Below are 115,343 nucleotides of genomic sequence, written 5' to 3'. Positions count from 1 at the left end.
ATCGCGTACTCGATGAGAATGGCCGTTCCGGTGGCGAATCCGCCCCACGGCCCGAGTGCGCGCCGCGCGAACGTGTAGCCGCCGCCCGCCGCGGGAAGTGCGGACGACATCTCCGCCATGCCCAGCACCATCGCCAGGTACATGCCGGCGATCAGGACCGCCGCGATGGCGAGGCCGCCGAAGCCGCCCTGCTCGAGCCCGAAGTTCCAGCCCGAGTAGTCACCCGACACCACGTAGCTCACGCCGAGACCGGCGAGCAGCACCCACCCCGCCGTGCCCGACCTCAACGTGCGTCTGGCCAGGTAGTCGTCGGTGGGCTGGGTGCCGGACTGTGGTTCCTTGACGGCCATGGTGAGCCTTTCTCGCGGGGGTGGTGGGACCGTAGGTGGGGTGTGTTGCGGGGGTGTTGCACCGTGTTTGCCGATTCGGTGCAGTAGTCCACCGTGGGGGTGGATTTCTGCACCGAGAACGGCGTGGGGCGGAACGGCTCGGACGGAAGCCGCGTCGATCCAGTCATGATCGAAAAGGTGCTCGCCCGGCAGGACGGCGTGATCACGACTGCACAGGCACGCGCTGCCGGACTGACGCACCGGGTGATCGAGAGGCGAGTGAACTCCGGAGCCTGGCGGCGTGTTGCCCGGGGGCTCTACGTCGCCGTGGACCGACCGTTCACCGATGAGGCCCGAGCGCGGTGCGCCGTGTGGTCCACCGGGGCCGGGGTGTTGAGCGGCGCCGGCGCCGCGTTCTGGCTGGGACTGACCACCTACCTAGTTCCCGTGATCGAGGTGACGGTGCCCCGCACGGCGTCGGGGCGCAGCGCGTCGGGGGTGCGCAGACGACGACGCACGCTGGACCCGGCCGACGTCGTCGAACTGCGAGGCGTTCGCGTGACACGACTGGAGCTGACGGTGCTCGAGGCGTCGACCGTTCTCGGCCAGCAACTCGTCGACCGCCAGTTGCAGCGCAACGCCACTCTCCCCGCCCTTCGACGGGCGCAGGACCGCAATGCTCGCCGCCACGGCCATCGAGTGGCCGAGCGGTATCTGCGCGCGGCGGAAGGCGGCGCCCGGTCGGAGGCCGAGCGGCTGGCGGTCCGCTTGCTCACGGCGGGAGGACTGACCGGGTGGGAGGTCAACCACCCGTTCGGCGGGTACGTCATCGACATCGCGTTCCCGGCGCAGCGCCTCGCGATCGAGATCGACGGGTGGGCGTTTCATTCGGACAGCACCGTCTTCCATCGGGATCGGCGGCGTCAGAACGTTCTCGTTCGACACTGGACGGTGCTGCGATACACCTGGCACGACCTGACCCATCGACCCGATGAGGTCGTCGAGGAGATCCGACGCTTCGTGACTCGGGTGCAGTAGTCCACCGTGGAGGTGGACTACTGCACCGAATCTCAACCCTGCAGCGTCATACCCGGCACCGGGCAGGCGTCGACGGCCTCGGCGACGACGACGGACTCGCTCGGCACTTCGGGCCGCTCGCCGTCCTCCCACTGCGCCCCGGTGAGCGGGGGCTGGGAGGCGAGCGTCGACAGCTCCTCCTCGGTGAAGGCCCGGCCACGACTGAGGAACCGGAGCCCCTCGGGCGTCTCGAGGGAGAACCCGCTCCCCCGACCGGGCACGACGTCGAGCACCATCTGCGTGTGCTTCCAGGCCTCGAACTGCGACCCGGAGATCCACACCGGCACGGCGTCGGCGTCGGCCGGCAGGTCGGCGGGCACGGTGTCGACGTCGGCACGCAGATCGAGCAGTCCGAGCAGCACGTCCCGATCGCCGACGATGAATTCGCCTGCGGGGTAACACATCGGGGACGAGCCGTCGCAGCAACCGCCGCTCTGATGCATCATCAGCGCGCCGTGGAGACCGCCGAGGCGACGGAGCAACTCCATCGCCCCGGCGGTGGCCTTCAAGCGGGGCAGCATCAGAAGAAGCCCTGGGCCTTCGGGGCGTAGCTCACCAGCAGGTTCTTGGTCTGCTGGTAGTGGTCGAGCATCATGCGGTGGTTCTCGCGGCCGATGCCGGACTGCTTGTAGCCGCCGAACGCCGCGTGCGCCGGGTACTGGTGGTAGGTGTTGGTCCAGACGCGGCCGGCCTGGATGTCGCGGCCCGCGCGGTAGGCGACGCTGCCGTCGCGGGACCAGACGCCGGCACCGAGGCCGTAGAGGGTGTCGTTGGCGATCTCGATGGCGTTGGCGTAGTCGGAGAACGACGTCACCGACACGACGGGTCCGAAGATCTCCTCCTGGAAGATGCGCATGTTGTTCTTGCCGGTGAAGATCGTCGGCTGCACGTAGTAGCCGCCGTTGAGGTCGCCGCCGAGCTCGGCCCGCTCACCGCCGGTGACGATCTGCGCGCCCTCGCCCTTGCCGATCTCGATGTAGGACAGGATCTTCTCGAGCTGGTCGTTGGACGCCTGCGCACCGATCATCGTCTCGGTGTCCAGCGGGTCGCCCTGACGGACGGCCTTGGTGCGGATCGCGGCGAGTGCGAGGAAGTCGTCGTAGATGTCCTGCTGGATGAGCGACCGCGACGGGCAGGTGCAGACCTCACCCTGGTTGAGGGCGAACATCGTGAAGCCCTCGAGGGCCTTGTCCTGGTAGTCGTCGTTCTGGCTGAGCACGTCGGAGAAGAAGATGTTGGGGCTCTTGCCGCCGAGCTCGAGCGTCACGGGAATCAGGTTCTGCGACGCGTACTGCATGATCAGGCGGCCCGTGGTGGTCTCGCCGGTGAACGCGATCTTCTTGATGCGGGGGCTCGAGGCGAGCGGCTTGCCGGCCTCGGTGCCGAACCCGTTGACGATGTTGACGACGCCGGGCGGCAGCAGGTCACCGATGATCGAGATCAGGTGCATGATCGACGCCGGGGTCTGCTCGGCGGGCTTGAGCACCACGGCGTTGCCGGCGGCGAGGGCGGGCGCGAGCTTCCACACGGCCATGAGAATCGGGAAGTTCCACGGGATGATCTGGCCGACGACGCCCAGCGGCTCGTGGAAGTGGTAGGCCACGGTCTCGCTGTCGATCTCCGACAGCGACCCCTCCTGCGCCCGGATGCACCCGGCGAAGTAGCGGAAGTGGTCGATGGCGAGCGGGATGTCGGCGTTGAGGGTCTCGCGGATCGGCTTGCCGTTGTCCCAGGACTCGGCGAGGGCGATCGACTCGAGGTTCTCCGCGATGCGGTCGGCGATCTTGTTGAGGATGACGGCGCGCTCGGCGGCGGAGGTCTTGCCCCAGGCGGGGGCGGCCTTGTGGGCGGCGTCGAGAGCGAGCTCGATGTCCTCGGAGGTCGAGCGGGCCACCTCGCAGAAGTTCTGGCCGGTGACCGGGGTGGGGTTCTCGAAGTACTGGCCCTTCACGGGAGCGACCCACTCGTTGCCGATCCAGTTGTCGTACCGGCTCTGGAAGGACATCGCGCTGTCGGGCGAACCCGGGCGGGTGTAGACGGTCATCGAAGAGCTCCTTCGTCGCTCGTGATCCGCCCCCGTGTTTGCCGGGGGCTGTGACCGGGAACACTACGAAGCCGACCGTTGCAACACCGTTGCGTGCCTCGAGCACGTGTCACCGCACGCCGTCAGCGCACGCCGCCATCACGCCGGGAAATGGCACCGCACGCGAAACGTGGCGCCGACGCGGCCCGCCGCGAACGTCCCGCCGACGGCCTCCACCCGCTCGCGCAGTCCGGCCAGACCGCGGCCGAGTCCGTCGCCGGCGGCCTGCCCGTCGACGCCGTCGTTGACGATCTCGAGCACCCCCTCGCGCAGCGTGAGTTCGCATTCCGTCGCGGCCGGAGCGTGCTTCAGCACGTTGGTCACCGCCTCGCGGATCACCCACGCGGCGGCCTGCGACGCCGCCGGGTCCAGGTCGGCTCCGCCGTCGCCGTCGGCCTCGGCGAACACGCCGGCCGTGCGGAGCAGGACGAGCGCGTCGGCGAGTTCGGTGTCGAATTCGATGTCGTGGTACCCGCGCACCAGTGCGCGCATGTCGGCGAGGGCGCGCTGCGCCGTCCGCTGCGCGTCGCGGACGTGTGCGTCCTTCGCGGCGGCGTCGTCTCGCACGGACAGGGCCAGCTCACAGGTCAGGGCGATGGACGACAACGAGCGGCCCATGACGTCGTGCAGGTCGCGGGAGAACCGGGACCGTTCCTGGTCGATGCTCATCCGGGCGATCTGTCGCCGGGCCGCGTCGAGTTCACGGACGTGGCGGAAGATCCACATGGCCAGGCGGACGTAGAGGAAGTTGGCCGCGCCCAGCACCAGGAAGATCCAGAGCGCCCCCGGCGTGCCGGTGATCGGGAGGCACGCGGGGACGAGAACGATCGTGGCCGCCGCACCCCACCGTGTCGACACCATGGACGCGGCGAAGGCGCCGCAGATCAACGGCAGGGTGCCGAGCCAGGCGAGCTGCGCGTAGGCCGCCTGGCCCACCACCGCGACGATCACCGCGCCCACGGCCACGACGCCGAGATACCAGGCCACCGCGCGTCGGAACGGTCGCGACTCTACGTGACCGGGCACGGCCGCCCGCGTGATCAGCCAGGTCAGACCGAGCAGGGCCGCGAGTACGACGCCACAGCAGAGCCAGACCGCGGGCCGATCGAGCCGCAGGGGGGTCCGCCACATCAGCGGGAGCACCGTTCCCCACGACATGACGTAGAGCGTCGCTGCGACGTAGAGGCTGCCGACGCGGGTGTAGTTCGTCACCGGTGGCCGCACCACCGGCTCGCGGGAGTCGGACGGGTGATTCGTCATACCGGAGTCCTGACCGGCCTCACTACCCGGCGGGGTCCGCTCCGAGCAGGGTCGAGAGGGACGGATCGACACCCTCCGAGAAGGGAAGGACGCGCACCATGTCGCATTTCACCGAGGACGTCATGAAGTTCGGACCCGCCCCGACGCTCGCCCGCGAAATCCCCGTGGCCGTCGCGAACCTGCTCGTCAGCGCGCTGGCGCTGGCGATCGTCTACGCCGCCGGCGGCGGCGCGGACACGATGTTCGTCGTGCTCGCCGTCGTCCTGGTGGCCTACGGCCTCGGCCGCCCGCTGTACGTCGCGCTGCGCGGCAATCGGCCGGCGCACGGCTGACGCGCCGGTCACACCCACCCCTTCTGCACGGCCATCCGAGCGGCCTCGTGCCGATTGCGTGCGCCGAGAGCGGACATCGCGGACGAGAGGTAGTTCCGGACGGTCCCCACCGCCAGATGGAGCTCCTCCGCGATGTCCGCGACCGGCGTGCCCGGAAGCACTAGACGCAGCACCTCGATCTCCCTCGCGCTCAACGGATTCTGCGGTGCGCTGAGGACGCTCGCCGCGAGCTGCGGGTCGACGTAGGACTGCCCGCGCGCAACCTTGCCGATGATGTCCGCCAGCTCGTCCACCGCGGTGGCCTTGGTGACGTAGCCGCTCGCGCCGGCGTTCATGGCGTCGCGCATCGTCGAGGGGGCCACGCTCGCGGTGAGGATCACGACCTTCACTCCCAGGGGTGCGAGGACCGCGCACGCCTCGATGCCGCTCATCACGGGCATGTCCGCGTCGAGCAGCGCGATGTCCGGCCGGTGGGCCTTGGCCAGAGCGACGGCCTCCGCTCCGTCGGCCGCTCCGCCGACGACGGACAGGCCCGGACGCAGGCCGATCAGTTCGACCAGTGCGGAGCGGATGGTCACCTCGTCGTCCGCCACCACGATGCGGACGTCCCCCACTCGGTCCCCTCCCGTCGCCACCCGCCCAGTATCGCCCGAGGACGACGGCACCCGGAGTCGGACCGGGGCACACATGACAAAGCTCATGCGAGACCGGCTGGAACGGCACTACTCGCCGTGACGGCGGTCGCCGAGTATCGAGCCATGACCGAGTCGACTCACCCCGAGAACGCGACCACGGCACCTCCCCCCGACGCCGTGGTCCACGCCGCCGGCCTCGACTTCCACTACGACGAGTACCACGCCGTGCGCGACGTGTCGTTGACCGTGCGCCGCGGCGAGATCTTCGCGCTGCTGGGCACCAACGGCGCGGGCAAGACGACGACGCTCGAGATCCTGCAGGGCTTCCGGGAGCGCTCCGGAGGCGACCTGACGGTATTCGGCGTCGACCCCTTCCGCGACCCCGCGGAGATCCGCGCCCGCACCGGCGTGGTGCTCCAGGAGGCGGGACACTTCGGCGAGATCAGCGTGCGCGCCGAGCTCACCATGTGGTCCCGACTGTCGAGCCGCACCGATTCCGTCGACCGCGTACTCGGCCTGGTCGACCTCACGCACCGCAGCGAGAACCGAGTGGACTCGCTCTCCGGCGGCGAGCGTCGACGGCTCGATCTGGCCATGGCCATCTGGGGCGCACCGGAACTCATCGTGCTCGACGAGCCGACCACCGGCCTCGACCCGGAATCCCGGCGCACGTTGTGGAGCCTCGTCCGCGACCTGCGCGACGCCGGCACCACCATCGTCCTCACGACGCACTACCTCGAGGAAGCCGAGGAGCTGGCCGACGTGGTGGCGATCATGCACCAGGGCGCGCTGGCCGTGCACGGCACGCTGGACGAGGTGCTCGCGACCCGTCCGTCGCGCATCCAGGTCGACGTCCGGCCCGTCGACGGCGAGCGCCTGATCGCCGCCGCCCCCGCCGGGGTCACCGCCGCGTGGAACGACGCGCGTCGGCCCGCCGACGCCGGTCTGCGTGCGCTGGAGGTGGTCTCGGACGATCAGCAGGCCGCATTGACGTGGCTGATCCGCACGGCCGACCACGAGCGCATGGTCCTCGGCCCCCTGCGGGCGAGCCCAGCGTCGCTCGACGAGGTCTTCCACCACGTCCGCAACTCGACCACCGACCCGGCAACCCCCGACCACAAGACGAGCGAGGTGTCCCGATGACCGCCACCGTCTCCACCCTCCCCACCACAGCGTCCTCGGGGCGCTCGCGTCGCCTGTCCGGCTGGACCCGCACGCGTCGGCAGATCGCGTTCGAGACGTCGATGGTCTTCCGGCAACGGAACACGCTGCCCGCGACGCTGCTCGCGCCGGTGTTCGTGCTCTTCTTCCCCATCGTGTCCCGGCCTGAGGACGCGACCGGATGGACCATGCTCATGGCGCCCATGACGGTGCTGGTGCTGGTGTTCTCGGTCTACATCAACGGCGCCACCATCGTCGCGGCCCGGCGAGAATCGCAGCTGTTCAAGCGGTTACGCACCTCGGAGCTCACTCCGACGCAGTTGATCGTCTCGATGATGGTGCCGCTGGTGCTGCTCGGACTGGTGCAGGTGGGCATCGTCGTCGCGGGAGTCGCCGTGCTCGGCGGCCCGTTGCCGGCCGATCCTGCTCTGGTCGCGGCGGCGGCCCTGGCGACGGCGCTGCTGTCGGTGACCGCCGGCGTCGCCGTCGGGTCGGTGTCCCCGAACAGCGAGCGCGTGCAGTACTCGGTGATGCCGCTGCTGCTGCTCGCGGCGATCGGGTCGAACCTCGTCGTCGCCCCGAACGTGGACCCGGGCCTGCGCAGCTACCTGCTCTTCGCGCCCTTCACCGGAGCGGTGGACCTGGTGGCTCGCGCCGGCGAATCCGTGCCGGTCCTCGCCGAGACCCCACTTCCCGTGCCGCCCATCGTGTTCGACCTCGGTATCACCGGTTTCTGGATCGTGGCGCTCGGTTTTCTCGCCTTCGTGACCTGGCGGTGGGAACCGCGCGGATGACACAGCGGTGGGAACCGCGCGGATGACACAGCGGTGGGAACCGCGCGGATGACACAGCGCTGGGAACCGCGGGGGTGACGGCTCAGACTCCGAGCAACCGCAAGCGCGCCTCGACCTGAGCGTGGAGCGCCGACGCCGGGTCGAGGGTGTGCAGGTACGCCTCCATCGCCCGGGCGTCGTCGCGTCCGTGCACGGAAGCCGTCCAGCGCGCGAGGAGCACCGGGTCTCCGCACCGCAGCAGCGCCGCCTGCATCCGCACCCGCAGCTCGTCGCGGATCTCCTCGATACCGGGGGCGTACGACGACGGGAGCACGGCACCGGTGTAGAGCCGCAGCGCGGTCTCGACGTCGCCGCGATCGAGGGCGGCGCGGACGTCCTCGACGTCGGAGGTCAGCGTCCCCACCAGTCGGTAGGGTCGCGAGGCGAGGCCGTCGGCCCCGAAAACCTTGCGCAGACGGGACATTTCGGCTCGGACGGTCACCGAGTCGAGATCGTTCTCGTCGAGCAGCACCGCAAGGTGGTCGGCGCCGAGGCCCTGCGGGTGGGTCTGCAGAAGCAACAGCATCTCGGCGTGGCGGCCGGACAGCGGGATCCGTTCCGCGCCGCGCACCAGGGTGGGGCGGGGCGTGCCGAGCACCTCGAGCCGCGGCCCGGCGGTGTCGAGGCGGGGTGTCTCGAGCAGACGCAGACGCAGTTCGGACTCGGCGGCGGCGACGGTGGCGCGCACCAACTGCAGTACCTCCGGCACCGCGACCCGCGGACCACCGGTGATGTCGATGGCGCCGAGGATGCGGCCGGTCAGCGGGTCGTGCACGGGGGCGGCGCTGCAACTCCAGTCCTGGACGGGCCGGGCGAAGTGTTCCGCCGCGAAGATCTGGACGCAGTGGTCGACGGCCAGGGCCGTGCCGGGGGCGTTGGTCCCCATCCGGCTCTCGCTCCAGTCGGTGCCCTCGGCGAAGTTCATCGCGTGGGCCCGGTCCTTGGCAACGGTGTCGCCCTCCACCCACAGCAGCCGGCCCGACGCGTCGGTGATGGCGACGAGTAGACCGGTGTCGGCCGCGTCCTCGACGAGTAGCTTGCGGACGACAGGACGGATGAGCGACATCGGATGCTCGGCGCGGTACCGCTCGAGCGACACGGCGTCCATGGCGTCGTCGGCGGCGCGATCCGGGTCGACGCCCATGGTGCGGCTGCGACGCCACGACTCCAGCACGACCGACCGCACCGAGCTCTCCGTCCCGGTAGGACGCTCGAGGAAGGTCTCGTGCGCGCGGGACACCGTCCGGGCCAGGGCGGTCGGGTCCTCGCCGGGGCGAACAGCGACCCACGGGTTGGTCACGTGCGCTCCTCTCCGGACCGGGATGTGTCCCCCCTACTGTAACTCAGCTCACAATGCCGATTCATCGCTCTCGTCGAACGGCAGCCGACCGGTCGGCCTCGGCGACCAGCATCTCCGTCGCCCGATGGGCGGCCATGATCACCGTGGCGTGAGGCCCGCGCGTCGGGACCGCAGGGAACATCGACGCGTCCACCACGGCCAGTCCCGACACCCCCAACACCCGGCAGGACGAGTCGACGACCGCCAACGGGTCGTCGTCCGCTCCCATCCGCGCACTGCCGACGGTGTGCAGTGCGGCCCCCGGAAGCAGTGAGTCGCCGGGGTCGGTGGTCACGTGGTCGACGACCTCGGCCATCTCCGGCCGACCGAGCAGATCGCGCGCCAGCGCCACCCCGTCGTGCAGTGCCCGTCGGTCGGCGTCGGCGACGGGATGCTCGACGCGCGGCGCGGAGAACGGGTCGGCGGACACCGGGACGACGGACCCGAGGGGTTCGGCGACCATCGCCGCCACTCCGATCACGGGATCGCCGGGCGGAACTCCCTCGATCAGTCGGTCGAACGACGTGGAATAGCACCGTAATTCGACCGGCCCCGCCTCCAGCACCACCTCCAGGGGGGTTCGCCAGGTCTCGGCGACCCGACGAGGGCGGTACGCTTCCGCCACCTCCGGTGGCCGATAGGCGACCGCCACCTCCGGTGGCCGATAGGCGACCGCCACCTCTGGGTGATCGCCGACGCCGGTTCCCACTCCGGGGCGGTCGAGAATGACGTCGATCCCAATGCGACGCAACGTCTCTCGCGGGCCGATGCCGGAGTGCATCAACAGGGCGGCGGTCCGCACCGTGCCGGCGGCGAGGATCACGCGGTCCGCGCCAACCGCGAACTCGCCGTGCGCATCCCGACCCGACACCCCGACGACGCGACCCGCGACCACGTCCACCCGCGCCACCAGCGCCTCGCCGCGCACCTCGACGAGACCGGCGACGGGCGCCAGGAACGCCTCCGCGGCGGACACCCGCCGACCACCGGCGACGTTCGACGGGACCGCGCCCACCCCGTCGCCGGCATCCGTCGCGTTCAGATCGTCGAGGTCCCGGTGACCGGCGGCCGTCGCGGCCCGACGGAACGCCTCCGCCACCGGGGCGACGACGGCACGCGAGACCGGCATCGGCCCGTCCGTTCCGTGCCCGGGGCGGTCGCCCAGGTCGAGGTCGGTCTCGATGCGGCGGAACCCCTCGGCGACGACGTCGGCCGACCACCGATCCTGCGGCCACCGCGCGAAGTCGGCGAGCGGGGCGCGAACGAAGTACGCGCCGTTCACCGCACCGGACCCGCCGAGCACCCGGCCGCGAGTCCCGACGACGTCGCGAACGCCGTCCACCCGCGTCGTGATCGGGTCGACGTATCGGGACGACGGCCCGATCGGAAGACGACGCGCGTCGGAGAGCATCGCGGTGGAACCGGGCCCCGCTTCGAGCAGCATCACCGACGCGCCGGCGCGGGCGAACCCCGCTGCGGCAACGCATCCCGCGCTTCCGCCGCCGACCACGACGACGTCCGGCACGCGAACTACCCGACGAGCTTGGGCATCAGGGGGCGGTGGTCTCGCTCGGTCACCGCGCCGAGCCAGAGTCCGGTGCCGTAGGCGACGTCGTCGAGACGCTTGTAGGTCACGTAGGACACCGGGCCCAGTCCCCCGGGCTCACGATGGGACGCCCAGTCGCGCAGACCCTCCGCGAGCGCGATCGCCACGGCGAGACGCCGGATGCGTCGGGAGAGAAGGATGGCGAGCAGGGTGATCGGCCAGTAGTGGCGCACCACCGCGGACGCCAGCTGCCAGGCGCCGCCGACGAATCCGCGCGCCGCGAAGACCGCGGCCAGGCGGGTGGGGTGATCGAGATCGGCGAACACCCGTCGCAGCCGACCGATGGTCACGGCCATGGTGATCACGGCGCCGAGCAGGCCGGTTCGGGTGCCCGTGGCCGTCAACAGCAATGCCGCGAGGGTGGGGACGGACATCACGACCGGGGGCACCTTGCCCTCGTGTCGAGCAGCCAGGGACACCGCACCCGTACCGTAGAAGAGCTTGCGCGCGAACCACTCTCGCAGTGTCACGCGGTGATCGTGGGCCACCCGCGCCACCGGCTCGTACCGCAACCGCCACCCCGCGTCCTGCAGGCGCCAGCACAGATCGACGTCTTCGGCGACGTGCATGTCGGGATCGAATCCGCCGCACTCGTGCACGGCCCGTCGGCGCACCACGACGGCGGCGCTCGGCACGTAGGACACGGGACCACCGGCACGAACCGGTCCCTCCCGCCGGCCGAGGTCGAGCGAGGACCGGGCATGCTCGTAGCGAGCGAGCGCGCTGCCCTCCGGTTCGAGCGCGACGATGCGCGGCGCCACCAGCCCCACCGACGGGTCGGAGAAATGGCTCAGCACCACCTCGAGCCACCCCTTCCGGGGCACCACGTCGGAGTCGAGGAACGCCACGAAATCGGTGCCGGCCGCGCCCAGTCCCGTGTTGCGGGCCGCGGCCGGGCCGCGGGCCGACTCGTGCCGCACCACGGTGACCGACGGTGCAGCCGGATCGTCGCCGAACCCGGCGGGCACCTCGATCGGCACCGAGGACCCGTCGTCGACCACGACGACGCGCAGTCCCCGCAGCGACTTCAGCAGCCGGTGGAGCCCGTCACGGTTGTCCTTGACCGGCACCACCACCGTGACGTCGGCGGCGGAGGGGACGGACATCGGGCGAGGATTGGCGACACCGGAGTCGAGGAGGCGACGGGCGACGACGGCGGAATCGGGATCGCTCACCCGCAGGAATCCGTCGCCGATCATCGCCGCGGCCTCGGGTGCCAAGGTCACCATGCGCGGCGGCGATCCGCCGATCAGAACGCGACCACCGGACAGCGAGCGCACCCTCGGGTCGATCCGGACGCCGAATCCGTCGGGTAGTCGACCGTCACGCATCGGGTCATCGTAAGCAACCGGATCGGGATTTGTCATAGCTCCCTCGACATCGGGAGCCGTGATCGGAATCAGCGCAGCACGGCGCGGTCGTCGGGTGTCCACCGATCGACGGACACTCGGAAGCGGTGCCGCAGATCGGTGAGAAGGCGCTCACCCTCCGCGGCGTTCGCGCCCGTCGGATCGCCCAGGACACCGGTGGGCGAGACACCCGCCACCCCCTCGACTCTCAAGCGGTCCATGAGGTTCGACACCGGATCCGTCACCCCCGCTTCGGCCGCGTCGACCCGGACCGACCGCGGATCGAGGTGCAGGAGCAGCGAGGTCTCGGTCCGGCCGGCGTGCGCGTCGGCGCCCGGGACCGCGCACGGAAACCACGCGGCGTCGCGCCCCTCGTGGCGCAGCAGTGTCACGGCGTCGCGCAGCGCGCTGCCGTTGCCGCCGTGGCCGTTCACGAACACCACCCGCTCGGCCCACCGGAACGCCGACCGTCCGTACTCGACCACGAGGGAGGTGAGCACGTCGAGTCCGATCGACACCGTGCCCCGAAACCCTTCGTGCTCTCCGCTGGCGCCGTAGGTGATCGCGGGGGCCACCAGACCGCCTCCCACCGTCTCCGTGACGGCCTCGGCGACCGCCGCCGCGATGCGGGTGTCGGTGTCGAGCGGCAGGTGCGGGCCGTGCTGTTCCACCGATCCGACGGGCACTGCGACGGTTCCGCCGGGCACGTCCGTCCAGACCCGCTCGCCGAGCGAGGTCACCGCCCGCCGTCCCCGAGCAGCGATCGCAGGAAGACGCCCTCGAGGGCTCCGATGTCCACGGTGTCCGTCCGCGGCGTCCGCTCGGCGTCGAGCGCCGTCACCTCCGTGTGCAGACGCTCCATGGTGACGTCCAGGCGGTACGCGGCGATCGCGGCATCGCGCAGCTCGGTCCGCAGCCGAGTCGGAACCTCGCCGTCGTACTTGTAGAAGATCTTGTGCTCCAGGCTGGCCCAGAAGTCCATCGCCATCGTGCGGATCTGCACCTCGACGGGGACCCGCTGCACACGATCGGACAGCGAGACCGGAATCTCCACCGTGAGGTGAAGACTGCGGTAGCCGTTGGGTTTCGGGTTCGCGATGTAGTCCTCGTAGTCGACCACCCGCACGTCGTCCCGCCCGACGAGCATGTCCTTCACGGTGTAGGTGTCGGCGACGAAGCTGCAGTTGATGCGCACGCCGGCGATGTCGAAGATGTTCTCGCGGACTCCGTCGAAGGTCAGCGGGACGTTCTTGCGCACGGCCTTCTGCACCAACGATTCCGGCGTCTTCAGCCGGGACGAGACGTGTTCGATGGGGTTGTAGCTGTGCAGGTGGGCGAACTCGTCGCGGAGGATGTTGATCTTGGTCAGCAACTCGTCGAGCCCGAAGCGGTACGACATCATGAACCGGGTGAAAGCGTCCCGGAGTTCGCGCGGGTCGGCGGGCAGGGGCGAGTCGAATCGCGGGTCCTCCTGCCCCTGCTCCGTCATGCCTGCGGCTCTGTCATGCCGGGCCGCTCCGCGTCCAGCGGCTTGCTCATCCGGACGGCCGTGACGTCGTAGCCCAGCGACTCGTACAGTCGCCGCGCCGCCGTGTTGAAGCCGAAGACGTTCAGGCCCAACGACGTTGCTCCGTGCTCGCGCACCAGGTCCTCGGCGAGCTCCATGGCACGTCGACCGAACCCGCGGCCGCGGTACTCCTCGGCGATCTCGACGTTCCACACCCACCACTCGTCGGTGCGTCCGATGCTCTGCGGCCCGACCCACAGCGACCCGACGACGGCCTCGTCCCACACGACGTCGCGCACCAGGTGGTCGGGGGCGGGTTCGCCGTGTGCGAACCACGCGGCATAGGTCTGCTCGGCCTCGTCCGTGGCGCGGTCCACCGGTTCGCCCGCTCTGATGCGGTCGGCGCGGTAGTCCGCCTTGCCCGCCTCGATCCAGGCAGGCAGGCGATCCGCGTCCATGGGGGCGAGGCGGACGACGGGCCCGGTGCGATCGGTCACCGGCCCATCGTCTCACCCCGCCCCGCTAAGGCATCGCGACGGCGGTCAGGGTTCGCGCCGGATCGACACCGAGGGTGCGCGTGAACCCGTCCGGGACGACGACGTCGGCCGGCGACAGATCGTGGACCGACGCCTTGCCGAGTCCGAGCAGGGTCGAGTCCATACCCATGCGCAGCACGTCGAGGACGTTCTCGACGCCGGCCTGCCCGCCCGCGGCGAGACCCCACAGGTAGGCGCGCCCGATCATCACCGCGCGCGCACCGAGCGCGACGGCCTTGACGACGTCGCTGCCTCGCCGGATCCCGCCGTCGAGCAGCACCTCGATCTCGTCGCCGACGGCGTCGGCGATCGCGGGCAGCATCCTGATCGCGGCCGGCGTGCCGTCGAGATTGTTGCCACCGTGGTTGGACACCGAGATCGCGGAGAACCCGGCATCGACGGCACGTTTCGCGTCGTCGACGCGGGAGATGCCCTTGAGCACGAACGGCCCGTCCCACTGACGTCGCAACCAGGCGATGTCCTCCCACGTCGGCGGCGGCGTCTGCTGCCACATACCGTAGGCGCCGAAGAACGTCGGCGTCTGCGGCGCACCCGGCGGAACGATGTTGGGCGTCGTCAGATCGGGGATGCGGCCGCTGCGTGCGAAATCGAGCAACCACGCCGGGCGACGCAAACCCTCGGGCGCGAACTTCACCATCGCGGCGAGGTTCATCCGCTCCGGAATCGCGGGGCTGCCCCAATCCCGACCGTAGGAGAAGGACCAGTCCAGCGTCAGGATCACCCCGACGGCGCCGGCGGCGCGGGCACGATCGAGGCGCGCGACCATGTCGGCGCGACTGCCCAACCAGTAGACCTGGAACAACGTCTGACCGTGGACGGCGGTGACGTCCTCGATCGGCTTCGAGGCGAACGACGACAGTCCCATGGGAACGCCGCGAGCCGCGGCGGCACGGGCGACGGCCACCTCGCCGTCCGGGTGCACCGCCTGCACCCCCGTCGGCGAGATGATCACCGGCATCGAGAGCTGTTGTCCCAGAACCGTGGTCGCGAGATCGCGGGTCGCGGCGTGGTCCGCGACGCGGGGGGCGAAGCCCAACTCGCCGAACGCGCTCTGGTTGTCGTCGTAGGACGTGCCACGTTCGGACCCGGCGATCAGCGCCGAGTAGACCGACGGGGGCAGCCGCTTCTTCGCCCGCCGCTGGGCCTCCGCCACGGTCTCCATCCACTCGGGCCGAGCCCAGGGAGATCGGATTCGCTTCATCGGGAACGCTCCTCTCGCGACAGCCCCGCGAGGGGGTTCTCGTCGCACAGTGTTGTCGGCGGCCGGCCTCCGGCCTTCCCGAGGGCGGGGGCGCCGTCCCGACGCGTCAACAGCGTCAGCGGGACGGAGGCTCGGGGGGTCGATCGCTTCCCGCTGCGGGAATGGTCGACGGACGACTTCGGTATCTCGCCGCGATCGGCGGCGAGCGCGGATTCGCCGTAGCCCTGCACGCATTCGGGATCCGGGCCGTCCAGCGGGAGCCCGGTGAAGAACTTCGCCGCCATGCACCCGCCGCGGCACGCGTCGAAGTGGGCGCAGGAGCTGCACGCGCCACCGGTCTGCGGGGATCGCAGGTCCCGGAACAGCGCCGAGTTCTGCCAGACGGCCTGGAAGCCGCCGAGGGTGTCGGTGGCGTCGCGCAGGACGTTGCCGGCGAGGAACTGCTCGTGGATGGCGAACGGGCAGGCGTAGACGTCGCCGATCGGGTCGATCAGGCACACCACTCTGCCTGCGCCGCACAGGTTCAGGCCCGGCAGGGCGCCGCCGAACGCGGACAGGTGGAAGAACGAGTCCCCGGTGAGCACGCCCTCCCCGTTGGCGACCAGCCAGTCGTAGAGTTCGCGTTGCTGCGCCGCGGTGGGATGCAGGTCGTCCCAGACGTCGGCGCCGCGGCCCGACGGGCGCAGGCGAGTGATCCGCAGGGTGGCGTCGTACGTGTCGGCGAGGGCCTTGAAGTCGTCGAGCTGGGCGACGTTGTGGCGGGTGACGACGACGGAGATCTTCGCGTCCCGGAAGCCCGCGTCCTTCAGATTGCGCAGTGCCCGGACCGCCATGTCGAACGAGCCCGGCCCGCGGACCGCGTCGTTGACCTCGGCGGTGGCGCCGTCGAGCGAGATCTGGACGTCGACGTAGTCGGACGCGGCAAGGCGCGCGGCGACGGTCTCGTCGATCCGCACGCCGTTGGTGGAGAACTTCACGCCCACCTGGTGGTCGGTGGCGTAGTCGACGAGTTCCCAGAAGTCGGAGCGGACGGTGGGTTCGCCGCCGCCGATGTTGACGTAGAAGACCTGCATGCGCTGCAACTCGTCGATGACGGCCTTGCACTGCTCCGTCGACAGTTCACGCGGATCGCGCCGGCCGGAGGACGACAGGCAGTGCACGCACGAGAGGTTGCAGGCGTAGGTCAGCTCCCACGTCAGGCAGATGGGGGCATCGAGTCCCAGTTCGAACCGGTCGATCAGTCGGCCCACGGGTTGCGGGGCTGTCGGGGCTGTCATGCGAGGTCCTCCTTGGGTGAGACCTGAAGCACCGAGTCCTGCTGCGCCGGAACGATCATCGACGACTCGGCGAGCGCGGTCAGAGCGTGTAGATACTGCGGAACGGCGTCGTCCGGCACCGCCGCCGCGGACAGTGCCGACCTCACATCGGGGTGCTCGGGCAGTGACCGCACGACCGCCAGCACGCCGCGGGTCTTGAGGAAGGACAGCCGCCGGGTGCCGAAGTGGTACAGCAGCGCCCCGAACGGCTCCGGGCGCACGGCCACCTGAGGGGCAAGTTGCCACCGACCTGTCAGCAGACTCCCTGCGGGGGCCGTCGGGGACGCTGCGGCGGTCATCAGTACACGCCGCACATGCCGTCGATGGACACGTCCTCGACCAGCGACTCCTGGACCAACGGACGGGCGGTGTCGTCCTCGGTGGTGGCGACGGTGTTCTTCTCGGTCATGGGACTTCCTCTCGGACGGACGGAGGGGACGGTCGAGTGCGTCCCGTGGTCGACGACGCTAGGCCCGTCGCGGCCCGCCTCGCGGCGGTCCGCGGTGAAGCGAACCCGGTGCGGCAGTGCAGAACCGCCCGATCGGGTAGGTGGCTCACCGGCGCACCCGAGGGTTCGCGCGCATCCGGCCCGGCCGGCCTCGTCAGCGACCTACGCTCGGCGCATGCCGACCCTCGCCCCGTTCGACTCCCTCGCCCCCGGCACGCCGGGAGTGTGGTCCCACGGCACGGTCACGGTGATGCGGGAGTCGGGGGTGCCTGGTGCGGTGTCGGTGACGGTACGACGGGTGGGTGGCCGGCTGGTGGTCACCCATACCTTGCCTGCCGACCGATTGCGTGAGTCGCTCGTGGCGGAGGTGACCGCGCGGGTCGCGGAGGTCGGCGCCGGGCAAGACGAGTTCGAGGCCGTCATGGTCGGCCTGGTGCGCTCGACCGTGGACGATCCGATCGACGCCTGGGCAACCTACTACCGACAGTCCCTGCGCGACCTCCTCGACGGGACGGCCGACTTCGCGCCCGTGCACGAGGTGGCCGAATCACTCGTCGAGGGAACGGTTCTGGACCTGGGGTCCTGCTTCGGCTTCTTTCCGCTGCGACTCGCCGCCCGCGGTGTCCCGGTGATCGCCACCGACCTCCACGCCGGCACGATGCGGCTGCTCGACGCGATGCGAGCACCCCTCGGCATCGACGTCGAGACGCTCGTCTGCGATGCAGCGGACGTCCCCGTGCCCGACGACGCCGTCGACACCGTGACCGCGCTGCACCTGCTCGAGCACGTCGACGCCGACCTCGGCGACCGCATCGTCGCCGAAGCGCTGCGCGTCGCCCGACGCCGCGTCGTGATCGCGGTGCCGTACGAGGACGAGGCACAGGCATGCCACGGTCACGTTCGAGTCTTCGACGCGGACGCCGTCACCGCGCTCGCCGCCCGCTCCGGACGGCCGTACGAGGTGTTCTCCCACCATGGCGGGTGGGCGGTACTGGACGCTGCGTCGCCTGGATGACCACGCGGCGCCACCCCGGTCAGTACGGGGGTGGTGCGTCGTCGGGTTCGGGTGGTCGGATCCCGTTCAGGTTGTTGCGGAGTCGGTTTCGGTTGCGTTCCTGTCGTCGTCGGGCGTGTTTCTGCTCGGTGCGTGGGGCGGGTCGGGTGGGTTCGGTGCCGTCCGGTGCCGGGGTGCGCGGTGTGGGTGACGTGATGCTGCCGGTGGCGGGTGGGTCGCCGAAGACGATCATGTCGAGGCCGGGGTGGGTGTCGAACCCGGTGTACGCCGGGCCGAGGACGGTGCGTCCTTCGGGGATGGTGACCGTGCGGATGATCCGGCCGGGGTGGTCGGGGTCGTCGTACTGGTCGTCGACGAAGTCACCGAACGTCTTCAGCAGGTGGTGGAACCGGCATTTCGCGCCGAGTCCGGTCGCGCTGGTGCGCCCACCCCGCTCGGGATGGGCGTGGTCGTATTCGGTGATGTGGTCGAGGTCGCCGTCCCAGGCGGGCTTGCTGCAGCCGGGCCAGGTGCAGTACCGGTCGCGGGCGCGGATGTAGGTGTCCAGTGCCGCGGACGGCCGGTAGGGGTCGGCCGGCTGGGTCGCCGGGAGTGGAGTGTCGGTGCCGTCGCCCAACGGGCGAACCAGGGTGTCGGGGTCGTGGGCGAGGTCGCGGACGTGGGCTCCGGAGATGATGCCGAGTCCGGCGACGTACCCGACGCCGTCGATCAGGTCGGGCTCGGGCTCCGCCGCAGCCTCGTCGACCGCAGCGTCCTCGTCGACCGCAGACTCGTCGGTTGCGACCGCTTCCGCAGCAACGTCCTGGGCCAAGACCGCCTCCGCCGCAACGGCATCGGCCGCAACGGTATAAGCCGTAGTCTCCTCGGCCACGACCTTTCCGATCGGAGTCTCCTCGGGCGCGACCTCATCGACGGCGACCCCGTCGGTGACGGCCCGGTCCGCAGCGGCGGAGTTCGCGGCCGCGGTGGTGGTCGCGGGGACGGGGCCGGTGAGGGTGGTGGTGTCGGTGACCACGTGGATCACGATCCGCGCCGCGGTCGCCGCCACCTCGTCCGCATCGACGACCTGGAAGGCGCACTCGGGGCGGGCGCAGTCGCACCCGAACGGGGCGTGCTTGACCAACGCGAACAACGCATCCGATGCCCGCGCACCCGTGCTGCGACTGTCGTGCTTGCACACCTGCGCGGCGAGTCGTTCGACGACGCGGGCGACGATGGCGGCGCGTTCGGCGGACATCGTCGCCCCCACGGTCGCCATGCCGTCGAGACCGACCTCGGTGAAGAAGCACCGCCCTTTCAGTGCTTCCTCGCGGCGTTCGCGGACGGCGTCGGGATCACGGCGGTAGACCATCTGGTCGCACAGGTCCCGCACCCGCGCTGTCGACCACGACCCCGGCTTCCGCAGTGCGGCGGCGATGTCGGCGTCCACCTGCTCCTGGTACGGGCGACCGTGAATGAGTTCGGTGCGCGAGACGATGGTGCGGATGAAAGTCGGGGAGACCACCCCGTCGCGCAGGCACTCGAACACCCGCGGGAGCCGGTCGCGGAGGGCGACGGCGTTGTCGAGGAGTCGTTCGGCGACGTACTGCGACACCGACAGGGCGGTGGCGATGCGGGCGGCGCACTGGGCGTACGCATCGACCGCCCGCTCGTCGCGGTCCTCCTCGGGCACGACGAGTTCGGTGTGCAGGGCGGCGGCGTGCTGGTAGCGGCGCCACTCGAGGTACCCCGCCCCCGCAGCGAGGTCGGCCAGGGCGTCGAGATGCCCACCCACGGGCAGGTCGAACGACGGAGGCAGGCCCAGCGCAATGTGATCGCGCTCGGGCCACGGCACACCGCCCACCTGCGCCGCGCTCACCGCGACGACCCCCCGATCGCTCATGTGTTCGATTATAGAGACCCCCACCGACATCCACCACGACAACGACCGGAAACCGGGACGGCTAGATCAAGCCGCCCTTCCCGGCGAGGTGCACGGCCTCCGCGCGCCGGGTCGCACCCAGCTTGCGCATGATGTTGCTGACGTGGAACTTCACGGTGGTGGCGGAGATGAACAGCTCCGACCCGATGGCGCTGTTGGACAGTCCGGTCGCCAGCAACCTCAACACCTCGAGTTCCCGCTCGGACAGCGAATCCTCGCGCACCCCCGTGCCGTTGAGCGATCGCACCACGGCCGAGGCGCTCCGCGCGTCGAACGCGGATTCGCCGCGCGCCACCGCGCGGATGGCCCGCACGAGCTCGGTGGTGTCGACGTCCTTGACCACGTATCCGCGCGCGCCGGCGTGCACGGCGTCGACCACCAGGCGTTCGTCCAGGAACGTCGTCAGCACCAGCAGGCCCATCGTCGGGTGGCGCGCCGACAGTGCGCGGCAGACGGCGAGACCCTCGTGGTCCGAGCCGGCGGACAGCTTGAGGTCGAGCAACGCCACCTCGGGCACCAACCGGTCCGCCAGGGCCAACGCCTCCCGAGCCGAGGCGGCCTCCCCGACGACCTGCAGGTCGGGTTCCCGCTCGAGCACCGACCGCAGGCCCTGCCGCAGAATGGCGTGGTCGTCGACCAGCATGATGCCCGTCATCGCCGTGCTCCCGTCATCGCTGTCCTCCCGTCGGGATGGTGGCGGCGACCTCGATACCGCCGAGCCGTGAGCGCCCGACGTCGAGGTGACCACCGAGTTCCCCTGCGCGCGTGGCCATGTTGACCAGTCCGCGGTGGGCGCCGCCGAAGTCGCCCGACTCGGCGAGACGCATGGCGGTGCGCACGGTGGCGGGGTCGCCGTCGCCGTCGTCGGACACGACGAGCGTCACCGTGCCACGCCGGTACCGCAGGTCCAGGGCGGCGTGCGACGCGTCGGAATGCACCGCCGCATTGAACAGGGCCTCGCCGGCGATCCGCAGGATCGCGTGCTCGACGTCGCCCGGCAGTTCCTCCGGTGTCCCGTCGATGTCGACGACGACCTGCAACTCGTCCGGCATGTGCACGACGCTGAGCTGATCGAGCATGTCGGGCAACGACGATCGCTCCGCGTCGCCGGCATGACCCAGCGAGTAGATGGCGGAGCGCAACTGCTCGACCGCACGGCGGGTCAGGTCCTTCGCCAGATCGAGCCGCTCGCGTCGTTCCGAATCGGGAATGTCGTTGCGACACACCTCGATCTGCATCCCTGCCGAGAGCACCGCCTGGGTCACGCTGTCGTGCAGCTCGCGCGCGATGCGATGCCGCTCCTCGTCGAGCACCTGATGCCGATGGGCCGCCCCGAGGCGACGCTGCGTGGCCTCGAGTTCGGCGTTGCGCACGGCGAGATCGGCCGCGGTCCGTCGCGCGTCCTGGAAGGTGGCCGAGTTCTGCAATGCCACTGCCGTTTGCGACGCCAGGATGCTGAGCACGGCGCCGTCGGTCGCGTCCAACGTGCGCCGCGGATCGGTCCACGCGGCGAGCGCACCGACGGCGCCGTCGACGGACTCGATCGGCACGAACGCGTAATGCGGTTCGATCACCTGCTCCGCGGCGAAGCGGGCGCTGCGGACGTCCTCGAGGCACGCAAGCACGTCGTCGGGCAACGGCGGGCCCTCCACCTCGCCCACCAGGAACGGGCTCGCGTCCGGTCCGAGGACCAGTCGACGAGGCCCGGTGCCCGGCAACGACGCGTCGGTCAGCGCGACCACCACCCAGCGAGCGTTCAGATGCGCCCGTGCTGCTTCGGCGACCGCGCAGATCAGCGTCTCCGGGCCCTCCACGGTGCGGGTCAGCGCACGGGAGACGAGATCGAGGGCGTGCACGACGCGTTCGAGCCGTTCCGCGGCGCCCCGATACTGCGGGTAGTACGTGCTTTTCGACGATCTGAGCCCGGTGAGCAGGGACAGATCGGTGACGGGCTCGGGACCGGTCACAGCGCCGCAGGCCTCACCGAACGCAGCGCCGGTCTCACAACGCCTGCCGGAACAACGCCGCGACGTCGGCGTGGGTGACCGGACGCGGATTGGTCGCCATGCACGCGTCCCGCAGCGCGAAGCCGGCGAGACGGTCGACGTCTTCCTCGCGGACGCCGATGGTTCCGAGCGACCGCGGCACACCGACCTGCCGGGCCAACGTCTCCACCCGATCGGCGACCGCCAGCGCCGCCTCGCGCGCACTCCCCCTCGCCTCGTCGAGACCGAGTTGCCGCGCCACCGGAACGTAGGGCGACCCGTCCGCGTCGGCGTTGAACCGGATCACGTGCGGCAACAGGATCCCGTTGATGACACCGTGCGGCAGGTCCAACAGACCGCCGACCTGGTGGGACATGGCATGAGCCGCACCGAGAATCGCGTTGGTGAAGGCCAATCCGCCCTCCAGGCTGGCCTGGGCCATGACGGTGCGCATGGGCAGCGAGGTGGGATCGTCGATGGTGCGCGCGAGCGTGCCGATCACCAACGTGACCGCCCGAAGAGCGTGGTCGTCGGTGAGAGGGTTGTGCGCCAATGAGACGAACGCTTCGATCCCGTGCGTGAGCGCGTCGAGACCGGTTGCAGCACTGAGCCATTCCGGCATCGTGGTGAGCAACCGCGGGTCGATCACCGTGATGTCGGGCACCAGCGAGCGACCGAGGATCGTGATCTTGGTGCCGCGGCCGGTGTCGGTGACGATGCAGAACTGGGAGACGTCCGCACCGGTTCCGGCGGTGGTGGGCACCATGACGAGCGGGGGAATGGGCGCGGCCACCCGGTCCACACCCTCGTAGTCGAGAATGCGCCCGTCGTTCGCCGCAAGGATCGCCACGCCCTTGGCCGCGTCCATCACGCTGCCGCCCCCGACCGCGACGAGGACGTCGCAGCCGCGGTCGCGGTAGACGTCGACGCCCGCCTCGATCTCGTGGTCCTTGGGATTCGGCGTCGGCTCGGACCACACGACGGGATCGAGCCCCGCCGACCGTAGATCCCGCGCGATCTCGTCCACCCATCCCGTCTCGACCAGCCCGGCGTCGGTGACCAGGAACGGCCGCCGGCCGCCCAGCCGCGCCACGGCGTGCGCGACCTCCCCCGTCGACCCGACTCCGAACACGATCTCCGGCGCGTGGAACTTGACCACCCGACCCGCGCCGTCGCCCGTCACGCGGGAGAGCGAGGTCGCCGGGGTCGGGCCGGTGGAGACGTCCGTCGTGCCGAGCATGTGATCCAGCTTACGTCCGGAGGGTCCGGTTTCCCCTGCCCGATCGGGCAGGTCGATCACCGCAGCGCGGATCCCAGATCGGCCGCCCGCTCCACCAACCGGCGGGCGTCGCAGGCCACCACCACACCGTCGCAGACCTGCGCGTACTCCTCCATCGAACACGTCGCCTGCGACCAGTACCGCTCGGCCTCCGGCGTGATCCACGCCAGCCGGTGCGTGCGCCGGGCGATGGTCTCGAGGTCGCGGACACCGGACGGCAGACCGTTGCACCGACCGTCCCCGACGATCACCACCGAGGTCCGGGACGTCACCGCGGACCCGTGGTGCGCGAGCACGTCGGCGAAGACGCGTCCGTAGTCGCTCGACGCCTCGAGGTCGAGTTCCGGCGCGGCGAGCACCGCGGCCAGGGCGTCGTCGCCGGTGCTGCTCGCGAGCACGTCGGTGACGTCGACGGGCCGATCGACGAAGGCGAGCACCGTGCACCGGGACACGCGGTGGCGCAGAGACTGCGCGAGGCGCAGCGCGAACGCCGTGATCGGCCGGACCGACAGCGACACGTCCGCCAGCACGAGCAGCCTGACCTGCTCCGGGACCGGGGTCCGCGAGATCAGACGGAACGGCACCCCGTCGGTCCGCATGCCCGCCCGCACCGTCCGCCGCAGTTCGAGTCGACCCGCGCCGTGCTCGCGGGGACGCGGCCGAGGCGCACCCCGCATGCGCCGCACCACCTCGCGAGACGCCGCGACGACGTCCGCCCGGTCGGTGGACGCCCCCGGCTCTCCTGCCGACGAGGGAGCGTCGACGTCCGGCTGAGCGACCGCGTCGACGAACGCCTCCACCGCCGCCGCCAGCCGATCGAGTTGCGCGCGCGTGAGTTCCTCGCCGAGTGCGGCGTCGCCGTACACCGTCGACGGGTCGTAGGCGTTCAGCCACCCCAGGATCCCCGCCGGGTCGTCCCACCGCAGCACGCCGTGCGCGACCACGGCGTCCGACGACGCGAGCTCACCGACGGTCGCGCTGTCGCCCCGATCGACCTCCACCGTGTACGTCACGCCCCGCCGGCCGGATTCGGCGTCGGTGTCCACGGAGACCTCGGAGTCGGCGCCCGTGAGCGACAGATCGTCGTCGTCCTTGTGCGGGTTGAATCCCTTCTCCTTCTCGGGGGTGTCGAAGAAGTCCCCGACGTCGGCGGCCCGCTCGTTGTAGTCGGCGTAGCGGCCGACGTCGGCGTGGTCCCCCGCCACCTCCAGCGACGTCGGCAACCCGTCCGCGGTGACCGCACCGGACGGCGGCCGGGCATCGGCGTCGACGAGCGTGACTGCTGGGGCGAACATCTCGTCGAAGGCTCGATCGAACGCCGCACGCTCGTGGGAGTACTTCGCGCACGTCGCCCGGAGGGCCCACCGGAGCGCGCCGAGATCACGCGCGCCGAGCAACCCCAGCACCCGCCGGACCTCGATCACCTCGGCCGGTGACGCCGCGACCCCGTGGCGCCGCAGCACCCGTCCGAAGCCGGCGGCGACCACGTCGAGCACGACGGCGGGCGCCGGGGCGGCGGAGTGGGTCACGACCGTCCGCCCCGTCCCCGGAACGCGGCCGTCGTCGAATTCGGCGGCGCACTCGCGATGCTCGGCACCACCGTCCGCTCCGGTGCCGGGGGCGCTGCGGGCGCAGTCGCTCGCGCCCGCACCAGCTCGGTGTCCGAGGCGTACTTCAGCAGGACCGAGTACAGGATCTCGCGGGTCGCCGCCGAGGCGGTGTCGCCGAGAAGCATCGCCGCGCGGGCCGCATCGATCACCTCGGACACCGAGGGCGCCTTCCGCAGCGGCAGATCACGCAGCGACCGCGCCAGATCCACCACGTCGGCGACGACGCCCTCCTCCACGTCGGGTGCGCGGGACGACACGATCTCGCGCTCGATCTCCGCCGTCGGGAAGTCGACGGTCAGATGCAGACACCGCCGCTTCAGAGCACCCGACAGTTCCCGAGTGTCGTTGGACGTCAACACGACCCACGGGGCCGTGCGCGCGGTGAAGGTGCCCACCTCCGGTACCGTCACCTGCTTCTCGGCCAACACCTCGAGCAGCAGCGCCTCCATCGACTCCTCGGTGCGGTCCACCTCGTCGACCAGCAGCACCACCGGGTCCTCGGACAGGATCGCGTCGAGCAGAGGTCGCGGGGCGAGGAACGCCTCCGAGTACAACCCGAAGTCCACGTTCGCCAGCATCGCCGACGCCGTGGCCAGGTCCGGCGCCGACGCGAGCTCGGCGCTCGTACGGTCCCGCAGCATCTGCACGTGCAGCAACTGCCGCGCGTAGTCCCACTCGTACAGCGCGCGGTTGTCGTCGAGGCCCTCGTAGCACTGCAACCGCACCAGTCGTCGTCCACCCGCCTCCGCGAGCGCCTTCGCCAGTTCCGTCTTGCCGACGCCGGCCGGACCCTCGAGCAGCAGCGGGCGGTCGAGCGCGATCGCGAGGCGCACCACCGTGGCGAGTTCGTCGCTCGCGACGTAGCCCGTCGTCGCCAGCGCCTCCCGCACGCCCGCCGTCGTCGTGAGATCCGCGCTCTCCCGCTGCCGCGCGAAGGATCCGACCGTCGTCATTTCGTGGCCTCCGATCAGCGCCCGTAGGCGGAGTTGATGGCGTGATCGACGACCGGGATCATCGAATCCACCGTCACCTCACGGGGATTGCCCGGGGTGCACCAGTCGTCCTGGATGTGCTCGGAGATCGCCAGCACCGTCTTCTCGTCCCCGGTGATCACCTCGCCCCGGCCGGTGTACTTGCCGGTGTTCATCCGGTTCTTGTCGTAGAGCCGGGTGGTGACCTGCGAGAAGTTGTCGGGGATGCCGACGTCCTGCGACAGCCGGATCGCCGCCTCCACGGCGGCGTCCGCCGCCTGCACCGTGGTCATGTTCCGCGTGTCGACGCCCATCGCGCCGGCCAGCTGGGCGTACCGCTCGTAGCGGGACGGCAGGTTGTACTCCCACACCCGCGGCAGGGCGATGGCGTTGTTGAGTCCGTGGTGGCTGTCGAAGAACGCACTGACAGCGTGCGAGATCGAGTGCACGATGCCGAGACCGCCGGAGTTGAAGGCCTGTCCGGCGATGTACTGCGCGTTCATCATTCCCTCGCGGGCCTTCAGATTGCGCGGCTCGTAGACGGCCTCACGGAGGTTCTTCGCCACCAGCTCCACCGAGTACAGCGCATTGCCCAGAGACGGCGCGAAGTCGAGACGCGAGACGAACGGCTCGCTGCCGTGGGCGAGAACGTCGAATCCGCAGTACGCCGTGAAGTGCTGGGGGCAGGTGTAGTACAGCAGCGGATCGTCGATCGCGACGGTGACGATCGACGCCTCGTCGAACGCCACCCACTTGTGCGGCTTGTCCATGTCGGAGGTGTCGGTGATGACGTAGGCCCACGACGTCTCGGAACCCGTTCCCGCCGTGGTGGACACGGCGATGTGGGGCGGGTTCTGCTTGTTGGTGGACTTGGCGAAGCCCTCGAACTCGTTGATGTTGCGACCGTCGTGAGCGATGACCACGCGGGCGCCCTTCGCGGCGTCGTGGCTCGAGCCGCCGCCGACGGAGATGATGCTGTCGCACTTCTCCTTCTGGTACAGCGCGGCGGCGTCCATGACGTTGTAGTCCTTGGGGTTCGACTCCACCTTGTCGAAGAGCACCACTTCGACACCCTGGTACTCGATCTTGCCGATGAGCTCCTCGATGATGCCGGACCCGCGGAGTCCGGTGGTCACCAGCAGGGCGCGCTTGAACCCCAGGTTCTTCGCCTCCACCCCGATGATGTCGTGGGCGCCCACACCCATCAGGGCGCGGGGGAACGGGTGGAACTCCTTGATGGGGAAGTCCCAGATCTGGTTCAACTCGATGGCCATCGGAGGTCTCCTCGGGGGTCGGCAGTCGGTGTGACTGCCATCACCCTGCGTGCTGCGCGAGACCGCGAGAAGCGTTACGCCGCAGAACCGTCCGGTGGCCGACCCGCTCCTGCCCGATCGGTCAGGCGGGCTGCCTGTCCGGACCGAGCGGGCGAACGTCCCGACCGGCCCGCCGGGCGGACACCCGCGTCGCCACCACCGATCCGAGAGCGCACGCGATGACGTACCCGCCGTACACCGTCGCGGTCACCGACAACCCGACCACCCCCACGACGAACCCTGCGATCACGGCCGGGAGGCCGAACGCGAGGTAGCTCAGCACGTACGTCGTCGAGAAGACGCCCGCGCGATCGTCGGGAGGCGCGATCGCGCCGATCACCCGCATCGCGCCGAGAAACGCGGCACCCCAGCCGAGTCCGGACACGGCGGTCCCGGCGAAGTAGACGGCCGCGGTCCCCGTGGCGAGGCCCGCCAGGTCGAGGCCGACCCCGACCACGAGCACGAGCGCGCCGACGGCCATCACCCGACGACCCCGCGCCGCGTCGGTCACCAGGCGCGACGCCACTGCGGCACCCGCTGCCCCGGCCGTGAACAGGGTGAAGATGTCGAGTCCCGCCGCGACGGCGCCGGTCAGCCCGAACTCCGACCGCATGATCGACGGCCCCAGGGAGAGATGGAATCCGCCGAGCGACCACGTGGCCACCAACGACGGCATGACCACCCAGAAGGCCGACCGGATGGACGCGGGCAACGACACCGTCGGGGTCAGACTCCGGCGGAGGTGTCGCCAGTCGGTGAAGCCCGCGGCGACGGCGGACTCGGGCACGGCGACCATCGCGCCTGCCAGTGCGAGCAGCGCCGCGATCAGCAGGACGTACACCGTCGTGGTCGGCCAGGGCGCGAACTGCACCAGCAGACCCGCCCCCATGCCGCCGCCGGCGAGTCCGATCGCGGGAGCCAGGCTGTTCACCAACGGACCGCTGCGTGGCGTCGGCGAGAGGTCGGTGATCGCCGCCGTCAACGCGCCGGTGGCAGCACCGGCCGCGACGCCCTGCAGGACCCGAGCCGCGATCAACCACCCCACCCCGTCGGCGACCGCGAACACGATCAGGGACACCACCAGCAGACCGATCGAGGCGAACACCACCGGCTTGCGCCCGATGTGGTCGGACAGCCCACCGACCACCAGCAGCGACACGAGCAGCGCCAGCGCGTACACGGCGAACACGACCGTCAGGACCGACGCGCCGAACCCCCACTCCTCCCGGTACAGCGGGTAGAGCGGCGACGGCGCACTGCTCGACGCCATGATGGTGAAGTACACGACGGCGACGATGCGAAAGGCCGCACCCCGCGACAGGCGGTCGGTCCGGGAGTCGGATTCGAGGGTCGTCACGTGCGGTGTCAGCGCCGGACGACTCGACATCATTCCCTGTCCGAAGGACATGTCCGATTCTCGGTTGGACCGGTCCGGGCGCGGGTAGGACGAACGATGCGTTCCGGACGATCCACCCGGAGTATCAGCGCAGGGCGGTCCGCTGCGCGCTGAGCGGGTCCGCTCCGGCGTCGGCGAGCACCCGGCCCGCCTCGAACGAGAGCGCCTGCGGCGGGAGAGAACCGGAGCGCCCGGAGAGGACGACGGACAGAGCACCGGCACCCGGCGGCACCCCCACGGCGTCGACCTGCCGGAGTGTCTGCGCCGCCACGGCATCGGCACTGTCGTACATGCGGACCGCGGGCGGCAGGGACGCCATGATCTCGTCGGCGACCAGGGGGTAGTGCGTACAACCCAGAACGATCGCCTCGGTGTGGGCGGGGGTGCGCTCTGCGGCCGACGCGATCGCGGCCGAGACGGCGTCGGTGTCACCGCGATCGATGGCGTCGGCGAGGCCGTGGCAGGCGACCGCCGTGACGTCGGCGTCCGCAGCGAACTGCTGGACCAGCGCGGCCTGGTACGACGACGCGGTGGTGGCGGCCGTGGCCCACACCGCGATGGTGCGACAATCCCGCGCGGCCGGCTTGATCGCGGGCACCGTGCCCACCACCGGCACCGACGGACCGAGGGCCGAGCGCGTCTCGGCGAGCGCGACGACACTGGCCGTGTTGCACGGCAGCACCACGACGGCGGCGCCCCCGTCCACGGCCCGCCGAGCGGTGTCGACGACGCGTCGGACGGTCCACTCCACGGGCTTCGGGCCCCACGGAGCGCCGTCGGGATCCAGGTGGAGCTGCAGGTCGAGATCGGGCCGCGCACGACGCAGCCGAGCGGCGGTCGGCAGGGAGCCGAGGCCGGAGTCGATCAGCGCGACGGTCACGGTGGGTCAGTCTACCGGCGCGCAGGTCGGCCGCCTCGCACCCCGACCAGCACCGGAAACGCCGAACGGCGCCCACCCCGAAGGGTGAGCGCCGCAGGCGAAGTGAGACGGGTGTCTTACTTGATGATCTTCGTGACGCGACCGGCGCCGACGGTACGACCACCCTCACGGATGGCGAACCGCAGGCCCTCGTCCATGGCGACCGGCTGGATCAGCACGACGGACATCTCGGTGTTGTCACCGGGCATGACCATCTCGGTGCCCTCGGGGAGGGTCACGACGCCCGTCACGTCCGTGGTACGGAAGTAGAACTGCGGGCGGTAGTTGTTGAAGAACGGGGTGTGGCGACCGCCCTCGTCCTTCGACAGGATGTACGCCTGGCCCTCGAACTCCGTGTGGGGAGTGGTGGTGCCGGGCTTGACGACGACCTGTCCACGCTCGACGTCCTCGCGCTTGATGCCGCGGACGAGGAGGCCGACGTTGTCGCCCGCCTGGCCCGAGTCGAGCAGCTTGCGGAACATCTCGATGCCGGTGACGGTGGTCTTCGTGGACTTCTCGCGGATGCCGACGATCTCGACGTCCTCGTTCACGTTGATCTGGCCACGCTCGACACGACCGGTGACGACGGTGCCGCGGCCGGTGATGGTGAAGACGTCCTCGACGGGCATGAGGAACGGCTTGTCGGTCTCGCGGACCGGGTCCGGGATGGAGTCGTCGACGGCCTGCATGAGCTCGGCGACCGACTCGGCCCACTTCTCGTCACCCTCGAGGGCCTTGAGAGCGGAGACCTTGACGACGGGGGCCTCCTCGTCGAACTCCTGCGCAGCGAGGAGCTCGCGGACCTCCATCTCGACGAGCTCGATGATCTCGTCGTCGTCCACCATGTCGGCCTTGTTCAGGGCGACGAGGATGTAGGGCACGCCGACCTGGCGGGCGAGCAGCACGTGCTCACGCGTCTGGGGCATCGGGCCGTCGGTGGCGGCCACGACCAGGATCGCACCGTCCATCTGAGCCGCGCCGGTGATCATGTTCTTGATGTAGTCGGCGTGACCCGGAGCATCGACGTGCGCGTAGTGGCGCTTCTCCGTCTGGTACTCGACGTGGGAGATGTTGATCGTGATACCACGAGCCTTCTCCTCGGGAGCCTTGTCGATCTGATCGAAGGCAAAGCTCTCGTTCAGGTCGGGGTACTTGTCGTGCAGAACCTTGGTGATCGCTGCGGTCAGCGTCGTCTTGCCGTGGTCAACGTGACCGATGGTCCCGATGTTGACGTGCGGCTTCGTCCGCTCGAACTTCGCCTTCGCCACTGTGTGTCCTCCTGGACTGTCGATGTCTGCGGTGTGCAGTCTTTTACGGTAGGTGGTGCCGGGACCGGCCGAGACGGCCGGTCCCTTCGGTCCTGCGTTCGGAGACTATTCTCCGGTGGCCTTCGCGATGATCTCCTTCGAGACGTTCGCCGGAACCTCTGCGTAGGAGTCGAAGACCATGGAGTAGTTCGCGCGGCCCTGGGTGCGGGACCGCAGGTCACCGATGTAACCGAACATCTCCGACAGCGGAACCAGCGCCTTGACGACACGGGCACCACTGCGTTCCTCCATGGCCTGGATCTGGCCACGGCGGGAGTTCACGTCGCCGATCACGTCGCCCATGTACTCCTCGGGCGTGGTGACCTCGACGGCCATCAGCGGCTCGAGGATGACGGGGCCGGCCTTGCGGGCGGCTTCCTTCAGGGCCTGCGAACCGGCGATCTTGAACGCCATCTCCGAGGAGTCGACGTCGTGGTAAGCGCCGTCGATGAGCGTCATCTTCAGGTTCACCAGCGGGTAGCCGGCGAGCACGCCGTACTGCATGGCGTCCTGCGCACCCGCGTCGACCGACGGGATGTACTCGCGCGGAACGCGGCCACCGGTGACCTTGTTCTCGAATTCGTACGTCGCACCGTCCTCGCCGACGAACGGCTCGAGACCGATGATGACCTTCGCGAACTGGCCGGAGCCACCCGTCTGCTTCTTGTGGGTGAACTCGTGCTTCTCGACGGTCTTGGTGATCGTCTCGCGGTAGGCCACCTGCGGCTTGCCGACGTTCGCCTCGACCTTGAACTCGCGACGCATGCGGTCGACGAGGATGTCGAGGTGGAGCTCGCCCATGCCGCCGATGACGGTCTGGCCGGTCTCCTCGTCCAGCTGCACCGAGAAGGTGGGATCCTCTTCGGCGAGCTTCTGGATCGCGGTGCCCAGCTTCTCCTGGTCGGACTTGGTCTTGGGCTCGATCGAGACCTGGATGACCGGGTCCGGGAAGGTCATCGACTCCAGGATGACCTGCTGCTGCGGATCGCAGAGCGTGTCACCGGTGGTGGTGTCCTTCAGGCCGATCACGGCGTAGATGTGGCCGGCGCTGGCCGTGGCGACCGGGTTCTCCTTGTTGGAGTGCATCTGGAACAGCTTGCCCAGACGCTCCTTCTTGCCCTTGGTCGAGTTGATGACCTGCGAGCCGGAGTCGACCTTGCCCGAGTACACGCGGACGTAGGTCAGCTTGCCGAAGAACGGGTGCGTCGCGATCTTGAACGCCAGCGCGGCGAACGGCTCGTCCGAGGACGGGCGACGCGTGAGGATCTCCTCCTCGTTGTTCGGGGCGTGACCCTGCACCGACTCCACGTCCAGCGGGGACGGCAGGTAGTCGATGACGGCGTCGAGCATGGGCTGGACGCCCTTGTTCTTGAACGCCGAGCCGCACAGGATCGGGTAGAGCTCCGAGTTCACGGTGAGCTTGCGGATGGCGCCCTTGATCTCCTCGATCGAGAGCTCCTCGCCACCGAAGAACTTCTCGAGCAGCGCCTCGTCCGACTCGGCGACGGTCTCGAGTAGCTCCTGGCGGTACTGCTCGGCCTTCTCCTGCAGGTCGGCCGGGATCTCGCGGACGTCGTACTTCTCGCCCAGCTTGGTCTCGCCGGACCAGACCTTCGCGTTCATCTCGACCAGGTCGACGATGCCCTCGAAGCCGTCCTCGGCACCGATGGGGAGCTGGATGACCAGCGGCTTGGCGCCGAGGCGATCCTTGATGGTCTGAACCGTGAAGTAGAAGTCGGCGCCGAGCTTGTCCATCTTGTTCACGAAGCAGATGCGCGGCACGTCGTACTTGTCGGCCTGACGCCACACCTGCTCGGACTGGGGCTCGACGCCCTCCTTGCCGTCGAACACGGCGACGGCACCGTCGAGGACACGGAGCGACCGCTCCACCTCGACCGTGAAGTCCACGTGTCCCGGGGTGTCGATGATGTTGATCTGGTTGTCGTTCCAGAAGCACGTCGTGGCAGCAGACGTGATGGTGATGCCACGTTCCTGTTCCTGCTCCATCCAGTCCATCGTGGCTGCGCCGTCGTGGACCTCACCGATCTTGTACGAGATACCGGTGTAGAAGAGGATGCGCTCGGTAGTGGTGGTCTTACCGGCATCGATGTGGGCCATGATGCCGATGTTGCGGACCTTGTTCAGGTCGGTCAGCACGTCCTGTGCCACGAATTCATCCCGCCTTGGTGTTGGAAGAGGTAGTTCTCGGTCGGATCAACGCCCGGGCGGCGCCGGATAGTTCCGGCGCCGCCGGGCGTTACGCGATCACCAGCGGTAGTGCGCGAACGCCTTGTTGGCTTCCGCCATCTTGTGCGTGTCCTCGCGGCGCTTCACCGCGGCACCGAGGCCGTTGCTGGCGTCGAGGAGCTCGTTGGCCAGACGCTCGACCATCGTCTTCTCACGACGAGCGCGTGAGAACGAGACGAGCCAGCGCAGTGCCAGCGTGGTGGAACGGCCGGGACGAACCTCGACCGGCACCTGGTAGGTGGCACCACCGACGCGACGGCTGCGGACCTCGAGGGCCGGCTTGACGTTGTCGAGAGCGCGCTTGAGCGTCACGACGGGATCGGTGCCCGTCTTCTCGCGTGCCTGCTCGAGAGCCTGGTACACGATGCGCTCGGCGGTCGACTTCTTGCCGTCGAGGAGGATCTTGTTGACGAGCTGCGTGACCAGCGGCGATCCGTAGACCGGATCGTTGATCAGCGGCCGCTTGGGTGCAGGTCCCTTGCGAGGCATGTCAGCTCTTCTCCTTCTTCGCGCCGTAGCGGCTGCGAGCCTGCTTGCGGTTCTTCACACCCTGGGTGTCGAGCGAGCCGCGGATGATCTTGTAGCGAACACCGGGGAGGTCCTTCACACGACCGCCGCGGACGAGCACCATCGAGTGCTCCTGCAGGTTGTGACCCTCACCGGGGATGTAGGCCGTGACCTCGACCGCGCTGGTCAAGCGCACGCGCGCGACCTTGCGGAGTGCGGAGTTCGGCTTCTTGGGCGTCGTGGTGTACACGCGGGTGCACACGCCGCGACGCTGCGGTCCGCCCTTGAGGGCGGCGGTCTTCAGTTTCGCGACCTTGTCGGTGCGACCCTTGCGGACCAGCTGGTTGATCGTTGGCATGAACCGGCTTTCTTCGTGTCGAGAATCAGGGATGGAAAGCAGTTGGGACAAGGAAGCGCTGCCCCTCACCCGGTACCGTTTCCGGCACTGCCACCGCGGGTCTTCTCACCCCGCGGTCGGGTGTGTCGCATACCCCCACACGGTAGCCATTGCGCTTGCTCGGCAAAGAACATGAGCACGGCTGTACCTCGTATAGGCACACAGACGGTCCGGACGCGCCGGACACAACCCACGACGATACCCGTCGGCGCGCCTGCGGGTCAAAACGCATCCCGATCGGGTACAGGGCGGGGTCGGTCGCAAGGGGGGTCGGTTGCAGGGAGGTCAAGCGCTCAGGTTGAGCGAGAGCTGCATCAGCCGCGTCGCCGCCTCGCACGGATCCGCCGGATTGCCCGGCCGGAACTGCACCCACCACCCGATCACCCCGGAGATCGGCGACGGCGCGCTCACCCCGCACGACGCCGGATCGTCGGGCTGCCGGATCTCGATGGCCCCGCGGGAGGACACCGTCACGTCCGTGACGGTCCACCCCATCCGTTCGTTCGCCTCCCGCTCGGCGGCGAGCGAGCCCGACTCGAACCAGTCGAACGTCACCTTGACCGCGCCGGCCGGCCCCGTGACGTCCCACCGACAGATCGCGCCGAGGAAGCCCTGATCGATGGCCGTGCCGCCGACCACGTCCGCGATCTGCTCCGGGGTGACGGTGTTGCACTCCTCGAGCAGCGACTGGAACTCCTGATCGCCGGTGGTCGCGCCCACCGGGACCGGTCGGCCCTCGATGGTGGAACTGCACCCGGTGAGGAGCAGCGCCCCGGCGGCGAGCGCGGCGAACGTCGCCCGCCGTGTCAACGTCGCCCGCCGTGTCACTGCGCGCGGGGTCACTACGCGCGGAGTCACTGCGCACGCTCCGCGACGGTCTCGAGCAGCTGGCGTCCCACCACGCACGGGTCGGCGGTGGGGGTGACGTCTGCGTAGGTGACCGACAGATGGACGAAGTCCGACCCGTACTGCAGCGCGCTCTCGCAGAGCACCGGCTGCCCGAGGGCGTCCTGGTAGAGGGCCTCGAAGCCGGACCGCCCCGCGATCTCCAGGTCCGCGGCCGGCCGGCCGATCAGTTCGGACCCCGCGCGCTCGCGGCCGATCGGACTGCCGCGGTACCAGGAGAAGCTGACCGACGGTCCCGTCGGACCGGAGACTTCCCACTCGCATCCGACCGAGTTGCGGGTGACCGTCGCGAAGGCGGGCACCGCGAACGCCTGCCGGACTTCGTCGTCGGTCAACTGTCCGCAGACCCCGAAGAAGGGCCCCGGCTGTGCGGCCGCGGTGGTCGTGGTCGGCCCGGCCGCGGTGTCGGACGTGCCGCCGCACGCCGTCAACGCCGCCGCCGCTGCCAGGCCTGCAGCCCACCGCCCCGGTCTCATGCCCGGCACCCTACAAGGAACGGCCGACCCGCTCGCCCCGTCACGTCGCGCCCGTCAGGACGCGGCCGTCGGCAGCGGCAGGGACGCGTCCAGCACCGCCGCCCAGGCCTTGACGATCTCGCCGCGCCGTCGGGAATCGTCGCTGAGCACGTCGGCCAGTCCCAACCCGCGGGCGAGGTCGAGCGTGGCCTGAACCAATCGGTGGGTGCGGGGATCGGCGTCGTCGACACCGAGGTGGCGCACCGCGGTGCGGTGGGCCGCCCGGCCGAATTTGTCCTCGAGGGGCAGCACGCGCGCGCGGAGGTCGGGATCGGACGACGCCGCCGTCCACACCTGCAACGCCGCCTTGAACATCGGTCCCGTGTAGTACTCCACCAGCCGCGCGACGACGGCTTCGGTGCGCTTCGCACCGGTCGGCAGGTCGCCCTCCTCGGCCACCGCATCACCCATCCGGGTGTCGAACATGTAGTCCAGCGCCGCCGTGATCAGGTCCTCGCGGGTGGGGAAGTGATGCTGGGTGGCGCCGCGCGAGACGCCGGCCCGTTCGGCGACGTGACCGACCGTGGTGGGTCCCCATCCCTGCTCGGCGAGGGATTCGATGGTGGCCTCGAGGAGCCGCTGCCGAGTGGCCCGGCTGCGATCCTGCTTCGGCTCCCGCGGCGCGACCACGTGCTACCCCCTCACGACGGCCCAGGACGGTGGGCGCTTCTCCAGGAACGCCATCATCCCTTCCCGCGCCTCGGCCGACGCGAACAGGCGGGCGGAGTCCGCGGCGAGGGCGTCGGCGCGGCGATCGAACTCGTCGAGGACGGCGGCCGTGGTGAGCTTCTTCGTCTCGGCCAGGCCCTGCGGGGAGGACAGGCGGAACGACGCGAGCAGGGGCCGGGCCGCCGCCGCGGGATCGTCGGCCGTTTCGGTGATCAGGCCGTACGCGGCGGCCTCGGCCGGGCCCACCTTCTCTCCGGAGAGGAACAACCGACTCGCCGCCCGCGAGGTCAAGCGCGGCAGCACCGTCAGCGAGATGATCGACGGCGCCAACCCGAGCCGCGCCTCGGTCAGCGCGAACGTGCTGCGCGGCCCGGCGATCACGACGTCGCACGCCGCGATCAGGCCCATGCCACCGGCCCGGACGTGCCCGTCGATCAGCCCGACCACCGGGACGGGCGCCTCGACGACGGCGCGGAGCAACTCCACCATCTGCGCCGTCCGCGTGGCGGGGTCCGCGCCCGCCTCGGTGAGATCGGCTCCGGCGCAGAAGGTTCCACCGGTGTGCGTGAGCACCACGGCGCGGACGTCGGGGTCGGCCCCGGCCCGGCGCACCCCGTCAAGGACGCCGGCGACCAGGGCGGAGGACAGGGCGTTGCGGTTGTGCGGGCTGTCGAGCGTGAGGGTGACGACGCCCGCGTCCCGCTCCTCACCGACCGGCGGCGGGACGGGCGGCGACTCGAGTGACTCCGGTGCCATCAGTAGCTCTTCGGCAGGCCCAGCGAGTGCTGGGAGACGAAGTTGAGGATCATCTCCCGGCTCACCGGAGCGACCCGGGCGATCCGAGCGGTGCCCAGCATCGACGCCAGTCCGTAGTCCGAGGTCAGGCCGGCGCCGCCGTGGGTCTGGATGGCCTGATCGAGCGCCTTGATGCTGGCCTCCGCGGCCGCGTACTTGGCCATGTTGGCGGCCTCGGCGGCCCCGAAGTCCTCACCGCTGTCGTAGAGCACGGCGGCCTTCTGCATCATGAGCTTGGCCAGTTCGAGCTCGATCTTGCACTGCGCCAACGGGTGCGCGATGCCCTGGTGGGCGCCGATGGGGGTCTTCCACACCTGCCGTTCCTTGGCGAACGTCACCGCGGCGTCGAGGGCGTAGCGGCCCATGCCGATCGCCATTGCCGCACCGAGGATCCGCTCGGGGTTGAGCCCGGCGAACAGCTGCGCAATCGCCGCGTCGGGCTCGCCGACCAGCGCGTCGGCCGGCAGTCGGACGTCGTCGAGGAACAGGGTGAACTGGTGGTCCGGCTCGACGATGTCCATGGCCATCGGCGTCGCGGTGAATCCCGGGGTGTCGGTGGGCACGATGAAGAGCGCCGGCTTCAGCCCACCCGTCGCCGCGTCCTCGGTGCGGGAGACCACCAACACGGCGTCGGCCTGGTCCACCCCGGAGATGTAGATCTTGCTGCCGCGCAGCACCCACTCGTCGCCGTCCCGACGCGCGGTGGTGGTGATCTTGTGCGAGTTCGACCCCGCGTCCGGCTCGGTGATACCGAAGGCCATGATCGCGGATCCGTCGGCGAGCCGAGTCAGCCAGTGCTGCTTCTGATCCGGGGTGCCGTACTTGGCGATGATCGTGCCGCAGATCGCCGGGGAGACCACCACGAGCAGCAAGCCGGCGCCGAAGGAGGACATCTCCTCCTGCACGAGGGCGAGCTCGTAGATGCCCGCCCCGCCGCCGCCGTACTCCTCCGGCAGGTTGACCCCGAGGAACCCGAGGGCACCGGCCTCCTGCCACAGCTCGGTGAGCGGCTCGCCGCGGCGCGCCTTCGGCAGCACGTAGTCCATGTAGTTGTGCCGCTTGCCCAGTCCCGCGACGGCGGCGCGCAGACTCTTCTGCTCCTCGGTCTCGACGAAGCTCACGACTGTTCTCCTTCTCGGGATTCGGCTGTATCGGTTGTCGGTGTCTCGGTTGTCACGGATTCGGGTTCGGCCACCACCGCGAGGACGGCGTCCACCTCGACCTGCTGTCCCACCGACACCGCCAGCTCGGTCACGACGCCGTCCGCGGGCGCCGTGACGGTGTGTTCCATCTTCATGGCCTCGAGCCACACGATCGGCTGCCCCGCCGTGACACGGTCGCCGACCGCAACGCCGAGCCGGACCACCGACCCGGGCATCGGCGCGACGAGCGAGCCTGCGGCGACGGTGGCGCTCGGATCGACGAATCGGGGGCGACGCTCCAGCGCCACCGGACCGAGCGAGGAGTGCACGGCCACCTGCGATCCGTGCACGAGCACGGTGAACGTCCGTCGCACGCCGCCGTGGTCGAGGACCACGGACCGCGCGTCGCCGCGCACCAGCGCGCAGTCGTCGAGATCGGTCACCAACCCGTCGCGGCCGAGGCGATACTCGACGACGACGTCCTCCCCGTCCACCGTGTAGGCCGTGCGTTGGGCAACCGACGGCAGGTTCCGCCATCCGCTCGGCAACGACCGGCCCACCGGGGCGGCGGCACGACGGCCCGCAGCCTCGGCCAGTGCGGCCGCGAGTGCGGACAGGCGGAGCTCGTCGCCCGCGACCAACGGCCGCGCCAGCGCGGCGAGCCCGTGCGTGGTGAAGAACGCGGTGTCGGTGTCACCGGCGAGGAACGCCGGGTGACGCAGAACCCGGACCAGCAGATCGCGATTGGTGCGCAGGCCGACGAGGACCGCCCGCTCCATCGCGGACGCGAGGACCGCCGCCGCGCGACGACGGGTGGGCGCGACCGCGATGACCTTGGCCAGCATCGGGTCGTAGTGCACGCCGACGACGCTGCCGCTCTCGACCCCGGAATCGACGCGCAGACCCTGAGCACCATCGGCACCACCAACACCACCCGCACCCGCGGCACCGGACGCCGGAACCTCGAACCGCACCGCGGACCCGAGGTCCACCTCGTGCAGGGTGCCGCTCTGCGGCTGCCAGTCCCGCGCCGGGTCCTCCGCGTAGAGACGCACCTCGATCGCGTGTCCGGTGGTGGGCGGCGGCTCGGCCGGCAGCGCGCCCCCGGCGGCGACGTGCAGTTGCAGCGACACCAGGTCGAGTCCGGTGGTGCACTCGGTGACCGGATGTTCCACCTGCAGACGGGTGTTGGTCTCGAGGAAGTAGAACTCGCCGCGCTCGTCGGCGAGGAACTCGACGGTTCCGGCGCCCTCGTAGTCGATGGCGGTGGTGGCGGCGCGGGCGGCCTCGAAGAGCCGTTCCCGCATGCCCGGAGTGCGCTCGACCAGCGGTGAGGGCGCCTCCTCGATCACCTTCTGATGGCGACGCTGGATGGAGCATTCCCGCTCCCCCACGGCCCAGACGGTGCCGTGACGGTCGGCCATGACCTGGACCTCGATGTGTCGACCCGTCTCGAGGTAGCGCTCGCAGAACACGGTGGCATCGCCGAACGCGGACAACGCTTCCCGCGCCGCGCCCTCGATCTCGCCGGGAAGCGAGGCGAGGTCGCGCACCACGCGCATGCCGCGGCCGCCGCCGCCCGCCGACGCCTTCACGAGGACGGGCAGATCGGCGTCGGTGACCGTCGCGGGATCGAGCCGGTCGAGCACGGGCACGCCCGCGTCGCGCATCATCGCCTTCGATTCGACCTTCGAGCCCATGATCTCGATGGCCTTCACCGGCGGTCCGATCCAGACCAGGCCGGCATCCTGCACCGCGCGGGCGAACTCGGCGTTCTCGGAGAGGAATCCGTACCCCGGGTGGATCGCATCGGCGCCGGCGCGGCGCGCGGCGTCGATGACGAGGTCACCGCGCAGGTACGTCTCGGCGGAGGACAGCCCCGGCAGTCGCACCGCGGCGTCCGCCTCGGCGACGTGCGGGGAGTCGGCGTCGGCGTCGGAGAACACGGCGACGGTGCCGATGCCCTCGCGTCGGCACGTGGCGAACACCCGGCGGGCGATCTCGCCGCGGTTGGCCACGAGCACCCGAGTGACCGGGGTGTCGGGATCGGGGGGCGTCGTGGGTGTCGTGGGCGTCGCGCCCGTCGGTGCAGTCATGGCGTCACATCCGGAAGACACCGAACTCGGCGGTGCCCTCGATCGGGGCGGAGGCGATGGCCGACAGGCACATCCCCACCACCGTGCGGGTGTCTCGGGGATCGATGACGCCGTCGTCGTACAGGCGGCCCGAGAGGAACATCGGTACCGACTCGGCCTCGATCTGGTTCTCGATCATCGCGCGCAGGCCGGCGTCGGCCTCCTCGTCGAACGCCTGCCCCCGCGCTTCCGCGGCGGCGCGGGAGACGATGGAGATGACGCCCGCGAGCTGCGCGCCGCCCATGACGGCGGACTTCGCGCTGGGCCAGGCGAACAGGAAGCGCGGGTCGAACGCGCGCCCGCACATGCCGTAGTGGCCGGCGCCGTAGGACGCGCCGAGGAGCACGGAGATGTGCGGGACGGTGGAGTTGGAGACGGCGTTGATCATCATCGCGCCGTGCTTGATCATGCCGCCTTCCTCGTACTCGCGGCCCACCATGTAGCCGGTGGTGTTGTGCAGGAACAGCAACGGGGTGTTCGACCTGTTGGCCAGCTGGATGAACTGGGTGGCCTTCTGCGACTCCTCGCTGAACAGCACGCCACGCGCGTTGGCGAGGATGCCGACCGGGAAGCCGTGCAGCTCAGCCCATCCGGTGACGAGCGACGATCCGTAGAGCGGCTTGAACTCGTCGAACTCGCTGTCGTCGACGATGCGCGCGATCACCTCGCGGGGATCGAAGGGGATCTTCAGGTCCGCGGGGACGATCCCGAGCAGGTCCTCCGCGTCGTACCGCGGCGGCAGCACCTCCGCGCGAGGTGCGGGGCCGGCCTTGCGCCAGTTCAACCGGGCGACGATGGAACGCCCGATGCGCAGCGCGTCCTGCTCGTCGACGGCGAGGTGATCCGCGAGGCCCGACGTCCGCGCGTGCATCCGTGCGCCGCCCAAGGATTCGTCGTCGGTCTCCTCGCCGGTGGCCATCTTCACCAGCGGCGGACCGGCCAGGAACACCTTCGACCGCTCCTCGATCATCACGACGTGATCGGACATACCGGGGATGTACGCACCGCCGGCGGTGGAGTTGCCGAACACCAGCGCGATCGTCGGAATGCCCGCGGCGGAGAGCCGAGTGAGGTCGCGGAAGATGCGGCCGCCGGGGACGAACACTTCCTTCTGGGTCGGAAGGTCCGCGCCGCCGGACTCGACCAGCGAGATCACCGGCAGGCGGTTCTGCAGCGCGATGTCGTTGGCGCGCAGCGTCTTGCGCAGCGTCCAGGGGTTGCTGCTGCCGCCGCGGACAGTGGGATCGTTGGCAACGATCAGGCACTCGGTTCCGCTGACGACGCCGATGCCGACGACGACGGACGCGCCGACCGGGAAGTCCGACCCCCAGGCCGCCAACGGGCACAGCTCGAGGAACGGTGCATCCTCGTCGACGAGCAGTTCGATCCGCTCCCGCGCGGTGAGCTTGCCGCGCGCACGGTGCCGGGCGACGTACTTCTCTCCGCCGCCGGCGAGGGCCTTGGCGTGCTCGGACTCGACCTCACCCAGCTTGGCGCGCATGGTGTCCGCGGCGGCGGCGAACCCGTCGCCCGCGACGTCCAGCCGCGAGACCAACGCCGTCATGCGGTGTAGCCCAGACGCTTCGCGGCCAGCGAGGTCAGGATCTCGGTGGTGCCGCCGCCGATGCCGATGATGCGCATGTCGCGGTACTGCCGCTCCACCTCGCTCTCCGCCATGTAGCCGAGCCCGCCGAAGAGTTGGACAGCCTGCGAGGCCACCCACTCGCCGGCTTCGACAGCGGTGTTCTTCGCGTGGCACACCTCGGCGATCCCGTCCGTCTCGCCTGCGACGTAGCGGTCCACCAACGCGCGGGTGTAGGTGCGGGCGACGTCGATCCGACGATGCATCTCGCTGAGCGTGTTCTGCACCGACTGGCGGGCGATCAGCGGCTTCCCGAAGGTGCGTCGGTCACGGGTCCAGGCCGCGGTGAGGTCGAGGCACCGCTGCGCGGACGAGTACGCCTGCGCCGCGAGCGCCACCCGCTCGGAGACGAACGCCTGCGCGATCTGCCCGAACCCGGAGTTCTCCGCCCCGACGAGGTTGCGCACCGGCACCCGGACGTCGGTGAAGGACAGCTCCGCGGTGTCGGAGGCGCGCCAGCCCATTTTGTCGAGCTTGCGGGACACCTCGAAACCCGGTGTCCCACGCTCGATCACGAGCAGCGACACTCCCGCGGCGCCGTCGCCACCCGTCCGGACCGCGGTGACCACGAAGTCGGCCCGGCAGCCCGAGGTGATGTAGGTCTTGGACCCGTTCACCACGAACTCGTCACCGTCGCGCACCGCTCTCGTGGTCAGGTGACCCACGTCGGAGCCGCCGCCCGGCTCGGTGATCGCGAGCGACCCGATCGCCTCGCCGGCCAGCGTCGGTCGGACCCAGCGGTCGACCTGGTCGGGGTCCCGCGCGCCGACGAGGTGGGGCAGCGCGATCCCGCACGTGAAGAGGGACGCGAACACGCCGCCCGAGGCGCCCGCCTCGTGCATCTCCTCGCAGATGACGGTGGCGTCGACGACGGTGCCGCCCTCACCCCCGACCGCCTCGGGGAACGGCGCCCCGAGCAGGCCCAACTCGGCGGCCGCGCGGTGGAGGCTGCGCGGGATCTCCCCGTCGCGCTCCCACTCGGCCTGGTACGGCGCGACGTCGCGGTCGACGAACGCGCGGACGGTCTTGCGGAGCTGCTCGCGCTCCGGTCCTCCCCAGGGGGTCATGCGGGTGCTCCTGATGTGGTGGTGTCCTGTGCAGTGGTGTCCTGCGCAGTGGTGTCCTGCGCAGTGGTGTCCTGTGCGGTGGGGTCCTGTGCGGCGCTCTCGCGCACCAGATGTCGGGGGATCGGGACGTGCCGGGATCGCAGCCACTCCCCGAGTCCCTTGGCCTGAGGATCGAAGCGCGCGCCGGACGCGACACCGGCGCCCAGCAGGCCGTGCACGACGACGTTGATCGCCCGCAGGTTCGGGAACTCGTACCGGTGCAGGGTCAGTGTTGCCGTCTCGGGCAGCAGCTGCCGGATCGCGTCGACGGTGAGCCAGCCGCGGAGCCACTCCCACTCGGCGTCGGTCCGCACCCAGACGCCGACGTTGGCGTCGCCGCCCTTGTCGCCGCTGCGGGCCGCCGCGAGCGTGCCGAGCGGCAGCATCACCGTGTCGATATCGGATGGGCCGGCGGTGTCCGATCGGGCGACGAAGTCACCGGGCACGTCGGGATCGTCGGACACGGGGGTGATGACGGTCGGCGCCGGAATCGCCACCCGCGTGCCGTCGGGCAGTACGGCGGTGTGCTCGGGGACCGACTGCTCGACGTACCCGGCCTCGAAGACGCCGTAGGGCGACCCGTTCCCCGGCGGCGCGGTGACCGCGAAGCCGGGGTAGCTGGCGAGAGCCAGTTCGATGGCCGCACCCGAGAATCGCCGCCCGACGACGGCCGGGTCGGGGTCGCGGACGACCACGCGCAGCAGGGCGCTGGCCGCTTCCTCGGTGTCGGAGTCGGAGTGATCGGTGCGGGCGAGGGTCCACTCGACCTGCGCGGGCGGCGGCACCAGCGCGTCGGTGAGCTGTGCCCGGACCAACGCCGCCTTGGCGTCGACGTCGAGCCCGGTGAGCACGAACGTCGTCTCGTTCCGAAATCCGCCCACCGTGTTGCGGGAGACCTTCAACGTCGGCGGCGGCGCCTCGCCCCGCACACCCGCGATCCGCACGCGGTCGGGGCCGTCGTCGCTCAGGGCGACGGTGTCGAGTCGGGCGGTGGCGTCCGGTCCAAAGTAGCGCGGCCCGGTCACCTCGTACATCAGCTGGGCGGTGACGGTCCCGATCGTCACCGCGCCTCCGGTTCCGGGGTGCTTGGTGATCACCGACGATCCGTCGGCGTCGATCTCGGCGATCGGAAAGCCGGGCCGACGGAGGTCGGGGACGTCGGTGAAGAAGGAGTAGTTCCCGCCGGTGGCCTGGGTGCCGCACTCGATCACGTGCCCGGCGACCACGGCGCCGGCCAGAGCGTCGACGTCGTCACGGGTCCATCCGAACCGCGCGACCGCGGGTCCGACGACGACGGACGCGTCGGTCACGCGTCCGGTCACCACCACCTGCGCTCCCGCGTCCAGGCAGCGCGCGATGCCGAAGGCACCGAGGTAGGCGTTGGCGGTCAGCGGCGAGCCGAGCCCCAGTGCGTCGGCGCGGTCGAGCAGATCGTCCCCCTCGACGTGAGCGACGGCGACCGTGATGCCGAGGCGGTCCGCCAGGGCGCGGATCTCGTCCGCCAACCGCGCCGGTGCGAGACCACCGGCGTTGCTGACGAGCGTCACCCCGCGCTCGACGGCGGTGCCGAGACAGTCCTCGAGTTGCCGCAGATAGGTCTTGGCGTAGCCGCGGGTGGGATCCTTCAGGCGGTCGCGGCCGAGGATCAGCATGGTCAGCTCGGCCAGGTAGTCGCCGGTGAGGACGTCGAGCTCGCCCCCGTCCAGCATCTCGCGCATGGCCGAGAACCGGTCGCCGTAGAACCCGGAGCAGTTGCCGACGCGCAGGGCGGTCACGGTGCCGTCCCCGCGGTCTCCGCCGTCTCCGTTCGCGGGGCACGCCCGCTACCCGGCGCCCCGGCGAAGGCCTGCGCGATCGTCAGCCATTCCTCGGCGTCGCCGCCGCGGGTGACCAGCGCGGTGTCGTCGCGGTGGACACGCTGGGTCACGAGCAGGCAGAAGTCCAGAGCGGGTCCGCTCACCCGCTGGTCCGCGTCGTCCGGTCCCCAGGTCCATTCCGAGCCGTCGGGCGCGGTGAGGGCGACGCGGACGGGCGCGGCCGGCGCCGGGCGACCGCGGAGCGAGTAGGCGAACTCGCGCGTCCGCACACCGAGGTGGGCGACGTGGCGCAGGCGGGCGGTCGGTTCGCGAGGCACCCCGAGGGCGTCGGCGACGTCCTGTCCGTGCGCCCAGGTCTCCATGAGTCGGGCGGTGGCCATGGACGTCGCGCTCATCGGCGGGCCGAACCAGCGGATACGCGTGCCGGCCGGGACGTCCGGCAGAACGGTGAGCAGTTGCGAGCGCCCGAGACGCCACCGGGCCAGCAGCGTGCTGGGCTGCTCACCCGCGAGATCCGCGGCAGCGGCGTCGACGAAGCCCGCCGGATCGGCGAGCGCCTCGGCGATCACGGCGTCGAACGCCGCGGCGGCGTCCTCGTCGCCCGCGGACCCTGCCGCGGTCAACGCCGCGACGTGATCGGTCCAGTGCAGGTGCGCGATCTGGTGGGCGACGGTCCAGCCGTCGGCGGGAGTGAGCGTGCGCCACCCCGCCTCGTCGACGTCGGTGAGCAGGTCGTCGAGGGCGTCGCCCTCGGCGCGGAGGTCCGCCAGCACGGCGGCCGTGTCGGCCATGTGAGCACCGTGCCAGCGACGATTGAAAAAAGCAAGCACGCTTGCTTTGTTAGGACGACACGCTGTTCTTGTGATCCATCACAGAACCTTGACGGGGCCCACTCTTCCCCTCCCGCCGGGACGAAGTCCTGGTTTACGGTGACCGGACCGGGCAGTCCGCCCCTATACCGCATGACCCCTCGGCACGCCCACCGACGCGCCGAGCGCACCGATCGAGCATGACCTGAAGGGAACGGGACCGACATGGCACCAGGACCGGAGGGCATTCCCCAGCCCTTTCCCCAGCCCCTCCCGCAGACCTACCCTCAGAGCTACGGGCAGGGCGGCGCGTTCGGCGGCGCGGGTGCGTTCGGCACCGCGTTCACCCCGTCCGCTCCCTCACGGGCGTACGCGTCCCCCCGCCCGGAGTCCTACCCCTCGGCGGACTCCGTCGCGGACATCGGTAGTGACCCGCGCGACGAACGGGACGACGACGCCCCTCGCGGCCTGCTGGAGAGCCGGTACGAGTGGATCGTCGGAATGATGTACTCGTTCACCGACGAGCGGGTGGTGCGCGTCCTCATCGCGCTGTTCACCGCGGGTATGGGCGTGTGCGCGACCCTCGAAATCCTCTTCGGCTTCGGCGCGCGCACCCAGCCGGCCCTCGGCATCCAGATCGGCTGTGGTGTCTTCGCGTTCACCGCCGCGCTGTGGTGGCTGGTGATCTCCTGGCCACGCCTCTGGACCCTGTTCGTCTTCGTGGTCCTGGCCGACATCGGTATCGTCGCCGCCAACCTGACGGCGGACATGCCCCCCGAGTTCGCGATCGGCAAGACCGCGTTCCTCGCGGTCCTCGGTCTGGTCGCAGGAATTTTCCTCGACCGCTGGATGCTCGCGACGCACATGGTGCTCAGCGCCGGCGGCGTGACGGCCATCATCGGGTGGAAGTTGTTCACCACGGACGTGCCCGTGCTGGGGGCCATGGTGGTGTGGGTCCCGGTAGTGGCGCTGACCATTGCCATCCCGGTCCTGCTCTACACCTTCGTCCGCGCCGTGCGGCTCGACCAGAACTAGAGACGCGGTCGACCGCACCTAGTCGTCGATACTCGACATGTCTCCGTAGCGCGCCCCCACGACGGCCGACGCCGGCACCGCGGCCTCCAGCTCGTCCAGGATCTCCTGGGTGGCGGCCACGTCCAGGGCGCCGATGTTCTCCTCGAGATAGCGCACCCGCTTGGTTCCGGGGATCGGCGCGACGTCCGCACCCTGCGCCAGCACCCACGCCAACGCCAGCTGACCGGCCGTGCAGCCGAGCCGGTCCGCGATGGTCCGCACCTGCGCGACCAGCGCCAGGTTGGCCTCGAGCGCCTCGCCCTGGAACCGCGGGAAATACGACGTCCGGCGCGAATCCTGCTCGGCCAGCTGCGACTCCTTCTCGATGGCTCCGGTCAGCAGCCCGCGGCCGAGCGGCGAGTACGGCACCAGACCGATGCCCAATTCCCGCAACGTCGGGAGCACCTCGGCCTCGATGTCGCGGGTGAAGAGGGAGTACTCCGTCTGCACCGCGGTGATGGGGTGAACGGAGTGCGCGCGGCGAATGGTGGCCGCCGACGCCTCGGACAGACCCAGATGGCGCACCTTGCCGGCCTGGACCAACTCCGCCATGGCCCCGACGGTGTCCTCGATCGGAACCGACTTGTCCACCCGGTGCTGGTAGTACAGGTCGATGTGGTCGACGCCGAGGCGCGACAGCGACGCGTCGCACGCCGACCGCACGTACTCGGGGCTGCCGTTGATGCCGAGCCTGGTGCCGTCGGGCAGACGCTCGTTGCCGAACTTCGTGGCCAGCTGCACCTCGTCGCGTCGCCCGGCGATCGCCTCGCCGACCAGTTCCTCGTTGACGAACGGGCCGTACATGTCGGCGGTGTCGAGGAAGGACACGCCGAGGTCGAGGGCGCGGCGGATGGTCTCGATGCCGGACGCCCGGTCGGTCTCGCCGTAGAACTCGGACATGCCCATGCAGCCGAGTCCGAGGGCCGACACCGTGAGGGCCGACTGCGTGCCGAGCGTGCGCTGCGAGAGGGTCATACCGTCCACAGTAGGCCGGGTCCGTCGGCCCCGGCTCGTGCCTCGTCTAGCGGAACAGCGGCCACTTCCGCTTGCGCGCCAGCTGGTCCATCCCCTCCTGGATGGTGCGCCGGACCTCCTCGTACTTGGCCTGCACGTAGTCCTCGTCGTCGACGAGCGCGAGGTCCGGCTCGACCGTGACCGCGGGCATGAAGCGGGTGCGGATCTTCGCCGGCAGCGGGATCTGCGGGAGGGCGGCGGGCGCGACGATCCACGGCAGCGACACGGCGATCGGGAAGACCTTCAGACGGGCGATGCGGTCGAGTCGGAGCGTCCGCGACAGGCGGTCCCCCTTGATGAGAACCGGCATCGCGTCGCCGCCGCCCACGGTCGCGATCGGCACGATGGGGACCCCGCACCGGATGGCGAGTTTCACGAATCCGGTGCGCCCGGCGAGCGTCGCCACGTCGCGGTCGCGCCACGGACGAAGCGAGTCGACCTCCCCGCCCGGCCAGACGATGACGTCGCGGCCCGCGGCCAGCGCGGTCGCCATGGAATCGGGAGCGGCCGGGAGAACTCCCATCGAGCGGAAGAGCCCGCCGATGAGCGGGAAGGCCATCAGCGCGTCGTGCGCGGTGCCGTGCAGGGGCCGATCCGGGCCGAACCGCCGCCACCACTGCGCCCCGACCGTCCACGCGTCCCAGACGAACGGTGCGCCGGTGTGCACTCCGACGAGGAGGACGGGCGCGTCGGGGACGTTCTCCCACCCGTCGATCTCCATGCGGAAGTACTTGTCCACGAGCGGGTTCCACAGCCGCTCCTGCTTGCGCATGCGGTCGATGTCCTGGTCGTCCAGATCCCAGTCGCCCGCGCGGGAGGCGACCACGCCGGACAGACCACCCGACTGCGCGGCACGCTTGTCCTTCATGTGCAGGCGCGCGGCGGCGGCCACCCGCTCGGCCTGATCCGCCACCTCGGTGTCCCGCTCGGTGCTCTCGCTCATGACGGGCGAACCTACTCCCGGCGAGCCGGGGCCGTGGGGGGTTCGGCGATGCGTGGTGACGGGTCAGGAACGGGTGGACGAGCGGGTGACGAGGCTCCAGTGCGCCGTCGTGTCGACCTCGGCACCCAGCGCGATGCGTGCGGCGATGCGGCCCTGCTCGTGGAGCGATTGCGCCACGGTGGTCAGACCGGCATCGGCCGCCTCGGTCGAGTCGTCCCAGCCCACCACCGAGACCGCGCCCGAGGCGACGTCGGCGCCCAGCTCGACCATCGCCCCCAGCGCCAGCTCGTCGCTCATGGCGAGCACGGCATCGGGACGGTGCACGTCCCGGTACTCGGTCACGGCGCGGCGTCCCTCGGCGCGGAAACTGCCCGCCCCGAACACCACCGGGACCTCCGCCCACGACAGACCGGCGGCCTCGGCCGCGGTGCGGTACCCGCGGAGTCGGTGGCGGGTGACGGGGAAGGCGACGCGATCGGGATCGGGACCGTGGACGACCTCGCGACGCCGGCCGCGATCGGCAGGGAACGACAGGACCATCGGCCGTCGGGCCCCGCGCAGTCCCTCCCGCGCCACCGCCTCGGCGGCCGCGGTGTCGTCGATGGTGACCACGGCCGCCCCGGCGTCGGCGGGCCCGCCCTGCACGCAGACCGGCCGGCCCGTCGCGACGGCGGCGGACAGCGCCGGGTCGTCGTACACCGTCGTCCAAAAGACGTACCCGTCGACGGCGGCGTCACGGACCCGGTGCACCGCGACGCCGTCCCGCGCGTTCGGCAGCAGCACGAGGCCGGTGTCGGTGTCCAGGCAGGCGTCGGCGATGCCGGAGAAGAACCGGCGCGCGTGCGGATCGTCGAACGCGAACGTCAGGGTCTCGGTGAGCACCACCGCGAGATCGTTGGTGCGGCCGCGGCGGAGCGACTGCGCGCCGCGGTGGGGTCCGGTGTAGCCGAGCGTGTCCGCGGTGGCCAACACGCGCCGTCGGGTCTCGTCGGACACCCGGTCCGGCCGGCCGAAGGCGTAGGAGACGGTCATGACCGACACGCCCGCGGCGGCCGCGACGTCGGCCATCGTCGGCGCACGGCGGCGCGGATCCGACGGCGCGGATCCGGAGTCGGGGGGTCGAGAATCGGACATCGCGCCGACTGTACCGGGCCCGCGGTGGCCGTCGTCTGCCCTGCTCCGCAGCCTGTGTATCGTTACACACATGCTCACCGGTTCCCCCGCGCCCGCCGGCGCGCAGCGATCCTCAACCCCCGCTCTGCTGGTCCTGGCGGCGACGGCGTTCGTCTACGTCACCGCAGAGACGTTGCCGGTGGGCCTGCTGCCGGAGATGTCGGGCGACCTCGGCGTGAGCGAGGCCGCCGTCGGCCTGCTGCTGACCTTCTACGCCTACGCCGTCGCCGTGGTCACGCTTCCGCTCATGGCCGCCGTCCGGTCGTGGAATCGCCGCACGGTCGTCGTCGGGACCGCCGCCGCGCTGGCGGTCTCGCAGTTGGTGTCGGCCGTCGCCGTCGGCTACCCGATGCTCGTGGCGGCCCGCTTGATCTGCGCGGCCACGCACGGAGTGTTCTGGGCGGTGGTCGCTCCGGTCGCGGCGTCGCTGGTGGTGCCCGGCCGTCGCGGCAAGGCCATCGCCCTGGTCTACGCGGGCACGTCGCTCGCGCTGGTGGCGGGCAATCCGCTCACCTCCGCGCTGGGTCAGTGGGCGGGGTGGCGCGTCGCCGCCGCCACCCTCGGCGTGATCGGGCTGATCATCACCCTGGCGCTCGCCCGGTTGCTCCCCACTCTCCCCTCGGCGCCGCGGGCCGACCGTCGGACGAGCGGCGGACGGACCCGGGTGGCGCCGGCCCTCGTCCTGCTGTGCGGCGTGACGCTGCTGGCCGTCCTCGGCCACTTCGCGGGCTACACCTACTTCGCCCTGATCGTCGAGCGCGCGCTGGGATCGACGGGCGGGGCGGTGTCGGTGATGCTCTTCGTCTACGGCCTGGCCGGCGTGGTCGGCATCTGGCTGATCGGCCGCACGTACGACCGCCGGCCGTGGCTCTCGTCCGTGGTGGTCCTGTCGACGGTGACGGCCGCGGTCGGCGTCCTGCTGCTCCTGCTGGCGGTCCCGACGGGAGCCACTCCGGTTCTGGCCGTGGCCGCGATCGCGCTGTGGGGTCTGGCCTTCACGACGATTCCCGTGTGCATCCAGTCCGCCGTGCTGCACTCCGCACCCGCCGGATCGGCCGACGCCTACTCGGCCGTGTACGTCGTGACGTTCCAGGTGGGCATCGCCACGGGCGCGCTCATCGGCGGCGGCCTGATCGACGCCCTGTCGATCACCGCGGTCCTGGTGTTCGCGGTCGCCGTCCTGATCCCGGCCACGGTGGCCGTCGTCGCCGGACGGTCGGCGTTCCCGGCCCCCGCACGAACCTCCGCGCCGGCTAGTGCCCCCGCATCCGTGCCCTGACCTCCCGCAGGGTCCGGGGCCGGACACCCGACTCGCGACGCGCCTTGCGTCGGCAGATCACCACGCCCGTCGCGGCGACGATCCACACGACGTACTGGGTCGACCACGCCACCCGGAACGCGTCGACGCTGTAGCCGCCGAACGCATTCAGGATCGCGCCCATGGCCTGCATGACGAGCAACGACGCGAGGAAGCCGCCGATGTTGACCATGCCCTGGGCGGTGCCCAGGGCGACGGACGGGTTGAAGGTGCGGGCGTAGTCGAACCCGATGGCCGAGCCCGGACCGCCGACGGAGATCACCACGATCAGCAGGACCAGCAGCCACAGCGGCGCCGGTCCGGGCAGCGCGAGCACGATGCCCCACATCACGGCGTTCGAGGCCATGATCGCCAACACCATCCAGGACCGCCGCATCGGATAGCGGCCGCTGAGCATCCCCACCACGATGCCCGCGACGATGGCCGACACCACCGACACGGTGAGCAGCGCACCGGCCGTCGCCGAGGACAGCCCCTGCGCCGAGGTCAGGAACGGCACGCCCCACATGAGGGCGAAGATCGTGATGGAGAACTGGGTGCCCATGTGGGAGAAGAAGCCCAGGCGGGTGCCCGGGCGGGACCAGACCGTGCGGATCGAGGCCATCGTGTCCCCGAACGTCACCCGCGGTCCGGTGACCTGCGCGCCCTCGGGAGCGTTCGAGACCACGGCGAACACGGCGACCGCGACGAGCACCCCGCTCGCCGACGCCGCACCGTACGCGGCGGTCCATCCGACGTCGTGGAGCACGAGGACGAAGGGCACCGCCGAGAGCACCTGGCCGAACTGACCGAGAATGCCCGTGAGCTGCGAGACGACGGGCACCTGCCGCGGGCCGAACCACTGCGGCACCAGGCGCAGCACCGAGATGAAGGTGACGGCGTCACCCACCCCGACCACCGCCCGCGCCGCGACGGCGACGGGCAGGGATTCGGTGAGGGCGAGGGCCCAGTTGACCGGTCGCCATGATCAGAGCGCCGGCGACGATCATCGCGCGCGACCCGACGCGATCGAGCAGCACGCCGGCCGGGATCTGCATCGAGGCGTACACCACCACCTGCAGGACGACGAACGACGAGAGCAGGGACGGGCCGGCGGAGAAGCGGTCCGCGGCATCGAGTCCGGACACCCCGAACGACGTTCGGTGCAACACCCCCACGGCATAGGCGAGGACACCGGTTCCCCAGACGATCCATGCACGCATGCCGCTCAGTGTCCCGGGTAGAGTTCGGCCCCATGACCGACGGTGCGCGGCTCCCCCGCACGATCCTGGTGCTCAACGGCCCCAACCTGAACATGCTGGGTACGCGCCAGCCCGAGGTCTACGGATCGGACACGCTCGCGGACGTCGTGACGCTGTGTCGACGCACCGCCGAACCGCACGGGGTGGTCGTCGAATCGGCGCAGTCCAACCACGAGGGCGAGCTCATCGATTGGATCCACGGCGCGCGCGGGACCGCCGGGGGCATCGTGATCAACCCGGGCGGGCTCACCCACACGTCGGTGGCGTTGCGGGACGCGCTGGTGATTCCGGAGGTTCCCGTGATCGAGGTGCACATCTCGAACGTCCACGCGCGCGAGGAGTTCCGGCACCACAGCTTCGTCTCGCCGATCGCGACGTCGGTGATCGCCGGCTGCGGCATCCGCGGGTACGCCTACGCCGTCGAGGAGCTGTGCCGGCACCTCCACACCGGTGAGCGTCCGCACGGAGACGCCGCGTGAGCGCCGCGTCTCCCGAGTCCGCCGCAGCACCCGACGCCGCCGCATCGCTCGCCGCCACCTACGAGCTGGCCCCGCAGCCGCCGTCGGGCGAGGGGTTCGAGACGGGGTGGCCCGTGCGCGCCGGGGACGTCGACACGGCCAACCGACTGCGATACGACTCGGTGGCGCGGTACCTCCAGGACATCGGCTCCGACAACCTCGACGCGTCCGGTCTGGGCGACACCGACCCGTTCTGGATCGTCCGTCGCACGGTGATCGACGTGGTGCGCCCGTCGGTGTGGCCGGAGCGAGTGACATTGCGCCGCTGGTGTTCCGGGCTCTCGACGCGGTGGTCGAACATGCGCGTCGACATCACCGGTGACAAGGGCGCACTCATCCGCACCGAGGGGTTCTGGATCTCGGTGTCCATCACCTCGGGCATGCCCACTCGCATCTCCGACGAGGGCATCGCTCTGCTGTCGCGCACGACGGACGAGCACCGGCTGCGCTGGAAGCAGTGGATGCGCGACGCGGCGCCGGAACCGTCCGCCGACGACCGGACGTTCGTGCTGCGCGCGACGGATCTCGACGCGTTCGATCACGTCAACAACGCCGTGTACTGGCAGGCCGTCGAGGACGTGCTCGCGGCGTCACCGGACGTCGCCACGATCACCGGCGGGCCGCACCGCGCCGTCATCGAGTACCTCGGCCCCATCGTCGCGGGGGACACGATCACGCTGCGGCACCGTCGACACCGCGACGGGGACGCCGAGGCGATCACGGTGTGGTTCCTGGTCGACGGCACGGTGCGCACCATCGCGCGTGTCCTCGCCTACCAGGGCAACCTGTCGAGCCAGGCGAGCACCATCTCCTCGTAGGCGATGCCGAAGTCGAGCGTCGCAGCCGCGAAGGGGTCGGTGACGAGCTCGACCGACGCCCGGTAGCGCGCCAGGTTCTCCCGGTGGGCGGTGCGGTGCTGCTCGATCGCCTCGGTCAGCCGAGCCGACGGCACGTGGTCGCCGAAGGACAGGAACAGCAGCAGCGGGTGGCGGATGACCTCCGGTCCCGGCAGCTCGGCGATCCACCGAGCGAACGCGTCCCGGCCGGCGTCGGTGAGCTCGTACGGTTTGCGCTCCCGCGCCTCGGTGGGCAGTTCTCGCACCAGGCCCGCCCGAGCGAGGCCGGCGAGTTCGCGGTAGACCTGCGATCGGGTGACGGACCAGAAGCCGCCGATGCATTCCTGCGCGCTCACCGTCAGGTCCCACCCCGACCGGGGCCCGTGGTGGAGGAAGCCGAGCAACGACGCCGCGGTGGGATTCAGCGGCGGCGCCGCGGTGGGATCGAGCGGGGCTGGGTCGGCCATGCCGGCCATCGTCGCACATCTTGACAGTCCACTGTGGACGGTGCAGGCTGGGTCTCACCGTCCACAGTGGACGGTCTCCCGGAACGAGGTGCCCGATGACCGGAACGCTGCCCTCCCCGACGCCCCTGGGCGCCCGGATCGGCCGAACCCTCGACACCCTGGCCGCTGCCGTCGGCGACGGACGGCTCACCCTCGACGAGTTCGACCGCCGCTCGGCCGCTGCCGTCGCCGCGACGGATCGCGGCGACCTCGACGCCCTGCTGCGCGACCTGCCGCCGGCGCCGCCGCGACCGGTCCGCGTGCGCACGGTCCTCGCCGCCGCGTGGGCGCACTGGGCGCTGGTGAACACGATCTGCCTGACCGTCTACCTCGCGATCTGCCTGTCGTCGGGCGAGTTCCACTACCCGTGGCCGGTCTGGGTGCTCGGGCCGTGGGGTGCGGTGCTCGCGGTCCACACCGTCGGCGCGACGGTCGCCGCGCGTCGGGGCTTCACAACGCTGCCGGCCTGGTCCTGCCGGTCCGGTCCCGAGGCCTACGCGAGGGGGACGAAGTCCCGCAGCGCGGCCGCGAAGCGGTGCGGCTGATCCACCGGGAGCAACGTCCACGAATCGTCGATCTGCACCCGCCGGGCGTTCGGGAACACCTGCTCCAACCGTCGTGCGTGGGACAGCGGCATCATGCGGTCCTCGGTCGCCCAGACGACGAGGACGGGGCGATCGAACGTCGACAACCGGGACGCCCACTCGAGCAGGGTCGAGCGGGTCGGGGTGCCGACGCAGAACTTCCTGAGGTCACGCCTGATGTCCGCGCTGCGAGTGGCCGGGGCGAACCAGTCGTCGAGCACCCCGTCGGGGATCCCGGCTTTGCTCAGCCCACCCCAGGCCCGCTTGTCGTGGCGGACGACCCGCGTGCCCAACAATCCGAGGAACAGACGCGTGCCGCCCGGAACGCGACACAAGGCCACGGCCGGGCGAGCGGGCCGCGGGGGGAAGTTGTCGAACGCCTCGCACGACGCGAGCACCAGGCGTCCCACCCGGTCGGCTCGGCCGTCGGACACCAGGAACTGCCCGCCACCCCAATCGTTGAGGATCACCGTCGCGTCGGTGAGATCCAACGCGTCGAGGACGTCGGCCAGGATCCGGGCGACGCCGAGCTGCGACAGATCGGCGTCGGGTCTCATCGGGGTGCGGTGCGCCCCCAGCGGCAACGTCGGCGCGATGCAGCGGTAGTCGCGCTGCAGCAGCGGAATCACCGAGCGCCAGAGGGTCTCGTTCATGAGCAGCCCGTGCGCGAAGACCAGCACCGGGCCGTCGCCGCCGGTGTCGGTGTAGTCGACGGGCCCGGCCGGCAAGTCGATCCGCGGCATGCATCCCCCTCGGTCGTGCGATCCGATGCCGGGGAATCTACGCCGAGGGACCGCCAGGGTCAGCGCGGTCGGAGAATCGCCCCAGCCGACGCAGATCGATCGGCTGTCCGTCCCGCGGGTACGGCAGCGAGGTGAAGTCGATGGGCGTGGCCGACGGGTTCGGCACCGTCCAGGTGAAGGTGCGCAGCAGGTGGTGCAGGACCATCACGATCTCGATCTGCGAGAAGAACTGACCGAGGCACGTGTGCACGCCGCCGCCGAACGGCTGCCAGGCGTACTTGTGCGGCAACGGGCGGCCGTCGAACCGCGACGGGTCCCACCGTTCGGGGTCCGGCCACCACGTCGCGTCGTGATGGGTCCAGTGGGGAGTGGCGGCCACCATGGTGTCCGCCGGGACGAAGTGCCCCTGGATCTCGGTGTCCCGCAGCGTCCATCGCACCATCGTGGGCAGCGGCGCCAGGATTCGCAGCGACTCCTTCATGACCGCCGCGAGATCGGTGAGCTGCGCACGCACCTCGGGGTCGGTGACGTCGTCTCCCACGGCGAGCGACTGCTGTCGGCACCGCTCCTGCCACTCCGGATGGCGCCCCAGCTGATCGACCATCGTCGAGACGGTGATGGTGGACGTGTCGTGCGCGGCCATGAGCAAGAAGACCATGTGGTCGACGATCGCGTCGTCGGAGAACCGGGTGCCGTGCTCGTCCTCGAGCCGCGCCAGCACGGAGAACAGGTCCGTGCCCGAACCCGCCCGTCGTCGCGGAAGGTAGTCGCGCAGAAACGATTCGAGGTAGCGCCGACCCCGGAGCCCGCGACGCCACCGCCCACCGGGGACGTTCGCTCGCACGAGCGCCGTCGCCGCCTGCACACAGTCGACGAAGGCGGCGTTCACCCGGGGTAGACGATCGTCGTCGGGATCGACGCCGCCCATGAACACCTCGGTCGCCAGGCCCAGCGTCAGGTTCTTGGTGGCGGGATAGACCCGAAAATCGGTGCTGGGCTGCCACTCTCGCACCCCGCGCTCGATCAGCGGATGCATCGTCGCGGTGTAGTCCGCCAGACGCTCCTTGCTGAACGCCTGCTGCAGCAGTCGACGGTTTGTCCGGTGCTCGCCGGCGTCCATGAGCATGAGGCCGCCGTCGAAGAAGGGGCCGATCAGCGGCCGCCACGCGTCCTTGTTGCCGAGGGCCTTGTCGCGGTTGGTGAGGACCTGCTCGCAGCCGTCGGCCCCGAGCACGGTGACCACCCGTCGCCCGGCCATGACGGACCACGAGACCGGGCCGTACGCCTCGTACTGCGCACTCCAGAGGGCGAGCGGGTCGCGGATGTAGCGCAGCGTCTCACCGATCCAGGGAATGGAGCGAGCGCCGGGGACGGGGCGCAGACCGCTGTCGACGGGTGGGGCGGCGAGGGCGTGGGCCATGTCGGCTCCAATCTGACAGGGCAATCTGTCAGATTTAGTGTGCGTCACACCGCGACGGGTCGTCAAGGCCGAATCGGACGACTCCGGACCAGCACAGCCCTTACGCTGACCGGTGCCATGAACGACCGACCCACACCACCTCGAGTGACGGTGAGCGTGCTCGGACCGCTCACCGCGGCGGTCGACGGCCGCGCCGTGAACCTCGGCGGGCGCGGCCAGCGCGCCGCGCTGGCCCGGCTCGCGTCCGCCGGCGGCCGCGTGGTGTCGACCGACCTGCTCGTCGACGACCTGTGGGCCGGCAACCCCCCACCGAAGGCGTTGGCCGCCCTGCAGGTGCACGTGTCCAACCTGCGCAGGCTGCTCGAGCCGAACCGAGCGCCGCGGACTCCAGCCACCGTCCTCGTCTCCCGGGCACCGGGGTACGCCCTCGCGCTGCCCGCCGACGCCCTCGACGCACGGGCCGCGGAGGACGTCGTTCGCCGCGCCGCCCGCGGGGACGCCGACGCGATCGACGCCCTCGACACGCTTCTCGACGACTGGTCGGGCGAGGCCTATCCCGAATTCGTCGACACGCACTGGGGCCACGCCGAGTCGGATCGCCTGCGCGACCTGCACGACCACGCCGTGGAACTGCGGGCACATATGCTCCTCGCGGACGGGCGAGCGGACCGTGCGATCGGCGATCTCACCGCGCTCGTCCGCATGCGGCCGGCGCGCGAACGGGCGTCGGGACTCCTGGCACTCGCGCTGTATCGCGCCGGCCGCCAGGCCGAGGCGCTCGACGAGCTCCGGCGCATCCGGCGGTATCTGGCCGACGAACTCGGCGTCGACCCCTCGCCGGAGTTGCGCGCCGTCGAACACGAAGTCCGTACCCACGGCGCTCCCGTCGTCGTATCGCCGGTGACGCGCCCGGCGCACACTGTGCCTCCCGAACCAGCCGAGCCCCCCGAGCCGGTCGCGCCCACCGTCGTCGCCCGCCCCGAGACCGACGACGTCCTCGCAACCGCGGACGCGGCCGTTGCGACCACCTCCCCACACCTGGTGTGGATCGTCGGAGACGCCGGAGCCGGCAAGACCACGACGACGCGCGACGTCGCGGATCGCCTGACCGCCCGCGGCTGGCGGACCGCCCGGGGGCGGTGCCCCGAGGTGGACGGCGCACCGCCGGCGTGGCCCTGGATCGAGATCCTGCGTGCGCTCGGGGTCACCCCGCCCGCGTCCGTCGCCCCCTTCGCGGTCGCCGAGTCGGTGTGCCGCTCCTGCTCCACCACACCGGTTCTCGTGATTCTCGACGACGTCCACCGAGCCGACGAGCCCACGCTCCAGGTGTTGCGTCAGGTCTGCGGAACGGCGGTCGGCGCGCTGGTGGTGGCCGCGACCTACCGTCCCGACGAGGCGACCGTCGATCTGATGGCCGCCCGAGCCGCGCTCGCCTCGGTGCCCGGGACGACCGTCCACCTGAGGGGTGTGGACCGGGCCGGGGTGGCGGCCATCGCAGCTCGCGCCGGAAGCCCCGACCTCGACGAGGAGGTTCTGAGCCGACTGCATGCCCGGACCGCCGGAAATCCGTTGTACGTCCGTGAGTTCGCCGGACTGATTCGCTCCGAGGGCACTGCGGCGCTGTCGAGCTCGGTTCCGCCGAGCGTGCGTGACGTGATCCGCCGCCGACTCGACCGCCTTCCCGACCGCACCGCGGTGGTCCTGCGCCGTGCCGCGATCCTGGGCAGGGAAGCGGATCTGACGGTGCTCGCCGCCACCGTGGGTGAATCGGAGGACGACCTGCTCGACGCGCTGGAGCCCGCCGTCCTCACCGGCGTGCTCACCGAGACCTCTTCGGACCGGGTCGGTTTCACGCACGATCTGGTTCGCGAGGTGGTGTACGACAGCGTTCCCCGGCTTCGGCGGGCACGGGCGCACCGCGCCGCGCTGAGCGTCCTCGCCGACCTCGCACCGGACGACACCGCCGCGCTGGCGCACCACGCTGTGCACGCCGACACTGCCGAGTCCGTCCCGTTCCTGATCCGCGGCGCACGTGAGGCCGAGCGGCAGTTCGGTTTTCGCGACGCGGACGGCCTGTGGGCGGCCGCGGAACGGTGGCTGCGCGAGAGCGACGCCACCGACCTGCTCGACGTGCTCGTCGGTCGCGTGGGCACGCTGGCCCGGCTCGGCGATGTCGTCGCCGCACGGGAGGCGCGTCGGCAAGCCGTCTCGCTCGCCGAGGCCGCCGGGGACGACGACGCCCTCTTCCGCGCCGCGACGTCGTGGACGGCGCCGGTCATCTGGACGATCCGCACCTCCGTCGAGATCGACACGGCGATCGTCGACCCGCTGCGGCGGTTGGCCGCGTCGGAGCTGCCGACGCCCGCGCACCGGGCCCTCGTCGCGTCCGCCCTGGCCTTCGAACTGGAGGGCACCTTCGGTGATGCGTCGGCCGACCGCGAGGCCGACGACGCGGCGGTGTCGGCCCGGCGGTGGGCTCGCGAGTCCGACGATCCGGCGGTGCTGGCGCGGGCGTGTACGGCGTTCGGCTACATCGCCTTCGGCCCGGACCACGTCGACGAACGGGTGGCCAATGCCGACGAACTCGCCGGTGCCGCCGCCGCGATCGGCGACGACGGTTTCGCCGCCGTGGCGCACTACCAGCGCTTCCTCGCCGCGGCCGCGGCCGTCGATCTGCGCGGGGCGAGGTCGGCCGCGGAAGCGGCGACCGCACGGGCCGCCGGCCACCAGTTGGCCCAGATGCTGGGGGTGCTGGCCGTCTACGACGCGCTGGTGGACGTCCTCGCCGGACGCTACGACGAGGCACGGGCCCGGTACGACGTCGTCACGGAGACGCTGCGCGCCCAAGGGGCGGCGTCCGCCGAATGGATCGCCACGCTGGGCCGCATCGGCCACGGCGTGGCGATCGGTGACCTCGGCGAGATGGTGGACGAACTGGCGGCCATCGAATCGGTTCGACCGCAATCGGTTCGGTTCGTGTACGTCGTCGCGCTGCTCGATGCGGGCGAGGAGGACCGGGCGCGGGCGCAGTGGCGCACCGCGGCGCCGTATCCGCGCAACTACTACTGGCTGGCGATGACGACCTTCCGGGCGAGAGCTGCTGCCCGACTGGGGGACTCGGTCGTCATGGCCGAGACCGCGGACCAGCTGCAGCCGTTCGCCGATGCGGTGGCGGGGCTGGACTCGGGGTCGCTGTACGCGGGACCGGTGGCCGCGGCGCTGGCGGAGGTCGCGGACCGGCAGGGCGATGCGGAGGCGGCGGCACGGTGGCGTGCCGTCGCCTCCGACACGCTCAGGCGGGTACGGGAGCAACTCGACGCGTCGGAGTGACGTCGGACGTCCGGCCGTCGCGCAGGATCAGCACGCCCACGGCGGCGAAGGCGAGGCCACGCGGGAGTTCCACGATCAGCCCGCTGACACCGGGGAGCTCGGGCCACGGGACCAGCAGGATCAGCCCGCCGACCGCGGTGACCGCGCCGATCCACACCGGCACGGCCCGCGTCCGCACGAGGACCGCGCCGAACACCACCATCGAGAGCATGAACACCAGGCCACTGATCATCTGCATCGTGGGGAACGCCCCGGGGAAGAGCGACCCGTCCGCGGGCACCAGGTAGGCGGTGTCGGGGTTGCTCGCCAGGGCGTACGTCGCGAACGCCTCCACCGACAGGTGCGTGATCGACACCAGCATCGAGGACAGGTAGAGCGTGACGAAGGAGACGAGGCCGAGAACGCCGGCGCGCGCGGCGAACCAGGCGTAGACGCCCGGCAGCGAGATCAGTTGCAGCACCGTGCCGGTCAGCAGCAACGCTGCCGACCACGGCCCCGCCGCGGACGTGAGGGACTCGACGGAGTGTGCGTTGCCGTCCACGACCGGGTGTAGCAGGCCTCCGGTGAGATTGAAGCCGAACGCGACGACGACGCCGATCGCGCTGAGACGAGTGAGGAGAGACGAGGTGATGGTCATGGAGGGAACAGTGCGGGACCGCGCTTGGTGATCACTTGGCGACGGCTGGGCCGGACCCGACTCGACCTCGAGAGCGGCATACTGGGCGCGTGCCACGCTCGTACGGCGGCCAGGGCGCCGAATCCCGCATCGCCGCACGACGCAGCGCGCTTCTCGCGGCCGGGCGCGAGCTCATGGGGACGGTGGGGACCGACCGGACCACGATGACCGGCGTCTGCGCCGCCGCCGGCCTGACGGAGCGCTACTTCTACGAGAGCTTCTCGGGCAAACGGGATCTCGTCGTCGCCGTCGTGGACGCCCTCGCCGACGAGGTGCGGGACACCGCCCGACGCGCCCTGGAGACCACCGAGGGGTCCGAGATCGACCGGGTCCGCGCGGCGCTGACCGCCGTGGTCACGCTGCTGCTCGACGATCCTCACAAGGGTCGCATCGCCGTGGTCGAGTCCACGGCCTCCGTGGAGCTGCGCACCCAGCGCCACCACACGTTGGCCGGGGTGGTCGACTTCGTGTCCGCGGCCGCCGCAACCATGTGGGGACCCCGCGCCGCTCCCGAGCCGCAACGACAGCTGGCCGGGTTGATGCTGGTGGGGGCGTGCTCGGAATTGCTGCTCGCGCGACTCGACGGCACCCGCGACCTGGCGATCGTTGACATCGTCGACGCGGCCACCGCGTTGTTCGTCTCCACGACCCGGCGGGACTGACATTCCTCGACCACCCGGTGTCCCGGTTTCCGGTCGTTGTCGTGGCGGGCGTCGGTGGGGGCCACTACAATCGAACACATGAGCGATCGGGGGGTCGGCGCAGCCGGTGCGGCGCAGGTGGGGGGTGTGCCGTGGCCGGCGCGTGACCCTGCCACTCTGGGCCTGCCTCCGTCGTTCGACCTCCCCGTCGGTGGGCATCTCGACGCCCTGGCCGACCTCGCCGCGGGGGCGGCGTACCTCGAATGGCGCCGCTACCGGCACGCCGCCGCCCTCCACACCGAACTCGTCGTGCCGGAGGAAGACCGCGACGAGCGGGCGGTCGATGCGTACGCCCAGTGCGCCGCCCGCATCGCCACCACCCTGGCGGTGTCGCAATACGTCGCCGAACGACTCCTCGACAACGCCGTGGCCCTGCGCGACCGGCTGCCGCGGGTGTTCGAGTGCCTGCGCGACGGAGTGGTCTCCCCGACTTTCATTCGCACCATCGTCTCCCGCACCGAACTGATCCACGGCCGCCCCTACCAAGGACTGGTGGACGCAGACATCGCCGCCGCACTGCGTAAGCCGGGGTCGTGGTCGACGGCGCGGGTGCGGGATCTGTGCGACCAGATGGTCCACCGGCGTGATCCCGACGCCGTCCGCGAACGACGCGAGGAAGCACTGAAAGGGCGGTGCTTCTTCACCGAAGCCGGACTCGACGGGATGGGAACGGTGGGGGCGACGATGTCCGCCGAACGCGCCGCCATCGTCGCCCGCGTCGTCGAACGCCTCGCCGCGCAGGTGTGCAAGCACGACAGTCGCAGCAAGGGTGCGCGGGCGTCGGATGCGTTGTTCGCGTTGGTCAAGCACGCCCCGTTCGGGTGCGACTGCGCCCGCCCCGAGTGCGCCTTCCAGGTCGTCGATGCTGACGAGGTCGCAGCGAACGCAGCACGCATCGTCATCCACGTGGTCACCGACACCACCACCCTCACCGGACCCGTCCCCGCGAACACCACACCCGCCAATAACGCCGCTGAGAATGCGCAGCCGGAAGCGCACGCACAAGCTCGAGACGTCGACACGGCCGCAGCTGCGGCAGAGCAGGTCGTCGCCGACGAGGTCACCGTGGAAGAGGTCGTGGTCGAGAAGACTACGACCGAGGAAACTACGGGCGATGCCGTTGCGGCCGGGACGGTCCCTACCGAGGAGCGTGCGGCCGAGGAGGCAGCGGCGGTCGAGGCGGCTGCGGCGGAGCCCGAGCCCGAGCCCGAGCCCGAGCCCGAGATGGTCGACGGTGTCGGATTCGTCGCCGGACTCGGCATCATCTCCGGAGCCCACGTCCGCGACCTCGCCAACGACCCCGAGGCGGTCATCCGCCCGTTGGGCGACGGCAGCGACACCCCACTGCCGGCGACCCAACCCGCCGACCCCTACCGGCCGTCCGCGGCACTGGACACCTACATCCGCGCCCGAGACCGGTACTGCACCTGGCCCGGCTGCAACACACCCGCCTGGGACGGCGACCTCGACCACATCACCGAATACGACCACCGCAACCCCGAGCGGGGCGGGCAAACCAGCGCGACCGGACTCGGCGCCAAGTGCCGGTTCCACCACCTGCTCAAAACGTTCGGGGACTTCGTCGACGACCAATACGACGACCCCGACCACCCGGGCCGCATCATCCGAACCTTCACCATCCCGGAAGGCCGCACCGTCCTCGGCCCCGCGCACACCGGGTTCGACACCCACCCCGGCCTCGACATGATCGTCTTCGGCGACCCACCCGCCACCCGGCCGCCGTCACCCGGCACCGAACCCACCCGACCCGCCCCACGCACCGAGCAGAAACACGCCCGCCGCCGCCAGGAACGCAACCGAAACCGCCTCCGCAACAACCTGAACGGGATCCGACCACCCGAACCCGACGACGCACCACCCCCGTTCTGACGGGGTCTACAAGTGACCCTTCAGCAGCAGATGCCAGTACGAGAACGGCAGTCCGTACCGGTCACCCGCCCACGCGAGCCGGCGGGGCTTCAACGGATCGAGGAACGACGGAAGGGAGGACGTGACGGTGCCCGTCCGATCGAACTCGGCCGCGATCAGCCGGTGCGAGTCGAGCGGAATCGGGGCGACGGTGTAGCCGTCGTACTCGCCGAGCTGCCCGCCCCGGCGCGCGGCGAGCAGGTTGTCGACCAGCGTCGACACCTGCTTGCGCAGTCCCCCGCCGGACGGGTCGGTGTCGATGGCCGCCCCGTCACCGGCGGCCCACACGTTCGGGTGCCGGTGGTGCTGCAGCGTGCGCGGATCGACGTCCACCAGCCCGTGCGGCACATCGCCCGCAAGGCCGGACTCGGTGACCCACGCGCGTCCCCGGTAGGGCGGCACCAGGTGGAGCATGTCGTACTCCAGCGTGTCGACGCCGGCAGGGCCGGTCACCTCGATCGCGTTGCGATCAGGGTGCAGGGCGGTGACCGCCGTGCGCCGCACCACCGTCGTGCCCAGGTCGCGGAGTGCCGACTCCAGTCGTGCGTCCAGATCCGGCACCCCGACGATGCCCTCGCGGTCCACCACCAGGGTCGTGCGCACGGACCGTCCCGTGCTCGCCCAGTGCGCCGCGGCGAGGAAGAGCGGCTTGACCGTGGTTCCGGTGCAGCTGACGGGTGGGCGCGGCACGGTGAACACCGCGTGACCGCCGTCGCGCACCGTGCGCGTGAGGTACCAGGTGCGCGTGGCCTCGTCGAGATAGTTGCTCGCGACGGACGCCGTCGCCATGGCGTCGTCGATACCCGGCAGCGCCTCGTGGTCCGGCACCAATCCGGGTCCGACGATCAGGTCGCGATACGTCACCGTCATGCCCGACGCACACACGACGGTGCGGGACTCCGGATCCACGCGGACCACCGTGTCCTGGAGCCACGTCACCCCGCGCGGTGTCACCTGTGCCTGCGACCGCTGCGCGCTGGGCAGTCGCGCCTGCCCGCCGCCCACGTAGGACAGCAACGGCCGGTAGGTGTGTACGGACTGCGGCTCGATCACCGCGACGGAGTCCAGTCCCTTCTTCCGGCAGCGGGCCGCGGCCGACAACCCGGCGTTACCGCCACCGATCACGACGACGTCGAACGAATAGGGGGTCATGTCATGACGTCCTCACCAGGAGAGATCCGGGCGCAACGGCCCGGTGGTCACGTCGACGGCATCTCCGTCGACGCTGTGCGTGCCGAACAGCATCGCGAGCGCCGCGTCCTCGTCGACGCCGAGCGCGGACGCCCAGCGCCGGGCGCGTCGCCGCGCACGCCAGGTCTCGTGCGTGACGGACGCGCCGTCCGGCAGTGTGCACCGCACCGATCCGCCCGCGCCCACCTCGGCCAGGAGCGCGAAGGCCTTCTCGCCGAACACCGCACGGCCGCGGACCTCGACGGCGAACCGGCTGCGCGTCGTCTCCGCTGCGTCGAGAAGCCCGATCCGCACCCGTGGGTCGTCGATTCCCCACGTCGCGACGAACGACGACGCCTCGGCTCCGTCCACCCACACCGTCACGTCGCCGTGTCGAAGGACCGAGCCCACCGTCACCAGCAACGACGCCGCCGTGTGGCCCTCGCTGTGGACCACCGCCGTGACGTCGGGCACCGCGTAGCGAACCCCGTGACGACGCGCCGCCGGGTCCGTGATCAGCGGCGCGAGCGACATCGCCTCCCCGTTCTTGGCGTCCCGACGGCGGTCGTCCGGCCGCCCCGCCCAGTCCGGACCGTCGTGCCACGCGACGGCGGCAGGAACGTGCGCGAGAACCGCACCCGCCAGCCACGCACGGTGGGCGAGTTCCCAGTCCTCGCCGCCGTAGGCGGTGAACGACTCGTCGAATCCGCCGATCTCGTCGAAGAACGTTCGGCGGCAACACATCACGGCGCTGATGACGTGTCGGTACGAACGGTCGTCGGCGTCCAGCAGATCGCGTGATCCGCGGTAGGCGTCGACCAGCCAGCCCGGTTCGTCGAGCAGCGGGTCGCCGGGCGCGGGGAGGCGTCCGAGGGCGGTGAGGTCCGCGTGCCGACGACGTCCGACCGTCAGCGCGTCCGGAACCAACGACGGGAGGCGGGCCAGGGCCCGGACGTAGCCCGGTTCGGGCACGGTGTCGGCGTCGAGGAAGCACAGCACGTCACCGGTCGCGGCGGCGGCGCCGAGGTTCCGGGCGGCCGCGGCACGAAAACCTCGGTCCTCCTGCCGCACCACGGTGACCGGGAGCGCGCACTCCACCCGCGGCGGCTCGGGAGACCCGTCGTCCGCCACGATCACCTCGAGACGATCGCGGGGGAAGTCCTGCCGTTCCAACGCCGCCAGCACCATCGTGAGTTGGCTCTGTTGTCGGTAGTAGGGCACGACCACGCTCACCGAGACGGCGGCGGCCTCCACTCCGTCGAGTAGGTCCCAGCGGTTGCCGGGCACCGTCGTACCGAGCGGAGTCCGCAGCGCGGCAACGCTTCTCCGGTCGGTCACGTCGTCACCCGGAGCGCAGCGCCGGCGGGGGCCGACAGTGCAGCGCGATAGGCGCCCACATGGGCCGCGCCCACCTCGTCGGCCGTCGGATGGGCGAGCACGCCGGCGTCGATCCACGTCGACGCGGGATCCGCCGCCGCGCGGGCGACGGCCTCCGCCAGATCGCCCTCCTCGTAGATCGTCACCGTTCCGGGCGACCGCGCCTCGAACTCACGGGTGTATCGCCCCGCCACGACGAGCGGGCGGCGACCGTGCTCGATCCACGTGACGATGGACCCCGACGCCGACAGATGGCGGTGGTGCGCCACCGGCACCGTCACCGCGTGCAGCGCCGCGGGCAGATCGTCGTCCGCCACGTACCCGGTGACGCGGGCCGACGGCGACACGGCGCGCAGGTCGTCCACCAAGTCCTCGTGCCCCGGCGATGGGCGCCCGAGGGCGACGAACTCGGCGCCGGGCGGCAGCGCGGCGGCCACCTCGACGTGGCCCTTGCCGGGGTACAGGAACCCGAGCACGCCGACCGTGGCCGGCCCGGGCGCCGTCGGCTGGTCCGCCCGGCCGGTGGCGACGGGGAGCGGAATCACCTGCAGCGACGCGTGCTCGATGCCCACCTCCGCCAGCAACAGGCGCTCGTGGTCGCTGCTCACCACGACGACGTCGGCGAGCTCCGCGATCCGCCGGTACGCCGCCGTCCGGACCTCGAACGACCGGCCGTCCGAGGGCTGCGGCACGTCGTGCAGGGTGATCACCACGCGCGCCCCGGTAGCCCGCACCGCCGCCACGACCTCCGACACCGCCTCCGCGGCCCGATCGGCGGGCGATCCGAAGAGACGATCGGTGACGTGCAGATGCACCACGTCGGACGTCGAGATCCCCTGCGGGGCTGGGCTGTTCACGTGGCGGTCGATGACGGAGTCACCACCGACGCCCACCACCGCGTCGTGGATCCGGTGCGCGAACTGGACCACCCCGTGCTGATCGGGCCCGACGATCACCTGCGTGACGATCATCGCGTGGCACCGAGCCGGGCCAACACGTCGCCGTGCCGATCGAAGGCCGCGTCGATCACGGCGGGATGCTCGGCGTACCAGCGCAACTGAGTGCGATGCACCTCGTCGGCGGTCACGGTCCCCCCGTGCACGGTCCAGTCCCGCGTCGGCGACGCGTCCGGATCGAGCTCCGCCAACACCCGGTGATCCAGCGGCGTGTGGACCGAATCGAGCAGGGTGCGACCGGGATCCGTCGGTGTCGCGGGCACGTCGAGAACTCCGAGGATGCGCGTGGCGAGCTCGATCAACACCGGGTTGCCGGGATGGTTGATCGTGTGCGCCGCGGCCGCCCCGTGTCGGGGTACGGCGTCGGAGATCGTCACGTCGCAGTCCTTGCCCTCACGTCGGCGGAGTTCGGCGAGACTGCGGTCGGCGATCCAGCGCACCGTCTCGTCGTCGATCGGCACGTCCCAGTCGTCCGTCTCCGCCAGGCCGAGCGCAGCAGCTCGCACCGTGCGCAGATCGTGGTACGGCACGACGGGAGGATCCCGCGACGGGTCCGCCGGGTCCCGCACGATCGCCTGGAACGGGAACAGCCCGGCGTATCGGAACACCGGCCACCGCAGCACCCGCGCCCCGGCCGGCAGGTGCGCGGCGACGTCGTCGGTCCCGATCGGCAGGTCCCGGTACCCACTGCGCACCGGCTGGGCCAGGAGCACCTGCGCACGCGTCGCGAGCGTCTCGAGGTGCGCGACGTCGGACGGGGTCAACTCGTGGACGGGAGGCATCCGCACACTGGTGAACGGGGCGTCGGCAACGGTATCGAGGACCACCCGCAGGGCCTCGGCCTGGCAGTTTCCCAGCACGATCCACAGCGGACGGTCGGTGGGGACGTCGTCGATTCCGTAGAAGTGCCCGTAGTGACGGGTCCTGCCGTCCGGTGGATCGCCGGTGGTGAACCCGGGCTGGGCGGGGGTGGCCATGGCACGCCGCATACCCCGCCCGGGGGCCGTCCGAACCCTGCCGACGGTGACGAACCCGACCACCCGGGTTGAACCGAGCCCCCCCGGGGCATCCTGGACCAGTCGAGGTCCAACCAGCCGGCCCGACGCGCCGCTGACACGTCCGCGCGCGAAGGACACCGGGCTCGGGTTCTCCCGCGCGGTCCCTTGCCTCGAGAGGATGACCCCCGCCTGTGATCGCCGTCGCCTCGATTCCTGCCGCCCACCCCTATGCGGCCGGCGTGGCCCCGACCGACGACCCGTCGGTCCGGCTGCTCCCGGATCCCCGACCGATCGACGCGACGACCCCCGACCAGTGGTGGCCGCCGCGGCTGCTCGAACCGGACTACCTGCGCGCGCACGTCGACGACATCGATCTGGTCCACCTGCACTTCGGTTTCGATGCCGCCACTCCGGAGCGGCTGGCCGAGATCGTCCACATCCTGCGCGAGTCGTCGACCCCGCTGGTGTTCACCGTGCACGATCTGCACAACCCGCACTTCGCGGACGCCGATCTGCACCGTCGTCAGCTCGACGTGCTGGTGCCGGCCGCCGACGCCGTCCTGACCCTGACGACGGCCGCCGCCCGCGAGATCGAACGGCGATGGGGTCGTGCGGCCACGGTCACGCCGCATCCGCACGTCGCACCGCTCGACCTGGTCGCCGCTGTCGACCGGCAGCGGTCGGCGACGCCGGTGATCGGCGTGCACGCGAAGACGTTGCGCGCCAACCTCGATCCCGAGGCCGTGGTCCCCACGCTCGTCGCGGCCGCATCGGCACGCGGCGCCGTCGTCCGAGTCGACCTCGACGACGCCCTCTTCGACCACACGAGCCACTGGTACGCGCCCGAGCGCGGGGAACGCCTGCTGGCCTTCGCTTCGCACCCCGACGTGGACGTACGGGTGCACGGACGTTTCACCGACGACGAACTCTGGCAGTACCTCTCCGAGATCGACGTCGCCGTCCTGCCCTACCGATTCGGTACGCACTCCGGATGGATGGAGGCCTGCCGTGACCTCGCCGTCGTGCCGATCGTGCCCGACACGGGATGCTTCGCAGACCAGTTCCCCTGCCCCACCTTCACGTTCGGGCCGGACCTGTTCGACCCCGACTCGCTCGACGCGGCGGTGGGCGACGCCCTGCGTCGACCCGTTCTCGACGCATCGTTCGCCGACTTCCGACGTCACCAGCTCGCCGCCATCCGCACAGAGCACGCCGATCTCTACTCGTCTCTGACCGGGGTGACCGGCCGGGACACCGCGGCGGTACCCGCATGACGGATTCGCTGCGCATCGCCCTGCTGGGGTCCTCGCGCTTCCCCATCTGCCAGCCGTTCGCCGGTGGTCTCGAGGCGCACGTCTGGCACCTCGCTCGCGCGCTCACCGCGCGAGGTCACCGCGTGAGTCTGTTCGGGGCCGACGGCTCGTCCATCGACTCGCCGCACGACGTCATCGACGTCCACACCTTCACCCTGAGCCCCGACGCGCGGACCGAACACATGGGGCCCGCGTGGGTGGTCCACGAGCACCACGCCTACCTGTCCGTGATGCTGGAACTCGCCGGCCGGCTGAAGGATTCGTTCGACGTCATCCACAATCACAGCCTCCACTACCTGCCGATCGCGATGTCGTCGACGGTGTCGACGCCGATGATCACGACACTGCACACCCCGCCCCTGGCGTGGCTCGAGTCCGCGGCGGCGGTTCCGCTCAACCCGGACACGCGCTACGCCGCCGTGAGCCGATACACCGGTCGTCAGTGGACACCCGTCGCGGGCCGCATCCCGGTGGTGCCCAACGGCATCGCGCTCGACCGTTGGCCCGTCGGCGCGGGCGGTGACTACGCGGTGTGGACCGGGCGGCTCGTGCCCGAGAAGGGTGTCGACGCCGCCATCGACGCCGCCGTGCTCGCCGGCTACCCCCTCCGGATCGCCGGGCCGGCCTGCGACGACGACTACTTCCGGACCGTCGTCGAACCGCGTCTCGGACCCGACGTGGTCTACGAGGGTCATCTCATGCAGAAGGAACTCGCCGACCTCGTCGGCGGGGCCGCCGTCGCCGTCGTCACGCCGCAGTGGGACGAGCCCTACGGGCTGGTCGTCGCCGAAGCCCTCGCCTGCGGCACACCGGTCGCCGCGTTCGGACGCGGTGGAATCCCCGAGATCGTCGACCACACCTGCGGAGTGCTGGTTCCGGCCGACGACGTGGTCGGCCTGGCGGACGCCATGCGGACCGCGGCGACCCTGTCGCGACGCGACGCCCGCGCCCGTGCCGAACGCGTGTGCTCCGACACCACCATGGTCGACTCCTATCTCGCGCTCTACCGGGACATGTTGGACCGGCGCGACGCCGTTCCGGCGTGATCGGGTACTACGTCCACCATCACGGCGTCGGGCATCTGACCCGGGCGTCGTCGATCGTGCCGATGCTGCACGACGACGTGACGATCTTCTCGTCGCGGCCCGCGCCCGATCCGGCGCCGGCGTGGGTCACGCTGCCGATGGATATCCCGCGGGACACGCACGGGCCCACCGATGAGGAGGCGCGGCGGGCCACGGCCGGTGGGGCGTTGCACTGGGCGCCGACGGGCGTGCCGGGACTGACCGAACGGATGGCGACGATCGCAGCCTGGATCGAGCGTCACCGACCGCGCGCGTTCGTGGTCGACGTCTCGGTGGAGGTGGCGACGTTCGTGCGACTCATGGGAATTCCGCTCGTGGTTCTCGCGATGCCGGGTGAGCGCACCGACGCCCCGCACCGACTCGCGTACACCCTGGCGGACCGCATCGTCGCGCCGTGGTCACGGACGGTGTACGACCCCGACTGGCTCCACCAGTACGCCGACAAGACCGTGTACGCCGGGTCGATCAGCCGGGTCGCCGACCGCGTCTCCGTCGGATCCCGCGTACCCGACTCCGCCGTGCTGATGAGCGGCGCGGGTGGATCGTCGCTCGGCGCAGGCTATCTCGACGCGGTGCGCGCGGCGACCCCCGGCACGACGTGGCGGGGCGTCGGTACGCCCGGTGAGCCGTGGGTCGCCGACGTGTGGCCCGTCCTCGACACCGCGGGTGTCGTCGTCATCCACGGCGGCCAGAACGCCGTCGCCGACGTCGCGGCCGCGAACGCACCCGCCGTCGTGGTGGCCGAGGATCGCCCGTTCGACGAACAGCGCGCCACCGCACGGGCTCTGAGCCGCGCGGGCCTCGCGGTGGCACTCGACGCGTGGCCGGACCCGTCGGCATGGCCGGATCTGCTGCGGCGTGCCCGCGCCCTGTCCGCAGACCTGCGCTCGGCGACCCGGATCGACGGCGCGGCGGCGCGCGCCGCGGCGGCGATCGAGTCGGTGGCCGGGCGGCTTGCCGATCCGGAGGGCCGACCGTGAGTACCGCCGTCGTCACCATCGCCGCCGGGCGGCACGAGCATCTGGCCGCGCAGGAGCACGGATTACGTTCGGGCACAACGCAACCGGACATCCGGGTGATCGTCGCCATGGGCGATCCCGACGTTCCCGGTGCCACCGTGGTCCTCCCGGTCGACGGTGCGCTTCCCCTGGCGCGGGCTCGCAACGCCGGCGCCGAGCGTGCCCTGGATGCCGGCGCGGACGTGCTGATCTTCCTCGACGTGGACTGCGTTCCCGCACCGAACCTCGTGGCGTCGTACACCGAGCACGTCCGTGACGGGGTGGTCCTGTGCGGTCCGGTCACCTACCTTCCGCAGGGCGCCGATCTCGACCGGCTACCGGACCTGGTGAATCCCCATGCGGCCCGGCCGAATCCCCCGGCCGACGTCGTCGAGCCAGGTGCGAACTGGGACCTGTTCTGGTCACTGTCGTTCGCCGTCACCGCGACCACGTGGACCTATCTCGGGGGCTTCTGCGAGGACTACGTGGGGTACGGCGGCGAGGACACCGACTTCGGCTGGACCGCCCGCGAGCGCGGCGCCCGTCTGCAGTGGCTCGGCGGTGCCCACGCGTTCCACCAGTGGCATCCGGTGTCGGCCCCGCCGGTCGAGCACCTCGACGACATCGTCGCCAACGCCCGGGTGTTCCACCGGCGATGGGGTCGGTGGCCGATGAGCGGGTGGCTCGCCGCGTTCGCGGAGCGGGGTCTGATCGCGTGGGATCCGAACGGAGACACACTCGAGCGCCGCCGGGGCAACCGATAGCGCCGATCTTTGGTCTACTCGCTGCATGCGCACCCTCATCCTCATGCGGCACGGCAAGTCCTCCTACCCGGACGGCGTCGACGATCACGAGCGCCCGCTCGACGAGCGCGGTCGACGCCAGGCGGCCGCCGCGGGCGACTGGATCCGCGAGCACGTCGGCGACGTCGGCGCGGTGATCTGCTCGACCGCCACCCGCACCCGCGAGACGCTGGATCGGACGGGCATCGAGGCGGGCACGCGGTTCGAGTCCGCGATCTACGGCGGGTCACCCGACGACATCCTCGGCGAAATCGCGGAGACCGATTCCGAGGTGCGGACGCTCCTGGTCGTGGGGCACGCGCCCGGGGTGCCGTTCACCGCACTGACCCTCGCCGACGACGAGTCCGACCCCGCCGCGGTCGCCTGGCTGCGCGCGGGGTTCCCGACGTCCGCGCTCGCCGTTCTCGAGGTCGGCGGCGACTGGGCCGACGTGTCGGTGACCCGTGCCACACTCCGGCATGCACTGCGAGTCGACTAGAAGGAAACCATCATGAGCGTGCAGATTCAGCTGGTGATCGTGCCGGTGTCCGACGTGGACCGCGCGAAGGACTTCTACACCGGGATCGGCTTCCACGCCGACCACGACGCCAGCCCGTTCGAGAACATGCGCTACGTCCAGCTCACGCCGCCGGGGTCGGCATGCTCGATCGCCATCGGCCACAACATCACCGAGGCCGAGCCCGGCTCCCTGAACTACATCCTCGCCGTGGTCGAGGACGTGGCCGAGGCCCGTCGGGCCCTGGTCGCCGCCGGGGTCGACGCCACCGAGGTCGCCGACGAGGGATGGGGCCTGTTCACCCACTTCGCCGACCCGGACGGCAACAAGTGGGCGTACCAGCAGCTGCAGAACTACACGCCCGCCGACCCGGTCTGAGCCGCCCGATTCGTCACGATCCCCTACGCTCCCGTGCCGTGGGGGGACGGAGGATCGAGACAGCGAGAAGAACCGGATCGCGGACCGACCGGCGGGTGTGGCGAAGTATCGGTCGCACCCGCACAGCGTCGCCGGTGCCGTACGGGTGGGCGCCCGCCGTGGTGCTGGTGCTGGTCTCGCTGGTCGACCGGATGGAGTACAGCCTGGTCTCGGCCGTCCTGCCGCAACTGCAGGCCGAATGGGGCTTCGGCGACGCCGTGGCCGGCTCGATTCCGACGGCCGCCGCGATCACGACCGGACTGCTGGTGGTGCCGGCCGCCTACCTCGCCGATCGGTACGACCGAGGCCGCATCATCACCGTCGTGGTGCTCGTGTGGGCGCTGGCCACCGTCGGGTCGGCGCTCGCGCCGACGTTCGCCGTGTTCTATCTGGTGCGGATGGGCCTGGCCGCCGCGGAGGCGATCGACAATCCCGCCAGCGCGAGCCTGCTCGCCGACTTCCACCCGTCGGCGAGTCGCCCGACGGCGTTCGGTTGGTGGCGCACCGCCGCCTATCTCGGTGGTGCCGGCATCGTCCTCGGTGGGGTGCTCGCGGAGTGGCTGGGCTGGCGGGGCGCCTTCCTGGTGATGGCCCTGCCCGGCCTCGCCACGGCCGTCCTGGTCTCGCGGCTGCACGAGCCGGAGCGGGGGTGGACGCACGGCGACACTTGGCGCCCACACCGGCGCAGTGGCGGGTGGTGGTGGGCGGAGTCGGAATCCTGGGCGGAACGGCCGCCATGACGGCCGCGCTGGCCGTCGAGGGTGTCCTCGCGTTCTGCGTGCTGCTCACGCTGTTCGCGTTTCTCGCGGCGTGGGCCCTGCCCACTCTGACGTCGTGCGTGGCCGATGTCCTGCCCGCGCAGGACCGCGGCCTCGGGTACGGCGCCCTGCAGATCGGCGCGACGGTGGGGGCGCGATCGGTCCCCTGCTGGTGGGGGCCGTCTCCGAGGCGGCGGATTCGCTGACCGTGGGCATGGTGCCGTTGCTGCCGCTGCTCGTGATGGGCGGCGTGCTGGCGCTGTGCGCGTATCCGTTCGTGGCCCCGGACGCGCAGCGGGTGCTCGATGCCGCCGGCGCGCCCTGACACCGACCCACACCTCCGGCGCGCCGACGTCAGGCGAGCAGACCCATCACGGCGTCGTCGGAAGCCCGGAGTGCTGCGCGATCGAAGGTGGAGGCCGAGGACAGGATCTCGTCCGCGTCGGTGCGCTCGACCAGGCTCTCGAGCTCGCGCCGAACCGTCTCGCGGCTGCCGAACACCGCACTCGCCAGCGTGCGCTCGGCCACCTCGAGTGCTCGCGGTCCGAGCTCCGGCATCTCGGTGACCGGCCGCAACGGGGGAAATCGCCCGTGCGCCGCGACTCGGCCATCGCCACCGCCTCCGACAGCGCCAGGACGCGAGCGTCGGCGTCGGTGTCCGCCACGAGGATGTCCGCGGACACGGTGACCCGAGGCCGGGGCGTCGTCGCGGTCGGGACGAAGGTGCGTCGGTAGGTCCGAAGCCGATCGGGGTCGGCCAGGGCGGGACCGCCGACCACGACCGGGAGTCCGAGTCGCGCGGCGACCTCGAGCCCCGATCCCGTCGCGAGTACCGACACGGGAATCGGTCGATGAGCCGCGGGTTGGGCGGTGACGGGGCCGGTGCCGTCGAGAAAGGCCAGCAGTTCGGCCAGATCGTCCGCAAAGCCGTCGGCCGTGTCGGTCCGTAGCGCTCGGCGGATCGGCGGCGTGAAACCGAGCGAACGCCCGATCCCCAGATCCACTCGTCCCGGGAACAGCGCGTCGAGCATCAGCGCGTTCTCCGCGACCAGCAGCGGGGTGTGGTTGGGCAGCATGATCCCGGCGGTGCCGAGGCCGATGTCGTGCGTCGCCGCGCCGACGGCCGCGAGCAGAACCGCGGGGCTTCCCGACGCGATGCCCGGGACCGCGTGATGCTCCGCGACCCGGAACCGGTGATAGCCGGCGGCCTCGGCCCAGCGGGCGCGCTCGACGGTGTCCGCGACCGCGGCGGCGGGCGAACGGTCCACCCGCGCACGGGATCGGTCGAGGAGGGAAAGAAGCACGTCGGATGCAACCAGCTCACGCCGACGACTGTTCCGACCCGGCCGCCCCGGACCCGGTTGGGAACCGTCACGAAAATGACCGTCGCGGCAGCGGACATCGATTCTGCTGGCACACTCGAAACCGACTCCGAGGAGGTTTTCGCACGGTGAAACGACGGCAACTGCTGCAATGGGCGGCCGCCGGAGCAGTGGGGGCTGCCCTGGGCCCGGCTGTGATTCCGTCCAGCCGGATGGCGTCGAGACTGATGTCGTCGGCGTCGGCGATTCCCCTCGGGGTCCCCACCATCGCCTCCCGTGTCCCGGAACTCTGGGCCGACCCGCCCCGGCCGCCCGATCACTCCGCGGTGATCGTGATCGGCTCGGGGTTCGGCGCGTCGGTGGCCGCGCTCCGTTTCGCGCAGGCCGGGCAGCAGGTCACCGTCCTCGAGCGCGGCCTGCGCTGGCCGCGCGATCCGTGGCGGGAGATCTTCACCGCCGACATGACCGCGGACGGCCGCGGTCTCTGGCGACAGCCGTCGTTCACCAACGTCACCGGAATGCCCGTCGGCCCGGTCGACCGCTTCGGCGGCGTGCTGGACACCACGCGCTTCGACAACCTCACCGTCTGGCGCGGGGCTGCCGTGGGCGGAGGGTCGATCGTCTACACCGGAGTCACCATCGCCCCGGACAAGCGGTTCTTCGATCTCTCGTTCGGCGGCCGCGTCCCCTACGAGGAGATGGCGTCCACCTGGTACCCGGCGGCGCGACGCATGTTGCGTCCCTCCCCCATGCCCGACGACGTCTACGCCGCTCCCGCGTTCGCCCACTCCCGCACGTGGGACGACCACGCCCGCCGCGCCGGATTCGATCCCCAGCGTGTCGACGGCACCTGGAACTGGTCGATCGTCCGTGACGAGTTGACGGGCCGGTCGCGTCCGTCGGCCACCGTCGGGCAGAGCACGTTCGGCAACTCGAACGGCGCCAAGCAGGACCTCACGCAGAACTACATTCCGCAGGCCGAGGCGACGGGACGGGCGCTGATCGCGCACAGCCACGAGGTGGCCGCGATCGGCACCGACACCGGCGGTCGCTACCGCGTGGAGGTGCGTCGGCTCGATCCGGAGGGGAACGTCCTGGAGTCCCGGACGCTCACCGCGGACCGGCTGGTGCTCGGTGCCGGCTCCCTCGGGACCACCGAACTGCTGCTGCGGGCCCGCGACACCGGTGCGCTGCCGGATCTCAACGAGTTCGTCGGTCGCGGGTGGGGCACCAACGGGGACGCATTCATGACGCGCTCCCTGGGACCGATCGGTGGCGGCCCTCAGGGCGCCCCGTGCGCGTCGCGCATCGTCGACGAGGCGGGACTGCCGCTCACGGTGGAGAACTGGTACGTGCCGGGTGCGCCGCTGGAGTTGGGGTTCCTCGGCTCCCTCGGCATGACGATCGATCCGATGCGCGGCGAGTTCCGCTACGACCGCGCCGCCGACCGCATCGCCCTGTCCTGGCCGAAGGGCGGCAGTCCGGACACGGTGGCCTCGCTCCGCGCCGTGCAGAATCGAATGGCGCAGGCGGGCCGCACACTGGTGTCCGCGGAGCCGCTCACGCGCGACGTCGACGACACCCTCACCGCGCACCCCCTCGGCGGCGCGGTGCTCGGCGACGTCACCGACGGCTACGGCCGTGTGAAGGGATACGACGGTCTCTACGTCGTCGACGGCGCCGTGGTCCCCGGCAGCACCGGCGCGGCGAACCCGTCGCTCACCATCACCGCGCTCGCCGAGCGCAACGTCGCGCGCATCCTCGCCGACGGGCGCTGACCAGCTTTAACCAGCGCTGACTAGCTCAGGCCGATCTCCGTCGTCCCCACCGGCACGGTCACCGTCGTGGCGGTGCGGGCGCCGGCACCCGGGACCGACACCGCGTCGAGAACCCGGACCTCCGACCGCCACTCGGTCGGCGTGAGGGTCGCGCGCAGGTACCCGCGCCGTGCGTTGCCGAACGCGACGTGCGGGGATGCCGCGGCGATGGCCGCGCCGGTGTCGTCGACGTCGGCACCGTCCTTGCCCGACGCGATCGACGTCGTCGCGATTTCGACGCCCACCGCGGGGGCCGGGTCCCGGTAGTCGCGGCGAAGTTCGGAGACGATGGTGCGGTGAATGTCGCCGACGATCGACTGCACCTGGACGCCGCGGTCCCGAGCGGCGTCGAGAATGCGGTGGCGTGAGGCCTCGTAACCGCTCCACGGATCCATGCCCACCACGCGCTGCCCGTTCTCGATCTGCGCGAGGTCCGAGATCACCGTCTGATGGGCGAGGAACTTCCACGTGGCCGCACTGCCGAAACCGTCCACGATCCACTTCTCCTGCGCCGCACCGGTGATGGTGCGGCCGGGATCGGCCGTGGCGGCGTCCTGCGGGTGCTCACCGTCCCCGTTCGCCTGGTCGCTGCGGTACTGGCGCGTGTCGAGCACCGAGAAGTCGACCAGCGACCCGAACGAGAAGCGGCGGTACGCCTGCAGATCCGGCCCGACGGGACGCTGCGTCAACCGGACCGGGGTGTTCTCCCACCACGCCTTGAACGCGTCGGCGCGGCGCATGAGGAACAGCCGCGGATCGGCTCCCTCGTCCTGGGAGATCTGCGACGCCCAGTTGTTGTCCACCTCGTGGTCGTCGAAAGTGGTGATCCACGGGGCGGCGGCGTGCGCGGCCGCGAGGTTCTCGTCCGCCTTGTAGAGCGCGTATCGATCACGATAGTCGTTCAGCTGCAGCGTCTCTCGCGACGCGGACTCCGGCCGCGGCAGCGACGCCCGCGCGCCCTTCCGCTCGATCGCGTACTCGTAGATGTAGTCGCCCAGGAAGAACACGACGTCCGGCGCCGACCGCGCGAGGTCGGCGTAGGCGCCGTAGAACCCGTCCTCCCACTTCTGGCACGACGCCCAGGCGAACGACAACGACGCCAGCGGCGCGCCCGCGGCCGTCGCCGTCCGGGTCCGCCCCACCGTGCTGGCATGCGGACCGACGAGAAAGCGGTAGAAGTAGTCCCGCGCCGGCGCCAACCCGCGAACGTCCACGTGGACGGACCAGCCGTCGGCTTCCGTCGCGAGCTCGAGTCCCTGCGCGACGACGCGGCCGAAGCGGTCGTCGTCGGCGATCTCCCAGCGCACCGGGACGACTCCCGGCCGCATGCCGCCGAGCGGCGCGACCGGGTCCACGGCCAGCCGCGTCCACAGCACCACCGAGTCGGGCAGCGGGTCACCCGAGGCGACACCCAACCGGAACGGGTAGTCCGCCGGCGGTGCCGCCGGCGGCTGGGCCTGTGCGGCGGTCCCGGTCAACTCCGGCGTCAACGCGAGGGCGCCGACGAGAGCGCTCCAGGTGAGGAATCGACGACGGGTGGTGCCGGCGGCCAGCGATCGATCCGCACCGATGACGAGCTCGCGACGAGTCATGGGACTCGACCCTGCCTCGCCGAGGCGAACGGGACGTAGCGGTCCGACGACGACCCGTCGACGATGGTCGTCACGTAGCGTTCACCGTCGTGACCCGGCTCCTGCGCGTGGCGACCTATAACGCCAGCCTCAATCGGCCCGCCGCCGGGCAGCTCGCGGCCGAGCTGGCCGAGATGTCCGGGGGAACCAACCCGCAACTCCTCTCCGCGGCCGAGGTGATCCAGCGCGCCGCCCCCGACGTGCTGCTGGTGAACGAGGTCGACCACGCCGACGGCACCGCGGAGGCGTTTCGGAACGTCCTCGCCGAGGGCCGGGGCGGCGCCGGGGCGATCGACTACCCCTACGTCTTCACCGCGCCGGTCAACACCGGAGAGCCGTCCGGGCGGGACCTCGACGGGGACGGACGGACCGACGGCCCCGGTGACGCGTGGGGATTCGGGGCGTTCCCCGGCCAGTACGGCATGGTCGTGCTCTCGCGTTTCCCGCTGGACACCGCGGCGGTGCGGTCGTTCCGACAGTTCCGGTGGGCCGACCAACCGGACTCGCTGCTGCCCCGCGAGTACTACGGCGAGAACGCCGACGCGCTGCGCCTGTCGAGCAAGGCGCACTGGGACGTGCCCGTCACGATCGGTGAACGCACCGTGCATCTGCTCGTCTCGCACCCCACGCCGCCGACGTTCGACGGCGCCGAGGATCGCAACGGACGCCGGAACCACGACGAGATCCGGTTCACGGCCGATTACCTCTCCGGGGCGACCTACCCGGTGGACGACGCCGGCCGGCCCGGAGGCCTCGACGACGGCGCGTCGTTCGTTGTCCTGGGAGACCAGAACGCCGACCCGGAGAAGGGTGACTCGTACCCGGGCGCGATCGACCGGTTGCTCTCCGCGCCGCGCGTCCGCGATCCGCTGCCGGCGTCGGCCACGAACGGGACGGACACTGCCGACTTCGGCCCGCGGGTCGGCCGACGCCGCGTCGACTATGTTCTGCCCAGCGACGACCTCGAGGTGATCGACTCCGGCGTTTTCTGGCCGGCGCCCGGCGAGCCCGGTGCCGACGCGATCACCGCGAGCGATCACCGCCTGGTGTGGGTGGACCTGCGCGTCTGACAGCACCCGAATCGGGTACGCGACACCCATGACGGATCGCGACAGGACCGACCCCGGCGAGACCCTGCCCGACGCCGCCGACCGGGCGAACATGGGCACCCGCGACGTCGAGAAGCGGTGGCGCGACCCGGCGGCGCTGCGCCGCGCGGCGCTCTACGTGGTCTCCTCCGTCGGCGTCGCCGCGATCGCCCTCGCGGTCTTCCTGGCGACGGGCGCCTCGAACGTCGTCGTCGCCGCGATCGTCCCCGGGGTCTGCCTCGTGGGCGCGATCGGCGCCCTGGCCATCGGTTACCGCTCCTACCGGCACGGCGGGACGTGGCCGGTCTGGCGGGGCGCGGCCTGGTTCCTCTTCGCGCTGATGTTGGTGAGCCTGTCCCTCCCGACCCTGACGGTGCGGTAGCGGGTCGGAAGGGTCGGCCGGCTCAGGCCTGGACGACGGTGACGACGTTGCCGTCCGGGTCTCGCAGCATGAACATCAGCGGCACGTTCGGGTCGGTGTCGCCGTCGATCGGGTCGACCTCGACGCCGTCGATCGCCGACAGTCGCGCGTGCTCGGCGCGCACGTCGGCGGTCTCGACGCCGATCGCGGACCCACCCGGGCTGTCGTACATCGGCGGGTTCAGCGCGAGCCGGGCGGTCGATCCCGCCGGAGCGACCTCGAGCCACCGGTACTCACCGTTCGGGCCGAAACGGGTGTCCCCGCGCACCTCGAACCCGAGCACGCGGGTGTAGAAGTCGAGGGCCTTGTCCTGGTCTGCGACGGTGAACATGGCCACGCCGATGTTCGTGATGGTGCTCTTCTGCTCGGTCATGGTGGTACCGACCCTGCCGCGCGGGGAAACTCATCGCGTACGGGTCGCGTCCGACGCCCCGAACGCGGATCGGCCCCGCACTCGAGACGAGTGCGGGGCCGAGTCCTATGTCGGTTCGCGTCGAACCGTGCGCTACCGGGTCAGCGGAAGTCGCCCGAGAAGCCGTAGTCGTCGAGCGGTACGGCAGCACCGGTGTTCTGGCCGAAGCCGTCCGGGCTGTAGTACTGATCGTCGTACGACGGCACCGCGTAGGCCGCGGCCCGTGCCTCCTCGGTGGGCTGCACCGTGATGTTCCGGTACCGGTTGATGCCGGTGCCGGCCGGGATCAGCTTGCCGATGATCACGTTCTCCTTGAGACCGATCAGCTTGTCCGAGCGGCAGTTGATCGCCGCGTCGGTCAGCACGCGAGTGGTCTCCTGGAACGACGCCGCGGACAGCCACGAGTCGGTCGCCAGCGATGCCTTGGTGATACCCATCAGCACCGGACGTCCGGCCGCGGGCTCGCCACCCTCGGACACGACGCGACGGTTGCTCGCCTCGAACTCGCTGCGCTCGGTCAGCGATCCGGGCAGGAACTCCGTGGAGCCCGAATCGATGATGGTCACGCGGCGGAGCATCTGGCGCACGATCGTCTCGATGTGCTTGTCGTGGATGGACACACCCTGGCTGCGGTACACCTCCTGGACCTCGTTGACGAGGTGGATCTGCACCTGACGCGGGCCCATGACACGCAGGACCTCGTGCGGATCGGCAGCGCCCTCCATGAGCTGCTGGCCGACCTCCACGTGGTCGCCGTCCGACAACAGGCGCTCGGTGCCGTCGTCGTGCTTGAACACACGCAGACGCTGACGCTTCGAGAGCTTGTCGTAGACGACCTCTTCACCGCCGTCGTCCGGAACGATGGTGATCTTGTAGAAGCGATCACCCTCCTCCAGCTGGATGCGACCCGAGACGTCCGCGATGGGCGCCTTGCCCTTGGGCACACGAGCCTCGAAGAGCTCCTGCACGCGGGGCAGACCACCGGTGATGTCGTCGCCGGCCACACCACCCTGGTGGAACGTACGCATGGTCAGCTGCGTGCCGGGCTCACCGATGGACTGGGCCGCGACGATGCCGACGGCCTCGCCGATGTCGACCAGCTTGCCGGTGGCCATCGAGCGGCCGTAGCAGGTGGCGCAGACGCCGGTGCCGGTGGTGCAGGTGAGCACCGAGCGCACCTTGACCGTGGTGATGCCGGCCGCGAGCAGCGCGTCGATGGCCGGGTCGCCGAGGTCGTGTCCACGCTCGACGACGACGTTGCCGTCGGCGTCGACCGCGTCCGCGGCCAGGGTGCGGGCGTACGTCGAGGTCTCGACGTGCGCGTCCCGGATCATCGTGCCGTCGGCCAGCTTCTCCGCGATGGTCGTGGTGATGCCGCGCTCGGTCCCGCAGTCCACCTCGCGCACGATGACGTCCTGCGACACGTCCACCAGACGGCGGGTCAGGTAACCCGAGTCGGCGGTACGCAGCGCGGTGTCGGCCAGACCCTTACGGGCACCGTGCGTGTTGATGAAGTACTCGAGGACCGTCAGGCCCTCCTTGAAGGAGGACTTGATCGGGCGCGGGATGAACTCGCCCTTCGGGTTGGTCACCAGACCCTTCATGCCGGCGAGCGACCGCACCTGAGTCATGTTTCCGGCCGCGCCGGACTTCACGATCATCGGGATGGGGTTGTCGTCGGGGAAATGGGCCTCCATGGCCTTACCGACCTGCTCGGTCGCTTCCTGCCAGATCTTCACCAGAGCCGAGTTGCGCTCGGTGTGGTCGAGCGCGCCACGCTGGTACTTGCGCTCGATCTGATCGGCCTGCGCCTCGAACGACTCCATGATCTCCGCCTTCTCCGGCGGCACGAGCACGTCGGAGATGGAGATGGTGACGCCCGAGCGCGTGGCCCAGTAGAAGCCCGCGTCCTTGAGCTTGTCCACGGTCTGCGCGACCACGATCATCGGGTACCGCTCGGCGAGATCGTTGATGATCGTCGCCTGGCGCTTCTTCGGCATCTGCTCGTTGACGAACGGGTAGTTCGCCGGCAGCAGCTCGTTGAAGAGCACGCGGCCCAGCGTGGTCTCGGCGGTCCAGGCATCGCCCGGCGCCCAGCCCTCGGGGAACAGCTCGGCCTCGAGCTCCCGCGAAGGGCGCTGGTTGGTCAGCCGCACCTTGATGGGCGACTGCACCGTGAGCACACCGCGGTCGACGGCCATCTGCGCCTCGGCCGGGCTCGCGTAGATGCCCTGCTCGGGGCCCTCGCCGGTGGCCGGCGACAGCTGGCACTTGGCGGTCTCGTCGAGACGGGTCAGGTGGAACAGTCCCGTCACCATGTCCAGACGCGGCATGGCGAGCGGACGACCCGACGCCGGCGAGAGGATGTTGTTCGACGACAGCATGAGCACGCGGGCCTCGGCCTGCGCCTCCGCCGACAGCGGCAGGTGCACGGCCATCTGGTCACCGTCGAAGTCGGCGTTGAACGCCTCGCAGACGAGCGGGTGCAGCTGGATGGCCTTGCCCTCGACGAGCTGCGGCTCGAACGCCTGAATACCGAGGCGGTGCAGCGTGGGTGCACGGTTCAGCAGCACGGGGTGCTCGCCGATGACCTCTTCGAGGACGTCCCACACCTGGGCACGCTGACGCTCGACCATACGCTTGGCCGACTTGATGTTCTGCGCGTGGTTCAGGTCGACCAGACGCTTCATCACGAACGGCTTGAACAGCTCGAGTGCCATGAGCTTCGGCAGACCGCACTGGTGCAGCTTGAGCTGCGGGCCGACGACGATGACCGAACGGCCCGAGTAGTCGACGCGCTTGCCCAGCAGGTTCTGACGGAAGCGGCCCTGCTTGCCCTTGAGCAGATCGGACAGCGACTTCAGCGGGCGGTTGCCCGGTCCGGTGACCGGGCGGCCGCGACGACCGTTGTCGAACAGGGCGTCGACGGACTCCTGCAGCATCCGCTTCTCGTTGTTGACGATGATCTCGGGCGCACCGAGGTCGATCAGTCTCTTGAGGCGGTTGTTGCGGTTGATGACGCGGCGGTACAGGTCGTTGAGGTCCGAGGTGGCGAAGCGGCCACCGTCGAGCTGGACCATCGGACGCAGCTCCGGCGGGATCACCGGCACGGCGTCGAGGACCATCCCCATCGGCGAGTTGCCGGTGGACTGGAACGCGGCGACGACCTTGAGGCGCTTGAGGGCGCGGAGCTTCTTCTGCCCCTTGCCGCTGCGGATGGTCTCGCGCAGCGACTCGGCCTCGGCCTCGATGTCGAAGGTCTCCATGAGCTTCTGGATGGACTCCGCGCCCATCGCGCCCGTGAAGTACTCGCCGTAGCGGTCGACCAGCTCGCGGTAGATCAACTCGTCGACGATGAGCTGCTTCGGCGCCAGCTTGGTGAAGGTGGACCAGATCTCCTCGAGACGATCCAGCTCACGCTGCGCGCGGTCACGGAGCTGACGCATCTCGCGCTCGCCGCCGTCCTTGACCTTGCGACGCACGTCGGACTTGGCACCCTCGGCCTCGAGCTCGGCGATGTCCGCCTCGAGCTTCTGCGCGCGGGCCTCGAGATCGGCGTCGCGCTGATCGGCGACGGCCTTCTTCTCGACCTCCATCTCGGCCTCGAGGGTCGAGAGCTCGTTGTGGCGGAGCTCGTCGTCCACCGAGGTGATGACGTAGGCGGCGAAGTAGATGATCTTCTCGAGATCCTTCGGCGCCAGGTCGAGCAGGTAGCCCAACCGCGACGGCACACCCTTGAAGTACCAGATGTGCGTGACCGGGGCGGCCAGCTCGATGTGGCCCATGCGCTCACGACGCACCTTGGCGCGCGTGACCTCGACGCCACAGCGCTCGCAGATGATGCCCTTGAAGCGCACGCGCTTGTACTTGCCGCAGTAGCACTCCCAGTCGCGAGTCGGTCCGAAGATCTTCTCGCAGAACAGGCCGTCCTTCTCCGGCTTGAGCGTGCGGTAGTTGATGGTCTCCGGCTTCTTGACCTCGCCGTAGGACCAGTTGCGGATGTCGTCCGCGGTCGCGAGACCGATGCGGAGTTCATCGAAGAAGTTGACGTCCAGCACGTCGTACTTCCTTTCCCCCGGTGACGGGGTTAGTTATCTGCTGCTACATCGGTGAGGGCGGGCCGGCGCGGGAAACCCCGCGCCGCCCGGCACCTCACTGAGCGAGATCGTCGACGGTGGCGGACTCGTTGCGGGAGAGGTTGATTCCCAGGTTGGCCGCGGCACGCTCGAGATCCTCGTCGTCGCCGTCCGCCATCGTGATGGCCGCGCCGTCCGAGGACAGCACCTCCACGTTGAGGCAGAGCGACTGGAGCTCCTTGAGGAGCACCTTGAAGGACTCGGGGATACCGGGCTCGGGGATGTTCTCGCCCTTGACGATCGCCTCGTAGACCTTGACGCGACCGACCACGTCGTCCGACTTGATGGTCAGGAGCTCCTGCAGCGTGTACGCCGCACCGTAGGCCTGCATGGCCCAGCACTCCATCTCACCGAAGCGCTGTCCACCGAACTGCGCCTTACCGCCGAGGGGCTGCTGCGTGATCATCGAGTACGGACCGGTCGAGCGAGCGTGGATCTTGTCGTCGACCAGGTGGTGCAGCTTGATGATGTACATGTAGCCCACGGACACCGGGTACGGGAACGGCTCGCCGGAGCGACCGTCGAACAGGGTGGCCTTGCCGTCGGCGCCGACCATCTGATCGCCGTCGCGGTTGGGGATCGTGCTCGACAGCAGACCCGTCAGCTCGTCCTCCTTGGCGCCGTCGAACACCGGGGTGGCGATGTTGGTGTCGGCGTCCGCCGCCAACATCTCCTCCGGCAGCGTCTCGGCCCAGTCGGGTCGAGTGCCGTCCGTCGCCACCTGAACGTTCCATCCGGTCTTACCGATCCAGCCCAGGTGGGTCTCGAGGATCTGACCGATGTTCATACGACGCGGGACGCCGTGCGTGTTCAGGATGATGTCGATCGGCGTGCCGTCGGACAGGAACGGCATGTCCTCCTGCGGGAGGATCTTGCCGATGACGCCCTTGTTGCCGTGGCGGCCGGCGAGCTTGTCGCCGTCCTGGATCTTGCGCTTCTGCGCGACGTAGACGCGCACCAGCTCGTTCACACCCGGAGGCAGATCGTCGTCGTCCTCGCGCGAGAACACGCGGATGCCGATGACCTTGCCGTTCTCGCCGTGCGGCACCTTCAGCGACGTGTCGCGCACCTCGCGCGCCTTCTCGCCGAAGATCGCGCGCAGCAGGCGCTCCTCGGGGGTGAGCTCGGTCTCGCCCTTCGGCGTGACCTTGCCGACCAGCACGTCACCGTCACGGACCTCCGCACCGATGCGGATGATGCCGCGCTCGTCGAGGTCCGCGAGAACCTCGTCCGAGACGTTGGGGATGTCGCGCGTGATCTCCTCGGCACCGAGCTTGGTGTCGCGGGCGTCGATCTCGTGCTCCTCGATGTGGATCGAGGTGAGGACGTCCTCCTCCACGAGGCGCTGCGACAGGATGATCGCGTCCTCGTAGTTGTGGCCCTCCCACGGCATGACGGCGACGAGCAGGTTCTTGCCCAGCGCCATCTCGCCGTTCTCGGTGCACGGACCGTCGGCCAGCACCTGGCCGGCCTCGACACGCTGACCCTCGTCCACGATCGGACGCTGGTTGGCGCACGTGCCCTGGTTCGAGCGGGCGAACTTGCGCATCCGGTAGGTCGAGCGCGAGCCGTCGTCCGCCATCACGGTGACGTAGTCGGCCGAGACCTCCTCCACCACACCCGTCTTGTCGGTGACGATGACGTCGCCGGCGTCGACGGCGGCACGGAGCTCCATGCCGGTACCGACGATCGGGGACTCGCTGCGCACCAGCGGCACGGCCTGACGCTGCATGTTCGCACCCATGAGGGCACGGTTGGCGTCGTCGTGCTCGAGGAACGGGATCATCGCCGTCGCGACCGAGACCATCTGCCGCGGCGAGACGTCCATGTAGTCGACGTCGTCGGACGAGACGAACTCGACCTCGCCGCCCTTACGACGGACGAGAATGCGGTCGTCGACGAAGCGACCCGACGTGTCGATCGACGAGTTGGCCTGCGCCACGACGTGGCGGTCCTCCTCGTCCGCGGTCAGGTAGTCGACCTCGTCGGTGACCCGACCGTCGACGACCTTGCGGTACGGCGTCTCGATGAAGCCGAACGGGTTGACCCGCGCGTACACCGAGAGCGAACCGATCAGACCGATGTTCGGACCCTCGGGGGTCTCGATCGGGCACATGCGGCCGTAGTGCGACGGGTGCACGTCGCGCACCTCGAGGCCGGCGCGCTCACGGGACAGACCGCCGGGGCCCAGCGCCGACAGACGACGCTTGTGGGTCAGACCCGACAGCGGGTTGTTCTGGTCCATGAACTGCGACAGCTGGGACGTTCCGAAGAACTCCTTGATCGCGGCGACGACCGGGCGGATGTTGATCAGGGTCTGCGGCGTGATCGCCTCGACGTCCTGGGTGGTCATCCGCTCGCGGACCACGCGCTCCATGCGGGACAGGCCCACCCGGATCTGGTTCTGGATCAGCTCGCCGACCGTGCGCAGACGGCGGTTGCCGAAGTGGTCGATGTCGTCGACCTCGACCGGCACCTCGACGCCGCCCGGAGCCGTCATCGATTTCTCTCCTGCGTGCAGACGCACGAGGTACTCGATGGTGGCGACGATGTCCTCTTCGGTCAGCGTCGACGCCTCGATGGGCAGGCCCGAGTTCAGGCCGAGCTTCTTGTTGATCTTGTAGCGGCCCACGCGAGCGAGGTCGTAGCGCTTCTCCTTGAAGAACAGGTTCTCCAGCAGGGTCTGCGCGCTCTCCTTGGTGGGGGGCTCGCCCGGACGCAGCTTGCGGTAGATGTCGAGCAGCGCCTCGTCGGTGCCGGCCGTGTTGTCCTTCTCCAGCGTGGCCATGAGGATCTCCGAGAAGCCGAAGCGCTCGGTGATCTGCTCGGTGGTCCAGCCCAGAGCCTTCAGCAGCACGGTGACCGGCTGGCGACGCTTGCGGTCGATGCGCACACCGACGGTGTCGCGCTTGTCGACGTCGAACTCCAGCCACGCACCGCGGCCCGGAATGACCTTGACGCTGTGCAGGTCCTTCTCGGTGGTCTTGTCGACCGTGTGGTCGAAGTACACGCCGGGAGACCGGACGAGCTGCGACACGACGACGCGCTCGGTGCCGTTGATGATGAACGTGCCCTTGTCGGTCATCATCGGGAAGTCACCCATGAAGACCGTCTGGCTCTTGATCTCACCGGTGTTGTTGTTGATGAACTCCGCGGTGACGAACAGCGGCGCCGCGTAGGTCATGTCCTTGTCCTTGCACTCCTCGATGGAGGCCTTGACCTCGTCGAAGCGCGGATCGGAGAAGGAGAGGGACATCGAGCCGGAGAAGTCCTCGATGGGCGAGAGCTCCGTCAGGATGTCCTCGAGGCCGCCGCTGACCGAGCTGTCGCCGCGTGCCTCGGCACGGGCACGCCACTCGGGGGTTCCGACGAGCCATTCGAACGAATCGGTCTGAAGATCGAGCAACCCCGGAACTTCGAGGGGTTCACGAATCTTCGCGAACGACACCCTCTTCGGGGCTCCGGGGGTTCCGGCGTTTTCCTTGGACTGGGTGGAGACTGCCAAGATGCGTCCTTCCAGCACCTCACGCGGGCCGCTTGCTGCACTGCGCGACCGTCGCTGTATCTGCTTTTCGAGTGGGAACTCCGCTGGTCACAACCCGTACGAAGCCCTCGCTCGGCAGCGACGGACACACGTGTCCATCGAGGCGGAGTCTGGAGAATGACAGGAGGCACCCAGCGCAACGTCCAAAAGTACCCCAGAAACGCGGACATGGCAACACGCGTGGGTCACGGACGGCGACGAGCACCGGCAGGAGATGCCGACATCGAGGTGCAGGTCCGCCGAGACCCGCTGTCGGCGCCCGGTGCCTCCATTTGCTCCGGCGCCGCCCAGAAACCTCGGCGATCGGGATGCGTCCGCCGCATCCGCCGGGTTGATACCCCGGCCGAGACCCGGTCGAAACCGGGCCGACGGACGAATCCGGTAATCAGAGTGGACTCCCGGACGCCCCGCGTCAAGAGCGCGCGCGGCGTTTCGTACCGGGGTTCGTGTCCGCTAGCGGTTGTCGATGGTGGCGATCAACCACTTGCCGTCGACCCGCTCCATCGTGAACGCCACCGGAGTCTGGACTGTCCCCTGGTCCACGCCGTCCTGGCGAGCCGCGATGTCCATGCTGGCCACCAACTCGGCGCGGTCGCCGTCGAGCAACGAGACCCCGATGTCCGTCACCGTCGCCGTCGTGACCGTCTGGGTCTGCAGCACACCCTGCTTGGTCTGCTCCGCCGTCGAGTCGTACTCCCCTCGACGCTCGTCGTTCAGGACGGCGCGCGCCGCCTCCTGGTCCTGGTCGATGGTGTCGAAGCCGTAGCTGAACACCGTCTGCAGCGCGTCCCGCCCGGCCGACGTCACCTCGAGGGTGGCGCCGGTGTCGACCCAGGCGCTGTTGGTCACCTCCGGTGCACCCGGACGCACGAGCCCGAGAACGGCGATCACCGCGAACACCACGGCCAGCGCCCCGAGGATCGGAACGAGCGGCGAGAGCGGACGACGCACGCGGGGCTCGGCGGCGTCGGCGCCGACCTCGGTGGACGTGCCGGCCTCGGTGGACGTGCCGGCCTCGGTGGAGGTGCCGGACTCGGTGGGCTGAGTGGGCTCGGCCGTGGGCTTCGAGAGATCGACCGCCCCGGAGGCGTCGGTGTCGGTAGCGGTGCCGGTGTCGTCGGTGCTCTCGGTGGTGTCCGGGTTCACCGGGCCGGCGGGTCGACCGGCAACCTTCTTGCGACGGACGGCTCCGGCCGGGGGACGCGTGGCGCCCACGGGGGGACGACGACGTGCGGGGGGCATGGACTCTCCTAGCGCGAGATCACTGGCCGCCGGACGGCGCGGCGGGATCCGCCGGCGCGGCGGGGTCGGTCGGTGCGGCGGGGTCGGCCGGCGCAGCCGGATCGGCGGGCGCGGCGGGGTCGGCGGGCGCAGCGGGGTCGGTGGTCGCCGACTGCGGCAGCTGCAGGGGGATGCGTTCCCCGATCGGCTGGATCCGCGTCGCCTTCCACGTGCCGTCGACGTCCTGGAGCTCGAGTCGCAGCGTGCTCTGGAAGCGCTCGTTGCCGCTGGGCTTGGTGGTGTCGGTGGTGAGGACGATCAGCGACTGCGCGGTGCCCTCGTCGGCCGAGAAGCCCACCAGCGCGGCGTGCTGCACCGACGCCGTCGTGACGACGCCGGTGTCGGCGAACTGCTCGCGGAACTGGTCCCGCGTGTCGTTCAGGCCCGAGGTGAGTTCGTCTCCGGTGATGGAGGACTCGATGTCGGCGAAGGTCTTGTCGAGATCGTTCGCGTCGACGGAGTTCAGGTTGATCGCGGCCTGTCGAGCGCCCGCGAGCGCGTCGTCACGCGTGGCCGCGGCGGAGGACTCGCGGAACGCGAGGAACCAGAACACGGCCGAGACCACGGCGAGCACCGCCGCGACCGCACAGACCGCGGCCGCGGCGACGACCGGCCAGGACCGGGTGCCCGCGGAGGACGGGGCCGAAGAGGTGGTTGGCGTCACATCGCCACCCTACTAGGCGGTAACCACCGGCCCCGACAGGGACCGGTGGCCACCGGGTGGTCGAGCCGGCGCGTCAGGGACGAACCGTGACGCCCAGCAGCGCGGCGAGCTGCGTGGCAATGGGGTTGAGATCGATGGGGTCCGGCGCCACCTTCGGCTTGCCGTCCCACGGCTGCGGGATGTTGGGATCGGCGAACTGCGCGCGGTTGGCACCACGCACGCCCGTGAGCGACCCCTGGGGCACCGTGCAATTCGCATCGAGGTTGATCGGGAAGTCCTGCTGCGTCGGGTCGAAGTCGGGGTTGCGGGCGTACTCGGCGTCGATGATCGCCTGCGTGCCCTCGTAACCCTGCGTGCAGGACGGCGGGTTGTTCACCTCGAGCGCGATGCCGAAGTGAATGGTGCCGTCACCCGGGCTCACCGAGTTCGCACCCTGCGCGAGGGCGGGCAGGAACTGAAGCAACGGCCGCAGGGCGAACGTCCGCGGGCTGAGTGCTTCGCTGACCCCGGCCAGGTTGGTGAGGTTGGTGGTCAGCCCCGGGCCGGCCTGCGACACCAACGCGCTCGTCTCGTCGGAGAACGGAATGCCGTTGTCGATGAGGCGGCGGATGTCCGGATCGTTCGACCGCAGTTGCGCCGTGACCAGCGCGAGGTCGGAGCTGAACTGCTGGATCGCGGACGACTGCTCGCTCTGGGTGTCCAGGACCACGCGGCTGTCCCGGATGAGGGTGAGAGTCTGCGGCAGGTTCGTCAGACCGTCCTGAGAGAAGGTGTCGAGAGAGTCCACGAGGCCCGCGAGCGCCGTGCCGGTGCCCTCGAAGCCGGTACCCAGTTCCGTGACCAGGGTGCGGAGATCGTCCTTCGGCACCGTCGAGGCGAGCGTGTCGACGTTGCGCAGCAGATCCTCGACCGGGGTCGGGGTCGAGGTGTCGGCCTCGGCGATCGTGCTTCCGTCCTCGAGGAACGGCCCCTGATCGGTCCGCGGCTGCAAATCGACGTACTGCTCACCGATCGCGGAGCGGTTGGCCACCACGGCGACGGTGTCGGACGGGATGTCCGGGCCGCCCTTCTCGAGATTCAGGGCCACGTCCACGCCCTGCTCGGTGAGGGTGAGAGCGCCGACGCGGCCGACAGGAATGCCACGGTAGGTGACCTCGGCGTTCTGGAAGATGCCGCCGGAGTCCGCGAACTGCCCGGTCACCGTGTACTGACCGAAACCCAGCAACTGATCGATCCGCACGTACTTCGCACCGACATAGATGATGCCGAGCAGCGCGATCACCACGAACGCGACCAGCTGGGTGCTGACCAACTTCGATCTCACTGTCCACCTCCCGGCTGCGCGCCGGGGGCAGCGCCGATACCGAACTGTTCGAGAATGCCGTCGAGCGGATTCGCCGACGGCGGCGCCGCGGCGGGAACACCCGGCGGCGGCGTCGGCGACGGGATCACGGGCGGAAGCGGGAGCAGGGACACCGTCGGCCAGCCCGGTCGCGGCCCGTTGCCGTTGTAGTACGGGTTGGACGGATCCACCCGCGGCTTCGGTTCACCGTTGAGGGGCGGGCTGTAGATCGGATTGCCCTCACCCACACCGAAGGTGCTCAGCTGGTTGCCGATCTGCAGGTCCGCGCTGATGAACAGGTTGACCGAGTTGCCCTGGGCGATCTTCTCGACGCCGTCCGGGAACGGGAACGTCGGTACGAACGCGAGGTCGGTGATGAGCTCGTCGCCGTACGTCGCCAGTTCCTGCAGCGTCGGACGCAGGGCGCGCAGGTCGGCGATGAGATCGTCCTTGCTGCGCTCGATGACGTCGGTCCCCACCTCGCCGAGCCGGTCCAGCTGGGTGAGCAACTGCGTCAGCTGCGGACGCTGCTGCTCGAGCACCTCCGTGGCCACCGGCAGGTCCGCGAGGATGCGGTCGATCTTCTCGGTCTGCTGGTTCAGGGTTCCGGTGAGCACGTCGAGACCGTCGAGAGCCCGCGTGATGTCGCCCTTCTGCTCCTCGAGCCCGCCGATGAGGGTGTTGGCCTGCTCGATCAACGAGCGCAGTCGGTCCTCGCGGCCCTCGGTCGCGGTGTTCAGCTCCTTGACGATCGGGGCGAGCTGCGCGACGCCGCCACCGTTGAGCAGCATCGACAGTGCGCCGAACACCTGCTCGATGTCGGTGGCGTGGCGGGTGCGCTCCACCGGAATCGTGTCGCCGCCGATCAGGCGCGCCGCGTCGGCGTCGCCCTCGGGGACCGACAGCTGCACGAATTTCTCGCCCAGAAGGTTGGTCTGCTGGATGGACGCCGTCGCGTTCGCCGGCAGATCGACCGAGTTGTTCACCTCGACCGTGACGTCGGCGATCCACGAATCGCCGGGCACCGAGATGTCCGTGACGCGTCCGACCTCGACGCCGTCGACCTTGACGGTCGACTGCGGCACCAGGTCCAGCACGTCGTCGAACTGCAGCGTCAGGCGAATGGGGTCGGACCCGACGTCGGCGCCACCCGGCAACGGGATGCCGTAGACCCCCTCGGAGCCGCACGCCCCGACGGTCAGGGCCATCACGCAGGCGCCGGAGGCGACGACGACACCACGAACGCGGTGCGTTCTGCGGACACTGTCGCGGTGCGTTCTGCGGACACTGTCGAGGCGGGTCGATGCACGCGAAACTCGCACGGTCACTCCCCTCCCTGCGGAATCGACATTCCGGGCAGGTTGAGATCGAGGCGCGGGGACGGGTTGCCCGGCACTGTGCCCGGCTCCACGTTCCGCTGGATGTTGTCGGCGGAGAGAATGCCGAACGGCAGCACCAGCGTCGGGGTCTTCACCCCGGCGACGGCCTGGTCGACGATGGTTCCGCAGTTGTCGACGATCGGTTGCATTTGCCGGCCGAGCGCCTCGAACTGCGGATCACCCGGACGCAGTTTCTGCAGGTCGATCAGGCTGCAGACGAACGTCTTGGGGTCCTGGAGCTCGTTGAAGATCAACCGGGCGTCGAGCGACCCGTTCTCCGCGTTGTAGGAGTTCGCGACGTTGGCGACGGCCAGCGGCAGCAGGGTCAACGTGTCCGCGAGCTTGCCGCGGTTGTCCGCCAGCAGCTGCGTGGTGGGTGCGAGCGCATCCAGATCCGTGCTCAGCTGATCACGGTTGTCGCGAACGAAGCCCGCCACGTCGCCCAGCGTCACCGACAACTGCTGCAGCGCTTGCGAGAGGTTCTCCCGCTCCCCCGCCAGGAAGCCGGTGAGGGAGGACAACTGCTCGTTGAACGCACGCACCTGCTGATCGTTGGCCGCGAGAGCGCTGACGAAGGTCTGCAAGTTCTGCACCGTGCCGAACAGGTCGCCGCGGTAGGAGTCCAGGGTGTCGACCGCGCCGGACAGCTGTGTCAGCGTGTCGTTCAGCGCTTCGCCGTTGCCCTCGAGGTTGCGCGCACCCGTGCTCACGAGATCGGACAGGGCGCCGTCGCGGTTGGCACCGTTCGGTCCGAGCGCCTCCGACAGCTGGTCGATGCTCTGGTACAGCTCGTCCACCTCGACCGGGGTCGCGGTGCGCTCGCGCGGGATCACCGCACCCGATTCCATCTTCTCGCCGCCGGTGTAGGCGGGGGCGAGCTGGACGTACCGGTCCGCGACCACCGACGGGGCAATCTGCACCGCTCGCGCGTCGGCCGGGATGTCGACGCCGCGGTCCACCCTCAGGTCGACCTGCACCTGATCGCCGAGCCCCTCGACCTTGGTCACCTCACCGACCTTGACGCCGAGCACCCGGACCTCGGTGCCCTCGTACACGCCGACGGACTTGTCGAAGTACGTGGTGATCGTGGTCGTGCCGAGGCGCGTGAACGCCCACCACAGGGCGAACACCACGAGGACGACGACGGCGACGACGGCCGCGATCAGTCCCAGACTGCGCTTGGTGAACATCGAACGCGACGAATCCTGGTCGGCGGTCACTGGCCTGCTCCCGGACTGCGAACGGGATCCACACCGAGCGTGCGGATCGGCTCCCGGTACCCCGGAATGTCGGGCAGACCCGGCGGGAACGTGTTGACGATGACCTGGTCGAACCACCGGCCGTTGCCGACGATGTTCGTGTAGAGCCGCACGAACGGCTCGTACATCTCGATGGCCCGAGAGATGTTCTCGTTGTTGGTCCGCAGGGTCTCGATGACCTGGCCGAGGGAGGCCAGCGCCGGCCCGATCTGGGCTTCGTTGTCCCGCACCAGACCGGTCAGCTCACGCGAAACCCGCTGCGTGCCGATGAGCAACTGCGAGATGGACCGCTGGCGATTGTTCAACTCCTGCACCAGGACCGACGCGTCACCGATCAACCGGGTGAACTCCTGATTGCGATCCGCCAGGACCTTGGTGGTGGTGTTGGTCGCCGCGAACAGCTTGGACAGCTGCTCGTCGCGGGAGGCGATTGTCTGCGACAGCCGAGTCACCCCGTCCAGCGATGCCCGAATGTTGTCCGGGGTCTCGGAGAACGCCTGCGAGAGCGTCTCCATGCTGGTCGCCAACTGCGTGGTGTCGATGTCGCCGGTGGTCCGGGCGGCGTCGGAGAACGCGTCGATGACGTCGTACGGCGCCGTGGTGCGCTCGATCGGGATGACGTCCCGAGGGTTCAGGCGCTCGTCGCCCTTGGGCTCGAGCGACAGGTACTTCTGCCCCAGGATCGTCTTGATCTGGATGGAGGCCGACGTCTTGTCGCCCACCCACGCGTCGTCGACGGTGAACTCGACCGCGACCTTGTCGCCGTCGAGCGAGACGTCGGTGACCGTGCCCACCTTGACGCCCGCGATACGCACCTCGTTGCGCGAGGTGAGTCCGGCGGCTTCGGAGAAGTCCGCCCGGTACTTGGTGCCGGCACCGATGATCGGCAGCGAGTCCAGGAAGAACGCGCTCATCGTGGCCATCAGGATGAGAAAGATGCCGAGGGCACCCGCGACGGCCGGCTTGCGACGGGACTCCATCAGGAAATACCTCCTGCCGCACAGCGTTTCGCGGAGTTCGTGTAGAGCGGCTGGTTGATGGTCGGCAGGCCGGTGGGCAGGTTCAACTGCGGCGCGTACCCGGGTCCGGCGACGATGTCGATGCCGCACAGATAGAACTGGAACCACGATCCGAAGCTCGCGACGCGAATCAGCTTCTCCAACTTGACCGGGAAGTTCTTCAGGATCGCGTCGAAGTCGGCCTGACGGTTGTTGATCTTGGTCGACAGCTGGTCGATCGAGGCGATGGACGACTGGATCGACGGCCGGGTCGGCTCGAGCAGATCCGCCGTGGCATCGGTCAACCCGGCGAGCGAGGTGACCGCCGAACCCACCGTGTCGCGATCCGCGGCCAGTCCGGACACCAGTTGCTGAGTGTTGACGATCAGCTGGTCGAGGTCCTTGTCGTGGCGGTTGACCGTGTCCAACACTCCGTTGAGGTTGTCGATCACGGCGCCGATCACGCGGTCCTTGTCCGCGACCGTGTTGGTCAGGGATGCGGTGTCGCGCACCAGATCACCAATGGTGCCGGACTCGCCCTGGAAGACCTGGATGATCTGGTAGCTGAGCTTGTTCACGTCGTCCGCGGTGAGGGTCTGGAAGAGCGGACGGAATCCGTTGAACAGCGTGGTGAGGTTCACCGCGGGCCGGGTCCGCTCGAGCGGAATGGTGGCGCCGCTGGTGATCTTCTCGCCCTGGTTTCCGGCGCCTTCCTCCAGCGCGATGTAGCGCTGACCGATGAGGTTGCGGTACCGGATGGACGCGGTACTGCTCGCGGGCAGCCAATCGCGTTGCGTCAGCGCGAAATCGACGCGCGCGCGGTCGCGCTCGTAGATCTCGATCTTGTCGACCGTGCCGACGCGCACGCCGGCGATGCGCACCTCGTCGCCCTCGTTGAGCGACGCCACGTCGGAGAAGATCGCCGAGAACTTCGTGTTGCCCGACCCGGCGCCGTTGGCGATGGTCAACGCCAGGGCGGCCGTGGCCAGGATGGTGACCACCGCGAAGACGATCAGTTTGACCAGCGGTGCGGCCAATCCCCTCATCGCACACTCACTTCCGTGCCGCGGAGCGCAGGAGCGCCCACCAGGGTGGTCCAGGCCGGCACCTGCTCCGGTGCCAGCCCGGACCCGGAGCCGTACACGACGGCCAGCGTGTCACGTTCGACGTCCGACCCGGCGTACGACGCCGGCACCGGGGAATCGAGCGGATTCGGCAGCGGCGGGTCGATGGCCGGGCCGGGGTTGCGTGACGGCACCTGGTAGGAGCCGTCGTTCACGCCGCTGCCGGGGTACTGCGGGAAGAACTTGCCCGGGGTGGTGACGTCGTCGAAGCACGACGGTCCGCGGGTGTCGAACAGACGCGGCTCGTCCTGGTTCGGGATGTACCGACCCTTGGGGTTGACGAAGTTGATGGTGGCGCGGACACCCGGGTACGGCGCGTCGACCGACAGGATCTTCTTGGCCTCCTCGGCCACCCGGACGAACTCGGTGAACGTGCAGCCGAACGACGGCGAGAACTCGGCCAGCAGCTCGAGCGCCTCCCGCGAATCCGCCGCCACCGTCACGATCGACTCCGCGTTGGTCTGGACGAGGTCCGCCAGCGAGCCCGACGACCCGGTGGCGGACACCAGCAGGGTCTCGACGTCGTTCTGCTTCTCCACCACGGTGTTGCCCGTGACGCGTAGATCGTCCAGCGCGTCCACCAGATCGGGCGCCGCGGTGGAGTAGGTCTGCGAGAGGTCGGCGATACCGCGCAGATCCGCCTGGATGTTCGGCAGCTCGGTGTTCAGACCGGAGAAGATCTCCTCGAGCCGGTCGATGGTGAGACCGAGCTTCTCGCCCTTGCCGTCGAGCGCCTGGGAGAGCGCGCCGAGCGTGTTGGCGAGCTGCTGCGGCGGGATCGCCTCGAGCAGCGGGAGCAGCGAGTCGAGCAGCTGGCCGACCTCGATGGCGTTCCCGCTGGTGTCCTGCTCGATGACCGAGCCCTCGGCGATCGGACTCGCACTCGCGCCGTCCTGCGGAATCTGCAGCGCCACGTACCGCTCGCCGAACAGCGTCTTCGGCAGCAGGCGCGCGGTGGTGTTGGACGGGATCATCGAGACCATGTCCGGCTCGAGGGCGAGTTTCGAGACCACCCGGCCGTCCTCGGTGGTGGCCGAGCGCACCTCGCCGACGATCATGCCGCGGGCCTTGACGTCGGCGTTGGCGGGCAGCGAGTTGCCGACGGTGTCGGTGACCAGGTCGACCATGACCACCGACTTGAAGGTCTTGGAGTAGCTCGCGATCGACCACCCGACGAACAGCACGACGACGAGCAGGAACCCGACGCCGAGCAGTCTGCGCTTGGTCGCGGACGGGGCGTGATTCATCCGGCCACCCTCACCGTGGTCGTGGTGCCCCAGATGGCGAGGCTCAGGAAGAAGTTCAGTACGGCGACGGTGACGATCGCGGCGCGCACCGCGCGACCCACGGCGACACCCACACCGGCCGGTCCGCCGGACGCGGTGTAGCCGTAGTAGCAGTGGATCATGATGAGCACGAACGCGAAGACCAGCACCTTGGCGAAGGAGTAGAGCACGTCCTCCGGGGGCAGGAACAGTGAGAAGTAGTGGTCGTACGAGCCCGGTGACTGCCCGTTGAACACCGTCGAGACCAGGCGCGACGCGAGGTAGGCCGACAACAGGCCGACGATGTACAGCGGGATGACGGCGATGAAGCCGGCGATCATGCGGGTGGAGACGAGGAACGGCACCGACGGCACCGCCATGACCTCGAGCGCGTCGATTTCCTCGGAGATGCGCATCGCGCCCAGCTGCGCGGTGAAGCCGCAACCGACCGTCGCGGACAGCGCCAGGGACGCCACGATCGGCGCGATCTCACGGGTGTTGACGTACGCCGAGAGGAATCCGGTGAGCACCTGGGACCCGAGCTGCTCGAGGGCGGCGAAGCCCTGCAGCCCGACGACCACACCGGTGAAGCCGCTCATCATGAGGATCACGCCGATGGTGCCGCCGATCACCGCCAGCGCGCCCGTACCGAAGGTCACCTCGGCCAACAGCCGCAGCGTCTCCTTCTTGTAGTGCACGACGGTGCGCGGGATCCAGCCGATGGCGCGGCCGTAGAAGGACATCTGCTCGCCGGCACGATCGAGCATGCCCAGCGGGGCGCCCGCCGCACTGCGCAGCTTGAGAAGAGTGCGGTCGCCGCGACCGCGCGCGATGGTCATCTCAGGCTCCCTTGGCCGGAACGACCTGGAGGTAGACCAGGGTCATGATGAGGTTCGCGAAGAACAGGATCAGGAAGGTGATGACGACGGTCTGATTGACCGCCTCGCCCACACCCTTCGGTCCGGGGTTGGGATGCAGTCCCTTGTAGGACGCGATCACGCCCGCGATCAGACCGAAGACGACGGCCTTCAGCTCACCGACCCAGAGATCCGGCAGTTGCGCGAGGGTGCCGAACGACGCCAGGTAGGCACCCGGGGTGCCGTCCTGCAGGATCACGTTGAAGAAGTAGCCGCCGGCGATGCCGATGACGGAGACCAGGCCGTTGAGCAGCAGGGCCACCAGGATCATGGCGAGCACGCGGGGCACCACGAGACGCTGCACCGGGTCGATGCCCAGCACGCGCATGGCGTCGATCTCCTCACGGATGGTCCGCGAGCCGAGGTCCGCGGTCACCGCCGACCCCGCCGCGCCGGCGATGAGCAGGGCGACCACGATCGGACTGCCCTGCTGGACCACGGCCAGCACGCTCGCGGCGCCGGTGAAGGACTCCGCACCGAGCTGTTTGATCAGCGACCCCGTCTGCAGCGAGACCACGGCGCCGAACGGAATCGCGACCAGTGCCGTCGGCAGGATGGTGACGCTCGCGATGAACCACGCCTGCTCGATGAACTCCCGGAACTGGAACGGCCGCCGGAAGGTGTTCCTGGCCACGTCGACGAGAAGTTCGACGATGTTGCCTGCCTGAGTCAGCGCGGCAGTGCCCGATCGAGCGATCGGGTTGGAGGTCTTCGCCATATGTCGTCTCAGCCTCGGGGACGGTCGGTCGGGGAATCGTACCGATCACGCGGCTCGGGCTCGTTCCAACCCTGATATCCGCGCTGCTCGGTCGGGGCGTCGTCGGTGGACCATCCGCCCTGGTCGTAGCCACCCTGCTGGTAGCCGCCCCCGTCGTAGCCACCCTGCTGGTAGCCACCCTGCTGGTAGCCACCCCCCTCGTAACCACCCTGCTGGTAACCGCTCTGCTCGTAGCCGCCCTGCTGACCGTCGGCTCCGACATAGGCGGGCTGACGCTCGCTGTCGGCCTCGTCGAGGCTCTGCTGGATGGCGTGCTGCGCCTTCTCCGGCAGCGTGTGCATGATGCTGCGCACGCGCTCGCGGCGACGGTCGACGGCCTGGCGCCGCGGCATGCCGGGCGTCGGGTCCATCTGCGGCATGATCCCCTCGACGTCCTCGACACCGCCGAGGTTGTGACCGGCGTCCGAGAGCGCCTGCTCCTGGCGCATCTGCGCCTCGTCCTTCTCCTCGCTCATGCCGATCGGGCCGATCATGGTGCCGTTGAGGAACTGCTTGACGGCCGGCTCCTCGGAGGTGAGAAGCACCTCGCGGGGACCGAACATGACGAGGTTCTTGCGGAAGAGCATGCCGATGTTGTCCGGCACCGTGCGCGCCAGGTTGATGTTGTGCGTGACGATCAGCATCGTCGCGTCGATCTGCGCGTTGATGTTGAGCAGCAACTGGCTGATGTACGTGGTGCGCACCGGGTCCAGGCCCGAGTCCGGCTCGTCGACCAGGATGATCTCGGGATCCAGGACGAGGGCGCGGGCCAGGCCGGCGCGCTTGCGCATACCGCCGGAGATCTCGCCGGGGAGCTTGTTCTCCGCACCGGTCAGACCGACCAGCTCCAGCTTCTCCATGACGATCTTGCGGATCTCGTCTTCCTTCTTCTTCGTGTGTTCACGAAGCGGGAAGGCGGTGTTGTCGTACAGGTTCATGGATCCGAACAGGGCGCCGTCCTGGAACAGCACGCCGAACAGCTTGCGGATCTCGTAGAGCTCCTTCGAGGAGCACTCCATGATGTCGGTGCCGTCGACGACGATGCTGCCCTCTTCCGGGCGCAGCAGGCCGATGAGCGACTTCAGGAAGACCGACTTGCCCGTACCCGACGGTCCGAGCAGGGCGCTCACCTCGCCGGTCGGGAGCGTCAGCGTGACGTCCTGCCAGATCTTCTGAACACCGAACGACTTGGTCAAACCCTCGACCGAAACCTCGACACCCACCGTTGGACCCTCCCACTGCTCGTCGCACACGACGCAGGCGCGTCGACCCATGCTTCACCGACATCTGTGTGTGTGCGTCGCGTCACTCTAACCCACCGAAGTGGCCGCAACGACCACGCACCTTACCGATCGGTAACCCGCCCCCCGACGCGGCCGTGGTTCCGTCGTCGAAGTCTGCCCGATGAAGCGCCGTTGCACGGTCGAACAGACACGACGCGCACGAAATTGGTGAGCGTTCGCAATCGACCGGTCGTAGACGGTCACGGGCCGGGACCGTCGGCGCAGTGACCTCCCACCGACATGGGCGTCGGGCCCCGGGAAGCCTCCCCCTGCCGCGCACCCCGCCCTACCGTGGGCCACCGCCAGGTTCCTGCCCCCGCCCCGGAGGATCGATGCCCGACGTGACGAGTGCGGCCCCGAGCCGCCGCCGCCAGATCTCGGCCTTCGGGGTCATCTGCCTCGCGGAACTGCTGATCGTGCTGGACATGACGATCATCAATGTCGCGCTCCCGTCCATCGGCGTGGAGCTGTCGGCGGGCATCTCCGGGCTGCAGTGGGTGGTCGACGCCTACACCCTGACGTTCTCGGGACTGCTGCTCGCGTTCGGCAACCTCGGCGACCGCTACGGCCGACGACTGTTCCTGCTGGTCGGACTGACCGGCCTGGGGGCGTCGTCGATCGTCGGCGCGACCGGGGACGGTCTCGGCGACGTCCTCACCTCGCGGGCCGTGATGGGGGTCTTCGCGGCGATGGTGCTGCCGGCCACCCTCGCGGTCATCACCAATCTGTTCCCGCTGCCGAAGGAACGCGCCCTCGCCATCGGCGCCTGGTCGTCGATCGCCGGTGTCGCCGTCGCGATCGGTCCGGTCTCGGGCGGCTTCCTCCTCGAGCACTTCTCGTGGCACTCGGTGTTCTGGCTCAACGTCCCCGTCGCGCTGGTGGGCGTGGTGCTGGTCGCCCTGATCGTGCCCGAGTCCAAGGCCGCGAATCCCGGCAAGCTGGACGTGCCGGGTGTGCTCCTGTCCATCGCCGGCGTGACCCTGTTGGTCTTCGTGGTCATCGAGGCGCCGAACTTCGGATGGACCTCTCCCGCCACCCTCGGCGGCGCACTCGCCGCGGTCGTACTGCTCTGGGCCTTCGTCCACCGGCAGCGCCGTGTGGCCGCCCCGGTGCTCGACGTCTCGTTGTTCCGGATCAAGCCCTTCGCGTGGCCGGCGGTGTCCATCGCGATCGGCTTCTTCAGCCTGTTCGGATTCCTGTTCCTCATCACCCAGTACTTCCAGGGCATCCGCGAGTACAGCCCGCTCGACTTCGGCATCGCCACTCTGCCCTTCGCCGCGGCGCTGGCCGTCTCGTCGCCGTCCGCCACCGTCGTCGCCCAGAAGATCGGCACCATGCCGGTCCTGGTCACCGGACTGGTCCTGATCGGCGCGGGCCTGGTGGTGGCGGCGCAGGTGAAGATCGACAGCTCCTACCTCGGCCTCGTCCTCCCGGCGATGCTGCTCCTGGCCGTCGGCATCGCCGTGATCCAGGGCCCCGCCACCGAATCCATCATGTCCTCGCTTCCACTGGACGAAGCGGGCGCGGGTGCGGCGGTCAACGACACCACCCGCGAGATCGGCGGCACCCTCGGCGTCGCGGTGCTCGGCTCGCTCGTCGCCAGCTACTACGTCTCCACCGTCCGGCCCCTCGTCGAGGCGATCCCGAGCGCGATCATGACCGAGACGGAGAAGGCCTACGCGCAGGCCAGCGTGCTCAGCGTGTCCGAGATCCGGGCCCGCGAACTCCCGAGCCTCTTCGAACCGCAACGGGCACAACTGATCACGGAGATGAAGGAAGCCGCGCTCCGTGGCTCGTCCATCGCGGCCTACGTCGCGGCGGGCGCCGTCTTCGTCTGCGCCGTCGTGGTCGCCCTGAACTTCCCCGCCCACCACCGGACCAGCGGGATGCTGGCGCCGGAGGCGCCGGACCGGACCGAGCCGAGCGTGGCGTCGAGAACCGAGGTCGACGGATGACGTCCGTCGCGTCCTCGGCCGCGGGCCTGTCGTCGGGCCGTCGCACAGCGGCCTTCGTCGTCATCTGCTTCGTCGAGTTGCTGGTCGTGCTTGACAACACCGTCGTCAACGTCGCACTTCCGGACATCAGCGAGGAGTTGCGCGCCGGTTTCACCGGCCTGCAATGGGTGGTCGACGCCTACATCCTCACCTTCTGCGGGCTGCTGCTCGCCTTCGGCAACATCACGGACCGCATCGGCCGCAAACGCATGCTGCTGATCGGTGTCGTCGGCCTGGCCGCCACGTCGGTGATCGGCGCGGTCGCCGACAGCCTGCCGCAGCTGATCACCTCGCGTGCCCTCATGGGGGTCTTCGCCGCCGCCGCGCTGCCCGCCACCCTCGCGGTCATCATCGACATCTTCCGCGAGCCCGCTCGACGCGCGGTAGCGATCGGGACCTGGGCGTCCGTGGCGGGCATCGCCATCGCGATCGGTCCGGTGTCCGGCGGTTACATCGTCGAGCACTTCTCCTGGCACGCCGTCTTCTGGTTGAACGTTCCCGTCGCCCTGATCGCCGTCGTCGGGATCGTGACGGCCGTCCCGGAATCCCGTGCACCCGAGACCGGTCCGCTGGACGTGCAGGGCGTCGCGCTCTCGTTCGCCGGCATCACGCTGATGGTGTACTCGCTGATCGAGGCGCCCACCCACGGGTGGCTCTCCGCGCACACCCTCGGCGGCGCGGCCGTCGCGGCGGTCCTGCTCGTGCTGTTCGTTCTGCGCCAACTACGCACCGCGACACCGATTCTCGACGTGCGACTGTTCCGTCTTCCCCCGTTCGCCATGCCGGCCCTGGCCATCTCGGTGGCCTACTTCTCCATGTTCGGCTACGTCTTCCTCACCACCCAGTACTTCCAGGGTGTCCGCGGCTACACCGCGCTCGAGTTCGGCGTGGCCACCATCCCGTTCGCTCTCGCCCTGGCCGTCAGCGCGCCGCTCGCGACCGCCCTCGCGCAACGGATCGGCACCATGCCCGTCGTGGTGACCGGCCTGATCCTCGTCTCCATCGGGATGGTTCTCGCCGGACAGGTCGACGTCGACTCGTCGTACGTCGGCCTGCTCCTGCCGACCATGGTGGTGCTCGCCGTCGGTATCGCCGTGATCCAGGGCCCCGCAACGGAATCCATCATGTCGGCGGTGCCGGTGTCCGAGGCGGGAGCCGGCTCGGCGGTCAACGACACCACCCGCGAACTCGGTGGCACGCTGGGTGTCGCCGTCCTCGGCTCCATCACCGCGTCGTACTACAACGCCGCGGTCCGGCCCGTCGTCGCGGAGATTCCGGCGACCGTCATCTCCGACCGCGATCGGGACTACGTGGACTCGAGCTTCCTCTCCGTCACCGCGCTGCAGGAGTACGACCTGCCGGGCATCCTCGTCCCCGCGCGAGATGCGTTGGTGCTGACCATGAAGGAGGCCGCGATGGACGGTGCCCGCGTGGCGTCCCACGTCGCCGCGGCCGCCGTCGCGGTGTGCGCGGTGGTGGTCGCCGTCGGGCTCCCGCGCTCGCACCGGACCACCGGAGTGCTGCGCACCGACGAGGCGGAGGAAGCATGAGCGGGCTCACCGTCGCGGTCACCGGCGCCACCAGCGACTTCGCCGCAGCGTTGCTCCCGGTCCTGCTCGACGATCCGGCGATCACGACCGTCGTCGGCCTCGGGCGTCGGGCGCCGCGGGTGCATCACCCCAAGCTGCGTTCCGTCACGGCCGACATTCGCTCACCCGATCTGGCGGCGATCTTCGCCGGCTGCGACGTGGTGATCCACCTGGCGTTCGTCGTGGAGGAGCAGCGGAACAAGGCGGCCATCCACGAGGTCAACATCGAGGGCACCCGCAACACGGTCGAGTGTGCGCACCGGGCGGGCGTCGGATCGATGGTGGTGGCGTCGAGTGTCAGCGCGTACGGGCGCGAGGACCTGCCCGTACCGGTGACGGAGGACGAGTTCCCCACCGCGGACCCGAGCCGGTACTACTTCTTCGACAAGGCCGAAGTCGAGCACTTCGTCGAATGGTGGCTGCGACGCCACCCCGGCGAGATGAGCATCGCTCTGCTGCGGCCCACCTACGTCGTGGGCTCCCACTTCGCCAACGACGGCATCGACACCCTGACCCAGTCGGTGATCGCGTTCCCCGATCCGCGCCGATCGCACTATCAGTTCCTCCACCAGGACGACATGGCGGACGCGTTCCACCGGGCCGTCCACGCGCGTCTCGACGGGCCCTGGAACCTGGGGCCGCGGGACTGGCTCAGCGTCGCGGACCTCGGCGCGATGCAGGGGCAGGTGGTGCTGAACGTCCCGCTGCGACTGCTGCGCACCGCCGTCGACGTCGCCTACGCCCTGCGCCTGCTGCCGTTCTCGGGGCACTGGATCTCCTCCGGTGAGGCCGCGGTGGACTCCACCGCCCTCGAGCAGCGCACGGGCTGGGTTCCGACCATGAGTTCGGCCGAGGCGGCCGCGGTCATGATCCTGCTGGCCGGTCGACCCGTCGTCACCCGTCGTCACGCGCCGCGGCGCGCCGTGGTGTGCGAGTCGGCGTTGCAGGCCGCAACGAAGCGGCTGCGGGCGTGGGCCGAGACCGACCCGGCTGCGGCCGTGATCCGGAGCCACCTCGACGCCGGACTCGAGCGGTGCGAACACCGACAGATCGATACCCCGACCGGCTCCGTGCACGTCGAGATCCACCACGGTGAACCCGGCGCGGGTGTGGACACGGTGGTGGTTCTCCCCGTGCCACGAGGACTGCACGCGCGCTACCTCACCGCCCTCGGCCGGGCCGTCGCCGAGTCGGGTGCCACCGCCGTGCTGGTGGACCTGCCCGGACACGGCCTCAGCACGGGCCGTCGGGGGCGGGCCGGCCGCCGGGCCGTCCGCGAAGCCCTCGCCGCGGTCTGCGCCGAGTACGCCGCCGACGAGGTCGTGCTGGTGCGTCACCGGCGCGGCACCCGACGGGACAGCCTTTCCGCGGTACCCGGCGACGACGGACTTCTGCTCGCCCGCAACGGCGTCCGTCTGCCGACACGGCGATCGGAGAAGGTCCACGCGGACCGCGGGCTGCAGCGCGTCCGCACCCTGCGACTGCCGCGGCGGGCCACCGCCCGCACGGGTGACGGCCAGCGCCGCATGCTCGTGGCGATCAGCCGTGCCGTGACTGCGCAGACGCAGGCAGCGTCCCCTGCGCGACGAGCCACCGCATCGTGAACTCGCGCTCGGCCGTGAATCCGCGGTCGACGTCCCCGGCCATCATCTTTTCCAGGACGGCACCCACCACGGGCATGGTGGCCTCGACCGTGCCACGAAAGATCAACGCGCAGGTACTCTCTCCCCGCGGCTCCAGCGCGAGATCTCCGGCCATGACGACCGGCACCCCGGCGGTGACCAGCCGGTAGTCCCCGACGGCCGACCCGTCCGCCCGCAGCGGGCGCCACCGCTCGGTGCAGCGGGCGGACATCGTGCTGCCCACCAGTCGGCGGACGCCCTTGGGCATCACGTCGGGGTCGAGCGTCTGATCCACCTCCGACGTGGTCAGCTCCGGCGTCACCTCGTGCCGCACGACCTTGCTTCCGCTGCCGATGTCCCGCACACGGTCCGACCAGTACCTCTCGTTCGTGAGCGTGGCGTGCAGAAGCTCGGCGGAGCAGGGGTACTCGGTGTGCTGCTCGATCGAGAGAGTCACGCGCCCACCGGAACCGGGCTCGCGAGGGCGGCACCGACCTCGTCGGGAGCCGACTGCCCGTTCGCATGATCCGACCCGTCGCCGAGGACCTTGCCCACCTCCTCGATCACCCGATCGAGATGGTCCGTGGTGTGGTCCGCCTGCACGCACAGACGCAGAATGGCGCCGTCGTGCGGGACCGCCGGGAACATCGCGGCCGACGCGAACACCCCGGCGTCCCACAGGGTTCGCCACGTGTTGACCGTCTTGAGATCGTCCCGCACGTTGACGGCGACGATGGGCGACACCAGATCCGAGCCGTCGGGCAGCGGGCTGGGCGCACCGACGTCGACCCCGGCGGCCCGCAGCCCGTCGTGCAGGTAGCGCGCGTTGGCCAGGGTGCGGCGAGACCGCTCGGCGCCCTCGTCCGTGCGCATCAGACGAATCGCCGCGAGGGCCGCGCCCAGTGCCGCGGGCACCCCGGCGGTGGTGAACAGGAACGTCCGCGCGTGGACGCGCATGGCGTCGACGATGTCCTTCGAGCCGGCGACGAAGCCGCCCGACGATCCAAGTCCCTTGGACAGGCAGCCCATGCGCGCGTCGATGTCGTCCGCCGCGCCGAACAGCCCGGCCGCACCGGTGAGGTCCGGTCCCATGACCGCGACACTGTGGGCCTCGTCGACGAACAGCGCGGCGTCGTATTTCTCGCACACGGCCGCGACCTCGTCCAGCGGCGCGAGGTCACCGTGCATGGAGTACAGCCCGTCCACGACCACCAGCACGACGCCGGTGGAGCGAGAGAGCTTGTCCTCCAACAGGTCCACGCGGTTGTGCCGAAACGCACGGACCGTCGCGCGGGAGAGCCGGCAGGCGTCGTAGATCGACGCGTGGGCCGCCGAGTCCACCACGACGGTGTCCCCGACCCCGACCAGCGCGCTGATGCCGCCGAGGTTGGCCTGATAGCCGGTGGTGAACACCAGAGCCTGGTCGGTGCCGTGCCAGTCGGCCAGTTCCTCCTCCAGCTCGGTGTGCAGCGTGATCGTGCCGTTGAGCAACCGGCTGCCGGTGACCGTGGCGTCGTAGCGCTCGAGCGCCGCCGCCGCGCCCGCGCGCACCACGGGGTGATCGGCGAGGCCCAGATAGTTGTTGGAGCCCATCATGATCACCGACCGGTTCTCGACGTCGACGACCGGGGCGTTGACCGATTTCATCACCCGGAAGAACGGGTTCTGATCGTGCTTGGTGAGCACGCGATGCGCCCAGATGCGCTTGTCGTGCCGGATACGATCGAGCAGAGCCTGTGAACTCATGTGTCACCCCGAACAGGTCGGACGGAAGGTCCGGCGGAGTCCGCCGGCGCACCGGCGGCCGAGGGGGGCCCGGCGCTGCATCGCGCCGCGCTCACCGGCCTCAACCGCTGTTGCGCTTACCGCTCCAGGCTACGGATGTCGTTGTGCCGGAACACGACAAGACCGGTGTGACATGTGGTCAACAGTCGGTCCCTCGATTGGAGAAGCACCAGCGTCGGGCGAGAGACCCGGGCAGCGGCCGACAACGGGTCGATACTCGCCCACGCACAGAACCCGCCGGACGACGTAGCGGGAGGCCACATTCCGGGCAAATCCGACGAAAGGTCCCACCGTGTCCATCACAGCCGAGGAACGGTCCACTCCCACCACGGATTCCACCGCCGGATCCGGGCCCGAGTCCCGTCTGGCGGCACGTGAGCGTGCCACCCTGCGGCGCTACCTGCCGGCCCTGGCGGACTACCTCGAGGCGACCCCGCTCGCCGTCCTCGAGTCGCCGGGGCACGACGCCGTCGCCGTCTTCAAGGACGCCGGCGGGTGCGGTCTCATCGCACCCGAGTCGCTCGGAGGACTGGGCGCGAGCGCCGTCGACGCCATGGACATCCACCGCGCCATCGGTGCGCAGTCCCCGTCCCTCGCGGCCGCGGTGACGATGCACCATCTGTCCCTGGCCACGATCGTCGAGATCGCGAAGGCCGGCCCGGAGGAAGAACTCCCCCTCGTGGCCGGCCTGATCGAGCAGAAGGCCGTCATCGCCTCCGGCTTCGCCGAGGGAGTCGGCTCGACGCTCGTGCCGTCGGTGGACGCCTACTACGACGACGGGGACTACGTCATCAACGGCAGCAAGAAGCCGTGCAGCCTGTCGTCGTCCATGGACTTCCTCGCCGCCAGCGTCGCCACCCGCGAGAAGAAGGGCGGGAAGACCCGCAAGGCGGTCGCCCTCGTCCCGGCGACCATGCCGGGGGTGTCGGTACGGCCGTTCTGGACCACGCCGATCCTCGCGGGCGCGGAAAGCGAGGAGGTGGTGCTCGAGGACGTCCGCATTCCGGTGGCGCTCACGATGATCGGGGCGCTCGACGATCCGGACGGGCAGCACGAACTGACCGGGTTCCTGTGGTTCGGCATCCTCGCGTCCGCCGGCTACATCGGGGCCGCGACGGCCCTGGTGGAGCGGCTCGTGGGCCACCCGAAGGTGAGCGACGGCGTCTACACCACGGCCGCCGCCGAACTCGAGTCCGCGATGGCGGCGCTCGAGGCGGTCGCCGCTGCCCTCGACCGCGGCGAGAAGGGCGCGGACGTCTCGGCCCGACTGCTGTTCTGCCGCATCGCTCTGCGCGGCGCTCTGCGCCGGGCGGCGGATGCCGCGGTCACGGCGCTCGGCGGCATTGCGTTCATCACCGACCCGGACGTGGCGTACCTGCAGTCGGTGGTCTCGGCGTTCGCCTTCCACCCGCCGTCGATCCGGGAGACCGAGGCCTCGCTGGCCGCGTACCACCGCGGCGAGGCGTTCTCTCTGGCCTGAGCCCGGGCCGGACCCTGCCGGACCCCGCATGAGACCCCGACAGACGCGAACAGCGGCCGCACCCGGAAGGGTGCGGCCGCTGTCGGTTCGCTGGGGAACTCAGATCACTTGAGCGAGATCTTCGCGCCGGCAGCCTCGAGCTTCTCCTTGGCGGCGTCGGCGGCAGCCTTGTCGACCTTCTCCAGGATCGCCTTCGGGGCGCTCTCGACGAGGTCCTTGGCTTCCTTCAGGCCCAGGCCCGAGACGACCTCGCGGACGACCTTGATGACCTGGATCTTCTTGTCGCCGGCCGAGTCGAGGACGACGTCGAACTCGTCCTGCTCCTCGGCGGCCTCGGCGCCACCGGCAGCCGGGGCACCGGCAGCGGCAACGGCGACCGGGGCAGCAGCGGTGACCTCGAAGGTCTCCTCGAATGCCTTCACGAACTCGCTGAGCTCGAGGAGGGTGAGCTCCTTGAACTGGTCGAGCAATTCTTCGGTGCTGAGCTTCGCCATGGGGGCGTCCTTCCGTGATGCCCGTCGCCGGAGGCGGCGGGAAGTTGCTGTCGCCGATCCGGGGACAGGGTGGTGGTGTGCGGGCGAACCCGCACGAGGTGGTGCGGCAGTCCTTGCGGATCAGCTAGTCGGCGGCTGCAGCTTCCGGCGCCGGGGCGCCCTCTTCTGCGGCCTTCTTCTCCTGCAGCGCAGCCGCGAGACGCGCGACCTGCGAGGCGGGAGCGTTGAACAGTCCGGCAGCCTTCGACAGGTTGCCCTTCATCGCGCCGGCCAGCTTGGCCAGCAGAACCTCACGCGACTCGAGGTCCGCGATGCGGTTGACCTCGTCCACGGACAGCGCACGGCCGTCCATGTAGCCGCCCTTGATCACGAGCGCCTTGTTGTCCTTGGCGAACTGCTTGATCGCCTTGGCGGCGTCGACGGGCTCGCCCTCGATGAACGCGATTGCCGTCGGTCCGACGAACAGATCGTCGAGACCTTCGATGCCCGCATCCGCAGCGGCCCGCTTGACCAGGGTGTTCTTGGCGACGGAGTACGTGGCCCCGGCACCGAGCGCCCGACGCAGTTCGGTCAGACGAGTGACCGACAGACCACGGTATTCCGTGACCACGGCCGCCGTCGCGCCCTTGAACTGCTCGGAGATCTCCGACACCGCGGTGACCTTCTCTGCTTTCGCCATACTTCGCCTCCTCTCTTTCGCTCTCGTGTCGATCCCTCGGCAAGAGGCGAAGCCGGCCCGGAGACGAGAAACGCCCCGGACGCAGAAGCGTTCGGGGCGCACGATGGTGAGCGGGCGACCTCGCGGAGGACGTCGACACGCTGCTCGGGCCACGATCCTCCTGCGTGGGCCGCCGACTCGCGAGGGGTCGGACCTTCGATCACGCCCGGAGGGGCGTGACGACCAACGGTCTTGGGTGGAACGGGTGAAGCATGTGGCTGCTTGCGCAGACCGGTCGAGTGTAGGCGCCGGCGAGCCGAGAATGCAAAACGGTTACCGAGGGCGCGGTTCGGGAACAGAGTTCACCATGGCCAACTATCGCGTACTCGACCCGACCGGTTCCGTCGTCGCCACCAAGGAGATCGACAACTCGACCGACGCCCACAGCTGGTTCAAGGAGAGCAAGGCCGACGACGCCGAGCTCGGCTGGCGCCTCGAAGTCGAGCACGACGGCGAGTGGGCCTTCTTCAGCGACAGCGAGGGCACACCCGAGGGCGGCAAGTAGACCGGCCCGCGTCATAGGCGACATCATTGACGACGACGCCGTTCGTGGCACCCACCAGCGAACGGCGTCGTCGTCCTGTCGGCAGCGACGACGTTCGCGCGTTGCGACGACGTGCGCTCCGCCCTCGAGGTTGACTCGACGATCATGACCGCCGCCGATCGCACGACCGCTGCTGCGCACCCCCTGGTGCGTCCTGGCGCTCTCGGTCGGCCACGGCGGGATCCGACCGGCGGCGAGGACGGTCGCGCCTGGGCCGAGCTGGTCGAGTCCACCCCCGAGTTCCCCGACGTGCACATCCGCCGCGCCGTGCCGATTCCGGTGAGCGACGGAACCGTGCTGCGAGCCGTGGTGATCTCCCCCGCCGACGGCGACGGACGCCCCGCGTCGTACCGATTCCCCGTCGTTCTCAACGTCACGCCGTACAACTCGCTTCTGCTCGACCTGATCGACCGGCTGTTGGAGGCTCCGGTGCTGGGCCGAACCCTCCGCACGGTCTCCGCATCCGTCGACTTCTCCGGTACCCCGCTCGAGGGCGTCACCGAGATCACGCGGGTGATCGCGGGCGGCGCGGCCGACCTGCTGACGATCAACCGGCACCTGGTCCGCAGCGGGTACGTCCAGGTCATCGTCGACGCCCGCGGCACCGGGCAGTCCGCCGGCGTGTGGGACACCCTGGGACCGCGCGAACAGCTCGACACACTCGACGTGCTCCGGTGGGTGCGCGCGCAGCCGTGGTGCGACGGGCACGTGGGCATGGCGGGCATCTCCTACTCCGCCATCAACTCGCTGCAGGCGGCGGGATCACCGGACGGACCCGACGCGGTGTTCGCGGTCGAGGGATCCGAGGACATCGTGCGGGAGATCTTCGCGACGGGCGGGGCGCCGTCGGTGTTCATCCCGCTGTGGTTGGCCACGGTGAACGCGCTCAAGTGGGCCCCCACCCCGCACCTCGGCACCGGCATCCCCCGCTGGCTGGTCGACCGCCTTCGCAGCCCCGCCACGAACATCGGGAACCTCGTGCGCGGCTTCCTCACCGGCTCGGACCCGCGGATCTACGACGATCCCAGCTTCGACACCATCGACCCCACCATCGAGACCATCGACGTCCCGACGTTCCTCTACGGCTGCTGGCACGACATCTTCGGTGGCGCGGCGCCGGACATGTACAACCGGCTCACCCTCGAGCGGGGCCGCAAGCAGTTGCTCGTCGGCGACGGGTACCACGGCAATCCCGGCATCGGCTTCGGCGAACCCGGCTTCCCGCCGCGTCTCGACGTGCTCGAACGCGCCTGGTTCGACCGGTGGCTGCGCGGTATCGACAACGGCATCGACCGCTACGGGCCGGTCACCCTCCGGCAGCAGGGCGGCGGGTGGGAGGCCCACGGCCGCTTCCCGGCGCCGCACGCCGTCCCCCGCCGGCTCTACCTCACCGCCGACACCTCGGGCACCGCCGGGCACGCCCGCGCCGACGGCTCCCTGACCGCCGAGCCCCCGTTCCGTTCCGCGTCGCTGCGAGTGGCGCCCGGCTGGCGCGCCACGATCTCCCGCGACACGACGCAGGTGCTCGCCGGGGTGCCCGCGGTGCTCGGCGGCGGCTTCACCTACGACAACCGGTTCGCCGAGCGTGACGCCCTCACGTTCACCACCCCGCCCTGCCGGGCCGCCGTGGTGCTCTCCGGGCCGGCCAACCTGCACGTCACCACGGTCGCGTTCGCCCGCGAGGCGTTCTGGGCGGTGATGGTGTGCGACGTCGATCCCGACGGGCGGTCGACGGTCCTCACCAACGGTGCACTCCTCGCGACCCGGCGGGCGATCGACGACGGCAAGAGCGTGCGCACCGAGTCCGGCGACTATCTCGTCGCGCACCACCCGCTCACCCGCGAATCGCTGCTACCCGTGGTTCCCGGCGAGGTCACCGTGCTCGACATCGAACTACTCTCGACCGAGGCGGTGCTGCACCCCGGACACCGCCTCCGGATCGACCTGTTCGCCGCCGACGCGCCGCGCTACGTCCCGATCCTGCCGGACCGCCTGCGTACCCGCTGGCGCGCCCAGGACGTCGTCGTCGATCCGGCGAACCCCAGTTTCGTCACGCTGCCGGTGCTCGGGGAGCCCGGCTGGTAGGAGGACACATGCACGAGGCACGCGCGGGACAGCACGACCGAGACGCACGGGAAGCCGACTCCGACCTCGAGATCCGCCGGGGCACCGCCCCCGTCGGTCGGGGCGTCGAGCTGGCCTACGAGGACATGGGCGATCTCGACGCGCCGCCGGTGCTGCTCGTCATGGGCCTCGGATGTCAGCTGCTGACGTGGTCGATGCCGTTCTGTCGCCGTCTGCTCGACGCCGGCCACCGCGTCATCCGCTTCGACAACCGCGACATCGGCCTGTCCACCAAGATGACCGGCGAGCGGGTGACGAGCAACGTGCTGCTGCGCCTCGTCCGCCACGAGCTCGGGCAGCCGAGCTCGGTGCCGTACACGATCGTCGACATGGCCGACGACACGATCGGCCTCATGGACCACCTCGGCCTGGAACGCGCGCACATCGTGGGCGCCTCGATGGGCGGCATGATCACCCAGGTCGCCGCCGGCTCGCATCCCGAGCGCTTCGACAGCGTCACCATCATCTTCTCCAGCACCAACCAACCGTTCCTGCGTCCACCGGACCTGCGCGCCCTTGCACCCCTGCTGAAGCCTCCGCCGAAGAACGCAACCCGCGAGCAGATCATCGAGCACCAGGCGACGACGTTCCAGACCATCGGCGGCAAGCAGTACGCCACCACGTGGGAGGAGCGCATCGCCGACGCCACCGCCGCCTACGACCGCAGCTACCACCCCGCCGGCATCGTGCGCCAGTTCGCCGCGATCACGGGCACCGGCAGCCTGCTGAAGTACACCCGCCGCATCACCGCGCCCACCGCCGTCATTCACGGCACCGCCGACCCGCTGGTCCCCCCGATGTGCGGCAAGGCCGTGGCCAAGGCGATCCCCGGGGCCCGGCTGACGCTGCTCGACGGCATGGGCCACGACATCCCCAACGAGCTGCTCGACGAGGTCATCGGCGCCATCACCGACGTGATCGCGCGGGCCTGACGGCTCCGGCACCTGCCTCGCTGCACACAGGTCGCGACGAACGCCGGGATCCCGCGGATCGGGGCGAGCTAGGTGCGGTGGCGCAGGTCCGAGCAGACACACACGCTCCCCGAACACGACGAAGGCCGGCACCCGCAGGGGGTGCCGGCCAACGCGCGTGTCTACGCGGATCAGACCGTCGCGTCGTCCTCGAGGAGGTTGCGGGTCCGGTTCGGGTCCACCGGGATGCCCGGTCCGGTGGTGGTCGAGACCGTGACCTTCTTGACGTAGCGGCCCTTGGCCGACGACGGCTTCGCACGCAAGATCTCGTCGAGCGCCGCGCCGTAGTTCTCCACCAGCTTGGCGTCGTCGAACGACGCCTTGCCGATGACGAAGTGCAGGTTGGCCTGCTTGTCGACGCGGAAGTTGATCTTGCCGCCCTTGATGTCGTTTACGGCCTTGGTCACGTCGGTGGTGACGGTGCCCGTCTTCGGGTTCGGCATCAGGCCACGCGGTCCGAGGACACGGGCGATGCGGCCGACCTTGGCCATCTGATCGGGGGTGGCGATCGCGGCGTCGAACTCGAGCCATCCGCCCTGGATGCGCTCGATCAGGTCCTCGGCACCGACCTCGTCGGCACCGGCTGCGGCGGCCTCGTCGGCCTTCGCGCCGGCGGCGAACACGATGACGCGGGCGGTCTTACCGGTGCCGTGCGGCAGGTTGACCGTGCCGCGGACCATCTGGTCCGCCTTGCGGGGGTCGACGCCGAGCCGCACGGCGACCTCGACGGTGGCGTCGAACGTGCTCGACGCGGTCTCCTTGGCCAGCTTCGCCGCGGCGAGCGGCGAGTAGAGCTGGTCGGAGTCGATCTTCGCTGCTGCGGCCTCGTAGGCCTTGCTGCGCTTTGCCATGGTGAATCCGTTCGTTCGTTCGGAGTGTGGTGCGAGCCTGGCCGGCTCTCCCACGACGTGCTGTCGATCCGGGGGGGTTATCCCTCGACCGTGATACCCATCGAGCGAGCAGTGCCGGCGATGATCTTCGCGGCCTGATCGATGTCGTTGGCGTTCAGGTCTTCCTGCTTCGTCTTGGCGATCTCGCGCACCTGATCCATGGTCACCTTGGCGACCTTGGTCTTGTGCGGCTCGCCCGAACCCTTGGCGACGCCGGCTGCCTTGAGCAGCAGCTTGGCGGCGGGCGGGGTCTTCAGCTTGAAGTCGAAGGTCCGGTCCTCGTAGACCGAGATCTCCACCGGCACGACGTTGCCACGCTGCGACTCGGTTGCCGCGTTGTACGCCTTGCAGAACTCCATGATGTTGACGCCGTGCTGACCGAGGGCAGGGCCCACGGGCGGCGCCGGGTTGGCCTGGCCGGCCTGGATCTGAAGCTTGATGATCCCGGCCAGCTTCTTCTTCTTGGGGGGCATCTGTAATTCCTAGTTGTTGCGTGGTTCTCGGATGTCTTGCGGTACTGCCTGCAAGTAGTGGGGAGGGGGCGAACTAGATCTTCGCGACCTGCGTGAAGCCGAGCTCCACGGGCGTCTCGCGACCGAAGATCGACACCAGCACCTTGAGCTTCTGCTGCTCGGCGTTGACCTCGCTGATGGAGGCGGGCAGCGTCGCGAACGGGCCG

Annotated in this window: 103 protein-coding genes and 1 pseudogene (2 of these 104 running past the window's edge); 31 read left to right on the top strand and 73 right to left on the bottom strand. The window is 70.2% G+C overall.

The annotated features are described in order from the left end of the window. A protein-coding gene (eat, locus tag BMZ18_RS10455) for an ethanolamine permease (protein WP_074922144.1) crosses the window boundary here: on the bottom strand, nt 1-350 show its start. 1,069 nt of this gene lie to the left of the window's left edge; only the first 350 of its 1,419 coding nucleotides appear in the window; its start codon is at nt 348-350; the stop codon falls past the left edge of the window. Between the two features lie 165 nt (nt 351-515). Between eat and BMZ18_RS10450 the strand changes: the two genes are divergently transcribed. After that, on the top strand, nt 516-1,367 hold the full coding sequence (locus BMZ18_RS10450; protein WP_068361460.1) for a PDDEXK-like endonuclease domain-containing protein: 852 nt from the start codon (nt 516-518) through the stop codon (nt 1,365-1,367). A 32-nt stretch (nt 1,368-1,399) separates the two neighbouring features. Here the strand turns inward: BMZ18_RS10450 and BMZ18_RS10445 are convergent, their stop codons facing one another. The 3 genes from BMZ18_RS10445 to BMZ18_RS10435 form a co-directional block, all read right to left on the bottom strand. Beyond that, nucleotides 1,400-1,927, bottom strand: coding sequence for a DUF779 domain-containing protein (locus BMZ18_RS10445; RefSeq protein ID WP_244516484.1), 528 nt, complete (start codon nt 1,925-1,927; stop codon nt 1,400-1,402). Then, nucleotides 1,927-3,450, bottom strand: a complete 1,524-nt coding sequence (exaC, locus tag BMZ18_RS10440; protein WP_068361426.1) for an acetaldehyde dehydrogenase ExaC — start codon at nt 3,448-3,450, stop codon at nt 1,927-1,929. The genes BMZ18_RS10445 and exaC overlap by 1 nt, the downstream gene beginning before the upstream one ends. Nucleotides 3,451-3,588: 138 nt before the next feature. After that, nucleotides 3,589-4,749: a sensor histidine kinase gene (locus tag BMZ18_RS10435; RefSeq protein ID WP_068361429.1), complete on the bottom strand. Its 1,161-nt coding sequence runs from the start codon at nt 4,747-4,749 to the stop codon at nt 3,589-3,591. A 98-nt stretch (nt 4,750-4,847) separates the two neighbouring features. On the opposite strand from BMZ18_RS10435, the gene BMZ18_RS10430 reads away from it, so the two are divergent. Beyond that, on the top strand, nt 4,848-5,081 hold the full coding sequence (locus tag BMZ18_RS10430; RefSeq protein WP_068361432.1) for a hypothetical protein: 234 nt from the start codon (nt 4,848-4,850) through the stop codon (nt 5,079-5,081). Nucleotides 5,082-5,089: 8 nt separating this feature from the next. Here BMZ18_RS10430 and BMZ18_RS10425 read toward each other — a convergent pair whose 3' ends face one another. Continuing rightward, the gene (locus BMZ18_RS10425) at nt 5,090-5,716 is read right to left on the bottom strand and encodes a response regulator transcription factor (RefSeq protein ID WP_211267469.1); all 627 of its coding nucleotides are present in this window, start codon (nt 5,714-5,716) and stop codon (nt 5,090-5,092) included. A 123-nt stretch (nt 5,717-5,839) separates the two neighbouring features. On the opposite strand from BMZ18_RS10425, the gene BMZ18_RS10420 reads away from it, so the two are divergent. Both BMZ18_RS10420 and BMZ18_RS10415 read left to right on the top strand, forming a co-directional pair. Next, nucleotides 5,840-6,859: an ABC transporter ATP-binding protein gene (locus tag BMZ18_RS10420; RefSeq protein WP_068361469.1), complete on the top strand. Its 1,020-nt coding sequence runs from the start codon at nt 5,840-5,842 to the stop codon at nt 6,857-6,859. Next, nucleotides 6,856-7,671 (top strand): ABC transporter permease, encoded by an 816-nt coding sequence (locus tag BMZ18_RS10415; RefSeq protein WP_068361433.1) that lies wholly within the window; start codon nt 6,856-6,858, stop codon nt 7,669-7,671. The genes BMZ18_RS10420 and BMZ18_RS10415 overlap by 4 nt, the downstream gene beginning before the upstream one ends. Before the next feature lie 82 nt (nt 7,672-7,753). Here BMZ18_RS10415 and BMZ18_RS10410 read toward each other — a convergent pair whose 3' ends face one another. The 10 genes from BMZ18_RS10410 to mftA all read right to left on the bottom strand — a co-directional run bounded on the left by BMZ18_RS10410 (nt 7,754) and on the right by mftA (nt 16,994). Next, the gene (locus BMZ18_RS10410) at nt 7,754-9,010 is read right to left on the bottom strand and encodes a sigma-54-dependent transcriptional regulator family protein (RefSeq protein WP_139203907.1); all 1,257 of its coding nucleotides are present in this window, start codon (nt 9,008-9,010) and stop codon (nt 7,754-7,756) included. Between the two features lie 61 nt (nt 9,011-9,071). After that, the gene (gene mftG, locus BMZ18_RS10405; protein WP_068361438.1) at nt 9,072-10,574 is read right to left on the bottom strand and encodes a mycofactocin dehydrogenase MftG; all 1,503 of its coding nucleotides are present in this window, start codon (nt 10,572-10,574) and stop codon (nt 9,072-9,074) included. A 5-nt stretch (nt 10,575-10,579) separates the two neighbouring features. Beyond that, nucleotides 10,580-11,986, bottom strand: a complete 1,407-nt coding sequence (gene mftF, locus BMZ18_RS10400) for a mycofactocin biosynthesis glycosyltransferase MftF (protein WP_068361441.1) — start codon at nt 11,984-11,986, stop codon at nt 10,580-10,582. Between the two features lie 68 nt (nt 11,987-12,054). Then, a complete protein-coding gene (mftE, locus tag BMZ18_RS10395; RefSeq protein ID WP_068361444.1) occupies nt 12,055-12,744 on the bottom strand; it encodes a mycofactocin biosynthesis peptidyl-dipeptidase MftE in 690 nt (229 codons plus the stop codon). Next, complete coding sequence (locus BMZ18_RS10390) at nt 12,741-13,493, bottom strand: GTP pyrophosphokinase (RefSeq protein WP_082894928.1); 753 nt, start codon at nt 13,491-13,493, stop codon at nt 12,741-12,743. Before BMZ18_RS10390 ends, mftE begins: the two co-directional genes overlap by 4 nt. Continuing rightward, the gene (locus BMZ18_RS10385; protein ID WP_082894929.1) at nt 13,490-14,008 is read right to left on the bottom strand and encodes a GNAT family N-acetyltransferase; all 519 of its coding nucleotides are present in this window, start codon (nt 14,006-14,008) and stop codon (nt 13,490-13,492) included. The genes BMZ18_RS10390 and BMZ18_RS10385 overlap by 4 nt, the downstream gene beginning before the upstream one ends. A gap of 25 nt (nt 14,009-14,033) precedes the next feature. Further along, nucleotides 14,034-15,269 carry a pre-mycofactocin synthase MftD gene (mftD, locus tag BMZ18_RS10380; RefSeq protein ID WP_068361447.1) on the bottom strand — a complete coding sequence of 412 codons (1,236 nt, stop codon included), beginning with the start codon at nt 15,267-15,269 and terminating at the stop codon, nt 14,034-14,036. Further along, a complete protein-coding gene (gene mftC / locus BMZ18_RS10375) occupies nt 15,266-16,546 on the bottom strand; it encodes a mycofactocin radical SAM maturase (RefSeq protein ID WP_074922142.1) in 1,281 nt (426 codons plus the stop codon). The genes mftD and mftC overlap by 4 nt, the downstream gene beginning before the upstream one ends. After that, entirely contained in the window at nt 16,543-16,884 is a 342-nt protein-coding gene (gene mftB, locus BMZ18_RS10370; protein WP_068099571.1) for a mycofactocin biosynthesis chaperone MftB, read from the bottom strand. The genes mftC and mftB overlap by 4 nt, the downstream gene beginning before the upstream one ends. Then, nucleotides 16,884-16,994: a mycofactocin precursor MftA gene (gene mftA / locus BMZ18_RS10365; RefSeq protein ID WP_068099570.1), complete on the bottom strand. Its 111-nt coding sequence runs from the start codon at nt 16,992-16,994 to the stop codon at nt 16,884-16,886. The genes mftB and mftA overlap by 1 nt, the downstream gene beginning before the upstream one ends. Before the next feature lie 214 nt (nt 16,995-17,208). Here mftA and mftM point away from each other — a divergent pair, with 214 nt between their 5' ends. Then, a complete protein-coding gene (gene mftM / locus BMZ18_RS10360; protein ID WP_068361452.1) occupies nt 17,209-18,048 on the top strand; it encodes a mycofactocin oligosaccharide methyltransferase MftM in 840 nt (279 codons plus the stop codon). A 19-nt stretch (nt 18,049-18,067) separates the two neighbouring features. Here mftM and BMZ18_RS10355 read toward each other — a convergent pair whose 3' ends face one another. The 23 genes from BMZ18_RS10355 to BMZ18_RS10245 form a co-directional block, all read right to left on the bottom strand. Further along, a complete protein-coding gene (locus tag BMZ18_RS10355; RefSeq protein ID WP_074922141.1) occupies nt 18,068-19,930 on the bottom strand; it encodes a DUF222 domain-containing protein in 1,863 nt (620 codons plus the stop codon). A 61-nt stretch (nt 19,931-19,991) separates the two neighbouring features. Then, nucleotides 19,992-20,624 (bottom strand): MadR family response regulator transcription factor, encoded by a 633-nt coding sequence (locus BMZ18_RS10350; protein ID WP_068099566.1) that lies wholly within the window; start codon nt 20,622-20,624, stop codon nt 19,992-19,994. 13 nt (nt 20,625-20,637) lie between these two features. Beyond that, entirely contained in the window at nt 20,638-21,936 is a 1,299-nt protein-coding gene (locus BMZ18_RS10345) for a MadS family sensor histidine kinase (RefSeq protein ID WP_068360820.1), read from the bottom strand. 34 nt (nt 21,937-21,970) lie between these two features. Next, on the bottom strand, nt 21,971-23,194 hold the full coding sequence (locus tag BMZ18_RS10340; protein ID WP_082894884.1) for an iron-containing alcohol dehydrogenase: 1,224 nt from the start codon (nt 23,192-23,194) through the stop codon (nt 21,971-21,973). Between the two features lie 56 nt (nt 23,195-23,250). Further along, nucleotides 23,251-24,762, bottom strand: a complete 1,512-nt coding sequence (gene madC, locus BMZ18_RS10335; protein WP_068360814.1) for a MadC family VWA domain-containing protein — start codon at nt 24,760-24,762, stop codon at nt 23,251-23,253. Next, nucleotides 24,759-25,796 (bottom strand): MadB family AAA-type ATPase, encoded by a 1,038-nt coding sequence (locus tag BMZ18_RS10330; protein WP_068360812.1) that lies wholly within the window; start codon nt 25,794-25,796, stop codon nt 24,759-24,761. Before BMZ18_RS10330 ends, madC begins: the two co-directional genes overlap by 4 nt. Before the next feature lie 14 nt (nt 25,797-25,810). After that, nucleotides 25,811-27,088, bottom strand: coding sequence for an NDMA-dependent methanol dehydrogenase (gene mdo, locus BMZ18_RS10325; protein ID WP_068360811.1), 1,278 nt, complete (start codon nt 27,086-27,088; stop codon nt 25,811-25,813). Nucleotides 27,089-27,209: 121 nt separating this feature from the next. After that, on the bottom strand, nt 27,210-28,484 hold the full coding sequence (locus tag BMZ18_RS10320; protein ID WP_244516483.1) for an MFS transporter: 1,275 nt from the start codon (nt 28,482-28,484) through the stop codon (nt 27,210-27,212). A 124-nt stretch (nt 28,485-28,608) separates the two neighbouring features. Next, complete coding sequence (locus BMZ18_RS10315; protein ID WP_068360808.1) at nt 28,609-29,403, bottom strand: glutamate racemase; 795 nt, start codon at nt 29,401-29,403, stop codon at nt 28,609-28,611. A gap of 116 nt (nt 29,404-29,519) precedes the next feature. Beyond that, complete coding sequence (gene tuf, locus BMZ18_RS10310) at nt 29,520-30,710, bottom strand: elongation factor Tu (RefSeq protein ID WP_068099559.1); 1,191 nt, start codon at nt 30,708-30,710, stop codon at nt 29,520-29,522. Between the two features lie 105 nt (nt 30,711-30,815). Continuing rightward, nucleotides 30,816-32,918 (bottom strand): elongation factor G, encoded by a 2,103-nt coding sequence (gene fusA / locus BMZ18_RS10305; RefSeq protein ID WP_068099558.1) that lies wholly within the window; start codon nt 32,916-32,918, stop codon nt 30,816-30,818. Nucleotides 32,919-33,014: 96 nt separating this feature from the next. Further along, nucleotides 33,015-33,485, bottom strand: a complete 471-nt coding sequence (gene rpsG / locus BMZ18_RS10300) for a 30S ribosomal protein S7 (protein WP_027504615.1) — start codon at nt 33,483-33,485, stop codon at nt 33,015-33,017. Nucleotide 33,486: 1 nt separating this feature from the next. Then, the gene (rpsL, locus tag BMZ18_RS10295; protein ID WP_068099557.1) at nt 33,487-33,861 is read right to left on the bottom strand and encodes a 30S ribosomal protein S12; all 375 of its coding nucleotides are present in this window, start codon (nt 33,859-33,861) and stop codon (nt 33,487-33,489) included. A gap of 324 nt (nt 33,862-34,185) precedes the next feature. After that, nucleotides 34,186-34,728: a DUF3558 domain-containing protein gene (locus tag BMZ18_RS10290; RefSeq protein WP_068360832.1), complete on the bottom strand. Its 543-nt coding sequence runs from the start codon at nt 34,726-34,728 to the stop codon at nt 34,186-34,188. Nucleotides 34,729-34,754: 26 nt separating this feature from the next. After that, nucleotides 34,755-35,282: a DUF3558 domain-containing protein gene (locus BMZ18_RS10285; protein ID WP_068099556.1), complete on the bottom strand. Its 528-nt coding sequence runs from the start codon at nt 35,280-35,282 to the stop codon at nt 34,755-34,757. Nucleotides 35,283-35,336: 54 nt separating this feature from the next. Further along, nucleotides 35,337-35,951 carry a TetR/AcrR family transcriptional regulator gene (locus BMZ18_RS10280; RefSeq protein WP_068360805.1) on the bottom strand — a complete coding sequence of 205 codons (615 nt, stop codon included), beginning with the start codon at nt 35,949-35,951 and terminating at the stop codon, nt 35,337-35,339. A gap of 3 nt (nt 35,952-35,954) precedes the next feature. Beyond that, complete coding sequence (locus tag BMZ18_RS10275; RefSeq protein ID WP_068099554.1) at nt 35,955-36,746, bottom strand: enoyl-CoA hydratase family protein; 792 nt, start codon at nt 36,744-36,746, stop codon at nt 35,955-35,957. Continuing rightward, a complete protein-coding gene (locus BMZ18_RS10270; protein ID WP_068360802.1) occupies nt 36,746-37,906 on the bottom strand; it encodes an acyl-CoA dehydrogenase family protein in 1,161 nt (386 codons plus the stop codon). Before BMZ18_RS10270 ends, BMZ18_RS10275 begins: the two co-directional genes overlap by 1 nt. Further along, nucleotides 37,903-40,023, bottom strand: a complete 2,121-nt coding sequence (locus tag BMZ18_RS10265; protein WP_068360800.1) for an acetyl/propionyl/methylcrotonyl-CoA carboxylase subunit alpha — start codon at nt 40,021-40,023, stop codon at nt 37,903-37,905. The genes BMZ18_RS10270 and BMZ18_RS10265 overlap by 4 nt, the downstream gene beginning before the upstream one ends. 4 nt (nt 40,024-40,027) lie before the next feature. Further along, complete coding sequence (locus tag BMZ18_RS10260) at nt 40,028-41,626, bottom strand: acyl-CoA carboxylase subunit beta (RefSeq protein ID WP_068099552.1); 1,599 nt, start codon at nt 41,624-41,626, stop codon at nt 40,028-40,030. Next, nucleotides 41,623-42,771, bottom strand: coding sequence for an acyl-CoA dehydrogenase family protein (locus BMZ18_RS10255; protein WP_068360797.1), 1,149 nt, complete (start codon nt 42,769-42,771; stop codon nt 41,623-41,625). Before BMZ18_RS10255 ends, BMZ18_RS10260 begins: the two co-directional genes overlap by 4 nt. After that, the gene (locus BMZ18_RS10250) at nt 42,768-44,528 is read right to left on the bottom strand and encodes an acyclic terpene utilization AtuA family protein (RefSeq protein ID WP_082894882.1); all 1,761 of its coding nucleotides are present in this window, start codon (nt 44,526-44,528) and stop codon (nt 42,768-42,770) included. The genes BMZ18_RS10255 and BMZ18_RS10250 overlap by 4 nt, the downstream gene beginning before the upstream one ends. Nucleotides 44,529-44,581: 53 nt before the next feature. Further along, nucleotides 44,582-45,418 carry a TIGR03084 family metal-binding protein gene (locus tag BMZ18_RS10245; protein ID WP_068360791.1) on the bottom strand — a complete coding sequence of 279 codons (837 nt, stop codon included), beginning with the start codon at nt 45,416-45,418 and terminating at the stop codon, nt 44,582-44,584. 243 nt (nt 45,419-45,661) lie between these two features. Here BMZ18_RS10245 and BMZ18_RS10240 point away from each other — a divergent pair, with 243 nt between their 5' ends. After that, a complete protein-coding gene (locus tag BMZ18_RS10240; RefSeq protein ID WP_068099548.1) occupies nt 45,662-46,471 on the top strand; it encodes a hypothetical protein in 810 nt (269 codons plus the stop codon). Between the two features lie 18 nt (nt 46,472-46,489). On the opposite strand, the gene BMZ18_RS10235 is transcribed toward BMZ18_RS10240, so the two are convergent. The 3 genes from BMZ18_RS10235 to BMZ18_RS10225 form a co-directional block, all read right to left on the bottom strand. Continuing rightward, nucleotides 46,490-47,485: an aldo/keto reductase gene (locus tag BMZ18_RS10235; RefSeq protein WP_068360788.1), complete on the bottom strand. Its 996-nt coding sequence runs from the start codon at nt 47,483-47,485 to the stop codon at nt 46,490-46,492. A 46-nt stretch (nt 47,486-47,531) separates the two neighbouring features. Continuing rightward, nucleotides 47,532-48,467, bottom strand: a complete 936-nt coding sequence (locus BMZ18_RS10230) for a lysophospholipid acyltransferase family protein (RefSeq protein ID WP_068360785.1) — start codon at nt 48,465-48,467, stop codon at nt 47,532-47,534. Between the two features lie 63 nt (nt 48,468-48,530). Further along, nucleotides 48,531-49,601, bottom strand: a complete 1,071-nt coding sequence (locus tag BMZ18_RS10225) for a LacI family DNA-binding transcriptional regulator (protein WP_211267460.1) — start codon at nt 49,599-49,601, stop codon at nt 48,531-48,533. Nucleotides 49,602-49,671: 70 nt separating this feature from the next. Here BMZ18_RS10225 and BMZ18_RS10220 point away from each other — a divergent pair, with 70 nt between their 5' ends. Beyond that, complete coding sequence (locus BMZ18_RS10220) at nt 49,672-50,919, top strand: MFS transporter (protein WP_068360782.1); 1,248 nt, start codon at nt 49,672-49,674, stop codon at nt 50,917-50,919. On the opposite strand, the pseudogene BMZ18_RS10215 reads toward BMZ18_RS10220, so the two are convergent. Further along, a pseudogene (locus BMZ18_RS10215) lies at nt 50,894-52,160 on the bottom strand (MFS transporter). The gene BMZ18_RS10220 and the pseudogene BMZ18_RS10215 overlap by 26 nt on opposite strands. A gap of 32 nt (nt 52,161-52,192) precedes the next feature. On the opposite strand from BMZ18_RS10215, the gene aroQ reads away from it, so the two are divergent. Further along, the gene (gene aroQ, locus BMZ18_RS10210) at nt 52,193-52,678 is read left to right on the top strand and encodes a type II 3-dehydroquinate dehydratase (protein WP_068360780.1); all 486 of its coding nucleotides are present in this window, start codon (nt 52,193-52,195) and stop codon (nt 52,676-52,678) included. Between the two features lie 65 nt (nt 52,679-52,743). Then, nucleotides 52,744-53,535 carry an acyl-[acyl-carrier-protein] thioesterase gene (locus BMZ18_RS10205; RefSeq protein WP_068360826.1) on the top strand — a complete coding sequence of 264 codons (792 nt, stop codon included), beginning with the start codon at nt 52,744-52,746 and terminating at the stop codon, nt 53,533-53,535. Here BMZ18_RS10205 and BMZ18_RS10200 read toward each other — a convergent pair. After that, nucleotides 53,490-54,020 (bottom strand): PadR family transcriptional regulator, encoded by a 531-nt coding sequence (locus tag BMZ18_RS10200; protein WP_068360823.1) that lies wholly within the window; start codon nt 54,018-54,020, stop codon nt 53,490-53,492. The genes BMZ18_RS10205 and BMZ18_RS10200 overlap by 46 nt on opposite strands. A gap of 95 nt (nt 54,021-54,115) precedes the next feature. On the opposite strand from BMZ18_RS10200, the gene BMZ18_RS10195 reads away from it, so the two are divergent. Beyond that, nucleotides 54,116-54,604, top strand: a complete 489-nt coding sequence (locus BMZ18_RS10195) for a DUF1707 SHOCT-like domain-containing protein (RefSeq protein ID WP_068360777.1) — start codon at nt 54,116-54,118, stop codon at nt 54,602-54,604. On the opposite strand, the gene BMZ18_RS10190 is transcribed toward BMZ18_RS10195, so the two are convergent. Beyond that, nucleotides 54,553-55,386 carry an alpha/beta fold hydrolase gene (locus tag BMZ18_RS10190; protein ID WP_068360775.1) on the bottom strand — a complete coding sequence of 278 codons (834 nt, stop codon included), beginning with the start codon at nt 55,384-55,386 and terminating at the stop codon, nt 54,553-54,555. The genes BMZ18_RS10195 and BMZ18_RS10190 overlap by 52 nt on opposite strands. A gap of 37 nt (nt 55,387-55,423) precedes the next feature. Then, complete coding sequence (locus BMZ18_RS10185; RefSeq protein ID WP_068360773.1) at nt 55,424-56,806, bottom strand: cytochrome P450; 1,383 nt, start codon at nt 56,804-56,806, stop codon at nt 55,424-55,426. A 117-nt stretch (nt 56,807-56,923) separates the two neighbouring features. Here BMZ18_RS10185 and BMZ18_RS10180 point away from each other — a divergent pair, with 117 nt between their 5' ends. Then, nucleotides 56,924-60,136 (top strand): ATP-binding protein, encoded by a 3,213-nt coding sequence (locus BMZ18_RS10180; protein ID WP_068360770.1) that lies wholly within the window; start codon nt 56,924-56,926, stop codon nt 60,134-60,136. On the opposite strand, the gene BMZ18_RS10175 is transcribed toward BMZ18_RS10180, so the two are convergent. Beyond that, nucleotides 60,099-60,773: a hypothetical protein gene (locus BMZ18_RS10175; RefSeq protein WP_068360767.1), complete on the bottom strand. Its 675-nt coding sequence runs from the start codon at nt 60,771-60,773 to the stop codon at nt 60,099-60,101. The two genes, BMZ18_RS10180 and BMZ18_RS10175, sit on opposite strands and share 38 nt — an antisense overlap. A gap of 89 nt (nt 60,774-60,862) precedes the next feature. On the opposite strand from BMZ18_RS10175, the gene BMZ18_RS10170 reads away from it, so the two are divergent. Then, the gene (locus BMZ18_RS10170) at nt 60,863-61,474 is read left to right on the top strand and encodes a TetR/AcrR family transcriptional regulator (RefSeq protein ID WP_068360765.1); all 612 of its coding nucleotides are present in this window, start codon (nt 60,863-60,865) and stop codon (nt 61,472-61,474) included. Nucleotides 61,475-61,552: 78 nt separating this feature from the next. Next, nucleotides 61,553-63,403, top strand: a complete 1,851-nt coding sequence (locus BMZ18_RS10165; protein WP_074922139.1) for an HNH endonuclease signature motif containing protein — start codon at nt 61,553-61,555, stop codon at nt 63,401-63,403. Nucleotides 63,404-63,409: 6 nt separating this feature from the next. On the opposite strand, the gene BMZ18_RS10160 is transcribed toward BMZ18_RS10165, so the two are convergent. Genes BMZ18_RS10160 through BMZ18_RS10145 form a run of 4 tightly spaced genes read right to left on the bottom strand, consistent with a single transcriptional unit; the run spans nt 63,410 to nt 67,922 of the window. Continuing rightward, complete coding sequence (locus BMZ18_RS10160; protein ID WP_068362366.1) at nt 63,410-64,594, bottom strand: NAD(P)/FAD-dependent oxidoreductase; 1,185 nt, start codon at nt 64,592-64,594, stop codon at nt 63,410-63,412. A gap of 12 nt (nt 64,595-64,606) precedes the next feature. Then, nucleotides 64,607-65,950 (bottom strand): glycosyltransferase, encoded by a 1,344-nt coding sequence (locus tag BMZ18_RS10155; RefSeq protein WP_244516482.1) that lies wholly within the window; start codon nt 65,948-65,950, stop codon nt 64,607-64,609. Beyond that, complete coding sequence (locus BMZ18_RS10150; RefSeq protein ID WP_068362364.1) at nt 65,947-66,960, bottom strand: glycosyltransferase; 1,014 nt, start codon at nt 66,958-66,960, stop codon at nt 65,947-65,949. The genes BMZ18_RS10155 and BMZ18_RS10150 overlap by 4 nt, the downstream gene beginning before the upstream one ends. Continuing rightward, nucleotides 66,957-67,922 (bottom strand): WcbI family polysaccharide biosynthesis putative acetyltransferase, encoded by a 966-nt coding sequence (locus tag BMZ18_RS10145; RefSeq protein ID WP_068362378.1) that lies wholly within the window; start codon nt 67,920-67,922, stop codon nt 66,957-66,959. Before BMZ18_RS10145 ends, BMZ18_RS10150 begins: the two co-directional genes overlap by 4 nt. A 212-nt stretch (nt 67,923-68,134) precedes the next feature. Here BMZ18_RS10145 and BMZ18_RS10140 point away from each other — a divergent pair, with 212 nt between their 5' ends. The 8 genes from BMZ18_RS10140 to BMZ18_RS10105 all read left to right on the top strand — a co-directional run bounded on the left by BMZ18_RS10140 (nt 68,135) and on the right by BMZ18_RS10105 (nt 74,019). Then, nucleotides 68,135-69,217: a glycosyltransferase family protein gene (locus BMZ18_RS10140; RefSeq protein WP_082894980.1), complete on the top strand. Its 1,083-nt coding sequence runs from the start codon at nt 68,135-68,137 to the stop codon at nt 69,215-69,217. Further along, complete coding sequence (locus BMZ18_RS10135; RefSeq protein ID WP_068362362.1) at nt 69,214-70,302, top strand: glycosyltransferase; 1,089 nt, start codon at nt 69,214-69,216, stop codon at nt 70,300-70,302. Before BMZ18_RS10140 ends, BMZ18_RS10135 begins: the two co-directional genes overlap by 4 nt. Beyond that, the gene (locus tag BMZ18_RS10130) at nt 70,299-71,321 is read left to right on the top strand and encodes a hypothetical protein (RefSeq protein ID WP_068362360.1); all 1,023 of its coding nucleotides are present in this window, start codon (nt 70,299-70,301) and stop codon (nt 71,319-71,321) included. The genes BMZ18_RS10135 and BMZ18_RS10130 overlap by 4 nt, the downstream gene beginning before the upstream one ends. Further along, the gene (locus BMZ18_RS10125) at nt 71,318-72,103 is read left to right on the top strand and encodes a glycosyltransferase family 2 protein (protein ID WP_068362356.1); all 786 of its coding nucleotides are present in this window, start codon (nt 71,318-71,320) and stop codon (nt 72,101-72,103) included. The genes BMZ18_RS10130 and BMZ18_RS10125 overlap by 4 nt, the downstream gene beginning before the upstream one ends. A gap of 25 nt (nt 72,104-72,128) precedes the next feature. Beyond that, nucleotides 72,129-72,620, top strand: coding sequence for a SixA phosphatase family protein (locus BMZ18_RS10120; RefSeq protein WP_068099528.1), 492 nt, complete (start codon nt 72,129-72,131; stop codon nt 72,618-72,620). Between the two features lie 12 nt (nt 72,621-72,632). Further along, nucleotides 72,633-73,016 carry a VOC family protein gene (locus BMZ18_RS10115; protein ID WP_068362352.1) on the top strand — a complete coding sequence of 128 codons (384 nt, stop codon included), beginning with the start codon at nt 72,633-72,635 and terminating at the stop codon, nt 73,014-73,016. Between the two features lie 134 nt (nt 73,017-73,150). Beyond that, nucleotides 73,151-73,795, top strand: a complete 645-nt coding sequence (locus BMZ18_RS10110) for an MFS transporter (protein WP_068362351.1) — start codon at nt 73,151-73,153, stop codon at nt 73,793-73,795. Beyond that, the gene (locus BMZ18_RS10105; RefSeq protein WP_068362350.1) at nt 73,792-74,019 is read left to right on the top strand and encodes a hypothetical protein; all 228 of its coding nucleotides are present in this window, start codon (nt 73,792-73,794) and stop codon (nt 74,017-74,019) included. The genes BMZ18_RS10110 and BMZ18_RS10105 overlap by 4 nt, the downstream gene beginning before the upstream one ends. 165 nt (nt 74,020-74,184) lie before the next feature. Here BMZ18_RS10105 and BMZ18_RS10100 read toward each other — a convergent pair whose 3' ends face one another. Next, complete coding sequence (locus BMZ18_RS10100) at nt 74,185-75,081, bottom strand: MsnO8 family LLM class oxidoreductase (protein ID WP_342028294.1); 897 nt, start codon at nt 75,079-75,081, stop codon at nt 74,185-74,187. 182 nt (nt 75,082-75,263) lie between these two features. Between BMZ18_RS10100 and BMZ18_RS10095 the strand changes: the two genes are divergently transcribed. Then, nucleotides 75,264-76,913, top strand: a complete 1,650-nt coding sequence (locus BMZ18_RS10095) for a GMC oxidoreductase (RefSeq protein WP_068362347.1) — start codon at nt 75,264-75,266, stop codon at nt 76,911-76,913. A gap of 20 nt (nt 76,914-76,933) precedes the next feature. Here the strand turns inward: BMZ18_RS10095 and BMZ18_RS10090 are convergent, their stop codons facing one another. After that, nucleotides 76,934-78,544 (bottom strand): alkaline phosphatase D family protein, encoded by a 1,611-nt coding sequence (locus tag BMZ18_RS10090; RefSeq protein ID WP_068362344.1) that lies wholly within the window; start codon nt 78,542-78,544, stop codon nt 76,934-76,936. Nucleotides 78,545-78,633: 89 nt separating this feature from the next. On the opposite strand from BMZ18_RS10090, the gene BMZ18_RS10085 reads away from it, so the two are divergent. Further along, nucleotides 78,634-79,653 (top strand): endonuclease/exonuclease/phosphatase family protein, encoded by a 1,020-nt coding sequence (locus BMZ18_RS10085; protein ID WP_244516481.1) that lies wholly within the window; start codon nt 78,634-78,636, stop codon nt 79,651-79,653. Between the two features lie 28 nt (nt 79,654-79,681). Next, entirely contained in the window at nt 79,682-80,053 is a 372-nt protein-coding gene (locus tag BMZ18_RS10080) for a hypothetical protein (protein ID WP_082894977.1), read from the top strand. Nucleotides 80,054-80,075: 22 nt separating this feature from the next. On the opposite strand, the gene BMZ18_RS10075 is transcribed toward BMZ18_RS10080, so the two are convergent. The 14 genes from BMZ18_RS10075 to BMZ18_RS10010 all read right to left on the bottom strand — a co-directional run bounded on the left by BMZ18_RS10075 (nt 80,076) and on the right by BMZ18_RS10010 (nt 100,444). Continuing rightward, nucleotides 80,076-80,465 carry a VOC family protein gene (locus tag BMZ18_RS10075; protein ID WP_068362343.1) on the bottom strand — a complete coding sequence of 130 codons (390 nt, stop codon included), beginning with the start codon at nt 80,463-80,465 and terminating at the stop codon, nt 80,076-80,078. A gap of 140 nt (nt 80,466-80,605) precedes the next feature. After that, nucleotides 80,606-84,562, bottom strand: a complete 3,957-nt coding sequence (locus tag BMZ18_RS10070; RefSeq protein WP_068362342.1) for a DNA-directed RNA polymerase subunit beta' — start codon at nt 84,560-84,562, stop codon at nt 80,606-80,608. Nucleotides 84,563-84,656: 94 nt separating this feature from the next. After that, the gene (gene rpoB / locus BMZ18_RS10065; RefSeq protein ID WP_068099518.1) at nt 84,657-88,163 is read right to left on the bottom strand and encodes a DNA-directed RNA polymerase subunit beta; all 3,507 of its coding nucleotides are present in this window, start codon (nt 88,161-88,163) and stop codon (nt 84,657-84,659) included. A 474-nt stretch (nt 88,164-88,637) separates the two neighbouring features. Continuing rightward, a complete protein-coding gene (locus tag BMZ18_RS10060; RefSeq protein ID WP_074922137.1) occupies nt 88,638-89,426 on the bottom strand; it encodes a hypothetical protein in 789 nt (262 codons plus the stop codon). 19 nt (nt 89,427-89,445) lie between these two features. Continuing rightward, a complete protein-coding gene (locus BMZ18_RS19670) occupies nt 89,446-90,129 on the bottom strand; it encodes an Rv1363c family protein (protein ID WP_074922136.1) in 684 nt (227 codons plus the stop codon). A gap of 73 nt (nt 90,130-90,202) precedes the next feature. After that, entirely contained in the window at nt 90,203-91,453 is a 1,251-nt protein-coding gene (locus BMZ18_RS10050; protein WP_068365723.1) for an MCE family protein, read from the bottom strand. Then, a complete protein-coding gene (locus tag BMZ18_RS10045) occupies nt 91,450-92,679 on the bottom strand; it encodes an MCE family protein (protein ID WP_068365722.1) in 1,230 nt (409 codons plus the stop codon). Before BMZ18_RS10045 ends, BMZ18_RS10050 begins: the two co-directional genes overlap by 4 nt. A 116-nt stretch (nt 92,680-92,795) precedes the next feature. Further along, nucleotides 92,796-94,040: an MCE family protein gene (locus BMZ18_RS10040; protein WP_068365725.1), complete on the bottom strand. Its 1,245-nt coding sequence runs from the start codon at nt 94,038-94,040 to the stop codon at nt 92,796-92,798. Nucleotides 94,041-94,066: 26 nt separating this feature from the next. Beyond that, complete coding sequence (locus BMZ18_RS10035; RefSeq protein WP_068099513.1) at nt 94,067-95,089, bottom strand: MCE family protein; 1,023 nt, start codon at nt 95,087-95,089, stop codon at nt 94,067-94,069. Then, nucleotides 95,089-96,153: an MCE family protein gene (locus tag BMZ18_RS10030; RefSeq protein ID WP_068099512.1), complete on the bottom strand. Its 1,065-nt coding sequence runs from the start codon at nt 96,151-96,153 to the stop codon at nt 95,089-95,091. Before BMZ18_RS10030 ends, BMZ18_RS10035 begins: the two co-directional genes overlap by 1 nt. Then, a complete protein-coding gene (locus tag BMZ18_RS10025; protein WP_068365721.1) occupies nt 96,150-97,478 on the bottom strand; it encodes an MCE family protein in 1,329 nt (442 codons plus the stop codon). Before BMZ18_RS10025 ends, BMZ18_RS10030 begins: the two co-directional genes overlap by 4 nt. After that, entirely contained in the window at nt 97,475-98,335 is an 861-nt protein-coding gene (locus BMZ18_RS10020; RefSeq protein ID WP_068099510.1) for an MlaE family ABC transporter permease, read from the bottom strand. The genes BMZ18_RS10025 and BMZ18_RS10020 overlap by 4 nt, the downstream gene beginning before the upstream one ends. 1 nt (nt 98,336) lies before the next feature. Beyond that, nucleotides 98,337-99,131: an MlaE family ABC transporter permease gene (locus tag BMZ18_RS10015; protein WP_068099509.1), complete on the bottom strand. Its 795-nt coding sequence runs from the start codon at nt 99,129-99,131 to the stop codon at nt 98,337-98,339. An 8-nt stretch (nt 99,132-99,139) separates the two neighbouring features. Continuing rightward, entirely contained in the window at nt 99,140-100,444 is a 1,305-nt protein-coding gene (locus BMZ18_RS10010; protein WP_082895210.1) for an ABC transporter ATP-binding protein, read from the bottom strand. A 341-nt stretch (nt 100,445-100,785) separates the two neighbouring features. On the opposite strand from BMZ18_RS10010, the gene BMZ18_RS10005 reads away from it, so the two are divergent. Genes BMZ18_RS10005 through BMZ18_RS09995 form a run of 3 tightly spaced genes read left to right on the top strand, consistent with a single transcriptional unit; the run spans nt 100,786 to nt 105,640 of the window. Then, nucleotides 100,786-102,408 (top strand): MFS transporter, encoded by a 1,623-nt coding sequence (locus tag BMZ18_RS10005; protein ID WP_068360684.1) that lies wholly within the window; start codon nt 100,786-100,788, stop codon nt 102,406-102,408. Continuing rightward, nucleotides 102,405-103,997: an MFS transporter gene (locus BMZ18_RS10000; RefSeq protein WP_068360687.1), complete on the top strand. Its 1,593-nt coding sequence runs from the start codon at nt 102,405-102,407 to the stop codon at nt 103,995-103,997. The genes BMZ18_RS10005 and BMZ18_RS10000 overlap by 4 nt, the downstream gene beginning before the upstream one ends. Continuing rightward, nucleotides 103,994-105,640: an NAD-dependent epimerase/dehydratase family protein gene (locus BMZ18_RS09995; RefSeq protein WP_068360690.1), complete on the top strand. Its 1,647-nt coding sequence runs from the start codon at nt 103,994-103,996 to the stop codon at nt 105,638-105,640. Before BMZ18_RS10000 ends, BMZ18_RS09995 begins: the two co-directional genes overlap by 4 nt. Here the strand turns inward: BMZ18_RS09995 and BMZ18_RS09990 are convergent. Both BMZ18_RS09990 and BMZ18_RS09985 read right to left on the bottom strand, forming a co-directional pair. Continuing rightward, nucleotides 105,576-106,115, bottom strand: coding sequence for a DUF2505 domain-containing protein (locus BMZ18_RS09990; protein ID WP_068360693.1), 540 nt, complete (start codon nt 106,113-106,115; stop codon nt 105,576-105,578). The two genes, BMZ18_RS09995 and BMZ18_RS09990, sit on opposite strands and share 65 nt — an antisense overlap. After that, complete coding sequence (locus BMZ18_RS09985) at nt 106,112-107,404, bottom strand: aminotransferase class I/II-fold pyridoxal phosphate-dependent enzyme (protein WP_068360696.1); 1,293 nt, start codon at nt 107,402-107,404, stop codon at nt 106,112-106,114. The genes BMZ18_RS09990 and BMZ18_RS09985 overlap by 4 nt, the downstream gene beginning before the upstream one ends. Before the next feature lie 331 nt (nt 107,405-107,735). Between BMZ18_RS09985 and BMZ18_RS09980 the strand changes: the two genes are divergently transcribed. Further along, nucleotides 107,736-108,923 carry an acyl-CoA dehydrogenase family protein gene (locus BMZ18_RS09980; RefSeq protein ID WP_244516479.1) on the top strand — a complete coding sequence of 396 codons (1,188 nt, stop codon included), beginning with the start codon at nt 107,736-107,738 and terminating at the stop codon, nt 108,921-108,923. A gap of 104 nt (nt 108,924-109,027) precedes the next feature. Here BMZ18_RS09980 and rplL read toward each other — a convergent pair whose 3' ends face one another. Further along, complete coding sequence (gene rplL / locus BMZ18_RS09975; protein ID WP_068099504.1) at nt 109,028-109,417, bottom strand: 50S ribosomal protein L7/L12; 390 nt, start codon at nt 109,415-109,417, stop codon at nt 109,028-109,030. 124 nt (nt 109,418-109,541) lie between these two features. Next, nucleotides 109,542-110,096 carry a 50S ribosomal protein L10 gene (gene rplJ, locus BMZ18_RS09970; RefSeq protein ID WP_068099503.1) on the bottom strand — a complete coding sequence of 185 codons (555 nt, stop codon included), beginning with the start codon at nt 110,094-110,096 and terminating at the stop codon, nt 109,542-109,544. 346 nt (nt 110,097-110,442) lie between these two features. On the opposite strand from rplJ, the gene BMZ18_RS09965 reads away from it, so the two are divergent. From BMZ18_RS09965 to BMZ18_RS09955, 3 genes are all read left to right on the top strand, one after another. Beyond that, nucleotides 110,443-110,640, top strand: coding sequence for a hypothetical protein (locus BMZ18_RS09965; protein WP_068099502.1), 198 nt, complete (start codon nt 110,443-110,445; stop codon nt 110,638-110,640). 144 nt (nt 110,641-110,784) lie between these two features. Next, entirely contained in the window at nt 110,785-112,764 is a 1,980-nt protein-coding gene (locus BMZ18_RS09960) for a CocE/NonD family hydrolase (RefSeq protein ID WP_068104870.1), read from the top strand. A gap of 8 nt (nt 112,765-112,772) precedes the next feature. Beyond that, nucleotides 112,773-113,735, top strand: coding sequence for an alpha/beta fold hydrolase (locus BMZ18_RS09955; RefSeq protein WP_068360699.1), 963 nt, complete (start codon nt 112,773-112,775; stop codon nt 113,733-113,735). 170 nt (nt 113,736-113,905) lie between these two features. On the opposite strand, the gene rplA is transcribed toward BMZ18_RS09955, so the two are convergent. The 3 genes from rplA to nusG form a co-directional block, all read right to left on the bottom strand. After that, nucleotides 113,906-114,625 (bottom strand): 50S ribosomal protein L1, encoded by a 720-nt coding sequence (gene rplA, locus BMZ18_RS09950; RefSeq protein WP_068099500.1) that lies wholly within the window; start codon nt 114,623-114,625, stop codon nt 113,906-113,908. A gap of 77 nt (nt 114,626-114,702) precedes the next feature. Then, nucleotides 114,703-115,137, bottom strand: coding sequence for a 50S ribosomal protein L11 (gene rplK / locus BMZ18_RS09945; RefSeq protein WP_068099499.1), 435 nt, complete (start codon nt 115,135-115,137; stop codon nt 114,703-114,705). A gap of 73 nt (nt 115,138-115,210) precedes the next feature. After that, nucleotides 115,211-115,343 carry the end of a transcription termination/antitermination protein NusG gene (gene nusG, locus BMZ18_RS09940; RefSeq protein ID WP_068360701.1) on the bottom strand. The gene runs 719 nt beyond the window's last position, so the window shows 133 of its 852 coding nt (coding positions 720-852); its start codon lies off the right edge, out of view; the stop codon is at nt 115,211-115,213.

Source organism: Rhodococcoides kroppenstedtii, assembly GCF_900111805.1.
Taxonomy (GTDB): Bacteria; Actinomycetota; Actinomycetes; order Mycobacteriales; family Mycobacteriaceae; genus Rhodococcoides; species Rhodococcoides kroppenstedtii.
This window is presented reverse-complemented; position numbering and strand designations above follow the sequence as displayed.

Coding starts and splice junctions, on each gene's coding strand:
- BMZ18_RS10450 (WP_068361460.1), top strand. CDS start 516: ATGATCGAAAAGGTGCTCGCCCGGCAGGACGGCGTGATCACGACTGCA.
- BMZ18_RS10445 (WP_244516484.1), bottom strand. CDS start 1,927: ATGCTGCCCCGCTTGAAGGCCACCGCCGGGGCGATGGAGTTGCTCCGT.
- exaC (WP_068361426.1), bottom strand. CDS start 3,450: ATGACCGTCTACACCCGCCCGGGTTCGCCCGACAGCGCGATGTCCTTC.
- BMZ18_RS10435 (WP_068361429.1), bottom strand. CDS start 4,749: ATGACGAATCACCCGTCCGACTCCCGCGAGCCGGTGGTGCGGCCACCG.
- BMZ18_RS10430 (WP_068361432.1), top strand. CDS start 4,848: ATGTCGCATTTCACCGAGGACGTCATGAAGTTCGGACCCGCCCCGACG.
- BMZ18_RS10420 (WP_068361469.1), top strand. CDS start 5,840: ATGACCGAGTCGACTCACCCCGAGAACGCGACCACGGCACCTCCCCCC.
- BMZ18_RS10415 (WP_068361433.1), top strand. CDS start 6,856: ATGACCGCCACCGTCTCCACCCTCCCCACCACAGCGTCCTCGGGGCGC.
- mftF (WP_068361441.1), bottom strand. CDS start 11,986: ATGCGTGACGGTCGACTACCCGACGGATTCGGCGTCCGGATCGACCCG.
- BMZ18_RS10390 (WP_082894928.1), bottom strand. CDS start 13,493: ATGACGGAGCAGGGGCAGGAGGACCCGCGATTCGACTCGCCCCTGCCC.
- mftD (WP_068361447.1), bottom strand. CDS start 15,269: ATGAAGCGAATCCGATCTCCCTGGGCTCGGCCCGAGTGGATGGAGACC.
- mftC (WP_074922142.1), bottom strand. CDS start 16,546: ATGACAGCCCCGACAGCCCCGCAACCCGTGGGCCGACTGATCGACCGG.
- mftB (WP_068099571.1), bottom strand. CDS start 16,884: ATGACCGCCGCAGCGTCCCCGACGGCCCCCGCAGGGAGTCTGCTGACA.
- mftA (WP_068099570.1), bottom strand. CDS start 16,994: ATGACCGAGAAGAACACCGTCGCCACCACCGAGGACGACACCGCCCGT.
- mftM (WP_068361452.1), top strand. CDS start 17,209: ATGCCGACCCTCGCCCCGTTCGACTCCCTCGCCCCCGGCACGCCGGGA.
- BMZ18_RS10355 (WP_074922141.1), bottom strand. CDS start 19,930: ATGAGCGATCGGGGGGTCGTCGCGGTGAGCGCGGCGCAGGTGGGCGGT.
- BMZ18_RS10350 (WP_068099566.1), bottom strand. CDS start 20,624: ATGACGGGCATCATGCTGGTCGACGACCACGCCATTCTGCGGCAGGGC.
- BMZ18_RS10340 (WP_082894884.1), bottom strand. CDS start 23,194: ATGCTCGGCACGACGGACGTCTCCACCGGCCCGACCCCGGCGACCTCG.
- BMZ18_RS10330 (WP_068360812.1), bottom strand. CDS start 25,796: ATGACGACGGTCGGATCCTTCGCGCGGCAGCGGGAGAGCGCGGATCTC.
- mdo (WP_068360811.1), bottom strand. CDS start 27,088: ATGGCCATCGAGTTGAACCAGATCTGGGACTTCCCCATCAAGGAGTTC.
- rpsG (WP_027504615.1), bottom strand. CDS start 33,485: ATGCCTCGCAAGGGACCTGCACCCAAGCGGCCGCTGATCAACGATCCG.
- rpsL (WP_068099557.1), bottom strand. CDS start 33,861: ATGCCAACGATCAACCAGCTGGTCCGCAAGGGTCGCACCGACAAGGTC.
- BMZ18_RS10285 (WP_068099556.1), bottom strand. CDS start 35,282: ATGAGACCGGGGCGGTGGGCTGCAGGCCTGGCAGCGGCGGCGGCGTTG.
- BMZ18_RS10275 (WP_068099554.1), bottom strand. CDS start 36,746: ATGGCACCGGAGTCACTCGAGTCGCCGCCCGTCCCGCCGCCGGTCGGT.
- BMZ18_RS10265 (WP_068360800.1), bottom strand. CDS start 40,023: ATGACTGCACCGACGGGCGCGACGCCCACGACACCCACGACGCCCCCC.
- BMZ18_RS10260 (WP_068099552.1), bottom strand. CDS start 41,626: ATGACGGCGTTGGTCTCGCGGCTGGACGTCGCGGGCGACGGGTTCGCC.
- BMZ18_RS10255 (WP_068360797.1), bottom strand. CDS start 42,771: ATGACCCCCTGGGGAGGACCGGAGCGCGAGCAGCTCCGCAAGACCGTC.
- BMZ18_RS10250 (WP_082894882.1), bottom strand. CDS start 44,528: ATGCGCGAGATGCTGGACGGGGGCGAGCTCGACGTCCTCACCGGCGAC.
- BMZ18_RS10245 (WP_068360791.1), bottom strand. CDS start 45,418: ATGGCCGACACGGCCGCCGTGCTGGCGGACCTCCGCGCCGAGGGCGAC.
- BMZ18_RS10240 (WP_068099548.1), top strand. CDS start 45,662: ATGGCACCAGGACCGGAGGGCATTCCCCAGCCCTTTCCCCAGCCCCTC.
- BMZ18_RS10235 (WP_068360788.1), bottom strand. CDS start 47,485: ATGACCCTCTCGCAGCGCACGCTCGGCACGCAGTCGGCCCTCACGGTG.
- BMZ18_RS10230 (WP_068360785.1), bottom strand. CDS start 48,467: ATGAGCGAGAGCACCGAGCGGGACACCGAGGTGGCGGATCAGGCCGAG.
- BMZ18_RS10225 (WP_211267460.1), bottom strand. CDS start 49,601: ATGTCCGATTCTCGACCCCCCGACTCCGGATCCGCGCCGTCGGATCCG.
- BMZ18_RS10220 (WP_068360782.1), top strand. CDS start 49,672: ATGCTCACCGGTTCCCCCGCGCCCGCCGGCGCGCAGCGATCCTCAACC.
- aroQ (WP_068360780.1), top strand. CDS start 52,193: ATGACCGACGGTGCGCGGCTCCCCCGCACGATCCTGGTGCTCAACGGC.
- BMZ18_RS10200 (WP_068360823.1), bottom strand. CDS start 54,020: ATGGCCGACCCAGCCCCGCTCGATCCCACCGCGGCGCCGCCGCTGAAT.
- BMZ18_RS10195 (WP_068360777.1), top strand. CDS start 54,116: ATGACCGGAACGCTGCCCTCCCCGACGCCCCTGGGCGCCCGGATCGGC.
- BMZ18_RS10190 (WP_068360775.1), bottom strand. CDS start 55,386: ATGCCGCGGATCGACTTGCCGGCCGGGCCCGTCGACTACACCGACACC.
- BMZ18_RS10185 (WP_068360773.1), bottom strand. CDS start 56,806: ATGGCCCACGCCCTCGCCGCCCCACCCGTCGACAGCGGTCTGCGCCCC.
- BMZ18_RS10180 (WP_068360770.1), top strand. CDS start 56,924: ATGAACGACCGACCCACACCACCTCGAGTGACGGTGAGCGTGCTCGGA.
- BMZ18_RS10175 (WP_068360767.1), bottom strand. CDS start 60,773: ATGACCATCACCTCGTCTCTCCTCACTCGTCTCAGCGCGATCGGCGTC.
- BMZ18_RS10165 (WP_074922139.1), top strand. CDS start 61,553: ATGAGCGATCGGGGGGTCGGCGCAGCCGGTGCGGCGCAGGTGGGGGGT.
- BMZ18_RS10160 (WP_068362366.1), bottom strand. CDS start 64,594: ATGACCCCCTATTCGTTCGACGTCGTCGTGATCGGTGGCGGTAACGCC.
- BMZ18_RS10150 (WP_068362364.1), bottom strand. CDS start 66,960: ATGATCGTCACGCAGGTGATCGTCGGGCCCGATCAGCACGGGGTGGTC.
- BMZ18_RS10145 (WP_068362378.1), bottom strand. CDS start 67,922: ATGGCCACCCCCGCCCAGCCCGGGTTCACCACCGGCGATCCACCGGAC.
- BMZ18_RS10135 (WP_068362362.1), top strand. CDS start 69,214: ATGACGGATTCGCTGCGCATCGCCCTGCTGGGGTCCTCGCGCTTCCCC.
- BMZ18_RS10120 (WP_068099528.1), top strand. CDS start 72,129: ATGCGCACCCTCATCCTCATGCGGCACGGCAAGTCCTCCTACCCGGAC.
- BMZ18_RS10115 (WP_068362352.1), top strand. CDS start 72,633: ATGAGCGTGCAGATTCAGCTGGTGATCGTGCCGGTGTCCGACGTGGAC.
- BMZ18_RS10105 (WP_068362350.1), top strand. CDS start 73,792: ATGACGGCCGCGCTGGCCGTCGAGGGTGTCCTCGCGTTCTGCGTGCTG.
- BMZ18_RS10090 (WP_068362344.1), bottom strand. CDS start 78,544: ATGACTCGTCGCGAGCTCGTCATCGGTGCGGATCGATCGCTGGCCGCC.
- BMZ18_RS10080 (WP_082894977.1), top strand. CDS start 79,682: ATGACGGATCGCGACAGGACCGACCCCGGCGAGACCCTGCCCGACGCC.
- BMZ18_RS10075 (WP_068362343.1), bottom strand. CDS start 80,465: ATGACCGAGCAGAAGAGCACCATCACGAACATCGGCGTGGCCATGTTC.
- BMZ18_RS10060 (WP_074922137.1), bottom strand. CDS start 89,426: ATGCCCCCCGCACGTCGTCGTCCCCCCGTGGGCGCCACGCGTCCCCCG.
- BMZ18_RS10045 (WP_068365722.1), bottom strand. CDS start 92,679: ATGGCCCTGACCGTCGGGGCGTGCGGCTCCGAGGGGGTCTACGGCATC.
- BMZ18_RS10040 (WP_068365725.1), bottom strand. CDS start 94,040: ATGTTCACCAAGCGCAGTCTGGGACTGATCGCGGCCGTCGTCGCCGTC.
- BMZ18_RS10035 (WP_068099513.1), bottom strand. CDS start 95,089: ATGGAGTCCCGTCGCAAGCCGGCCGTCGCGGGTGCCCTCGGCATCTTT.
- BMZ18_RS10030 (WP_068099512.1), bottom strand. CDS start 96,153: ATGAGGGGATTGGCCGCACCGCTGGTCAAACTGATCGTCTTCGCGGTG.
- BMZ18_RS10025 (WP_068365721.1), bottom strand. CDS start 97,478: ATGAATCACGCCCCGTCCGCGACCAAGCGCAGACTGCTCGGCGTCGGG.
- BMZ18_RS10020 (WP_068099510.1), bottom strand. CDS start 98,335: ATGACCATCGCGCGCGGTCGCGGCGACCGCACTCTTCTCAAGCTGCGC.
- BMZ18_RS10015 (WP_068099509.1), bottom strand. CDS start 99,131: ATGGCGAAGACCTCCAACCCGATCGCTCGATCGGGCACTGCCGCGCTG.
- BMZ18_RS10010 (WP_082895210.1), bottom strand. CDS start 100,444: ATGGGTCGACGCGCCTGCGTCGTGTGCGACGAGCAGTGGGAGGGTCCA.
- BMZ18_RS10005 (WP_068360684.1), top strand. CDS start 100,786: ATGCCCGACGTGACGAGTGCGGCCCCGAGCCGCCGCCGCCAGATCTCG.
- BMZ18_RS10000 (WP_068360687.1), top strand. CDS start 102,405: ATGACGTCCGTCGCGTCCTCGGCCGCGGGCCTGTCGTCGGGCCGTCGC.
- BMZ18_RS09995 (WP_068360690.1), top strand. CDS start 103,994: ATGAGCGGGCTCACCGTCGCGGTCACCGGCGCCACCAGCGACTTCGCC.
- BMZ18_RS09985 (WP_068360696.1), bottom strand. CDS start 107,404: ATGAGTTCACAGGCTCTGCTCGATCGTATCCGGCACGACAAGCGCATC.
- rplL (WP_068099504.1), bottom strand. CDS start 109,417: ATGGCGAAGCTCAGCACCGAAGAATTGCTCGACCAGTTCAAGGAGCTC.
- rplJ (WP_068099503.1), bottom strand. CDS start 110,096: ATGGCGAAAGCAGAGAAGGTCACCGCGGTGTCGGAGATCTCCGAGCAG.
- BMZ18_RS09965 (WP_068099502.1), top strand. CDS start 110,443: ATGGCCAACTATCGCGTACTCGACCCGACCGGTTCCGTCGTCGCCACC.
- BMZ18_RS09960 (WP_068104870.1), top strand. CDS start 110,785: ATGACCGCCGCCGATCGCACGACCGCTGCTGCGCACCCCCTGGTGCGT.
- BMZ18_RS09955 (WP_068360699.1), top strand. CDS start 112,773: ATGCACGAGGCACGCGCGGGACAGCACGACCGAGACGCACGGGAAGCC.
- rplA (WP_068099500.1), bottom strand. CDS start 114,625: ATGGCAAAGCGCAGCAAGGCCTACGAGGCCGCAGCAGCGAAGATCGAC.
- rplK (WP_068099499.1), bottom strand. CDS start 115,137: ATGCCCCCCAAGAAGAAGAAGCTGGCCGGGATCATCAAGCTTCAGATC.